Origin of the sequence: Pedobacter sp. PACM 27299 (assembly GCF_001412655.1) — a bacterium.
Taxonomy (GTDB): Bacteria; Bacteroidota; Bacteroidia; order Sphingobacteriales; family Sphingobacteriaceae; genus Pedobacter.
On record NZ_CP012996.1, the window covers coordinates 2,306,861 to 2,422,203 of the forward strand.

Below are 115,343 nucleotides of genomic sequence, written 5' to 3' on the forward strand. Positions count from 1 at the left end.
TATTTGAGGCGAAGAATGGCGACCAGAAAGGTGCATTCCCGACAGCGATGATGCTGACTAGAAAGTTGAACCAAAAGGAACAGCGGATTATGGTATCCGGAGATGCCGATTTCATGAGCAATAACGAAATGAATAGGGGAAATCTGGCCACTGTGAACAATGCTTTTGTACTCCATCTTTTTAAGTGGTTTTCTAATGATCAATTTCCCGTAGATATGACCAAAATCGAGTCTGTAGACAATAAACTAGAGCTGAACGAGGCTGGGTTGAGAACGATACAGATCATGTATTATGGGGTGATTCCGGCTGCCATATTCATCCTGGGAATGATTTTGCTTACCCGAAGAAAACGTAAATAATTATGAGCTTTATAACCGATAAACAAACGATCGATGATCTGAATATCTTCGCCAAATCGGGGAGCGATTCGATCTATCATATTTTTAATAAAACCTATACGCAGGGTGCTGCCGCCCTGCTCGATGAGCTGTTCAGGAACCCACTTTCAGATGAAAAACTGATCAATGAACGTGTAGCTATACTGCGGTATTTTCAGGAAAGTAAACTGGCTTTTCCTTTACAGGGGAATCGTTTTGAGGAGGCAGAAAGGTACCTTGCCAATACCGAGCCGCGAAGCCGACTGTCTAATCAGGGTTTTAGCATGGCCGATTTCCAGGCTGCCGCACAAAGTGTAACGGCATTAGTGGAGATCTTGAAGGGACTGAAGGCATTTATGCAGGACCTTCAGCCTAAAGTAGCGGGAAATCCTTATGGAGCAGCAGTAGAAAAGGTTTTGGACCTGCTCAGTTCAAGAGCGCTGGAACTCGTTTTTACCGACCATGGGAAAGGCAAAATCTCTTCGGGGAAAATCGTAGAGTACGACAATATTTTAAGGTTCCAGCAGCATGACCTGCTGGAAAAAATACTCCAGCATATTTATCACCTGGATGTGTATTGTTCTATCGCCAAAGTGGCAGAAGAACGTGGGTACAATTTTGCAACCGCCTTAAAAAGGGATGCCAATCGCTTAGATTTACAGGGACTATACCATCCTCTGCTGCACAAGCCAGTGGCGAATTCCTTAACGATGACACCGGATAGTAACATCGTTTTTCTAACCGGGGCCAATATGGGGGGGAAATCTACCTTCATGAAGTCGCTGAGTATTGCCATGTATCTGGCACACCTGGGTTTTCCTATTGCGGCAAAAAATATGGAATTCTCTGTTTGCGATGGGATGTATACCACCATCAATTTACCGGATAATCTGGCCATGGGTGCCAGCCATTTTTATGCAGAAGTGCTCCGGGTAAAGAAGGTAGCGGTAGCCCTCGGCGAAGGGAAAAACCTGTTTGTCGTTTTTGATGAACTGTTTCGGGGAACTAATGTGAAGGATGCCTACGAAGGAACCATTGCCATCATGGAAGCCTTTGCCAGTAAACCACATTCGCTGTTTGTGATCTCTACGCATATCATGGAAGCAGGGAAAGTATTACAGCAGAAATGCAGCAATATGATTTTCCGTTACCTGCCTACGCGTATGGAAAATGGCAAACCTGTATATACCTATACCCTAAAAGAAGGGATTACTGACGACCGCCATGGGATGATCATCATTAATAATGAAGCCATTTTAGAACTGATCAGCCATGAAAAACAAACCAGAAAAATACAAAGCAATTTTAATGCAGATAAACAAACGGCAGACGACTTAAACCTGCAGGGGAAATTCAAACAGCAATCTATTTACAGTTTATTTAACCACCTGCAAACCAGAGGTGGCGAAAAGGAACTGGAAGGTATGTTTGCGCGACCATTAACTACTCCGGAGCTGATCAATAAAAGAAGTTCGGTTTTTGCGTTCTTTCAGCAGCATCAGGTGATCTTTCCGGTAATCCGTTCACAGGTAGAATCCATGGAAGATTACTTGTCGGGCGGTGCAGGAGCAGCTTTACCAGCGGTAGCCTGGAGCATCTTTGCTAAAAAGCTCAAACAAGTCCTGTTTCATGATGCCGAATTGCTGCAATTACAGGCAGGGCAGTCAGTTACTATTGAGGTGCTGCAGTCTTTCCGGGATTTCTTTAAGGAATTGTCGGGGAAGGGGAATGTTTCCGTTTACCAAAAGGAACTGGATCACGCAGCGCAGATTTTTAAGGACAGGAGGCTGGAGGACATTTTAAATGCGCCGGATGAACAGCTTTCTTTAAAGCAGCTGATCCGCAATGACTATGTGATTCGCCATGCGATGATGACACAGATGGAAATCCTGTTGAAATTAATTTATGAGCTGGATGTATTTGTTGGTATAGCTGCGGTTGCAGCTGAACAAGGTTTCGTGTATGCGGAGGCTTTACCAGCGGAACAGATGCTGCTGGATATGGAAGGCTTCCGTCATCCGGGATTAAAAAATGGAATCAGCAACAGCCTGCATTTAACTGCTGATCGCAATGTCTTGTTCTTAACCGGTGCTAACATGGCCGGCAAATCCACCTTTATGAAATCTATGGGGATTGCGGTTTACCTGGCGCACATGGGTTTTCCTGTAGCGGCAAAAAGAATGAGGTTTTCCGTGAAGGATGGGCTGTTCTCTTCCATCAATGTTTCTGATAATCTGGACATGGGCTACAGCCATTTTTATGCGGAAGTACTGCGCACAAAAACGGTAGCACAGGCGGTCAACGAATCACTCAATTTATATGTGCTGTTTGATGAGCTTTTTAAAGGAACCAATGTAAAAGATGCTTATGATGCCACGCTGGCAGTGACACAAGCTTTTGCGGAAAACAGGAACAGTTTCTTCGTGATCTCTACACACATCATTGAAGTAGGGGAAGCCTTAGGTAAAGCTTGTCAGAATGTGCAGTTCTCTTTCTTACCAACGGTGATGAAAGATGGCGTACCTACTTATCCATATACCCTGGCAGCTGGAATTACCAGTGACAGACAGGGCATGATCATCATTGAAAATGAAAAAATTGTTGACCTCATTCGTAATTAATATGTTATTTAAATATAAACCTTTAAGCCTGCTTTTTATTGCAGGATTATGTATCCCATTCGCATGTAAAACGCAATTGGATACCCAGGCGCTGCCATTAGATCCGCAGCTGCGTACAGGAAAATTGTCAAACGGTTTTACCTATTATATCCGTAAAAATAAAACACCAGAAAAAAGGGTCATGATGTACCTTGCTGTTAAAGCAGGCTCTATCCTGGAGACGGATCAGCAAAGGGGAGTGGCTCATTTTATAGAGCACATGAGCTTTAACGGAACAAAGCATTTTCCTAAAAAAGCACTTTCTGAATATCTGGAGAAATCTGGTGTGCGGTTTGGTGCAGATATCAATGCGACTACGCTTCCTGATGAAACCGTATATCAGCTGCCTTTGCCCTCAGATAATCCAGAACTGCTGAGCAATGGTTTACAGATGATGCGCGATTGGGCGCAGGATGCCAACATAGAACCGGAAGATGTAGAACGTGAGCGTCATGTTATTCTGGAAGAAAGACGCGTTCGCCAGGGAATTACACAGCGTTTACAGGAACAAACTATTTCGCTGTATACCAACCAGTCGCGTTATGGCTCCCGTTTGCCAATCGGTACGGAAGAAGTACTGCTAAAGGTAACACCAGAAGAAATCCTCAGTTTTTATAAAGATTGGTATAGACCGAATCTGCAAGCCTTATTGGTGGTAGGGGATATTGATGTGGATCAGATGGAAAAAGAGATCAAGGCTAAATTCTCTGACCTTAAAAACCCTGAAAAGGAAAAGGAACGTACCGTTTATCGCGCAGAACTTACAGGTAAAAACCAATATATGCAATTTATAGACCCGGAATTGGGTGGTGTTTCCCTGGAAATAGTCATGAAACAAAGGGGAAATACAGTCATTACGGCAGCAGATTATCGGGCAGATCTATTAAAAAACCTATTCTCTCAAATGTTGGCTGCAAGGTTCAGGCAACTACCTCTTGTTGGGGTGGCACCAATCATGGGTGGACTGAATTCTTTTTATGTGAATATTACGACTAAACCAGCAGAAATGGAACCTGCTTTGAAGAGTGTATGGCTGGAACTCCGTAAAATAGAAGAACAAGGGTTTACAGAAGCTGAGCTGGACCGGATGAAGAAAAGTTATTTGCTGAAGCTGTCCGAAAGTCTACAGGAAAAAGATAAAACCGCTTCGGAAATCCTGATCAAACCTTATTTGCAAAATTTCCTGATTGGCAGTGCTGCAACTGGCATCGCCAAAGAATATGAATTGACAAATGAGCTGCTCCCAGAGATCAGTTTAAAGGAGGTCAATGCAATGATGAAAGCTTACCTGAAGCAAACGGATAGAGACATCGTTGTGAAGTCATCAGCGATTAATAAAGTGTTTTTGCCAACGGAAGCAGCCATCCAAACCTGGATTGAAGACGTTTACGCGCAAAATCTACCGCCTTATGTGGATGATGTATTGAGCCTTCCGCTACTTAAAAAGGAACCTAAAGCGGGAAAAATCACCGCGATTGAAGACGTATCACAAGCTGGATTGCAAAAAATCACGTTGAGTAATGGGGTCAAGGTGATCCTGAAGAAAACAGATTTTCAGAATAATCAGGTGCTCTTTAAAGGGTTTTCTGAGGGTGGCGCATCCTTATCTTCTGATGAAGATTATCAAAATGCAGTAAGTGCGGCAAATATTATTGCTGCCGGTGGTGCCGGTAATTATGATGCTTTGCAGCTGGGAAAATTATTCGCAGGAAAGCAGGTGCAGCTGATTCCATTTATTCTGGATAACTACCAGGGTTTTAGTGGCAGCACAACGAAAGAGGACTTGCCGGCAACGCTGGAATTGATGTATGCTTACTTTACAGAACCGCGTAAAAGTGAAGAAGCCTATCAAACATTGATCGGCAGAACCCGGGAAGCCTTCGCCAATAAAGCGAATGATCCCAATCAGGTATTTGCAGATACCGTAAACCTGGTGCTGGCCAGCAATCATGTGCGCAGAAGACCGCAAAGCATGGCAAAAATCGCTTCGATTAACCTCGATAAAGCTTTGAAGATTTATCACGAACGCTTTGCAGATGCCTCAGGTTTTACCTTCGTTTTTGTTGGAAATATAGAAGAAAAGACGATAAAACCATTGCTGGAGAAGTATCTGGGCAGCTTACCTGCTACAGGAAGGAAAGAAAAGGCCCGCGATCTGGGGATTAATATTCCTTCAGGCCATATTGCTAAAACAGTATACCACGGCGCTACGCAAAAGGCAAGTGTAATGATGGTCTATGCTGGTGATTTTAATTATAATTTCGAAAATACCATCCAGATGAATGCCCTTGCTGATGCGCTGAATATCAGCCTCAATAAGCGGCTTCGCGATCAGGAAGGCGGTACTTATACCCCCAATGTGCAGATGAGCATGACCAAGTACCTGAAAAACAGATTTAGCCTGACGGTCTCTTTTGATTGTGCCCCGCAGAATGTAGAAAAGCTCATTGCTTCGGCACAGGATGAGATCAATAAAATGAAAGTTAAGGGACCTTCAGCTGAAAACCTGCAAAAGTTTAAGGTCGCCCGTAAGCTTTCGCTGCAAACCGGATCTACTAACAATAATTTCTGGTTGGATTACCTTCTTGGTCAGGAGATGAATAAAGAACCTTTGACTGAGTTTTATAACTACGATGCAGTATTAAATAAAATTACGGTGAAATCTGTGCAGCAGGTTGCGGCAACTTTTATTCAGGATAAGAATTACATCAGGCTAGTCTTGATGCCAGAAAAAAAATAACATTCAAGACATGAAGAAAATCATACAGATAGCCAGACTGGAACTCAGCCTGCTATTTTATTCCCCAATTGCATGGTTGCTGATGATCATACTCTTTGTACAGATGAGTGTCGATTTTACAGCAGCGCTCCCTCCTTTAGAAAAAGGAGGTAACTTCTCTTTTTTAACCAGGGATCTCTTTACGAATCCTAACGCGCTGGGACTGCTGAGCCGGATTTTAGATAGTTTATACCTGTACATCCCATTGATCACCATGGGCATCATCAGCAGGGAAATCAGTTCTGGCAGTATCAAACTGCTCTATTCTTCTCCGGTAAAACTGAGCCAGGTGGTATATGGGAAGTTTGCAGCGATGCTGGTTTATAACCTGGTCATTATAGGCGTAATGACCTTGTTCGTACTGGCTGGGATTACATTTATCCCTGCTTTTGACTATCCGCATATCCTGGTTGCTTTGTTTGCTGCATTTTTATTGCTCACTGCTTATGCCGCTATCGGGATTTTTGTATCGAGTTTAACCACTTACCAGGCCGTTGCAGCGATCAGTACTTTTGTACTGCTTGCCTTTATGAACTATATTGGAAAGGTAGGGCAGGAGTACGATGTGATCAGGGATTTAACGCATAGTCTTTCCATGCCGACTCGTGCAGCACGCATGATGGCCGGCCTGCTGAATAGCAGGGATGTGATTTATTATTTTGCAATTACTGGAATGTTCCTTGCTTTTACCATCACCAAGCTGAAGCTGGAAAGGAAATCAACATCAGTTTTGCAGCAGGTATTCAGGTATACAGGGATTGTTGTGATTGGGTTAGCCATTACCTATGTCAGTTCAAGGCAGCCGATGATTGCGTATTATGATGCTACCGGGACTAAGGTGAATACCATTACCCGCGCCAGTCAGGAGATCTTGAAAAAGATGGGTGATGAGCCTGTTGAGCTGACTACTTACATCAATGGAATGGATGGCTCTTACTGGGAGATTACTCCAGCAAAACGCATTTCAAATATTTCCCGCTGGGAGCCTTATTTACGGTTTAAACCCAACTTAAAGTTGAAATGGGTTTATTATTATGATAGCATTCCCGGGATGACTGCCTCGCTCAAAGAGTACAATAAGACTTTTGATGAAGCCGTTGTACAACTGGCAAAAATGCAGAAATTAAATCTTCGGGATTTTAAGAGGCCGGAACAAATCAAGAAAGAAATAGACCTGGCAGGTGAAAATGCGCGTGCCGTGATGCAGTTGAAATATAAAGGTAAGACTACTTTTCTGCGTACCTTCCCTGATCCTCAATTCTGGCCAAATGAAGAAGAAACTGGTGCCGCATTAAAGAGGCTGATACAACCTATTCCCAAGATCGTTTTTGCAACTGATGGTTATCAGCGCAGTATTGATAAGTTAGGCGACAGGGATTATCAGATGCTCATTAACGATAAGCTGAATAGATCTTCCATGATCAATCAGGGCTTTGATATAGATACCGTTGCGTTAGAAAAGTCAGCCATTCCTGCCGATATTGCTGCTTTGGTGATTGCGGATCCGAAAGTGACCTTTAGTGCTGCAGCAAAGGCTAGACTTCAACAATATATTGCCGCGGGAGGCAACCTGATGATCGTTGGCGAGCCAGGTAAACAGCAGGTGATCAATCCGCTGCTGGAATCCCTTGGTGTTAAAATGGGGAACGGAATGCTTGTTCAGCACAGCAAAGATTTTTCGTATGATCTGGTGACGCCTGCATTAGCGCCAGGATCTGTGGCCATGGATCCGAAACTACAGCACTTTTTTCAGCAAAGAGCCATTGTAGCCATGCCGAGTGCCGGTACTTTAAGCTACGAAGAAGGCGGGGCTTTTGCGATTCATCCTTTATTGATGACCGATGCGCAAAGCAGCTGGGTCAAAAAGGGAAAGTTTGTGCTGGATTCTGCCGCCTTAACCGTTGATTCGAAATCAGGAGATGAACAGGGCTCCTTTCCAACGGCATTAATGCTGACCAGACAGGTAAGCAGTAAAGAACAGCGCATCATCGTCGCCGCAGATGCGGATTTTTTCAGTAATGCAGAGGCAGGAAGACGCAACCTTGGAACGTTGAACAGCTATTTTGCCACGAGAATATTCAGCTGGTTCAGCTATGGGGAATTTCCTGTGGATGCAAGCCGTCCTTTTCCTAAAGATAACAGCACCACACTCACCAAAGGCAGTGTAAAAACAATGCAGGTATTGTATTATGGTATTATCCCAGGAATCATGTTCCTCTCCGGGATGATGATTTTAATCCGAAGAAAACGTAAATAATATGGACCATTTTTTAGAAAGTTTCAGCGTAGCATTTCTACTCACTATAGCCCGTTATTTTGTCATTGCAGGTATCTTTTTTTTAGTTTTTTACCTGCTCTTTCCTAAAAGCCTGCTGCGAAATAAAATTCAAAGCAGGCTGGCCGGCAAGCTCGATTTTATACGGGAAATTCTGCACTCTTCTGTATCCAGTGCAATGTTGGCTATTACCGCCATTATTGCTTTGTCCGATGGACTGCGGCCTTACACTTTAGTTTATACCGATATTTATGAATATCCACTGATTTGGGTTCCGGTTAGCCTGTTGCTAAGCCTGCTCGTGCATGACGCTTATTTCTACTGGATGCACCGGATCCTGCACCATAAAAGTTTGTTTAAGCTGACGCATCTGGTGCACCACAAGAGTACCAACCCTTCTCCCTGGACTTCCTATTCTTTTCATTTTCTGGAAGCAATAGCAGAAGGAGGGGTGATGATTGTACTGGTTTTTGTGATGCCATTACATCCTTTAACCCTCGGATTGTTTGCCCTTTCCTCTTTTGTGATCAATGTATATGGCCATCTGGGCTACGAAATTATGCCGAAAGGATTCCGAAACTCCTTCCTGTTCGAGATCGTCAATACTTCCACCTTCCATAATTTCCACCATTTGAAATTTAAAGGTAATTACGGACTGTACTTAAGGGTATGGGATCGATGGATGAAGACAGAGCATCCAGATTATGTGAAGGAATACGACAGGATTCAACAGCAGCGTTTTGGAGAATCCAGGCCGCAATGATCATTTACTGATAATTACCCCTGAATGATGTTTACCTCCCCCTTAAATATCATCAATTGTACCGACCGGGATTGATTTTTCAATCTCGGTTTTTTATGTTCATCCCAAACTTCAGCATCCTCCATCATCAGGCGAATATCCTGCAAATGAGTAAAATTAAAGCATTTAGCAGGGAATAAAAAACGCCTGTTTTTTCTTACATCTGCGGAAAATATATTATTATTGTTACAAAAAAATGTAGGGGGATTTATGAGTCAGTCATTAGTGTTAAGCGATGATGAACTTCTGACAGCATTTCAGTCAGGAGATCAGCAAGCTTATAGGCAAATATACGACCGCTACTGGCAGTTATTGTACCGTCATTCCTGTCACATGATGAAAAATGATGAGGAAGCAAAAGATGTGGTACAGGAGGTTTTTACTACACTATGGACTAAGAAATCAGAGATCAAGCCCCCTGTAGCAGGTTTCTTGTATACTGCCTGCAGAAATAGGATTCTCAACCAATTGAAACACCTTAAAATAGAAGCCAAGTATGCCGAGCAACGTAAGATTGTGCTGGAAAATCCTGAAGTGACTTTGCCGGACGAACTCGTGATTGAACGCGATTTCGAAAGGCTGATCGAAGCGAGCATTAAAAGCCTCCCGCCAAAAATGCGACAGATATTTGAGCTGAGCAGAAAAGAATTCAAAACACACCGCGAAATTTCTGAAGAACTCAATATTTCTTCTTTAACTGTTAAACGTCAGGTTAGCAATGCTTTGAGTATCCTTAAGAATAAACTTCATATTTTTTTAACATTTCTTTAATTTTCATCTACATCCTCGGCCATCCTGAGTTGTTATACCAATAACCAACGCTAGATAACTGCTGACCGATGGACCAATCAGATAAAAAACAAGAAGAACTGCTTAAAAAATACCAGCAAGGCACCTGTAGCCCTGAAGAGATTGCTGCGGTTCATTATTTGTATAATTTAGCTGCAGCTTCTGCAGCTTCTGCAGCGGATGATTCGGTTGCAGAGATGGATCAGGGAATTGGAGAGGAAATCTGGAACAGGCTTCCGGCTGGCAGAAAAAATTATAAACTGCATCTATTCAGAAGATTGTCTTCGGCTGCCGCAGTGATACTGATGATTGGCGCGGGCTATTTTTGGTTCAGCAGCAAATCGAAGGAGGAAAAAGAGCAACAGGCCTATCATGACATCAGTCCGGGGAAAAATGCAGCAACGCTTACGTTGGCCAATGGCAAAAAGATCGTACTCAGCAGTGATGTGAAAGGCGAACTGGCCACTGAGGCTGGGGTAAGTATTACAAAAACTGCCGATGGACAACTGATCTATGAATTAAAAGATCAGCAAAATGGAGATCCGAAAGCGGTCAACAAACTTGTTACTGCCAATGGTGAATCTTACCAGCTGCGTTTACCTGATGGCACCATGGTTTGGCTGAATGCGGCTTCTTCTATCACTTATCCGGTATCTTTTTCTAATACAGTATTGCGTGAAGTTGAACTGGCGGGAGAGGCTTATTTTGAAGTCGTTAAAGACAAGAAACGTCCCTTTGTAGTCAGTACAAATCATCAGCAGATCCGTGTTTTAGGGACTGAATTTAATGTAAATGCTTACCCTGATGAGCCTGAGCAAAGGACAACTTTGCTGGAAGGCAGTATAAAATTAAGCATGGAAGATGGTGCCCTTGCCCGGGTATTAAAACCAGGTGAGCAAGCCGTTTCTGCAGGAAAACAGCTTCAGGTATCTACAGTAGATGTAGACCAGGCGGTGGATTGGAAGAATGGTGATTTTATATTCCAGTCGGAACCTTTAATCTCCTTAATGAGACGTGTTTCCAGGTGGTATAACGTGCAGGTAGTTTATGCGAGCGGTGTAGACAAGGAAGGCACATTTACCGGAAAAGTATCCAGAAGTAAAAACATTTCTGTATTGCTGAAAGCATTGCAGTCGGGCGGACTAAAATTTGACGTCCTTGGCAATAAGATCATAGTAAAAAATCAATCTACATAAATTCAACTTAACCAACCAAACAAATGAAAAAAAACTACAAACAAGATCCCTAAGTCTGGAAGATATAAGTAAAATGATGGCCGAAAGTGTACCACCACTTCCGGCCGGTGTTTCAGCTTATCTACTAGCCCCCGGAAAACCGGGTAATTCATAACAATTATTAATGAACTGATGTAGGTTGCCCTGAAACTTTTGAGGTGCAGGCAACTAACTGATTAAACACGATGTAAATATATGATATTTTACACCAAAAGCCTATGCAGGCAAGGGACTGCTATTGCCAAAATTTCACTGCGGATGAATCCTGTTTTTAGCAGGCTCAGTGCGGTAAATCAAAATAAATGGATCATGAGAATTAAACTGATGGTCGTCTTGTTAACTTCTGCTATTCTACAGGTAAGTGCGAGTACTTATGGGCAGAATGTGACGCTTAAACACGAGCGGGTGAAGTTGGCGGCGGTATTGAACGAGATTAGAAAACAGAGCGGCGTTGATTTCGTGTATAGCGATAAAATCATCGCCTTGTCTAAACCAGTGAGCATCAATGTAGAAAATGTGAGTCTTGAAGCGGCGCTGGAAGAGTGTTTTAGAAACCAGCCGGTTACCTTCACGATTGACCATAAGATGGTGACGATCATCAAGCGGCCAGCTGCTGTGCTGCGGATGGATCAGTTGATTATCGCGAGATTAAGCGGCGTAGTAAAAGATACTGATGGAAATCCTTTACCAGGCGCTTCGATTGCCATCAAAGGGACTACTAAGCACGTTATTACAGATGCAGAGGGTAGATTTGTATTGGATGGGGCACAGAAAGGCGATATTATTGTGGTTACCTATGTAGGTTTCGTTTCGCAGGAAGTAGTTTGGAATGGCGAGGGACAGTTGAATGTGAAACTCGCTAGCCAGGAGCAAGGGCTGGATGATGTGATTGTGGTAGCTTATGGCACTGCAAAAAAATCAACCTTCACAGGATCTGTTGCGGTGATCAGCGGAGAGAAACTGGCAAAAGTTCCAGGTTCTAGTTTTACGGAATCTTTACAGGGAATGGGAAGCGGTGTCAATGTAGTGAATAACGAAGGTAATCCTGGAGGAAATACCCGTATTCAGATCCGCGGGATCAGCTCTATGAGCGGTGCATCTAAACCATTATATGTACTGGATGGTATGCCTTACGATGGAGAATTGAATTCCATTTCACCGAGTGATATCGAGTCGATCTCTGTATTAAAAGATGCTGCGGCCTCCTCACTTTACGGTTCACGTGCCTCTGATGGGGTCGTGATGATCACCACAAAAAAAGGAAAATCAGACATTCCAAAAATCAATTTCCGCTCTGCCTGGGGAACCTCAGACAATGCGATTGGAAATCCGGTGAAGGCAGATCCAGCACAGCAATTGCTGTATACCTGGGAAGGAATGTACAACGATCAGTTTTATAAATACGGAATGACGAAGGCTGATGCTGGAAACTGGGCATCGAACAATGTACTGGGTAAAATCTTAAAAGCAGTGACCAATTCTGCCGGACAATCAAGCTATGTATCTCCTTTTAAGCACATCAATGAAAACTATGTACTGCATGATGGCAATGGAAATCCATACCTGAACCCTAACCTGCAAATGGTATGGGATCCTTCAGATTATGATGTGAATGGGGCAGTATATTCCCGTAAACTGCGTCAGGATTATGGTCTTGATGTGAGTGGAGCCAGCAGCAATGGGAAGACAAATTACCTGATTTCAGGTTCTTACCTTGATGATAAAGGTTATGCGAGCAACCAGTATTTCAAACGCTACACCTTTAGAACAAATGTGACCACACAGGCGACAGACTGGTTGCAGCTGGGTGGAAGTATCGCTTACAGCAGTTCAAGACAGAATACTTCGGGTTCGATGCGTGCGCAGATTTTCACGACTACCATGTCTTCACCATGGTTGAGAAATATTGACAATACCGATTGGGTGTATTCTGAGAAAACCGGTAAAAGAATGTTCGATTATGGTTCTTATGTCAATAACTTCTTCGGTATCCACCCAATGAACAATGGCGGTGATTATTGGAACAATCCAAATGATGAAGATTTCAATAACAATCAGGCTAGCCTGGTTTCCACCCGCTTTTTTGCAAATGTTAAACTTCCTTTTGACCTGAATTTTAAATCCAGTTTAGGGATCGACAATAGCAGTACCAAGTACTTTTTATATGGTTCTGCCGTTCATGGCTCGGGACAGATGGCGCCTTATGGACTAACCGTACTCACCTCTGGTGGTAATGCAACCAGAAGCAATGCTGACATTACTTCTTTAACCTGGAATAACATATTGACTTGGAATAAAAAGTTTGGCGATCATAGTTTCAGCGCTTTAGCCGGACAGGAATTGTACAATTACAATTACTTATACAACACTGCTTATGGAGAGGGGATCATGCAGATTGGTCAGTATGAGCTGAGCTCCACCACTAGAAACTGGAGTAATGGTTCTCAAAAAGACCGTTATGGATTATTTTCATTCCTTGGTAAGGTAGATTATGACTTCCAGAACAAATATTACCTATCGTCCTCTATTAGAAGTGATGGTTCATCTCGTTTTCATCCTGACAACCGCTGGGGGTATTTCTACTCGGTAGGTGCTTCATGGAGAATGTCTAATGAAAACTTCATTAAGGATACAGAATGGATCAATAACTTATCGCTTCGCGCTAGTTATGGTACCAATGGAAATGATAAATTGACCACCAGAAATGCAGATGGTAGTCCGGGTTCTGAAACACTGTACGCTTACGAAGGGGTATATGAAGATGATCCTATGTACGGAAACCCTGGATTACGTCCTTCAACCATAGCTACACCAGAACTAAGATGGGAGAGCAATAAACTCCTGAATGTAGCCCTTGATTTCAATATCTTTAAAACCATTACCGGTACAGTAGAATATTATACCCGTAATTCATCGGGTTTGTTGTATCAGAAACCATTGCCACTATCTGCACAAGCAGGTGCTATCATAGGAAAAAACACCAATTTGGGCAATATTCGCAATAGTGGTTTTGAAGTAAGTCTGGGTGCGGAGCTGATCCGTAGCAAAGATTTCGGCTGGAGAATTGATGCCAATATCTCTACCCTGAAAAATGAAGTAACCTACCTTCCTGGCGGTGCATTTACTTTCGCCAACCGTGCCGCAACTTATAAACTGGAAGAAGGACATTCTGTTTACGACTTCTTTATGGTGAAAAATGCAGGTGTGAATCCTGATAATGGAAATATGCGTTACTTGGTTAAGGATGGTGCCGGAGGTTGGAAAACTACCGAGAACTATGCTGAAGTAACCACAGCTGATTATCAATATGGCGGATCGGCATTGCCTAAAGCTTATGGATCATTTACCAATAGCTTTGATTACGGTGGATTTGACCTGTCGATCATGTTCTACTACTCTCTGGGCGGTAAAATGTTCGATTATGGTTATATAGAGCGTACCGCATTGCGTGGTGGAGTAGGTGTGATTCCAGACCTGGTAGCAGACAGGTGGAAAAATCCTGGTGATCAGGCGATGTTCCCAAAATGGTCTAACGACAATTATGCAGATACGCGCAGGGCTTCAGATTTTTATGTGTTCAACAATAGCTATTTACGTCTGAGGAACTTAACGCTAGGCTTTACATTACCTAAAGAACTCAGTAAAAAACTGGGTATGACCTCTGCCCGTATTTACCTGACTGGAAATAACCTGCTGACTTTCGGATCGGCTAAAAACCGTTATTCAGATCCTGAAACAGGAGTATTGGGAAATAATTACAACGGTAATGCGGATACAGATAATGGTGTTCAGGGTTCCAGAAGAATCTATATGGGCGGTATCCAGGTTTCATTTTAATAACAAATAGATACGACAACGATGAAAACAATATATAAAACAGTCTTATTGCTGGCAGTACCCGTTTTAATGACAAGCTTCGCCGGCTGTAAAAAATTCCTGGACACAAAATCATCAACCGCTACCTCTGATGGGGCAGTGCTTAAAAATGTGACCCAGCTGAATATGGTGCTGACCTCAGCCTATAAAAAACTGTATTTTAACAATGGCGGGGCCGATAGGGCTTATTCAGGTCTGGCAGGATTACAGATGTATGTAGATCTGGGCGGTGCTGATATCCTGAGCCACACCAATATGGGTGGCAATCAGGTGATTTCCTATACTTATGAGCCTACCAGGACGCAGATTACCGGTAATTCAGATGCGATCTGGTCTATGATGTATAAAACCATTAACGAGGTCAATGCGATTATTACTGCCTTACCAACTGCAGATGGCGGTCCGGAATTGAAACAGCAGATTATGGGACAGGCAAAAGCCATTCGTGGCATCTGTTATTTCCACCTGATCCAAAACTATCAGCAAACGTATATGCTGGCAAAAAATAAACCAGGGGTGATCCTGAGGTTATCTTCTACCGATCCGGAAAGTATGCCGCGTTCTACTGTAGAAGCCTGCTACCAACAGATCCTGGCTGACTTGAAAGAGGCAAAAGGACTACTTGCCAATTATGAGCGTCCGAACAAATGGACAATTGATAAAAATGTGATTTCAGGACAATTGGCCAGAGTGTATCTGGTGATGAACGATTGGCCAAATGCGCTTGCCGAAGCAACAACTGCTTACAATGCTTACAGTCAGTTGATGACTCGTGATCAATATAGAAGTGGTTTCGATAAGGTGATCACCAATGGTTACCCAGAGATCATGTGGGCCATGAAATACACGGATACGGATAATATTGGCGGAAGCACCCAGTTTAACTTCTGGTACAACCAGGATGAAAGCTATGGTGAAGGTTTTACAGATGGACCAATTTACGCCTTCCTGAGTTTTTTCGCAGACGGCAAGTATGAGCAGCTGTTTGAAAAGACAGAAGACAGGTACCAGTTCTGGAAGCGTACTAAGAATGCTTCTCAGGAATGGTCTACAAAATGGGCGTATAACAAATACAAACATTATGGCGATGCGAATGGTGCGGTACAGGGAAATACGCGTCCGGAAGTTTCCTTGATGAGAGGTTCTGAAATGCTGTTGATCATGGCGGAAGCTGCGGCTAATTCTGGTGGAGATGGTTTGACTTACTTAAACCGTTTGCAAAGAGCAAGAGGAGTGGTCAATGTGACTACTGCCGCTGCTGGTCCAACATTACTGGAAGCCATTTATGTAGAAAGACGCAAGGAATTACTTTGTGAAGGGGTGACCGGTTTTTATGACCTGCTGCGCCTGCAGAAACCATTGCTTCGTTACCAGGAAACTGCCACTTATAAAGAAGGACATTATACCTGGGGTGTAAACCAATTGAATGGTTATGTGGCTTCAGCAACAAACCCTACGGGTACATTGCCATCAAATGATTACCGCTTTATCTGTCAGATTCCACAATTGGAAATGGCCAATAATGAGGCACTTAAACCTGCTGATCAGAATCCTTATTCAGGACAATAGTAAGGGGATTAATAAAATAAAAAAAAGCTGCCTGGTTTATGATCAGGCAGCTTTTTTTATTGAATAATTTTCTCTTACCAGTATTAATCGCAGTTTGGAATGGTATAAGTATAAGTTTCTGCAACTCCTGTTGGGAAGCTGTAAATCATTCCTTTTCCAGTCTCAAACCAGAACTTGCCGCGAAGCTTTTCTCTGGTACCGATCTCATTCATCGAAAGACTGTCGAAAATACGGCCGTTGATCATTACATATTTAATCTTTTCAGAGTTTCTGATGTCGTTCAAAGGATTGGCATCCATGATCACTAAATCCGCTAGTTTTCCTGGCTCCAGAGAACCGATTTCTTTATCCATACCTAAGTATGCTGCGCCGTTTAAAGTACCGCTTCGGATGGCTTGTAATGGCGACATTCCGCCTTGTACCAGCATCCACAGTTCCCAATGTGCACCTAGCCCTTGAATCTGACCGTGAGCACCCAGGTTTACTTTTACGCCTGCATCGGCAATTTGTTTAGTTGCCTTGGCCACTTCAATATGTCCGTAATCTCCATATTCAGAAGTTGTTCGTCTTCTGGCTCGTGCATCAATAATCGCACGTGGGGTGAAAGCCATCAATCGCTCATTTTCCCAAACATTGGTTCTATCGTACCAGTAGTTTTCTCCCCACTGACTACCGTAACTTACGATCAGTGTTGGTGTATAACCAACTGCGGTATTGCCCCAGAAAGAAGTGACGTCTTTATAAACTGGTGCTACAGGAATGCTATGCTCAATTCCGGTATGACCATCAGCCACCATGTTCATATTGGTGAAAAACGTAGATCCACCTTCAGGCACCACTTCCATTTTCAATTGTCGGGCTGCTTCAAGTATCTGCTGACGCTGATCTCTTCTTGGTTGATTGTAAGATTTTACTGAAAACGCACCCACTGCTTTTAATCTCTTCAGGTGAGATAGTGCATCATCAAGGCTGTTGATCACGACTTTAAAATCGCCATCAGCACCGTATAAAATAGAACCTGTAGAGTATAAACGAGGACCAACCATTCTGCCTGCTTTCAACATTTCCGACTGGCTGAATACCATTTCTGTATTGCTGGAAGGGTCATGAGAGGAAGTTACCCCGAAAGCAAGGTTGGCCATATAGGACCAATCCTGCTGCGGTGAAATCCCATCAGGACTTGTTCTTAAGTGTGCATGTACATCCACGATCCCTGGCATAATCGTTTTGCCGGTCACATCAATTACCTTAGCATTCGCAGGAACGGCCATTTCCGAAGACTTACCAACTGCAATAATCTTGTTGTTTTCTACGAGAATGGTTCCTTCTTCAATTACTTCATCGCCTTTCATCGTGATGATTCTAGCACCTGTTAACGCCAGCAAACCATTAGGACGGTCGCTTTTCAATTTTAAGCCTAGAGGAAGACCAACAGTATCTGGTTTTTGAGCGACTTGTATACCTGCATCATCGAAGCTAAAAGCTGATTTGATATCTTTGCTGAAGTATCTATCGCCTAAGGTCCATATTAACTTTTGTGAGTCATTGCTCCAATGGATATACGTTCCGCCATCTTTAGTGATTTTGGTCAGTGGAATTGCTTTGTTTGTTGCAGAAAGTTCTAGTGGAGTACCTACAGTAACCATTGGTGTTACGTAAACATTAAACAACTCTGTGAAAGCCATCCATTTTCCATCCGGACTTGGGGTAAATTGTGTGACATAAGTAGAGGTGTAATGGGTTCTCTCATTTGCACCATTCAGGTCGATGCTTTTAAACGCTTTTTTACCATTTTCATAACCCTGGAAATAAATACGGGTATCATCTGTATTGAACTGTGGCTTGATACCATTGTCGGAGATTAAGGTTTTTGTTCCGCCATTCGCCGACATGATGTAGATTCCTGTTCCTCTGCCATAAGCATATCCTAATACATCATTTCCTATTCCTTTTCTGAAAATAATGCGGTCTCCTTTGTTAGAGTAGGATGGAGAGTAGTAGAATCCTTTTTCATCCGTTAGGGTGATGGTTTTTCCTGATTTCAGGTCTGTTCTTTTGATCGCACCTTTTAACTCATCGTTCCAGGTGGTATAAATCACGTATTTTCCGTCGTTACTGATTTTGGGTTCAAACTCAAAATCAACACCATTCGTGACACGTTCAGGACTCCCATCAGGTAAGTCTTTTTTGTAGAGAAATCCTGCAGCATTGAAGATCACCATTTTTCCATCCGCAGAGGTGGTCAGCTGTCTGATCATTTTTACATCAAATTCATTGCTGTATACCTGATGCGGGAAATGTACCGCTTGCTGAACAGTCTGCTTACTATTCACCTGGAAAGGAATGTCGTTGCTAATTAAGGTGGACAGTTCGATTCTTTTGATTTTTCCTTTAGCGTAAAATACAATGTTTTTATTGTCTGGTGTCCAGGCAAAATTTGGATAGACTCCAAAGATCGCCCAGGTTTCCTGCTGGTCATGAGAAAGATCTTCATATACCGGCCATTCTTCGGCGGTACGTAAATTCTGTACATATAAGACAGATTTTAGGCGAACGCGTTTTACATAAGCCATCATTTTTCCATCCGGAGAGATCTGCGGACGGGCAGCACCACCTTGCTGTGCCACAAGATTGCTGAGTTTGCCAGTCACCATATCTAATTGGCGGATGGCGTAAATCATCCCGTTTGGATCTTTACTGTATTCAAAATTAGGTCCAGGAGCCATATCTTCAGAGAAGTATAAGTACCTGCCGTTCGGGCTGATATTTGGCTCACCGGCATCCTGCTGGTCGTTTTTTCTTTTGGTCAGTTGTACACCTTCACCACCATACATGCTGTACATCCACATTTCTCCTGCACCAAGAGAACGTGAGCCGGTAAAGTGTTTACGAGCCACCAGGTATTCACTGTTTGGTGTCCAGGTTGCATTATTCAGCAATCGGAAAGTTTCTTTGGTGACTTGTCTTTTTCCGGAACCATCGCGGTTCATGATCCATATATTATCAGCTCCATTCTTATCACTGGTATAAGAAATGTATTTTCCGTTCGGACTAAAGCGTGGCTGAATGTCCCATGGCACGCCTCCACTCAATAGGGTAGCATTTCCACCGCTGATAGGCATGCTGTAAATATCTCCCAACAGGTCAAAAACAATATCTTTACCATCGGCACTCACATCCAGGTTCATCCAGGTTCCTTCATCGGTTTCAATATTGAAGGTTTTTGTTGGGCCCTGGTATTTTTCAATGTCCCATTTCTTTTCCTGGGAAAAGGCAGACTGAAAGATGAATACCAAAGCTAATGGTAGTAAAGTTTTTTTCATCATGTAGATCGGTGTAAATAAGCCTGCAATTTAATAATATCAGTTCATTTTTATAGTTTTGATGTTAACCTTTTTATGAGCGAAGCCGAGATACTTAAAAAATACTGGGGGTTTGAGACTTTCAGACCACTCCAATCAGACATCATCAGTTCCGTTTTAAATGGCCATGATACTTTAGCGTTGTTGCCAACCGGCGGAGGTAAGTCCCTTTGCTTTCAGATACCTGCATTGGCCAGGGAAGGGATTTGTATTGTCATTTCGCCCCTCATTGCTTTGATGAAAGATCAGGTGGAAAACCTGAAAGCCAAAGGTATTGAGGCGGTCGCGATCTATGCAGGGATGGGAAAAAGAGAAATCGATATCCTGCTCGACAATTGTATTTATGGTAAGATTAAGTTTTTATACTTGTCGCCGGAAAGATTATTATCAGAAATTGTACGCATTCGTATTGCTTACATGAATGTGAATTTAATTGCGGTAGATGAAGCGCATTGTATTTCCCAATGGGGATATGATTTTCGGCCACCCTATCAGCAGATCGCTGAAATCCGTGATATCCATCCTAAAGTACCGATTCTGGCCTTAACTGCTACTGCTACGCAGTTTGTGCGGGCAGATATTGTCGATAAACTAAAATTTAAAGACAGCAAAATCTATGTGCAGAGTTTTGAGCGTAAGAACCTGAGCTATGTGGTGATGGACAAAGAGGATAAATATGGAAAACTCCTGGATATCGTGAAAAACGTGAAGGGGAGTGGTTTGGTATATGTTAGGAATAGAAGAGAGACTGTTGAAGTCGCTTCTTTTTTAACGAGACATCATTTAGCGGCAGATTTTTACCATGCAGGAATTGAGAAGGCCGACCGCTTCCGCAAGCAGGACGAGTGGAAAAAAAATAAAATAAGGGTGATGGTGGCAACCAATGCTTTTGGGATGGGGATCGATAAGCCGGATGTGCGCTTTGTGGTACACCTGGATCTACCGGAAAGTCTGGAAGCTTATTATCAGGAAGCCGGCAGGGCAGGGCGTGATGAGCAAAAAGCCTACGCGGTATTGCTGGCCAATAAATCCGACCAGGCTTCATTAAAAGCCAAATATGCAGATCATTTTCCCAGTGTAGAGGATATCAAAAAGACTTACCATTATCTTGGAAATTATTTCCAGCTCGCCTTTGGTGCTGGAGAAGGACTGACTTTTAATTTTGATCTTGCTGATTTCTGCAAGCGTTTTAATGTAGGCGTGATCAAGACCATGGCCGCACTTAAGTTTCTGGAGCATGATGGTTACCTGACGCTTTCTGAAAACATCTTTTTGCCTTCCAGGGTGTTGTTTACTGCTGCTCATGAAGATGTTTATCGTTTTCAAATAGAAAATGCAGGATATGATCCGCTGATCAAAGCGATCCTGCGTTCTTATGGGGGCGCCTTTGATCAGTATGTGAGAATTGAAGAAAATGAGCTGGCTAAGAAAGTTGGACTCTCTTACAGCACGGCAAAGAAGATGATCAGTAACCTGGAAGAACAGGGTTTATTGTCTTATCTGCCACAATCGGATCAGCCTCAGCTCCAATATATCCGCCCAAGAGTAGATTTTGTGCACATGGATATTGATGTGAAATACATCAAACTGAGAAAGAAAATCCAGCTGGATCAGATCAATTCAGTATTGGCTTATACCGATACTAAGGAATGCAGGAGTGTGCAGCTGCTGCGTTATTTTGATGAGCCAGATGCCGATAAATGCGGTGTTTGCGACGTTTGTCTGGAAGAAAAAAAAGCAGATGATCAGGATTTACGCTTCGACCGGATTGATTTTGAACTGGTCACTTTACTGCAAACGAAAGCACAGTCTATTGAGGATCTGGTGACCGGCATCAAAACCGGCAATGAAAATGATCGGTTAGGACGTATCCGTGAATTGCTGGATGCCGGAAAAATTAAAACAGATGGTAAAAACTATTATTTGTAAATTGCAATAAAATTATTCCCTATGAAGAAATTACAACTTATCGCTTTTGCTATTCCTGTACTTTTAGCAGGATGTACTTCAAAATGTATTGAAGATTCAGGAATCCAGATCACTAAAGTAGTGGAACTGAAAAGTTATGATAAAATCAAGGTGAGCGGTACGATTAAATTGGTTTTGACGCAGGACAGTACTTATAACGTGAAGATCCAGGCGGATTCTAATATAGTACCACTGATCAGATCAAGGCTGAGTGGCAGCGAACTGGAACTTAAATTAGAGAACGGAAAATACTGTGGTACGGACTCTGTGGTGATTTATGCAGGAATTGGTGAGCTGAAAGAGTTGGAAACCAATGGCATGGTGCGTGTGGTAGGAACGGGGCCTATCTATGTGAAAGACCTGGACCTTGATCTGCAAGGCAGTTCTGATGTGAATCTGAACATCAATGCGAGTAAGCTGAGCTCGAAAATTGATGGCGTAGGAAAACTAACTTTAACCGGCCAAACAGGTACTCATGTGTTAAAAACAAGCGGCAATGCAAAATTAGAAGCATTTGATTTTGTAGCAGGGATCTATGATATCAATATTGATGGTACTGGAAAAGCCAATATCAATGTACTGAATGACTTAAAAGTAAAGACTTCTGGTGCAAGTGAGATTTATTATAAAGGGAATCCAAAAAATGTAAGCGAGAAAAAATCAGGAGCAGCGAAACTGGAGAAAGTTAATTAGCCTGATTATTGTTTTTTAGCTATTTTAGCGGCCTTATTTGATACATGGAACAAAAAAACGACAAGAAAGTCATCCGGTCATGGGCTTTTTTTGATTGGGCAAATTCTGCTTATAATTTAGTTATTACTTCAACAATTTTTCCCGCTTATTATACGATTATCACTACGACTGCTGAGCATGGCGATCAGGTAAAGTTTTTCGGATATACTTTTACGAATACAGCTTTATCTAATTATGCACTTTCGGCTGCATATTTAGTGATGGTGATTTTAATGCCCCTGCTTTCCGCCACTGCGGATTATCGCGGAAACAAGAAAATATTCATGAAGATCTTTACCTATATCGGAAGTTTTGCCTGTATGGGTTTGTTTTTCTTTAAACTGGAAAGCCTGGAATTGGGCATTATCCTTTTTGCCATTGCGGCCATGGGGTATATCGGTGGGGTATTGTTTAACAACTCTTATCTTCCGGAAATCGCCACTAAGGACCAGCAAGATCGGGTGAGTGCACAGGGTTTTGCTTATGGTTATGTAGGGAGCGTGATTCTGCAGGTCATTTGTTTCGTATTTGTACTAAAACCAGAGCTTTTTGGCATTACTGATGGTTCTTTGCCGGCAAGACTGTCTTTTTTACTGGTAGGGATTTGGTGGGTCGCTTTTGCACAGATACCTTTTCGTAAATTGCCGGCTGGAAGTCCAAATTATACGGCTATAAATAAGAGCCTCGTGCATAATGGCTTTGGTGAACTGCGTAAAGTCTGGCAGCAATTAAAGCAGATGAATTTTTTAAAACACTATTTGATTGCTTTTTTCTTTTACTCGATGGGGGTGCAGACGGTGATGCTGGCAGCGGCTGGTTTTGGAGAGAAAACCTTGCATTTGGGAACTTCTAAATTAATTGCTGTAATTTTAATCATGCAGCTAGTGGCCATCTGGGGTGCCATGTGGATGTCTAGGTTTGCCAAAAAGATTGGAAATATAAATGTGCTGATTCTGGTGGTTATGGTATGGGTGGGGGCTTGCGTTGCTGCTTATTACACTACTAATGAATTTGAATTTTATGGCTTGGCAGCAGTAGTTGGCCTGATTATGGGTGGGATTCAGTCATTATCGAGGTCTACGTACTCTAAGTTTTTACCTGAAAATACACCAGATACGGCTTCCTTTTTCAGTTTCTATGATGTAACAGAAAAACTGGCGGTAGTGATAGGGCTTTTTAGTTTTGCTTATATTGAGGAGCAAACCGGCAGCATCAGAAATTCTGTGCTGGCATTGGTCTCCTTTTTTGTAATAGGTTTGATATTTTTACTGCTGTTAAAAAAGGCAGAACCAAAATTGGTTAAAGGTTAACCATGATAGATTTTAATAAGAATTAGATACCCATGAAGATAGAATTGTTTGTTCCTTGTTTTGTTGACCAGTTATATCCTGAGACTGCATTTAATACGATAAAGCTATTGGAGAAGGCGGGTTGTGAGGTGTTTTATAATTCTGCACAGACCTGCTGCGGTCAGCCGGCTTATAACTCCGGATATTGGGAGCAGGCGAAAGAGACAGGAACGAAGTTTTTAAGTGATTTTTCCGGTACAGATTATATTGTGGCGCCTTCTGCATCCTGCGTTGGCATGGTGAAGAGTGGTTATAGTGATTTGTTTACCAATACCAATCTTCATAATAAATGCCGCAGCATTCAGCAGCATGTATATGAGCTTTCTGATTTCCTGGTGAACGTGTTGAAAAGAGATTATTTTGGTGCGGAACTGGATGGAAAAGCAGTTTATCATGATTCCTGCAGTGGATTGAGAGAGTGTAAGATTAAGGAAGAACCGCGTCAGCTGCTGTCTAAAGTACATGGGCTGGAGATGGTCGAAATGAAGGATACGGATATGTGCTGCGGATTTGGCGGTACGTTTTCTGTGAAGTTTGATGCGATTTCTTCAGCTATGGCTGAGCAAAAAGTAAATAATGCCCTGGAAATGGGCGCTGAATATGTGATCTCGACCGATTTATCCTGTCTGATGCACTTGCAGGGATATATCGATAAAAACAACATTCCTTTGAAAACAATGCATTTGGCAGATGTTTTAGCGAATGGCTGGTTAGAAAGTACAGAGTATTAATTTTTTTATAAAAAGGATAAAAAGACCTGTTTGTGGTCGGGTAGTGTTCGGGAAGAGAAGGGCCTTATAATAGGGGCCGGAGGGGGTTCGGTTAGGGTTCGGTTAGGGTTGGCTTAGTCTCTGCTATCTGAACCCTAACCGAACCCCTTCCTGCAGCTAAAGAAATGCAGGTCTCTTCCCAAGTACATTCCGACTGCCTTATGGCGACTATCGTAATTTATAAAAATGATTGCTTGAACAAGGCTATATTTTCGGACTTGAATTGTTATATTTGTACCAGTGACAGGTGAAAAAACTGTCATTGTTTAGGTAATGTTTTATTACACGTAGAATAAGAGTTGTCTAAATTACTTAAAATCAATTAATTAACTTAAATCATAGTTGTAGATGATTAATATTACACTGCCTGATGGTTCTAGCCGTCAGTATGAAAAGGGTATAACAGCCCATCAGATTGCACTCTCTATTTCAGAGGGATTAGCGCGCAACGTATTAGCTGCGGAAGTAAACGGTGAAATTTGGGATTCTTCCAGGGCAATTGAAAGCGATTCAACTGTAAAGTTGCTGACCTGGAATGATGCTGCTGGTAAGGCTACATTCTGGCATTCTTCTGCCCACCTTATGGCGGAAGCATTAGAGGCTTTATATCCGGGTACAAAATTCGGTATTGGTCCTGCTATTGAAACTGGATTTTACTATGATGTAGATTTCGGCGACAGGGAGTTTTCTTCGGATGATTTCAAAGCGATTGAAGCGAAGATGATTGAGCTTGCTAAGCAAAAACAAGTTTTTGTAAGGGAGAGCGTTTCTAAAGCGGATGCAATTAAATATTTTACAGAAAAAGGTGATGAGTACAAACTGGACCTGTTAGAAGGACTGGAAGATGGAAAGATCACATTCTATAACCAAGGTGAGTTTACAGATCTTTGTCGTGGGCCGCACATTCCAAATACCGGTTTTGTTAAAGCGGTAAAATTGATGAATGTTGCAGGTGCTTACTGGCGCGGTGATGAAACTAAAAAACAATTAACCCGTATTTATGGGGTAACTTTCCCTAAAGCGTCTGAGCTGACTGAGTACCTTCACATGATTGAAGAGGCGAAGAAAAGAGATCATCGTAAGTTGGGTAAAGAACTGGAATTATTTGCTTTCTCTGAGAAAGTAGGTATGGGATTACCATTGTGGCTGCCAAAAGGTGCTGCTTTGCGTGAGCGTCTGGTTCAGTTTTTAACGAAAGCACAGGCAAAATCAGGATATGAGCAGGTAGTTACGCCTCATATTGGCCATAAGAATTTATACATTACTTCTGGTCACTACGAGAAGTATGGTAAAGATGCTTTTCAACCAATTAAAACCCCACAAGAAGGGGAGGAGTTTTTCCTTAAACCGATGAACTGCCCTCACCACTGTGAGATTTATAAAGTAAAACCTCGTTCTTACAAGGACCTTCCTTTGCGTTTTGCAGAGTTTGGAACGGTATACCGTTACGAGCAGAGTGGTGAGCTTCATGGCTTAACCAGGGTTCGTGGCTTTACTCAGGATGATGCGCATTTGTTTTGTCGCCCGGATCAGGTAAAAGAAGAATTCAAAAAAGTAATTGACCTGGTATTGTATGTATTTAAGTCTCTTGGATTTAACGACTACACTGCACAGATTTCTTTGAGAGATCCTGAAAATAAAACGAAGTACATTGGTACTGATGAAAACTGGGCTTTGGCGGAATCGGCGATCATTGAGGCTGCTGCGGAAAAAGAATTACCTACTGTAGTAGAATACGGTGAGGCTGCATTCTATGGTCCGAAGTTAGACTTTATGGTGAAAGATGCACTGGGCAGAAAATGGCAGTTGGGAACAATCCAGGTAGATTATAACTTACCTGAGCGTTTTGAATTGGAATATACTGGCAGTGACAACTTAAAGCACCGTCCGGTGATGATCCATAGGGCACCATTCGGTTCTTTAGAGCGTTTTATCGCGGTATTGATCGAGCATTGCGCTGGTAATTTCCCATTATGGCTTTCTCCGGAGCAATTTATTATCCTTCCGATCTCAGAAAAGTATGAAGATTATGCAAAAAAAGTTTCAGATGAGCTAAATAATTCCGATATTCGCGGTTTGATTGACTTCCGGGACGAGAAAATTGGAAGGAAAATCAGAGACGCTGAGGTGAAAAAAATCCCTTATATGCTGATCATCGGAGAGAAGGAAATGGCGGAAGGAAAGGTTTCAGTAAGGAAACACGGCACAGGAGATTTAGGTGAAATGACTCAGCAAGAGTTTAGTGAATTATTAATTAAAGAAATAACAATTTAAATAGTATATAAATTTGGCATTAGGCAGACCAGGATTTAACAGGGGACCACGTCCTCCTTTTAAGAAAAAAGAAGCAGAACATAATATTAATCAGTTTATCAGAGCTCAGGAGGTTAGATTAGCTGGAGATAATGTTGAACCGGGGATCTATCCTTTGGCAAAAGCTTTAGCCCTTGCCGACGAATTGGAATTGGATCTTGTTGAGATTTCTCCAAATGCAGTGCCTCCGGTATGTCGGATCATTGATTACAGTAAGTTTGTTTACGAGCAGAAGAAAAAGCAGAAGGAGATTAAAGCAAACGCAAAACAGACTGTCATTAAGGAGATCCGTTTTGGTCCTAACACAAATGATCATGATTTTCAATTTAAGTTGAAACACGCGATCAGTTTCCTTGAAAACGGAGAGAAAGTTAGGGCTTACGTGCACTTTAAAGGTAGAGCGATTGTTTACAAAGAGCAGGGAGAGATTCTATTGCTTAAGTTTGCACAAGCGCTTGAAGATATCGGTAAAGTTGAGCTATTACCTAAGTTAGAGGGTAAGCGTATGTTTTTAACGCTGGCTCCAAAAGTTGCTAAGAAATAAATAAATTACATATTAATAAACACAGGTTATGCCAAAAATGAAAACCAATTCCAGTGCTAAAAAGCGTTTTAAGCTTACTGGAACAGGTAAAATTGCAAGGAAGAATGCCTACAAAAGCCACATCTTAACTAAGATGTCGACTAAACGTAAGCGTAATTTGGGTCACACTTCAATGGTGTCCGCAGCTGATATGGGCAACGTTAAGCGTATGCTTGCCATCGGTAAATAATTAAATTTTTAACCAGGTACCCGGTAGTAAGTTTGCTGTAATACGCAACACCGTTTATCAAAAAACAACACACTATGCCACGTTCGGTAAACGCAGTAGCTTCGAGAAGAAGAAGGAAAAAAGTCCTAAATATGGCCAAAGGCTATTGGGGATCAAGAAGTAAGGTTTTCACAATCGCTAAAAATACGGTAGAAAAAGGTTTGCAATATGCATACCGTGACCGTAAAGTTAAGAAAAGAGAATTCCGTGGATTATGGATTCAACGTATCAACGCTGGAGCTCGTCAACATGGTATTTCTTACTCTCAATTGATCGGTAAATTAGCGACTGCAAACATCGGTTTAAACCGTAAAGTTTTAGCTGATTTAGCAATGAACCATCCAGCAGCTTTCAAAGCAGTTATTGATGCAGTAAAATAGATCTAACGATCATTTTAATCATAAAAAAAGGGAGCTTCTAGCTCCCTTTTTTATTGGCTCTTATTTTTAAAGCTGGATGAATTTTCCGGCTTCCGCAATGGATTCCTTGTTTAAGCTTGCTAATTTTGGGATATGCCCAAGGATGGTGATGCCAGTATAGTTGGCAATATAACTTTCAGATTCTTTATTTGCCCCTCCATTGAAGATGATTCCTTCCACCTGAATATTTCTTGATTTCAATACTTCCAGCGTTAGCAGGGTATGATTGATGCTGCCCAGATAATTCTGTGAAACGATGATCAGTTTTGCATTTAATACTGGGATGAGGTCCAGGATCAATTCTTTCTCGTTAATTGGTACCATTAGTCCGCCAGCACCTTCAATGATTAAATGGTTGTTGGTTACAGGCAGTTTTAGGTCTTGAGCCTTGATTTCAATGCCGTCCAATCTGGCAGATAAATGCGGTGACAGGGGCTGACTTAATCTATATTGCTCCGGATGGATTACTGTTTTTGTACTGCTGATCAGATCTTTGATAGACAAGCTGTCGCTTTGGTCTAGATCTCCGGATTGTATGGGTTTCCAGTAATCTGATTCAAGTTTTTGGGTCAGGATGGCGCTAACGATCGTTTTTCCGATGCCTGTACCGATTCCTGTAATGAAATACGTATTGTTCATGTTATTTTAATAAAACCAATGATTGGATCAAGGCGTTAATTTCTTCTTCTGTATTGTAGGTATGCAGGCAAATCCGTAATCTTTCTGTCCCAATAGGAACGGTAGGGCTCACAATTGCACGGATGTCAAATCCCTTTTGCTGTAAGCTTGCTGCTGCGTTTTTCGCGGAAGTATTGCTCTGGTACCGAATGGTTTGAATGGTGCTTTGGCTGGTAAGCCCCCGATAGCCTGCTGATTTCAGTGCATTGCTGTATTGCTGGATGGTTTGCTGGATCCATGGTGTATGGTCTGCTGAAGCCAGCAGCTGATAGGCGCAGTTGATGCTCGCGATGCTGTGGAGCGGTGCAGCAGTCGTATAAATAAAGGATCGGGCATAATTGAGCAGGTATTCTCTTAAAGGTGCATTTCCTAAAACAATTGCCCCGTGACAGCCGAGTGCTTTTCCGAAAGTGACCACGCGTGCAAATACTTCTTTTTCCAGGCCAAGTTCCTGCACTCGTCCCTTTCCATAAACCCCGAATATGCCTATGGCATGCGCTTCGTCTACGATCAGATTGGCTTCATATTTCTTACAGCAAGCATTGATTTCCTGCAGGGGGGCAAGGTCGCCATCCATGGAATAAACGCTTTCTACCAGGACATATATGTTTCCTGTGGCCAGTTTTAGTTTGGCTTCCAGGGCTTCTATATTATTGTGCTTAAAGGTATATCGGTTGGCGTGACTGAGCCGCGCACCATCAATCAGACTGGCATGGATCAATTCATCGGATATGATGGTATCTCCACGCTGTGCCAGGCTGGAAATCAAACCAACATTGGCATCATAGCCGGAGTTAAAGATCAAGCCGCTTTCTGCCTGGTGAAAATCTGAGATCAACTCTTCGGTTTCCTCCGTGTAGGCGTGGTTGCCGCTGAGTAACCTCGAGCCGCCAGAACCAATAGCCGAATGTGGGATTTGGCTGAGGGTATCGGAGATATTTTGCTGCAGTTCTGCTGATCTGGAAAAGCCCAGGTAATCGTTTGAGCAAAAGTCGATGGGATAGGGATTGCTGGACAATTTTCTCAATGATCCTTTTTCCTTTCTATCCTGTAACTTGTGTAGTATAAACTGCCAGGTCTTATTCATTGTTCCAAAAATAAAGAAAGCAGGAAGAACCTGCTTTCTTTATTTTTAATTTATGCCAATGTTTTGTGCTTTTTTTTAGTTTTTATTGAGCTGAGAGATTGATTTCTGCATTTGTGCCATCATGCTGCTCAGTGTTTCGATACTTGGTTCTGGTGTTGGATCTGGAAGTGTAGAAGAGATAAAGGCTTTTGCTTTCCATATTTCCAGGATGTCATCTGAGGAGATGGTATAAGGATCGTAGAGTTTATTGTCGGAAACGAGTTTCAATTCTTTGTTCTCTTTGAATTTATTACCCGCTCTTTTATAGACTACGCCTTCATTTTTACTGATGACAATATAGGTTTCTCCAATTTTAACATCATTCCAGTTGTCAAGGTATTCGGCTAGGATGATACTTCCGGATTGGATAGGCAGCATAGAATCTCCCAAAATTTCGAAAGCTCTGAATGTCCCTTGTTTTAGGAAGGGGAGTGGCAGTTGAAACTTCGGTAAGTCTTTGATGTATTCTGGGTCAGAGAATCCGTTCAGGTAGCCTGCACTTGCTTTTACCGGCACCATTTCAATGTTCTCTTTATCGTCTTTATCTACCGAAATACTGAGTATTCTTAGGTTAGATCCCTGGCTTTTTAGCTTCGGTTTCCAGCTATCGCTGATACTTTCATTGATAAACTCATCAATAGTGAGGTCAAAGAATTCTGCTATTTTTTTTAGCAAATCGTATTTTGGTTCTGCGCGGTCTTCTTCGTAGGCACCAATAAGCGATCTCTTAATCCCCATAGCATCAGCGAATTGTTGCTGTGTGAGGCCTTTTTTCTTTCTTAGATACTTTAGGTTAGGGGAGATATTTGACATAAAATAAAAGTTTAGTATTTATTTGTTTTTACTAATATAGTTAGTATTATTGTACCAATAAAGTTAGTAATTATAATTCGAATACCAAATAGGTATACTAACTTAATTAGTTTGTATCATTTAAACCTACAGTCATGAAGAAATTTGTATATATCGTAACCGATAGAAACCGCAAGAGTTTACATGTTGGAATGAGCTCTGATCTAATTAAAACGCTTGACTTTTACAAGCAGATGCCGAATCTGTTTTTTGATTGTGGGCAGCAGCTCACCAGATTGGTATATTTCGAAGAATTCAAGACTGAGGCCCAGGCATTGGGTAGGTTTAAGGTGATCAGTCGTTTTACAAGGATACAGAAGGAGCGGATGGTGAGGTCTTGCAATCCAAATTGGATTGACCTGACGATAGGGCTGGATTTTGAACATATCCTCAGCAGTAAGCCCCTGGTAAATCAGGTAGCACTGCCATTTAACATCATGTCTTAAGAAGTTACGGTGGGAATGATAAATCCATTTTATATAAAAATGTCCTATAAAATAGGCCGGTGTGCAGGCTATATTTTATAGGACATTGCTTAAATACTGAATTCTATCGAATAGCTTTATTTAGCGGGCTTATTTTTTTCCTGTTCTTTCTTTATGCGCTCTTTCTCTTTTTCCTCTTCACGTTCTTTCTTCCTCTGGTCTCTTTTTTCTTTTCTGGTCAAAGGAACTTCGGCAGCGGGTTGTTTTACAGGTTCTGGAGTCTTTTTATCCTCTGTTTTGATAATGTCTTCTTCTTTTACTACCGGCTGCTGATCATCAGTTAGGGGTGCATCAAAATTAGTAGAATCTACGGCCAGACTATCTGTAGTTGTGGTATCTACTTTGATTCTTGGACTCGGACAATCAATTGTTCTGGTAATTTTCACTTTAGCTTTCGGGAAAGGACCGTAGGTATATCCTGTACTAGGATCATGGTATACTTTTTCCATGAACTTGGCAAAGATGGGTAAGGCCGTTCTTGAACCTTCTCCGGTTGCACCATTGTTAAAGTGTGCGGTACGTTCATCACATCCTACCCAAACACCTGTTACCAGGTCTTTAGTAACGCCCATATACCAGGCATCTACATAGTCAGAAGAAGTACCTGTTTTTCCACCAATCTGATTTCCTTTTTTCCAAAGATCCCATTCCCAAAGTGCCTGAGATGTTCCGCCTGGTTCTTCCATACCTCCACGGAGCATGTATAGCATCAGCCATGCAATCTCTTCAGAAAGCACTCTTTTTGTTTTCGCTTTAAAGTCTTCAATAATATTGTCGTCTTGGTCGGTAATTTTCTCTACTAAAATAGGATCTGTTCTTACTCCTTCATTCAGGAAAGTACTGTATGCCCTTACCATTTCATATACAGAAACGTCATTTGGGCCAAGGCTCACAGATGGTACTGCTTGCAGCGGACTTTCAATACCACATTCTTTAGCCCATTTCACTACATTATCTGCACCTACTGCTTCAGTAACCTGTGCCGTAATGGTATTTACAGATTTACCCAAGGCCCAGCGCAGCGACATTTCTCGGTAGCTATAGTTCCAATCGGCATTTTTAGGTTCCCAATATTCTGTTTTACCTTTTTCCTGGTAAGCGATTTTTACGGGCTTATCAGTGAATTTATCACAAGGACTCATTCCTGCTTCCAATGCGGCGAGGTAGGCAAAGGGTTTGAAGGTTGATCCTGCTTGTCTTTTACTTTGGTTAACGTGATCGTATTTGAAAAACTTATGGTCGATACCACCTACCCAGACTTTGATCTTTCCACTGAATGGATCCATAGTCATCATTCCGGCATTCATGATCTTTCCGTAGTAACGGATAGAATCCATGGTAGAGAACAAGGTGTCACGATCGCCTTTCCAGGTAAAGATTTTCATCTTCTTCTTTTTATTGAAGTAGGCTTTTACAGAATCTGGGCTGTTGCTGTATTTCTTTTCTAATAAGGCATAGATTGGAAGTTTGCGCATGGCACGATCCGGATAGTCTACTTTTTTCTTTTCAGAATCCTGCCAAGGGTCTTCATTACCCCAGACGCTATAGAATCTTTTCTGAATGATCTTCATTTGATCGGCTACGGCTTCTTCTGCATATTTTTGCAGTTTTGAATCGATGGTGGTGTAGATCTTTAAGCCATCTTCGTAAAGGTCATAGTCATTGTCGTCTGCCCATTTTTCAAGGTATTTGTCGACTGCCGCACGTAAATAAGAATCTCCATCGCCGCCTTCTTCAATGCTGCCTTCTTTAAGTTTGATCGGCGTATTTTTAAAGGTATCTAATTGTTGCTTGTTGATGTAATTGTACTTGTTCATCTGAGCAAGTACCACATTTCTGCGTTCCAGTGCCTTATCTGGATTTCTCAAAGGATTGTAAATGGAAGTTCCTTTTAGCATTCCTACCAGCAATGCAGATTCCGGTACCTGAAGCTCATTTGGCCCTTTGTCAAAATATACTCTGGAGGCAGTTTTTATTCCGAAAGCATTGTTACCAAAGGAGACCGTGTTGAGATACATCGTGATGATGTCATTTTTAGAATAGTTGGATTCCAGTTTTACGGCAGTCATCCATTCTTTTAATTTGGAAACAATGGTACGAACTACAGGAATGTGTTTAATCACACCTTGTGATTTATTATACCTGGTGCGGTAAAGGTTTTTTGCCAGCTGCTGTGTAATGGTACTTGCCCCACGCTTGTCGCCGGTAGCAGTAGAAATCCCACTGGATAACAACGAGCGGAAATCTATACCCATGTGGCTATAAAAACGAACATCTTCCGTAGCGATTAGCGCTTCAATAACGCTGGGCGAGATCTCTTTAAAGCTCACCGGTGTACGGTTTTCCTTATAATAACGGCCGATCAATTTCCCATCGGCAGTATAAAGTTCAGAGCCTACACTTTGAGTGGGTGCTTTGATGTCTTTATAAGATGGGGAGTAGCCAAATAGCCACAAGAAGTTGAGCTGCAGGGCGCAGAAGAATATGATGATGCAATATAGGAATATGCTGATGTAGCGAATATACTTATTGCGGATTTCTTTAAACATGGACGTAAAGATGAAAAAAAAACGTAAAATAGTTCGTGTTAAATAGTGTTAAAACTTGTAACGCAAATTAACATAAAAAAATTGCGAATGCACTTATTTGTTGTTCAAAAGGCCCTCGTATGTATATCTCTATATAAAAGAGGCCTTAGGATGTTAAAATATCGTTTATACAATTTACAGGTAAAAAACGCTTTCTGCCTTATTTTAAGATTAAATTTATTGTGGTGATGATTTGATATTTTAATTAGATAATTGTTTTGTTTATTGTGTTATTATTGTTATATTAGTTTACGTTACCAATATGGGTCCATCTGATATATACTAAGTATCATGCAGATCCCTCCGGCAGTAATTATTCAATGGCAATTGTTTTGTCGGCCAGTCATCAATATCTATTCAGTAAGATTTTAATTCGCTTTAATTTTCAATCCGTTGTCTGTCAGTTCAGCAAGATTAATCGGGTTGCAGTATTCTATTTGCCTTAAATTTCAATTACTCAGCAATACCCAGTTTTAGCATCCTTTAAGGAATTCCCTTTTAGGTTGCTTTAGAATTGAGTGTCATTTTTAACCTGATTATTATAAGAATGAATAACCTTTAAACTGTCAATTATGTATAAAAATATGATAATGCCCACAATTCTCACTAAATCTATGAATCCTCATTTTGGAAGTTCACAAATTACGTGTTTCTCACTCCTGAAAGCGTTAATGTGCTGTTGTATTGAGTTTTATGTTGATTTTTTTATCGAAATAATTACATTAATCGAAAACTTTTGGGATTTGAGTTTCGTACGTACCGAAAATAGGAAGCATCCTTATTTTTAGAGCTATTAGCGCTTTTTTTGGATTATAGCTGGTTATTCTGGCCTAAAAAAATAAAAAAAAGAGCGGAAAAATAGCACGTTAGGGATAACGGTTTTATAAATAATTCCTGAATGCTATAAAAGTATAAAAAATATATAATTATTATAAGGCTCAAACTTGATATTTTAAGTTGGAATATATGAGATCACTTGCTGACTATAAAGATTATTCGGACGCTCAACTTGTAGATTTACTGAGGGCAGATGACCATTCCGCTTTTGATGAAATTCTAAAAAGGTATAGTGCTATCCTAATCAACTTTACTTATAGGAGGGTCGCTGATCTGCCACTGGCAGAAGACCTGGTGAATGATGTATGGGTTGACCTATGGTCGAAGCGCAGTCAGTATGCTTACGCGAATGGCTTCGAGGCTTTTATCTTTACAGCGATGAGAAATAGGGTTCTACTTCATTTTAGAAGAGGAAAGATTACTCAACGTTATATTGATCACTTTAAAGCGACCTATTGTGAGGAACACGAATCCTCAGATTTACTGATTCGATCAAATGACCTCTCCGCACTGATAGAAAAGGAAATTGCTGCGCTTCCCATTAAAATGCGGGAAGTTTTTGAATTGAGCAGAAAGACGGCTATGAGCCGCAAAGAGATCGCGGAATATCTGAAAGTTCCTGAAAACACGGTGAAAACCAATATGCATAGGGCCTTAAAAACCTTAAAAACTAAGCTGGGGCCAGTCATGGTGTTTGTTTTTATGATCTAATTCACAGTTACTTAACATTTTTTTAATATTTATTGAACCCTAACTTAACAGCAGTGTACTGTAGTTGTATAAGACATGAAAAGGAATGTAGTTCAATTGATAAACTAATTCTGGTCGTATAAAAGAATATATACTACGATAAAACCATATCAAATAGATAAGAAATGGAAAAGCTAAACATAGCGGACTTACTGGAAAAATATAATGAAGGTAACTGCAGTCCCGAAGAATTAGCTTTTGTTGAAAATCTACTCCTGGAGCAGAATCCAACAGCAGTGGAGCTGACGGATATAGAATTGAATGCAGCAGAAGAACGCAGTATTCTTAGAGGACAGGAAATACCTGCTGTAGGAGCCAAAAAAATAAACTGGTCTCTAGGTACTTTCTTAATTGCGGCTTCGATAGCACTTGTTTGTGGAGTATGGACTATTTTCTTTGCAAGAGAGCCTACTCCAGGCAATTATGTAACGGATATTAATCCAGGTGGTAATAAAGCGTTATTGACGCTTGAAAGTGGAAAAAAGATTCAATTGAGTGATACAAAAACAGGTGTTGTAATTGATGCCTCGAAATTGTCCTATAATGATGGGACTTTGATTAACAATGAAGCATCGAAAACATTTACAATTTCAACACCGCGTGGTGGAACATACCAGGTGCGTTTGCCAGATGGATCTATGGTATGGCTAAATGCGGCTTCAAGTTTAACTTACAGGACGGCTTTAAAAGAAGATGGGGGGATCCGTCGTGTAAAGCTTACTGGAGAGGCTTATTTTGAAGTAGCAAAAGATAAAGAACATCCATTTGTGGTCAGTACTGATAAACAGAATGTGACTGTTTTGGGGACACATTTTAATATCAATAGCTATACGGATGAGGCTTCGGTAAGAACTACTCTTTTTGAAGGGAGTGTTCGAGTCGCACCTTTATCAAGCTCAGGAAATCCTCTGCTTGAAAATGCAAAGATCCTTAAACCTGGAACACAGGCCATTAACTCTGGAAATGTCATTGAAATAGCACCTGCAGATGCTGATTTGGCGATATCCTGGAAGAACGGTGAGTTTGCCTTTAAGAATGAGACCCTGGAAGAAATCATGAAAAAAGTATCCAGATGGTATGATGTAGAAGTTGTTTTTGAAGATCCGAAAGTAAAAAGAAAAATATTTGGAGGTTCTATCTCCAAGTTTGAAAAAGTATCAAAAGTACTCGGTATGCTGGAGCTTACCGGAGATGTGAAATTTAAAATTGATGATAAAAAGATCCTAGTTACCCAATAACGTTCCAATCTGGTTAACGCTCTCATTTTTGTTTCAACTGTTCCGCAATTTGGTACAGATGGACTATATAATTAACTGAATAACCTCAACCTAAACCTGATTGAAATGATGAAACGCATCAAAAGAAATTCAACATAAATCCCCCCCAGGGACTAGGCAGAAAAGGCCAGGGGTGCTCGATACACATCCTGGCCAAATGCCGAAATTACAGATAATAGAGTGACTATCAACTTAAAACCAGGCAAGCAAACTTAGGAAAATTTAGCTTATGAGCAAAATTATGATTTCGCCTACCCCTAAGTCTTGTCGTACCAGATGAAATGGACAGAATATGCTATAAACCCGACGAACTTAAATGTTCTGTCTTTAAAATCCTGCGGATAATGCGCTTAACCACCGTTATACTTATCGCCACTCTAATGCAGGTCAGCGCTTCAGGCTTCAGCCAAAGGAAGGTGACTTATGTAAAGAAAAAAACTAATCTATGGGACCTTTTTGTTGCGATTAAAGCACAAACTGGTTATAAAGTTTTATGGTCAGATGAAGTGATCAAAACATCCGAAGCTATAGATGCTAATTTTAAAAATGCAACGGTTCAGGAAGTGATGGATAAAGTCCTTACCGGAAAACCAGTAACGTATGTATTGCAAGATGAAATGATAGTGATTAGGAGAGAGGAGCCTTCCTTTCGTGAACCTATTGTTAGGAATACTGCTCCAATTGATGTTACTGGCCGTGTGCTTGATGAGAATAATGTACCATTGGTGGGAGCCACTGTAAAAGTTAAAGGTACTTCCAGGACTGCGTTGACGAATAATAAGGGGGAGTTTTCTTTGAAAAATGTAGATGATAAAGAGGTGCTTGTGATTTCATTTTTGGGGTTTGAAACTATAGAGGTAAAGGCTGCTGAAGCTTCTAATTCTATAAAGTTATTGGCCAGTAGTGATAAGCTGGATGAAGTACAAATTGTAAGTACGGGGTATCAGAATATTCCTAAGGATAGGGCTACGGGTTCATTTACAATTATAGATAATAAGTTATTAAATAGAGCGGTTAGTCCGAATTTACTTGACAGATTAAAAGGGGTGACCAATGGTTTGTTAATTGATCCTCTTGTTGGCAATCCAACTGGGATCAGTATTCGCGGAAGAAGTACGATATTCTCCAATACTACCCCATTAATTGTGATTGATAATTTTCCTTTTGAAGGGGATCTTAACTCTATAAATCCAAATGATATAGAAAATGTGACGGTGTTAAAAGATGCAGCTGCAGCTTCGATTTGGGGAGTTAGGGCTGGAAATGGAGTAATTGTGATTACCACAAAGAAAGGAAGTTTTAATAAGAAGACTGAAATTACCTTAAATTCCAATGTAACCTTAACTGATAAACCTAATTTATATTACCAACCTCAACTGAGTTCTGCTGAATGGATTGATATTGAAAAAAAATTATTTGCAGAAGGTAAATATACTCCTGAGCTTAGTAATAATTGGCAGAGTATTTCACCGGTGATTGAGTTGCTTTCAAAAAAAACAGCTGTTAATTCGGTATCAATAGACGCTCAGGTAGAAGCCTTAAAACAGTATGATATACGCGATCAAATTGATAAGTATTTCTACCGAAAGGGAGTACAGCAACAATATTTCTTGAATTTAAATGGTGGAGGCAGTAATAATAACTATAATTATTCTGTAGGTTATGATCGTAATGACCCTATTGATGTGGGAATTTCGAAAAATAGATACACAGTTAGGGGTGCTAATACTTATGGTTTTTTAAATAATAAACTACAAATTACAGCTGAATTTATACTAAATCGGTTGTCATTTGCAAATGATGCTGCAGGGCGATTAAATACAGCAAAGTTCCCTTATGAACAACTGGCCACTGATGATGGAAATCCTTTACCAGTGTTAATTGGAGATTTAAGGGCATCTTATACTGATGTAGCCGGAAATGGTAAACTTTTAGATTGGAAATATAGACCACTAGATGAACTTAGATCGAAAGCTAATATAGTAACTTCGGAATCAACTGATATTCGTTTCAATACCGGTATTAACTATAGGTTTTTAAAGCCACTTTTGATTTCAGCAAATTATCAATACTTTAAATCTGTTGGTTCCAGCAATCAAATGGCTGATCTAAACTCCTACGAGACAAGAAATAGTATAAACACATTTACTCAGATTAATAAGACTACAGGAGAAATTACTTACCCGTGGCCGAAGGGAAATACATATAGTGAAGCCAATAGCCTAATGAATACAAATTATGGTCGTATTCAATTAGACTTTCAAAAGCAATTTTTAACTAAACATAATATTAGTGCAATTGCGGGATATGAAATTCGTTCAGAAAAAGGAGAAAATTTGAGTGTTATCTTATATGGATACGATCCTTCAACAAAAATGTCTCGGACTCGTGATAATATAACATATTTTCCTTATTTCTATAATTCGAATAGTATGCGATTTAGTAGTAATGGAATCGGACAATCAGGAACAATCAACAACTATATTTCCTATTATGCAAGCGGAACTTACACATTTGATGATCGCTATATTTTGTCAGGAAGTTTTCGTAAAGATGAATCAAATCTTTTTGGTGTTAATACTAATCAGAAGGGGGTACCCTTATGGTCAATGGGTATTGCATGGAATGTAAATAAAGAATCTTTTTATCATTTTGATTTCCTCCAACAATTGCAACTGAAAGGAAGTTTTGGCTATAATGGTAACGTAAATAAATCAATTTCAGCTTATACAACCGCTATTCCCATTTCAGCAAACCGTTTTAATTCCCCTTATTTATCTATAATAAATCCACCAAATCCTTCTTTACGTTGGGAACGTGTACAAAATATAAATCTAGGCGTATACTTTGGACTTAAAAGAAATATAGTCACTGGAAGCCTGGAGTTCTATCTCAAAAAAGGAATGGATTTAATTGGTACTTCGCCGATAGCCCCGCAAAGTGGTGTTGTTCAATATACAGGGAATGTTGCAAATACAAAAACTAAAGGAATGGATCTTCAGTTAAATTCCCAAAATATTGACAAAGTATTTAAGTGGTATAGCAATTTTATACTAAATATTTCAAAGGATAAAATAACATCTTACATGCCAAATACGGGAACAAATCGTGATATAATAACAAATACATCTTTTACTCCAAATGTAGGTTATCCAATTAATTCAATTTTTAGTTATAAATCAACAGTTCTTGATCAAAGTGGGAATCCGCAGGGTTATTTGAATTCAGGCGTTAGTACTGACTACACAAAAATCACTGGAGAAAGTAATATTTCTGCGCTAGTTTTTCATGGTTCTATTGTTCCTACGGTCTTTGGCGGAATTAGGAATACCTTCATTTACAGAGAAATAGAATTGTCGATTAATATTATCTATAAGATGGGGTATTATTTTAGAAGAGCGGTATTGCAAAATGGCTCCTTGTTTTCTGGAGTATATGTTAATCCTGAATATGATCAGAGGTGGCAAAATCCAGGAGATGAGAATTTTACTCGTGTCCCTTCTTTGTTATACCCAGTTAATGGCCTTAGGGATGAATTTTATAGATATTCAGATTTTAGCGTCGTAAAAGGGGATCATATTAGGCTCGGAGATATTAAAATTAGCTATTCTTTACCTAATAAAATACTTAAACGGGTGGGATTACAATCGCTTCAGTTTTATGGTTATGCGAACAATTTGGGCATCATATGGGCAGCCAATAATATGAAACTAGACCCTGATATAAATTCTGGATTTCCGACGCCGAAAAGTATTTCTCTTGGTATTAAAACAAATCTTTAATTAAATATGAAAAATATTTTAAGATCAGCAGTGTCTATTTGGTTTATATTCACACTGTCAGTAGTTAGTTGTAAAAAAGATTTCCTTAATAAAAAACCTTCTACAGGGATTGTCCAGCCAGTTACATTAGATGACATGGTAGGTATAATGGATAATGGACTATTCTTTTTCTGTAGCCCTTCATTGTCAATTGCTTCCTCAGATGAATATCAATATAAGGATTACAATACTTATAAAGCACTTCCCGATGAGGTAGGTAGAAACACTTATATATGGGCCTTGGATCTATATGGAAGTCAGTCTGATATGAGAGATTGGTCTGCGCCTTATGAAGCAATATTTTATGCTAATAGTGCAATAGTTGGGTTAGAGAAAATCCCATTAAATCAAAGCAATGCCGAGTTGTATAAATTTACAAAAGGGTGGGCACATTTTAATAGGGCATATAGCTTTTATGCTCTTGCCTCAAATTTTTGTAAGAGCTACGATTCAAGAACAGCTTCAAGTGATTTGGGCTTACCTTTAAAAATCTCTCCTGATATTGATGTAATTATGCAACGTTCAACCATTAAAGAAACTTATGAGCAAATTCTTCAAGATTTAAGTATAGCGAGTGAATTACTAGAAGGGAAGCGGTTGCCAACTGAGAAGAAGAATCGACCTTCTCTTACTGCAGTGTATGCTTTTCAAGCTAGGATGTACTTAAACATGAGAGAATACGGAAAAGCTGAACTCGCGGCAGATAATTGCTTGAATCTTTATCCGAATTTAATTGATTATAACAGTGTTAAATTGCCTAGCGCAACACCATTTCTAAATACAAATGATGAAGTGATATATGCTGGATCAACGGTCGGTTCTGTTGTAGGAATAATTACAACCGTTAGAAATGTATATAGCATAATTGATAAATCATTGTTAGATCTATATGAGCCAGACGACTTAAGATTTAAAACTTATTTTTTAAGTGTGAGCGGCGGATATGTTATGAATAGAAGTTATAATGGGGCAGGAACTTATTCATTTTCCGGACTAGCTACTGATGAGATTTATCTAATTAAGGCAGAATGTGCTGCTAGAAGAGGTAATTTTAATGAAAGCATGACAATTCTCAATAAACTTTTAACAAATAGATTCCCTCCTTCAAAATTTATACCTAAACAGGCAACTAATGCAAAACAAGCGCTTGATATTGTGCTCTCTGAGCGTAGAAAAGAATTAGTTTGGAGAGGTTCAAGATGGGAAGATTTAAAAAGATTAAATAAAGAAGGGGCAAATATTACGCTTACTAGATTGGTAAATGGAGTTACTTATTCTCTTTTGCCAAACGATCCAAAGTACGTATTTCCAATACCTTCTGGAGAAATAGGATTAAGTGGGATAGCTCAAAACTTGCGATAAGTAATTTGTAAAGACATGGAAAAAAGCATGATTATTATTTGTTTACTTTTTCTTTCTTATCAGTTAGGATTTTCAAGAAGTAACAAAAAGTATAATGAAACAATTATAAATGTAAAAATAATTGACAAGAATCTGGATAAAACGAAAGTCCCAGTGATAATCCTCCAAACCTCTGAATGTGCATTTGGAGGTGTAGAGTTCATTAAAAGTATGAATTCAAACTATGAACAGGTAGCGGTAAAGGAAGGAAATGTGTTTAGTATATCTTCCTCTTCTGATGTTTTTTATATGCGTATTTACTATGCAGGTCAGAAGGTTCCAGGAGGATCATATTATTGGATAGACAATATTTATATTATAAAATCGGGAAGCGATTTATCTATTTATCTTGATAATGCAAATGTTAGGTTTTCAGGTGAAGCTTCAGTAATTCCTAATATACAAAGTCAAATCATAAAATATAGCTATAAGACTTCTGAATCGCAGAGAAAACTGTTAAATGATAAGGAATACTTACCCTATTTTCAAGAATTAGATAAAAGTCTAGATTCGGCACTTCAATTACAGCTAGGAGTGATTGAAAGTAATAAGACTATTTTAGGTGATTATTACGTAAAGCTTTTAACAGCTAATTGTTATGGTTATCGATATTACTCACAATTGAGAGCGTATAACTTTGAATTGATGCAAAATGAACTTTATTTTAAAACGTTTAAAAAGTATTATAATGAAAAAATAAAGGTTAGAATAATACCTGAGTTTACTAATGACCTATTGGACGCCTCTCCAATGTTTACAAATTTTCTTATTGAAGAGTTTCTTATTGTCGATAGAATAGGGCATGAAGAATACGGTCCGATGCTTCCTGATTCCTGTATTAGAAATATACTCAAAAAAATCAACACTAACCACAGTGGAATTTTAAGAGATAAATTATTAACGCTTTTTGCACTTCATACAAACAGAAATGAGAACGCTCTACCATTTTTTGATGAAATTTTATTTAATGTGAAGAATAAAAAATATAATAATTTATTGATAAATAAAATAGATGTAAAAAGAAATAATATTCCCTTTAAGGATTTTAATTTGGAGAATGAAACTGGAGAGATTTATACACTAAGTAGTTTTAATAAAAAAGTCATTGTATTGGATTTTTGGTTTACAGGATGTGAAAACTGTGCCGTTTTAAATGAAGCGATGAAACCTATTGTAAAGTACTTTAGTTCCAATCCGCAAATTCAATTTGTGAGTGTTTCTATTGATAAAAGTAAAAAACAGTGGCTTAAATCTGTTCATTTGGGTAATTATACACATAGTGAAGGTATAAATTTATATACAAATGGCGAAGGCTCTAATCACGATTTAATTAATTATTATAATATTACAAACTATCCAACAGTTTTTGTAATAAAAGATGGAGCGATGTATTCTTCATTACCCCCTAGGCCTTCTCCAAATACTAAGCCTGGTCAAGAGCTTTCTGAAAATGCATTAAGATTAATTGAATTGTTAGAAAAAGCCATGAAATTTTAATTTATTGTAGAGGATAAAAGCTATTCTCTACAATAAATTTTTTTTAAAAATTATGGAGCGTCATAAATGCCTTTAGTTGGTCCAGATACATCGGTTACATAATTTAGGCTTTTAAAATTAATCATCTGTGCTGCAGTATATGAGCTTGCAGTAACAGTAGTTCTTCCTAGTTCAGTAACTTGGTAGGCACATAATGTTTCTGTAGACAGGCTAAGACACTCGGCAGGGTTATAATTTTCGGTAATTCTTGGTGTATAATCATCACCTGTGTTTCCATAAACTTTAAGTGGGTCGGTCAGTTTAGCATTTGTAAATGCGCTTCCACCAATTGCAATTATCACTGCAAATAGTGCAAAAAATACTTTTTTCATAATTATAAGAATTAATTTTTGTTTAAGCTTTTATTGTATTTCTTTATACAGGGTACAATCTTACCTGTATCGCGCGCACGAATGTTTTTTATATGATTAAGATTGTTTTTTAGAAATCGTATTATTACCATTCATTTACACCAATATATACTCCCTTATTGTATGATATTGGTCTTAGATATCCACTGTCAATCCAGTATTGAATGTCATATCTGGATATAGAATATGGAAAAACGGCCCACACACCAGGGATTATTCCATAACCACAAATACCCTCATAATTGAATTGTACACAGTTTGAAGCATCGTAATTTTCATAAATTCTTTTATAGATTCCGTTATCCGTTAATCCGTAAAAATAGTCCGAATCAGTTTTATTGGCACTAACATAAGTTGCGCTTAAGCATGCAATCATTGCAATGAATAAGCTGAAAATTATCTTTTTCATGATCTATAAGATTTTGAAAAATTAGCTATTATTTTCTCCTAATAAACATTAGGGCAATACCCGCTAAAAATATAAATGAGATGTTAAACCAGATGTGCTGGACCCAGGTAAGCGATTGAATTACCCCACCACATCCACAGGTTTTAGGTCCACCATAGCTGATCATGTATATTAAGTAACTTGTAAACGCGATCATGATCAGCAGAGAGGAAACCAATCCATATCTTCTCGTTTTAGGAATAATTAGCAGCATACTGATCAATATTTCAACTGCTGGAATTAACCAGGCCAACATAACAGAGTATGGCTTTAGCAATACAGAATGGCTCAATCCTCTTTGAAAAACAGCGTAATCTTGCAGCTTACTACTCGCTGTATAGACAAACAGAATTATAAACGCATAGCAAATGCAATCGACAATAATCTCCTTAGTCTTTTCTGATAAATACAATCTTGGTTGCTTTCTCAATGTTGTTTCCATATTAACTGTTTTTGAGCATAGTCAATTAATTCCTTTAATTTTGATATTTGCAATCGGTATAGAGCTGATACACATGCGATAAATCATCTGTGCCATGGAACCTGCTTAAGTTTAGCGTGACCAGGACTTGGTAAGGTGGTGTTCGACAGGATCATGCTCTATACGCTCTTGCTACATCTATATTGATATTCCCCAGCCATTAGCTGTAATGTTTTTCGATAAAAAAGACCGGAGCTAACTCGTCTATCAGCCCTCGGCCCTTCCAGATTAAAATTTATGTGTTTGTTCGGTTTTTTCTTTTGAATTTAGATTGCTGTATCAGGTGTCTCTCCCAGGCCAAGTCCCACTCTCCGGTTACAACTGCCTCATTCCTTATTTCAATTACTTTTCTTAATGCTTCTTCTTCACTGTCTGCAAAGACCTTAGAAATCAATAACCCATGCTGACGATCTGGTCCGCCATAAAAGCAGATGTTATGTTCTTCATTTTTTGTGTGTTGTAATTCGCAATTCAGATCGCATATAAAAATATCTCTGGGTGCATCATTCGTAAGTTCAAGAGAGATATAGTAAGCGCTTTTTTGTTCGAGACAAGTATCATCTTTAAACCCACCAATGAATTGCTGAGCAATTTCTATATTGTCAAAGGCAGTATAGGTCTCATGGATTCTTTTCTCGGTGTTCATGGTTTTGAGTATTAGCGTTTTGTTATATCAAATGTAGGGGCTCCCTGACTATGTTTTTGTTTCATTTGCAACAAACGTGTGTTACATAAGTAACAAAATCAGCTGTTTCTGTTTTGCTTGTATATAGCGTATGCTGTACTTAGCCTAGATCTAGAGACATTTAGGTGCTGTGCAATACAATCTTTATTGATTCTGTTAATAATAGTTGGGTTGTGCTTTAAGAATAGAACAAGTCTTTCTTCTACAGATGATTTAAGCAGCTGCTGATAAAACTTATTATAAGTTTCCCTTTCTATCTGTAAATGTGTAGAGAGCGTGAGCAGCTGCGGAGATTTGTTGAGTAAGTTTTTTAAGGGGAAATGGCCTATAGAGATGACTTCGCCGTCTTCCAGCATTTGGATATTCTCTAATCTGTCTTCACAGTTTACGAAACTTTTTACATCAAATAGGATGTCATCTTTTTTCCAAAGACGTGTGACAAATGTTTTGTCGGTTTCATCATCATAATAAAAGCTATGCGCTATTCCGCTGTAAATATAGTGTAGATGACCAGCGTCATAACTTCCGCTTTCTTCCAGGTACTGATCTTTATTTACCTGTTTAATCCGACAATTTAAAATAATGTATTCTCTACATTCTTCAGTTAAGGGACCGACCAACAATTCCATTTTTGGAATTATTTCTTTGCTCATGATCAGTCTCAATCTGGATTTATTTAATTCGGTTCCAAGTACTTTCATCGCAGTTGATTAAAAAATTGACAACAAATACGGATAATGAATAAGGTTTTGAGGGCGTAATTCATTTGGAGAGGTGGCTTGTAATTCCTTTATTACCATAAAGTTAGGGGTTGGTTCTTTCTCTTCAAACGGATTTTTCTTGCAAAATGCATCGTTTTACCCCTGTAGGTTGTGGAGGAAAAGTCCACCCGACCTAGTTAAAGAATACTGATTCTAATTTCAGTAGGTGGAAGTCCAAATTTCTTTTTAAATGCGCGACTAAAATATTTGGGATCGTCGTAGCCTACACTTGCAGAGATTTCCTGAATGGTTTTTTGAGTAGTTAACAGTAATTTCAACCCTTGGTGCATGCGCAATTCAATGACGTGATTGTGTAATGGTCTATCGAAAGCAAGTTTCGCTAGCCTAATCAGCATCGTGGTGGATATCATAAATCGTTCAGCTAATTCCGTTTCATCACCAACAATCTTGCTTGCATAATTTTTTCTGACAAATTCAGCAATTTCTTTTGCCTTATCCTGCTGATATTTGACAGTGACCATTCCTTGCCTTAACTTCAGGAGATATCTGCTAATACAGTCATTTAAAAAGATATGTAGGTCAATCTCTACATCTCTATGTTCATATAGGTTACCTAATTTTTTAAGACTGTTGAATATTTGTTGGGTGATATTAAAACTGGGTAATCTGAAATTCAGGAGTTCATTGCTTTTAAAGCTAGCAATGAACTCCTTTAACTCTTCCATCTTACCGTATTTGGAAATGAACCAATCAGGTTTTATACTGAGCAACAGAATCTGATGGTTTCCGGTCGTAATGCTTCGTTGATATTTTCCTGCTTTAAGATAAGAAAGCATACAGCTGTTACCCAGTATTTCAAAGATGCCCTCATTGTCGTCCTCATGGATTACAGGAGAATCATCCTGCATGGCCATCATAAAAAATAAATCTATAGTAGCCTCGAAATCTACAACGAAATCTGCCGCCACCCGGTAATCATATAGTTGAATGTCAACAAGGTGATGGCTGATCGATTGTACTAATAGATCACCATCAGCCAAAGTTATATAGGTGGCTTCTGCCAATTTTAAAGGAATTGAAGTCAAACCAACTCTTTGATCGAAAGAGGGATGAATGATTTTGTCTGGTTTGAGAAGTAATTTAACGTGAGAGCGCATAAATTTGTTTTTTTAATCAAATTTAGACTCTTTATTTATGCATGAAAATAGATAAAATTGACAATTTTCGCCTTAATTTGTCAAATTAATGTATAAAAAGTATAAATAACCACTATTGGGAATGTTTTCGTTGTTTGTCTTGCTTTGGAGGATAACCATAATAGCTTTTGAAAACTTTGCTAAAATGAAATATGTTTTTGTAGCCAACGGCTAATGCCACTTTCCCTACCGTAAGCATTTCGTTTTTTAAGAGCTTTTCCGCATTGGTCATTCTTTGTTTGGTAATAAACTTATGTACGGTAAAACCAAAGGTTTTAGTAAATAACCTGTTTAAAGTTACGCTGGTCATGTTAAACATGGCTGCGATTTTTTTGGTATCTCCAATTTCAGGCTCAGCATAATTGGAGATTAGGTAGCCCATTATTTTATAGGCAATACTCTTTGTGTGCTCAGGTATAGCATCAGATGCTTTTGTTTTGATCTGGTTGGAAGAGGCGAGATGCCGTACCTGTGTTAAGTAATTATTCAATGATAGGTTGAGAAAAGAGGCGCCATAATGTGCTGGTAAATCACTCACGGGGTAGTTTTCTAAGAAAAATTTGACACGATCTTCTTCCGGAAGACGAAGCATTTGGAGGGTTTCTTCTGTGCTTTTCTTCTCAACGAAAGCAATATGTTGGATGAGTTTAATGGTTTCTGGGAACTGTTCTAGCTTCATTACACCTGACCTTTTGATTTCAAGGACAGTAACCTCTCCAACTGCCCTGAACTTAAAACGTACAGGAACCAGTTCGAAAAAGCTTTCCAGGTCTGTTACAATGTCATTGGGATAATAAATCCTTTCTACAATTTCTTCACCATCTGAATCTGTCCGGATGGTTAAAATAAAACCGGTTATCAAATGCCATGCTTTATTGGCTATTTGCCCGGGTTCTAGAAATAAATAACCCGTTTTTTTGTGTCTCTCGGTCATTAATGGCTGTATTTCATTCCAGAATCCAGCCGAAAGCGGAGTCATGTTATTTAAGTCATTCAATAAACGAGCAATATTTTTCATGGAGGAAAGATATTCGTTAATTAAGAGCGAACAATTTAAAATTGTTTATGTAAACTTAAAAAAATTAAATATAATAGGCAAATTTTTACGAATATTATCTTGTCCTTTTTTTTACCAGCATTATTTACCTTATTTCATAATTGAAAAGGCTATTTTGTTAAGTCCTTAGGAATAAATAAAATAGCTTCACTTGGTCGAAATCCCTTAATCGAGAACATTATTGCTGATATAACAGTATATGAAGTCAAGTTGAATTTGTAATTTCCAGAGATAGAAACAGATTGTTTAAAAAAGTAAATTTATAGCAATAGAAAAATTGAATATGGTTGTTGTTGTTTCCCTTATCGATGATTACTGAAATTTTCAGAAATCCCTGCCTTCAGTTGGATGGAATTTGTTTTTGAATCCGGATAGTTGAGCTCTAGGAGCAAGTCATTGTATTGTTCCAACAGACTCACGTATTTGTTAATCCAATAATCTACATTTTTCGAACCATCATTATTTTCTGTTGGAGTAATGCCTAAATCTGCGGTTGAGTGCTGCGCATTAGCAAATTCCTCTGGAAATTCTTTTGTGAAATCATGGTCTATAGCCTGGCCAATCTTGCAAATTGTGTCCAGATTAATCTGGCCATATTCAAACCAGTTGTAGATGGCTGTTCTACTCACTTGAAGCTTCCTGGAAAGCTCACTAATGCCGATCTTTTTACGTACTACACGCTCGATCACATCTCCTTTATTAGGTGTCATAATTTATTGAGAATTTAAATTAAACAAAACCCTATATGAAAACTTACAAGATCAGTAGGATTGCTGATCGTATCAATACCTACGAAAAAATTATACCAATTCAGTAAAATTTAAGTTTGTAGTCCAATTAATATTCACTGGTTTGAAAATAATTAATGAATTATTCACTTTGAGCCATTTTAATGAAGATAATTGAAAGGTGTTTATTGTGCTGATCTGCTTTATCTTAAAGAAGATTTTAAGTAGCCTATCATTGGGATTGTGTAAGTATGGGGAATTGTTTGTGCAGTCATTGTGTTTGATTTTTATCAGAGTGTAAAGTAGATTGTATAATTTATACAATCCATTTACAACTTTTACAATCGTAATGATTTCTCAAATATTATTGTCTAGCTTTAATCTATGAAATCACCTGTTTAAGAAGTGTTTTTCATAGAACAGCTATTTTTTAAGATGAATAGATCCAGACAATAGGCTGAACAGTTTCTAAATGAGTGGGGGTGAGATTTCTTGGATGTTTTAATTCAAAATCAGCTGCTGTAACTGATGTAGCGAAGCTATAAGTGCCCCTGATGATTTGAATTCCACATTAAACTGTATTAACATCAAACGATTACCTCATCAATTTTTGTGATGCTTTCTTGCCAGCATCAATTCCAAAATGATATTCTGATTCATTCATTATTTAAACCATCAACATGCTAGATTCGCGTACTAAAATTGGTATTATCGGCCTCGGATATGTGGGGCTTCCCTTGGCAGTGGAATTCGCTAAGCAATATAAAGTATTGGGTTTCGATATAAATGAAGAGCGCATTTCCGAACTCAAGTCAGGATATGATCATACACTTGAAATAGATACTGATTTATTGAATCAGGTGCTGACCAATACCTGTACTTCTGAAAAGGGCTTATTCTGTACTAATGACGCTGAACTTCTAAAAAATTGTACCATTTTTATTGTTACCGTACCTACACCGGTAGATAAGAATAATCGCCCTAATCTGATGCCTTTAATTAATGCAAGTATCACTGTCGGCGGCGTTCTTAAAGCAGGGGATATCGTTATTTATGAATCAACAGTTTATCCCGGCGTTACAGAAGATGAATGTGTACCGGTGCTGGCTAAAATCTCTGGCCTTAAGTTTAATATTGATTTTTATGCAGGCTACTCTCCAGAACGGATTAATCCTGGCGACAAAAAGCATACAGTAGCAAATATTCTTAAAATAACTTCAGGTTCCACCCCTGAAATTGCAGAAATTGTGGACCAATTGTATAAATCGATCATTACAGCAGGCACTCATAAGGCTTCCTGTATTAAGGTTGCTGAAGCGGCTAAAATTATTGAAAATGCACAGCGTGATATTAATATTGCTTTTGTGAATGAATTGGCTATGATTTTTAATCGCTTAGGCATTAATACAAATGAAGTATTAGATGCTGCCAGCACCAAATGGAACTTTTTAAATTTCAGACCAGGTCTAGTTGGGGGGCATTGCATTGGTGTAGATCCTTATTACCTGGCGCAGAAAGCTCAGGAAGTAGGATATCATCCAGAAATTATCTTAGCTGGAAGAAGGGTAAATGATGGTATGGGCGCTTACGTAGCCGATCAGCTGGTGAAACAAATGATTCAAAAAGATACCCATATTGTTGGTGCAAAAGTGCTGGTATTGGGCTTCACATTTAAAGAGAACTGTCCGGATGTAAGAAATACTAAAGTTATTGACATCATCAACAGGTTAAAAGAATATAATGTAGAAGTAACTGTTCATGATCCATGGGCCAATGTGGTGCATGCAAAACATGAATATGGTATTATATGTGAAAATGGGGAGTCTAAAACCAGAAAATACGATGGGATACTAGTTGCGGTCGCCCATCAGGAGTTTAAAAGTATTGAGTTGGGTAGATTATGTAAAAAGAATACAGTGGTATATGATATTAAATCATTGCTCCCTAATGCATCAGTTGATTTCCGATTATAAAGGTAATGGATCTACAGGGGAAAACAGTTTATGGTGTGCTTTGGTCAGTCGGACAGGAGCTAAGCTCAAAATTCATAAGCTTTTTGATCACTGTAATTCTTGCTAGAATCCTTTCTCCTGCAGAATTTGGTTTGATTGCAATGCTCTCTATTTTTATCGTAATCGGTAACTCCCTATTGGATGGTGGACTAACCTCCTCCTTAATTAGAACCACAGAAGTCACGCAAAAAGATTGCTCTACCGTCTTTTATTTTAACTTGATAGGCAGTGTATTGGTATATGGAATTTTGTTTTTATCCGCTCCTTTTATAGCCAGATTTTATGAACAGCCAATACTCAGTAATGTCGTTCGGGTATATGGAATCTCATTAATCATAAATGCCTTTTTTGGAATCCAGCAAACACTGCTGGTGAAGGAGATGAGGTTCAAAACAATGACTATGATTCAGATACCATCAGTAATAGGTGGTGGAATAGTAGGCGTTTTTTTAGCTAAAATGGGATATGGAGCCTGGAGTTTAGTGTGGATGAGTCTCGTTACTTCATTAATATCTACGATACTCCATTGGTATTGTTCTCCCTGGCGACCAGTAATGATATTTGATTCGGCCAGCTTTAAAAGCCATTTTCACTATGGCTATAAACTTACTTTATCTAGCATGATTGATAAGTTGTATCAGAATATCTATACCATCATTATAGGTAAATTCTATATGCCGGCCCAATTGGGTTTTTATTCAAGAGCCGATTCTATTAGTCAGCTGCCAATAGGTATCATCTCCTCAGCCGTAAATAAAGTCACTTTTCCAATGTTTGTAAACCTATCACACGACAATGAGCAGTTGGTATATGTGTATCGGAAAGTAATGCTGCAGGTGTTATTCTGGATGGCACCGACTTTAATTGCCCTCTGTGTGGTGGCTGAACCCTTATTTCGATTAATGCTGACTGATAAATGGCTTCCGGCCGTCCCATATTTTCAGATTTTATGCATCGCAGGGATCACTTATCCAATACATGCTTACAACTTAAATATTTTAAAGGTAAAAGGTCAAACTCATTTATTTTTGAGACTGGAAATGATAAAAAAGGTGTTTTGTGTAATCGGTATTCTTTGTGTATTTCCCTTTGGAATTTACGGTCTGCTTTACTTTCAATTGTTTTTCAGTTTTTTCGGCTTGTACATCAATTCAATTTATACAGTCAGGTTTATCAACTATCCTTTTGTAAAGCAAATAGTAGATATTCTACCCACTTTGTTCATTTCAGGGCTTGTAGGCATCACTTGCTTTTTTTTCGATAAGCTCCTTGTTGCTGCAAATTTTAATGATCTATTCAGAATTATAGTTTTAGGCCTCAGTTATTTTGTGGGTTACTTTGCTGCAAGTTACCTGTTTAAATTATCTGCAATTATTGATTTTAAACAACTCATCTTAAAAAGATTATATCAGTAAAAAATCCTCAACCGAAGCCTTCGAAAGGAAAATTAATGAATTGTTGGAATTAATCACAAAACATGGAAACAAATGATCAAGAAGTTATGGTTAGCGTGAGCTGCCTAACCTACAATCATGAGCAGTATATTGCTCAGGCAATTGAAGGGTTTCTAATGCAAAAAACAAAATTCAAATTTGAAGTTCTGGTCGGTGAGGATTGCTCAACTGATGGGACCAGGAAAATTGTAGAATTTTATCAGAAAAACTATCCTGAAATCATTAAAATGGTTACCTCTGAAAAGAATGTAGGATTAAAAGATAATTTTAACCGAATCGTTAAACAGGCCAAAGGAAAATATATGGCAATGTGTGAAGGTGATGACTTCTGGACGGACCCTTATAAACTTCAAAAACAAATTGATTTTTTAGAGAATAACCCGGATTATATCATCTGCTGTCATTATTCGAAAATTATTGACCAGCATGGTGAAACTCTTTATGTACATCCAAACCCGGTAAGTCTGGAATTTGGTTATGAAGATATTTTACAAGGAAACAAAGATGAAACCTTTACCGCAACATTGATCTATAGAACCAGCCTGGATGTAACCCACATGGGGAATCAGGACTGGTACCTTAAATGCCATGCACCAGATAAGTTCTTGAAATTATACGCTACAGCAGTTACCGGAAAGAAAATTTATGTCATGCCGGAAGTAATGAGCTGCTATAGGAAACATGTTGGCGGGGTTTGGAGCATGGTAGATCCCCAGGTCATTAGAGGCCGGATGCTCAGCGACTTTAATGTGATCATAAAAAACTTTAAATATCCGACCTCATTAAAATGGAAACTGCTGAGGGTATATTCTAAAAACTATCTGCGCCATGACATCAGGCATTTACAGCTGAACAACGCGATTAGCACTATCAAATACCTTTTACTTTACTAAGTAAAGGTTAAACCTATACTCGATCTCAAACAAGTAGTCCTACCGTTAACAATCGTTGTTAGATGAAAAAGCTCAAACTTTTTTTTGTAATTAATTCCCTCACTGCAGGTGGTGCAGAGCGCGTGGTGACCAACCTGGCCAACTATTTTAATCAGGAAGGCTTTCCCGTGACTATGGTTTGCCTTAATTATAAAGCGCCGGTTTATAGGGTAGATCAAGGAGTTAAGCTTGTATATCTGACGAATCGGGCAAACAAAGACCACCTGTTTTATCGCTTTTGGTTCGCGATGCTGACTTTCTTTAAATTGCTGCGCCTTTTGATGAAGGAGAAACCTGGTTGTGTCATCTCTTTTATGACCTCAGCTAATCTATGGGCAGGTTTAACCTGCAGTTTAACAGGTACTCCATTTATAGTTTCTGAGCGTACTACACCAGACAATACCATTAACAAGTTTAATTTTGCCTTGAAATGGATTTATTCCCTGATCTACAGCAAATCTAAAGCAATCGTCATACCTGCAAAAGCTATGGAGGACTGTTTGAAGAAAAATAAGTCTTTTCAAAAACTGAATAATTTTTATCTGATTAAAAACTATGTCAATGTTTTTCAACTGCCAGGTCTGGAACAGGTTCATTATAAAAAATTTATCCTCGGCGTTGGTCGACTTTCCTATGAAAAAGGCTTTGACCAGTTAATAGAGGCCTACAGTAAAATACATACTCCAGAAATTGATCTGGTTATCGCTGGCGATGGAGACGATCGTGACCTCCTGTTGGAGAAAATCAGAAGTCTTGGCCTATCTAATCAGGTGCAGTTGATTGGTGCTAAAGAGAATTTACAGGACTATTACCAGCAAGCAGAATTATTTGTACTTCCCTCCAGAAATGAAGGTTATCCGAATGCCTTAATTGAGGCGATGAGCATGGGCTGCCCTAGTATCGCGATGGATTGTGAATTTGGGCCCGCTGAGATCATCGAAAATAGGAAAAACGGTATCCTGGTAGAAGATAAAAATATAAATATGCTGGCCGCGTCTATGTCAGAGGTTTTAAACGACGCAGTATTTAAAAATAGGCTTTCCAAAGGCGGGAAATTAATCGGTAAAACTAACTCTCAACAAGCCATTACCTCAAAATGGCAGGACTTAATATTGAGCTAAATATTTTTTCTAATCCATCTGGTTATGTACGTTAAAAGAGTATTTGATGTCGTAGTTGCCTTTTTTGGGGTTTTAATGCTCCTGATTCCTTTTGTGATTGTTGCCATTTTAATTATCGCTGACTCAAAAGGAGGTGTTTTTTATAAGCAGACAAGGGTGGGAAGAGATAAGGTCAATTTTGAGTTGTTGAAGTTTAGAACCATGTATGCCAATTCTGATCAGTTGGGTTTACTAACTGTGGGCGATCACGATAAGCGAATAACAAAAATTGGATATTGGTTACGGAAGCATAAAGTTGATGAATTACCCCAGTTACTGAATGTTTTGAAGGGCGACATGAGTTTCGTAGGGCCAAGACCAGAGGTGATTAAATATGTGGAACTGTATGATTTACAGCAAGTGCAGGTGCTTTCTGTTAAACCTGGGATTACCGATTGGGCATCAATTGAGTTCTCCGAAGAAAATGAACTGCTGGCTAAATCTGTCGATCCGGAGAGTTTCTATATCAATGAGATCATCCCTTCCAAGATCATACAGAATTTAAAATATATCAATAAACATGATATCTGGGTCGACTTGACCATCATATTCCTGACGTTAAAAAAAATAATGATCAGGTAATCAAAATCAATAGAATATGTTACTTAAAAAGTTAATGATCACGTTTTTTATGACATCGTACCTCTATACTTTGTCGTTCGGGATTTTCATGACTCAAATTTTCAGAATTCCGGCACCATTTGTCTTTTGCCTGCCACTGATCTTGTTTTTTAAAGAGGGAAAGCTTCCCTTTTTATATACAAAAGAAGCGATTCTCTTCTTCTTAGCGCTATTTTTTTATGATTTTATTGGAATGGCTGATCGTCTTGCCTTTTTCGCCAGTCTCATTGTGATTTCATGCTGTATATTTTATTTTAATTTTTTCGTGGGCTATAACAGACGCAGGTTTAATCTTTCCATGGCCATATTTTATGGGCTTCTTTTTTTCTCCGCGGTGATCATGGTCCTGAATCATTTTTTGCCTGCACGGATAGATCAATTGAGAAGTACATTGCTGAACGATACTATTATGCAAAGCCCGGCAGGCTTGGCGCTAACACAGTTTAATTATGGATATCAGCTGGCAGCTTTGGTTTCATTTATGTTTGTTTTTACGCATGTATTCCGATTAAACATACTCATTAAACTCCTCGCATTTATTATATGTGTTACCTTCATTTATCTCGGAATGAACAGATCCGTTTTTGTCACCTTTTTATGCTCTTCCTTCTTGTTCGCGGTTTTTTATTACCGGTATAAATCCATTTTCATCATCAGCGCTGCGGTATTAATTGGTTTTGTTTCTTATGCATTTATCATCAAAGAAAACTTCGATGCCAAGAATAATATTATGGCTAAAAATGAGGGGAAGAATGCAAATTACTATAACCGGGTAGGGCTTTCAGAAGAGAATTTGAAGGTCTATGCGGATTATCCATTCGGATTGATCTTTTATGGGAAAAACTGGGGAGAGGTGACTTATAGGAGTACAATTTTCACAAATGGATTGACCTCTCATAATGCCTACCTGATGTTTTTTACCTATTTAGGACCTTTTTTAGGATTGGGATTACTGATATTTCTTTACTACAATATCGGGAAAATATTTCTGGGTGTACTGTTCAAGATAAAGCTCAAGGAGAATGCCATGTTAATTGGGTTATGCTTTTCTTTTTTAGGTGTATCTATCAATGCTTTTTCTCATAATGGCTGGTTGGTAAGTGCAGATGGACCTACTTTATTTTTGTATTTCAGTATCCTCCACCTGGCTAAGATTCAGGCCTGTCAAAACGCTCAGGAACCGGATGAAATTGTAATTGATCATCAATATGTTAAAATATAATACGGTAATCGTGGAAGATAAAAAACTCAAGGACATCGTAGACTGGGACGTTGTAAACTGGGCAAAGGCCCTGGATTATTGGGAGAAAAATGCGGACTTAAAAAACAAAGGGTACAATTGTCTGGAGCTTGGGACGGCAAATGGTGGACTATCATTATGGCTGTCGCTCCATCAGAATAAGGTGCTGTGTACAGATCTATTGCCGCCAAAAGAAAACGCACGAAGTATTCACAAAAAATACAACTGTGATTCTAATATTGAATACGCGGCAATGGATGCCTTAAATATCCCTTTTGAAAGTCATTTCGATATTGTTGTGTTTAAATCAATTCTTGGTGGGATCAGTCAAAATGGAAAAGATGAAAACAAATTAAAAACCTTAAATGAAATACATAAAGCACTTAAGCCAGGGGGGAAGCTGTTATTCGCGGAAAATTTGGAAGCTTCACTATTTCACAAGATGCTAAGGAAGAAATACGGTACACCTGATTGGAACTATGTGCGATTGAATGAAATAGAGGAGATTTTTCAGTCCTTTAAAAATGTATCTTTTACTACTGTAGGTTTTTTTGGCTGTCTGGGTAGAAATGAAAAACAAAGAAATATTCTTGGTAGGATAGACAACCAAATTGAAAAGATGATTCCCCAAAAAATGCACTATATCATGATTGGTATCGCTTACAAATAGAAAATAATGTTTACTCATGACTAAAATAGCACATATTGTAGGAGATTTAGGAAGAGGCGGCGCGGAACGTTTTGTGGTTGATTTATGTAATGAACTCGCAGAGAAGGCCGAAAATGAAGTGTACTTAATCTCACTTTGTGACAATGATCCAGAAACTACTTTTGTGAATGAAATCTCTGATAAAGTAAGCTACGCTTCATTTTACAAAACACCAGGATTTAGTATGGAAGTTTTTTTAGAATTGACCAACTGGCTGGTCGCAGAGAAAATGAATGTCGTTCATTCTCATTTAAACTCCTTAGAATATCTGCTGCTTTATAGGCTTAAAAGAACAGAAACGAAGTTTTTTCATACCATACATTCTACCGCAGAGGCGGAATGTCCAGGGCGCTTCCTGAAGTTCCTGAGAAAGAACCTCTATAAAAGAAATTTAATCAGACCAATCGTAGTTTCCAAAGATGGAAGTGAGTCCTTCCGTAAATACTATAGACTGGAAAACGAAATTATAATTGAGAATGGTAGGCCATTTCTAAACAGAACAGCTGAGTATCCAGGATTGCTGAATAAATACAAAGGGGCGCCTAATACCTCCCTTCTTGTTCATGTTGGCAGGATCATTAAAGTAAAAAACCAACGATTACTAATTGAAGCGGTGCAGCAGTTTAATGCCGCAGAAGAACAGAAATGCAGGCTGCTGATAGTCGGCGATGTGCGTGATGAGCCATTGCATCAAAAATTGCTGGAGCTCACAGAAGGGGATCATTACATCGAATTTCTGGGAGGAAGAGATAACATCGTGGATTACCTGAGTATCGCTGATTTCTTTTGCTTATCAAGTTTTTATGAAGGGATGCCTATTTCCTTGATTGAAGCGCTGTCTGTGGGTTGTATCTCTATTTGCACCCCTGTAGGTGGGATTAAGAATATGATTGACCATGAAGTTACAGGATTCTTAAGTAGGGACGAGAGGTTGGAGAGTTATTATCAGGCCATCCGGGAAGCCGTATTTTATGCTGATAAACCAAAAATAAGAGAGAATAGTAGAAATATATTCAAGTCAACCTATCATATTGGCGCTTCAGAAAAAAAACATAGCCAGACCTATAATCTATAGTGCTGCATTCAATATAAATCCAACGCATCAAATCATCTTAATTTTTTAATAGCTGGCGATTTCTTTGATTCCGGCTTTATCCTGATAAATATGAATAACGTTATTGATAGATATTTTGGCGCCGATAAATGGAATATAGGAATGATCAGGCAGTCTCAGCGAGATTTAGTGCTTAGGAAAGGTTTCAGCAGAAAAGTGTTATGGCTTAAAGAAGACAAGGCAGATTATTCTGCAGATCCTTTTGTAGTCAATATCAAATCAAACCTTTATATCTATTATGAAGAGCTCAATTTTTGGAAAATAAAAGGTAAGATTTCCCAGATCAAGAATTTTGATTTTAGCTCTAAACAAAAGGTAACCGGGTTTCTGCCCAGTGATATTCATTTATCCTACCCTTATATTTTTGAAGATAAATCAGCATTTTACTGCATCCCGGAAACAGCTGATATTGGAGAAGTTAGCCTTTATCAGGTAAATCCTGAAAATCCTGCAGCCATCTTAAAGAAAAAAGTATTGTTAAGTGACGCGCGTTATGTAGACAGTTCTATTGTCAAATATGGTGGGAAATACTGGTTATTTACAAATATTGATGGCAAGTTAAATGAATTGTATATCTATTATTCGGAACATTTAGATGGAGAATTCCTTCCTCATGCTCAGAACCCGATTCCGGTAAACTGTAAAAACTGCAGGGGGGCAGGGAGTTTGTTCCTAGTTGATGATGTGCTGTTTAGGCCAACGCAAAATCTTGAGATCCGATATGGTGGTTCAATTATGATCAATAAAATCACCGCGCTTACGCCCAGTACTTTTGAGTCTGAAGAGGACTTTGAATTGTTTCCCGAAGCTCCTTATTTATCGGGGATGCATAACATCAGTTTCGCCAAAGATTTTATCGTTGTAGATGGGAAAAGAAGAAGGCATTCGCCAATTACTCCTGTACACCGGTTATTGAAAAAGATCTTCTATCAAAGATCATATTGATCCTTTAGCAAATATTAGAATACAAACAGTTTTTTATTCGATCTTATGGGACAGCATGTTTTGTTTATTACAACGGGCCTACGGAAAGGCGGTGCAGAAACGCAGCTGATAAAAATTGCGCGGTTTTTAAAAAGCCGGCAATACAAGGTTAGAGTTGTTTCCTTAAAACCTATAAATGATTTCAATATTGATTTTCAAATGGAAGGCCTGGACGTGGTGTTTCTCAAAAGCTGGAGTCGTCATCCCTTTTCGAATCTTTTACGGCTACATAAGACAGTCAGGGAATTTAATCCGGATGTGGTCATCGCGTTTATGTTTATCGCCATCATTTTTGCCCGTTTTCTAAAAATGTGCTTTGGTTTTAAACTGATCTCTTCCATAAGAACCCCTGTAATTGCCAATAAGTGGTACGTGCTCTTTAAGCTCACCGCAGATGGGGACGATGTAGTGGTGTATAACTCCTACAAATCGAAATCTAATTTTGAACAAAATAAGCTGGTTAGGAAGCCAGGCCTGGTGATCAATAATGCCATTTCCATTCCTGCGCTTTCCAGGACAAGCGATCACCATGCTGCGAAGAAGCCTTTTGTCTGGATTTCAATGGCCCATTTTGTTCCTGAAAAGGATTATGTAACGCTATTTAAAGCGATATCCTTAATGAAAAATGAAAACTTCAGACTAGATGTTTTGGGTAATTTATTTGATCAGGATTGGCCTTTTGAAATGATTAAAGAATTGGATATAGCACACCATGTGAAACTGTTGGGATTAAAAACAGAGACCCACACTTTCCTCGAGAAAGCAGATGGTTTTGTGCTTTCTTCTTTTTTAGAGGGAATGCCAAATGCATTATTGGAAGCTATGGCCTATCAAAAACCTGTAATTGCCTCCGCCGTTGCTGGTATTGAAGAATTACTTGAAAATGTGGATGCTGGTTTTCTTTTTAAACAAGGTGATGCGGTAGAGCTTGCGGCAAAAATGAAGCGCATCATGCATATTCCAGTTCAGGAACGGAAGGCAATGGGGGAAAATGGAAGGCGACATATAGAACAGTACTTTTCAGAAGAAAAAGTTTTGCAGGATTGGTTGTCATTAATCGGACAGGTTGCTGATCACAAGATGGTTTCTTTATCAGGATTCTTATTACGATAACTACCTGCAAATTCAATTTAACGCTTAAAATCAGAAAACATGTGCGGAATATTTGGAACCTTAAATTTTAATTCCAGTAAAGACCAACAACATATTTACCGTGATTTGTTTCATCGTGGGCCAGATGAGCAACGTCATGTTCAACAAGATAATCTGGAGTTATACCATACCAGACTGGCCATACAGGATCTGACTGACCAAGGTCAGCAGCCGATGAAATATGAAGAGCTCACTATTGTCTTTAATGGAGAGATTTATAATCACCTGGACATCAGAAAAAAATATGGCTTGCAGAGTTCTTCAAGCTCTGATACGAAAACCATTTTGATGTTATACAAAGTCATTGGAATGAAAATGTTAGAGGAGTTCGATGGCATGTTTGCCTTTGCTTTATATGATTCCCTCAAAAAAAGCTTTACCTCGTCAGAGATCGTGCAGGAAAGAAACCGTTGTATGTATATGTTAAAGGACTGCAATGCGTTTTTTCTTCCGAATTGAATATCCTATCCAAAGTGGTGCGTCCCGAAATAGATGAGGCGGCTATAGCGGATTACCTATATCTGGGCTATCATTACAGAAAAGCCACCCCTTATCAAGGGGTATCAGAACTGGAGAATGGCTGTTATCTGGAGATAGACACCCATACCAATCTCAGTAAAAAGGTGAAATGGTTTGATATGGCTATTTACTATCAGCAAGAGAATAAATTAAGGTATCCTGATGCGATTGAAATGTTAGACCATCACCTTCATTTGGCGATAAAAAGAAGAATTGATAGCTCAGATCTGGATGTCGGGGCATTTTTAAGCGGTGGGATTGACAGCGGATTGGTGACCTCAATCGCAGCCGAACATACCACAAATTTAAAGACGTTTACCGTTAAGGTAGAAGGAAGCTATGATGAATCTCATCTGGCGCAAAAAGTAGCTCAAAAATATTCAACCAACCATACGGTGGTGGACATCACTTTTTCAGATTTACAAAAAGACATAGAAAAAATACTCATCAACCATGGTGAACCGAATTGTGATAATTCGGCAATTCCTAGTTACTATGTTGCAAAAGAAGCAAAAAAACACATCACAGTCGTGTTAAACGGCGACGGAGCCGATGAATTGTTTGGTGGTTACCGCCGTTATGTGCCTTTCAAACATTTTGATTTTTTTAATTCAGGTAAGGTAAGTACTACTGCTGCTAAAGTGCTGACCAGCATTCTGCCAATTGCAAATGAAAAACAAAGTAGTTATAACTATGTGTATCGTTTATTAAAGTTAGCTGGTTATGATGATTTGCTTAAGGTATATAATTCGGCATCCTGTGATCTGTTTGTTGGCTTTGAAGATCAGTTTATTCGTAAACCATTGATGAAAGAGCTCACAGCAGACCTGATGACCATCAATCAAATGCCAATTACCTCGTTAAAAAAGATCATATTTACGGATTTTCAATCCATGCTGTTCAGCCGATTGCTTCCTAAAATGGATATTGCTACAATGGCCCATTCCCTGGAGGGAAGAAGCCCATTTCTATCCAAAGAAATATTGGAATTCGCCCCAGGCTTACAAGATCATTTTAAAATAGATAAGTTCAAAACTAAGCCGATTTTAAGAGACCTCGCGATCAGGTACCTGCCTGAAGCGCTGATCAACCAACCTAAACGTGGGTTTGAAATACCCCTGAAATCCTGGGTTAATGGCGAGTTGAAGGCCATTATAAACGATTACCTGCTAGCTCCAGACGCGCTTTACGGGAAAATCATTAAGCAAAGCTTTATTGAAGATTTACTGCAGTCAAAAGTTAAAATCTCCGATGAAAGAAGGGCGAAAATTCTCTTCTGCATTTTCGGACTGGAAGTTTGGTTCAAAGGCTGTTATCGCCAATAGCATTTCCAACTCCTTTTTTCAACCAGAAAATCCCTTTGGATTTAAAATCAGATTTAAACACTTAAAATAAACACTATGAAAATTTTAGTAACTGGTACAGCCGGATTTATAGGCTTTCATTTAGCAAAACGTTTATTGGAAAGAGGAGATGAAGTTGTTGGAGTAGACGTCATCAATGATTATTACGATATCAATTTAAAACATGCCCGCTTGGAGGAAACTGGGATTTCCCCAGACCTTATTGTATATGATCAACCCATAGCAAGTACAAAATACGACAACTATGTATTCGTGAAATTGGACCTGAACGATAAGGATGGGATGATGGAACTCTTTAATGCCCATCATTTTGATGCCGTATGTAATTTGGCAGCCCAGGCTGGGGTAAGGTATAGTCTCACAAATCCATCAGCCTATGTGGATTCTAATATTAGTGGATTCCTGAATGTGCTGGAATGCTGCAGATTTGCCAATGTGAAGCATCTCCTGTATGCGAGCTCTTCCAGTGTTTATGGTTTAAATGCAAATATGCCCTTTTCGGTTCATCATAATGTAGATCATCCCGTATCCTTATATGCTGCCTCTAAAAAATGCAATGAGCTAATGGCGCATGCTTATAGCCACCTTTTTAATCTGCCAACTACTGCCTTAAGATTTTTTACAGTCTATGGCCCTTGGGGTAGACCGGATATGGCTTTGTATATCTTTACAAAAGCCATTATGGAAGGTAAGCCAATTGAGATTTTTAATAATGGGAATATGAGTAGGGATTTTACCTATATTGATGATATTGTGGAAGGAATTCTACGGTTAATAGATCAGCCGGCAAAAGCTAATGTGAACTGGGATGCCGCTCAACCAGACCCTGCGAGTTCAAATGTGCCATTCCGTTTATTCAATATAGGTAGAGGAGCACCGGTAACACTATTGGATTTTGTGAAAGAAATAGAAGAAAATATCGGTATTCCCGCCATTAAACAGTTCTTACCAATGCAATCCGGGGACGTAGCCGCTACCTGGGCCGATATTACACCGCTAGTGAATGAGCTGGATTACCAGCCAGCAACCTCAGTGAAAGAGGGCGTGCACAAATTTGTAGACTGGTACAAAATGTTCTATGGATATCATAAAGAATCGAGGAGAAGGTCAAGAATCAGGCCATCAAATCAAATTCTTGTCTATGGAAATAAAGTATAGTATATTTTAAGGAAATAAAAGTCATTAAAAGGTCATGAAATAAAAATGTGCAATAACTGTGAAATCGCTTTACACCCTGTTTTACAGTTATATAATCTTCATCTGAATGCTGGAAACCTAACTTTTGAGCTGCTATTAAGCCTCTATACTGTATCCAATTGTAACTTTTGAGATACAATTTTTTTACAACCTCCCCGTTTAGGAGATGTATTTAAAAATTAGAGCGTTTAATGGAAAGATTGAAAGAAAAATTAAAAAAAGTGTGTGTGTTAAGTTTATTGTTATCGACAATTTTAACGTTTAGTCAATGTAAAAAAGAGGGGATGAGACCTGCGGACTCTGGCAACCCCCTCAGTAATGAAACCCCTGGAGTGTTAGATTCTCAATTGGTGAGTGGATCGGCTTCAGGAACAATGCAACTGAATGTCGCTACCGGGACTTCTGATGGAGGTTTTTCTTTAAGGATTCCAATGGATGCTAAACTAACCAGCGATTCTAATGAGAAACCAACAGCTTCTACAGTTAGAGTCTTTGAAAATGGAGTAGAAATTGGCCCAGGTCACTCTTCACATGATGACATCAGAACTCAGGGAAAAGGCCGTTTCAGCCACAAATCAAATTTCCTGTTTTTATCAGCCTCTGATAACTCAGATCCAAAAACAAACGGTAAAAAGTATACCTATACTGTAAACGGACAGGGTGGCGCTACTTTAGACCCAACTCCGCCAACTACGGAGCAGCCTACCGCCCCAGTGGCTGGGAATGAACCTATTGGTTATGCTTCAGTGAATGGGAAAACTACAGGTGGTGCCGGCGGACAAACCCTTACGGTAACTACTTTGGATGCACTTAAAAGCGCTTTAAGTTCTAAATCACCTTTGATTATCCAGGTGTCTGGAACGATTACAGGTACAGGTTTGCTTCAGGTAGAATCTAACAAAACGATTTTGGGCCTTAGCGGATCTAAGCTAATTGGTGCGGGTCTGTTGATCTACGGAAAGAACAATGTAATTGTTAGAAATATGACGATTAGTAAAGTACGTACCTATTCTAATATTATCATTAAAGAAGGTGCTCATCACGTATGGGTAGACCATTGCGATCTTGGATCAGAGCTGGTCAGCGACTGGGATTATTATGATGGATTATTGGATGTTGGAACAGGTGCTGATTATGTGACTTTATCATGGAATAAATTACATGACAATCACAAAGCAATGCTGATCGGTTTTAGTTATACCCGTCCAGATGATGCCAATCACCTAAAAGTAACCGTACACCATAACTTGTTCTCTAACATTTCAGAACGTACTCCTGATGTGAGATACGGAAATGTTCATGTATTCAATAACTATATGTTGAATGCAGGGTATGTTGGATCACTAATGGGTGCAACTGTAAGAGTAGAAAATAACTATTTCAAAGGTTCTTCTCTTCCAATCAGAACTGAAATTAGCCCGGTTGCAGGTGTAATCAGTGGTTTAAGTACCAACATTTTTGAAAGCTCTGGAAGCAACAAAATTACTTCGGCTCCTTCAACATGGGTACCAACTTATGAGTATAAATCAGCGCTGGATGCAGCAGCAAACGTACCAGCTATTTTAACTAAAAGTGCTGGTGCAACTTTATAATTTTTTAAAAATTAAATAATACCACACCACCATTCAAGCTATTTATATAGATAGCTTGAATGGTTTTTAATCATCATCCCCCTTTTACGCCTCTTCGATCTTAATTGAGCTTCATCTTCCGATACTCCCAAATGTGTCTTATTTAGTATTTATGCTGCTCCATTAATAAAAATGGCCGCCATAATTCCTCCTATATAATAGATTTTGATTGCATTAAATCGCTTTGTATTATGGACAATAACAAAAAAAATGTGTTGATTGCCTGCGATTCTTCCCATACCTTACTGGAGTTTCGCGGTAAACTTATCGAAGAACTGGTAAAAGGGAATAATGTGGCTGTTTTTACGCCTACCATCTCCAGACAGCAGGTTAGAGATAAGTTAGAAAGTCTGAATGTAAAGGTGTATGAGAACAATTTGAATGGAAGCAATGTCTCTATCTTTGCTGATCTTAAATATATCATTCAGTTGCACAAACTGATCAAAAAAACTAAGCCTGATGTGTTTTTTCCCTATACTTTTAAACCAGTAATATATGGGACAATGATTGCGAAAATATGTAAAATAGCCTGTATAACACCGATGCTGACAGGTTTAGGTTATAATTTCAGTAATAATGGAAAAAAAAACCGGCTGCTGAGCGCCATCACTAAAATCTTACTTAAAATCAGCCTAAAAGGCAATAAGGGAATTCGTATCATCTTTCAGAATAAAGATGATTATCATAAATTATTGGAGACCGGAATTATTAGTCAGAAACAAGAGGCATTTGTAGTCAATGGCTCAGGGGTAGACCTAAGTCATTATGAGTATACCGAACCCGATACTTCAAATATTAGCTTCCTGATGATCTCCAGATTGATCAATGCTAAAGGAGTTAAAGAATATTATGAAGCCGCCAAAACCATCCGCCACAAATATCCCGATGCCAAATTTAAACTGATTGGTTCTTTTGATAATAATATCGACTCCATCACCCTGGAGCTGTTCTCTAAAATTCTATTTGATGACACCATAGAATACATTGGAAGAGTAGACGACGTGAGACCTTACATTAAAAATGCTTCAATTGTAGTATTGCCCTCCTACTATGGAGAGGGTGTTCCAAGGTGCATATTAGAGGGAATGGCAATGGGGCGAGCCATCATTACCTGTGATTCCGTGGGCTGTAGGGAAACCATACACAATTCTTCAGTCGGTCGTAATGGCTTTTTAGTTCCCGTGAGAAATGTTTCTGCACTCGTATTAAAGATGGAATATTACCTCAACAATACCGCAGATATTATTTTGTACGGGCTCAATGGAAGGAGCTTTGCAAAAGAGAAGTTTGATGTGAATCTGGTCAATGCGGATATGCTTAGGATCATGAACCTTGTTTAGAGTATAAAAAAAAAAACGACATATTGTAATTATTATTTATCATGTCATATCACTTGATTAGTATTCAGCAATCAACAGAATGGATTGCCTGTGTTCGTGCGGCTGTAAACTATGATTTTTATCATACCTGGCACTATCATGCGCTGGAGAAAAGTGGAGAGCCGATACTTTTCGTATATCAAGAGAAGGGTGTTTTTATCGCTCTTCCATTGTTAAAAAGGGAAATTAATCACTCCGGTTTATTTGATTTAACCTCAGTGTACGGATATTCTGGTCCGATTTCTAATTTAATGTTTAAAGACATCAGTGATCAATTCCTTGAAAATTTTAAACAGTATTTTTTAGAATTTATGAAAGTGGAGGGGTATATCTGTTTGTTTTCCAGGCTAAATCCCTTTATTGATCAAAAGGTGCTCATAGAAAAAATAGGAGGCTTAGCTGATAATGGAAAAACAGTCTACATAGATCTCTCGGTTTCCATTGAGGAGCAAAGGGCGAGCTATGAAAAAAGACTGGGCAGGCAAATCAGGCAGCTCAGAAAAATGCCATACCATATAAAAGAAGCAGGTACAGATCAGGAAATTCGCTTATTTACTGCAATGTACACTGAAAATATGCTGAGATTGGGAGCCGGAAAACGCTATTTTTATGAGGAGAAATATTTTATGGAACTCCTTAAAAGCAATAGGGAGGAATGTAAATTAATTTTGATTTATGATGGTGAAGAAATGATTTGTGGCGCAGTGATTATGTGTGCTGGAAATGTAATTCGTAATCATCTTTCTGCAACTGCCAGCGCTTACGTTCATTATTCTCCTAGTAAATTGCTGACAGATGAAATTAGTGTGATTGGCCGCCGACTTGGAAAGCAGTATTTTCACCTTGGCGGTGGTTTGGAAGGCAAGGAAGATTCCTTGTTTCGATTTAAATACTCTTTTTCCAGACTTTTACTGGAAGACAATACCTGGAGGTTTGTATCCGATCATCTGGTTTATAATGACTTGGTAAAGGAACGAAACGACAGTAGAAATGTTAACTATTTCCCATTGTATCGCGTTCCCGCATTATCCATCAAATAAGATTTCTTTAAAATTCGATAATTAACTAAAGTTTAACCTATAAATCTATGTGCTTTGAAAAATAAATTTATTTATTCCGAAGCCACTTTAAGTGACTTTGAGGATGCAATTGACGAATATGGCTGGGTCATCTATGAAGATGCTGTTAATGAGAAGATGATCAATACCATAATCAATGACCTGGAACCAGCCTATTTAACGAGAAGGGAAATTCAAGTTCAGAATGGTATTGAGACAAATATGGAAGGCACACTGCACCATCTGCTGGAGAAGGAGAACTTTAGTATGCCATTCTTGTCCCAGAAGTATTGCGATAGAGAAATGAGACATTTTCTGGATGGTAATTATATCGTAAATGGAATAAGTGGAGTGCTCAACTTTAAAAATTTTAAAGCCTATGTCCACAATGTTCATCGGGACATCAGGAGCTTCACCGGAGATTTTAAAATTGCGATCCAAATGATTGTTTTACTAGATGATTATACCCTTGATAATGGTGCAACCTATTTTCTTTCCGGATCTCATAAGAAAGATGTGAAGCCATACGAGGTGTTTTTCTATGAGCAGGCAGACAGGGCAGTGGCGAAGAAAGGAAGTATTATATTATTTGATTCTAACATCTGGCATGCTGTGGGGCTGAATAATACTGATGGCCCCAGACGTGCATTGACCCTAACGTTTACCAGACCTTTTTTTAAACCCCAGTTTGATTTCCCCAGGTTTTTGGGATATGAGTATGGAGAAAGCTTAAATGACCATTTGAGGCAGGTCATTGGATACAATGCTCGTATCTCTGCCAATTTACAAGAATTCTATCAACCTCCGCATTTAAGAATGTATCAACCTGGTCAAGGCTGATGCTGTTCCCCTTTAGCCTAAATGTATCATTCGTTGAATAAATAAAATAACATGAATAATCCTGTCTATTTAAGGCCCTTAGAGATCGAGGATGCTAAAATCTCTTATCAATGGCGTAATGACCCAGAAATATGGGTATATACCGAGTTTAGCCCCGCTCAACCGGGAATAACGATGGAAAAAGAAACGGAATGGCTCCGTCTTAAACTAGAGAAATTAAATGATAAGCGCTTTGCCATTTGTTTAAAAGAAACAGATCAATATATTGGGAATATACAATTGATTGATTTAAAAGATGGCCAAGGCGAGTTTCATCTGTTTATTGGGGAGCGTCAATTTTGGGGGAAAGGTATAGGGAAAGCCGCTACTCAACTCATTCTTGAAACTGCATTTTCTGAGCTGAGCCTGGAAAGTGTTTTCCTATTTGTACATGAAGACAATGTCGCCGGTCTTTCAATTTATAAAAAAACGGGCTTTGTTCCTGTAAGCAAACACCAACAGCAACTGAAAATGCTGTTGACAAAACAGACATTCACTCCCTTTAGCTAATCGGCTGTCCTAATTATTTATTTTTTAATATCCATACGGCTATGAGAAAATTAATCACCCTTCTCGAGAGAAAGGAATGGACTGCGTATGTCAATGCTGCTCTGGAGTACGATTTTTACCATACCTGGTTCTATCATTCTTTAGATCACACAGGCAATCCTTTTCTTTTTGTTTATGAAGAAGATCAGCACTACATCGCTTTCCCATTGCTTAAAAGAAATATATCTGATAGTTCATTTTCTGATCTGAGTTCAGTCTACGGCTATACCGGGCCAATATCCAATCAGAAATTCGAGGATATTGATGATTGCATGATCGATAATTTTAAAGTATCATTTTTAGATTTCCTGGATAAAGAGCAGAATGTGTGTGTGTTTTCAAGGCTTCACCCACTTTTTAATCAATACTTGCTATTTGAGAAATTTGGAGGGGTTTATGAAAATGGGAAAACAGTGGCCATAGATTTAACCCTTTCTATAGAGGAACAACGAGGGAAATATAGAAAAACCACACTGAAAAACATCAAAAAATGTAGGAAAGCTGGTTACTCAGTTAAACAAAGTAGAGACCAAAACGACATCACGCTATTCTATGATATGTACACCAGAAATATGGAAAGAGTGGAAGCGGCAGATTGTTACTTTTTTAGTAAATCGTATTTCAATTATCTGATTGATAATGATGATTTTGATTGTCGATTGTTACTGGTGTATGCTAATGATGTCATTGTATGTGGGATGATTGTAACCTTCACACATGGCATTATTCAGGTACACCTGGTGGGAACAAAACCAGCATATTTAAGGGAATCTCCTGCAAAATTTTTAATAGATGAAATTACCCTGATCGGTAGAAATGAAGGAATGAAATACCTGCACCTCGGAGGAGGAGTAGGCTTTAAAATGGATACTTTATTTAATTGGAAAGCGGGCTTTTCAGATCTTTTTCTGGAATATAAAAGCTGGCGTTATGTGTCCAATACTTCTGTTTATCATTCGCTGGTTAGTAAGCGAGAAATTGATGAGCGTATAAGTATTGATTTTTTTCCGCTCTATCGGGCGGTGTTAAATAGTTTAACATTTGGTTTTCTTCAACTGGTTATCTAAATCTTCATATTATGAAAATGCTCCTGTTTCGTGACAAAATATATTCGCGTTGGCTGATCCTGTTTATTGATCAGATTATCGTTGTATGGACATTATTTATGTCCTTCCTGTTACTTCACAAATTTGAATATGTAGAATTAGGTTATTCAAATTTTGTCATTTATACCTGTTTGTATAGCTTGATTTCAATTGCCGTATTTATGGTGATGCGGATTCATACTGGAATTATACGGTATTCTAATACGGAAGATATCATAAGAATATTTATGGCAGTGCTGTTCACCAGTATTATTTTTACCATTACCAGTAATGTCTTTTTTGTGCCGGATTTTAAACTTTCTTCAAAATGGTTTCCCGAAATACTGATTATAAATTTTTTCGTTTCTTCCTCTTTATTGATTATGCTCAGAGTGGCCGTGAAAAATTTGTTTTTTTATATGAAAACAATGGAGCCCAATGATAAAAAAGAGAATATACTAATTTATGGCTCTGGAAGAGATTCTATTCTAGTGAAAAAAGCATTGGAAGGAGGAAATACAAATGACTTAAATGTCTTTGCTTTTGTAGATGACAATGCCGATAAAATCAATAAACATATTGAGCAGAAAAACGTTTACCATTCTAGGTCAATTGAAGCTTTACAGCATAAATTTAATATACAGAAGGTGCTTTTTGTTGGGGATGATTTGAATGTAAATGGGAAGAAAGTAACGATTGATAAATGTATTGAACTAGGCATAAAAGTAGTTACGGTTCCGCAATCTGATAAGTGGTTATATGGTAAACTCACGCCGAATCAAATTAAAGATTTAAAGATTGAGGATTTATTACATAGGGAGCCAATCGTCCTGACTAAAAATAATATCTTCAGGGAAATGCAAGGGAAACGCATCCTGATCACAGGTGCTGCAGGTTCTATAGGCTCCGAAATTGTGCGTCAGATCGTAGGTTTTAATCCAGAATTTGTGGTGTTATGTGACCAGGCTGAAACACCTCTTCACGATTTACAATTAGAGATTGAGGATGATTTTAAAGGAGCAAAAACTCATGTTGTCATGGCGAACATTCAAAATAAATGTCGGATGAAATCAATCTTTGAAGAGTATCAACCTCAAATTGTTTTCCATGCGGCAGCCTATAAACATGTTCCTATGATGGAAAACAACCCTTCTGAAGCTATTTTAACGAATGTAATGGGGACTAAAAATATTGCAGATTTGGCCATAGCGTATGGCGTCGAAAAATTTGTGATGATCTCCACAGATAAAGCTGTACGGCCAACTAATATTATGGGCGCTTCCAAACGTCTTGCCGAAATGTACATTCAATCCCTTAACAATGAAAAAAACTTAAACATATCAAATGAGAAATCAATTACTCATCAAACAGAAACGCAGACAAAATTTATTACCACCAGATTTGGCAATGTTCTGGGATCTAATGGCTCTGTGATTCCGAGATTTAAAGCACAGATCGCTCGGGGAGGGCCTGTAGCTGTAACGCATCCTGAAATCACCAGGTATTTTATGACGATTCCAGAATCCGTACAATTGGTGCTGGAAGCTGCATCGATGGGCAATGGAGGGGAGATCTACATCTTTGATATGGGAGAACCCATTAAAATTGTGGACCTGGCTACCAACATGATTAAATTAGCCGGATTAATCCCGGACAAAGACATTAAAATAATATTTACAGGGCTAAGACCTGGAGAAAAACTATATGAAGAACTGCTGATGCTGGAAGAAGAAACCATTTCTACTTATCATCCAAAAATTAAAATTTCAAAAATTATAAGCTATAGTATTTTCTATATTCAAAATGTAATTGAAGAGCTGCTGCTGCTTAATAATTCCAATAACGACTTAGCAATGGTTAAAAAAATGAAGGAAATAATTCCAGATTTTAAGAGTAAAAATTCAAAATATGAAGACATAGATCATTATTTGGTTGGATGATCAATAGTTTTTATTTTTTTATAATTTTACTTGCTTTATTGTCATCTTTTTGTTATTTTTAGTATAGATCTCATCCCTCTAATTCTAGTTAACATTTTAAACTTATTTCTATGAATTTAAATGTAGGTCAAGTAATTGAACATGTTGTAAGAAAGGATCATATGGGGATCACTGAACTTTCTAGGAAATTACACGTTAGTAGACGAACCATATACAATTGGTTTGATCAGGAGTCTTTAAGTTTTGATGTTATTTGTAAAATTGGGAACGTCATTAATCATGACTTTTCTAAGGAATTTCCAGATGACTTTGCTCGTTTACAAGATGAAGCTAGAGAAAAGAAATTAGATCTGATGAGCAATGAAGAAAATGCTATGGCGAACTACTCAACCGCTGTAAATTATTGGATGAACAAATACATCAAACTACTCGAAAAATATAACGAGCTGTTAAGTCAGAGTTTTCCGAAGCAGTATAATGAAATAGGATCAGATAAGTAGCTGCTCAAGCCCCAAAAAAGATTTTTCTGTAACCACTAGCTTCAGCTAGAAATTGAAAAAGGTGTCCAATTGTTTTGGACACCTTTTTTATGTTTGGGCGATGAGCTAGGATAAGTCTGGGTATCAGTAAACGTTTATTTTCCGGCAAAAAAAAGGAGGTCTGACAGACCTCCTTTTTTATAACAAACGAAGACAGTTATCAAAGAATTAACTGCGGTATGATTTGATAAGTGACAATTCCTGATGTTTGTTATGCAGCATTTGTGATTGAACAGATTTAATCACGGCATCGATAATGTAGTCTGTATCTTCATCGGTTAATGTAGGGTAGATAGGTAAGGAAATTTCACAGGCATATTGTTTATAGCTATTTGGATAATTCGCAATATTATATCCCGTTTTCTTAAAATAAGTTAACATTGGCATTGGGATGAAATGAACGTTGACAATAACTCCAAAAGCCACGATATCTTCAATGATACGATCTCTTTGAGCCTCTGTGATATGTTTAAGGCGCATCGGGAAGATGTGATAGGAAGATTCCCTGGAGTAGTCTTTTAATGTTGGTGGAATAAACCACTCGTAATTACTTAAAATGCTGCAGTATTTTTCTGCTATTTTTCTACGCTCAGGCAACAGCAAACGTTTGTATTGTTTGATTTGTGCTAAGCCTATCGCCGCACAGATATCAGGCATATTAATTTTTAATCCCTTATAGAGAATGTCATACTTCCAGTTGGCACCTTTCGATTTCGCATAAGCATCTTTGTTCTGGCCGTTTAATGAAAATATTTTGAGGAACTTATATTCTTCATTATGGTCGAAATTACCGGGCAAGTTTAAGCAGGCACAGCCTCCTTCAGCAGTGGTAATATTTTTTACAGCATGAAAAGAAAAGATAGTAACGTCGCTGCTTACCGCTGCGGAATGGCCCATATAAGTAGAACCAATGGAATGTGCGGCGTCTGCAATCAGGAGGATTCTGCCAAGTTTTCGCTGTTCTTCTGAATTCGCTGTAAATAAGCTTCTGATCCTGGCGCTCCTGATTAATGATTTAATGGTGTTGTAATCACAGGGTAAACCAGCAATGTCGACCGCAATAATTGCCTTAGTCCTAGAGGTAATGGCCATTTTTATGCGTTGAGGGTCTATGGTCAGGTCGTCAGCAATATCTACCATCACCGGTGTAGCGCCGCAATGTAAAACACATAGAGCGGTTGCACAATAAGAGTAGGCAGGTATAATGACTTCATCGCCTTCTTTTACACCGAACCATTTTAACATCATTACTGCACCAGAAGTCCAGGAGTTTACGCAGACGGCAGCTTTAGATCTGGTTAAGCGCATCACCTCCATCTCCAGTGCCATCACCTTTGGTCCGGAGGTAATCCAGCCAGACTTGAGTGTATCCATTACTTCATTAATTACATTTTGGTCAATAAACGGTGGTGAGAATGAAATGTTCATGATTTTAGGTTTAAGTTGATGAAAGCTTATGATTGGTTTGTTTAGTTTAATGAAAGGTTTAATAGAGGAGCAGAGCTACCCAATAGTATCACTTGATCGCCCTTAAATCATTAATTTCTGTGGCGATTTTGTTGGTCACCTGTACGCCAAAATTATCTGTAGCAACTGGTACTGCATCGGCATAATTCTGAGTTCTTAAAATGACCCTGCAAATCATATCCAGGTCAGGAAGTGTTAAAGTATGATAAAGCGGCAGACAAACAATCCTGCGGGAAATATCCTCGCAAACAGGCATGGACACTGGATCCACATAGGGTAGGGTAGAGAGTGAGGGTGAAAAATACCTTCTGCAGTAGACTTTGGAAAGTTCGAGTTTTTCCATACACCGATGCCTTAATTGTTCCGTCTCAAATAATACCGGGAAATAGGCGTAATTATAGTCTTTAGCTTTATTTAACTTTGGAAAACGACCTTTGATTTTCCCTAATTGCTGGTAATAATGAAGAGACAGGAGTTTTCTTCTTTCGAGGATCTCATCCACATACTTCAGATTACACAAGCCCATAGCCGCATGAAATTCGCAATTTTTGCCGTTTACGCCCAATCCTGCAAAAGTATCAGGACTGCTATGGCCAAAATTCCGGATGTACTGCATTTTATTCAGGAGTTCTGGATCACGCGTGAAAACAGCTCCTCCCTCGGTCGTATGGAATAGCTTGGTGGCATGGAAACTGGTCGCCGTGATGTCTCCATAATCAAATACAGACCTGTTTTTGTACTGCGTCCCAAAACAATGTGCTGCGTCATAAATCACCTTTAATCCATGTCGGTCTGCTATCGCCTGAATGGCATCAATGTCGCATGGATTGCCATAAACATGGGTGGCCAGAATGGCAGAAGTGCGAGGGGTAATCGCAGCCTCAATTTTAGTCGGATCTATGTTAAAAGTCTCACTGTCGATGTCTACATAAACTGGCTTGCAGCCCTCCCAGACTATACTGCTGGTGGTGGCAACATAAGAGAAAGGGGTAGTGATAATCTCCCCCTTTAGCTCCAAGGCTCTAATGGCTAACTGCAAAGCAAAAGTGCCATTACAGACGAACAGCATGTGGTTTACATTCAGGTATTGTTTAAGTTTTAATTCAAGGTCATTTAGCAATGGTCCATTATTGGTGAGCCATTGACGTTCCCAGATGCTGTCAATATATTCTTTAAATTCTTCTGCTTTTGGGAGAAATGGTTTAGTTACAGGAATCATAAGATTAGTTTTAAAGGTGGAAATTTATTACATAGTGCAGCGGCCATTTAGGAGGATCATAAATGGACTGGAGCTTTCTTTGAAAAGAAGTATTTGGAGTATTTATCTAACTTATATGGCTGTATTTAGCATGACATCAGCGATGGGAACACTACTCAGCACAGCACAGTTCAAATGGTCTAAAACCATCAGGACGTACTTGCCCTGGACCTTAATCACGGTTCCTTCCTGATTGTAAAAGATGCCGTGTTTAATACGGATGCGGTCACCATGATTTATATCTTGTGAATTGATGATCTCACAAGCCACATCTCTATTCATCAGTTCCTCAATTTTTTCAATCACACTATCCCTGATCACCGCAGGTTTCCCCATATAATATATGAAGTTTAAAACGCCTAGGGTTTGTCTTACTTTGTATGCTTCACGCTCATTTACCCAAACAAATACATAACCGCTAAACAAGGGTAAATCAACAATTTTCTTTCGGTCTGCCCATTGATTTGTGACGCTGCGAATTGGACAGTAGGATTTAATGTCCTGCTGTTTTAATAACCGATCCACTTTTTTTTCCCATCTCGGACGGGTATAAACTACAAGCCAGTGCCTGCTCCAGTTGCTACTGGAACCAAATTGATTTTCCATATAGAGAATGTTTAATTGTGAAGGCAATAATTAGTATGGATATAAAAAGGGCAGAGCTTCGCTACATCACTTACATGATTGTGGTGTGGAAACACTTAGATTAGGGGTAATTATGTATTAGTTTTTTGAGACCTGATAACCTAAACCGTAACCATATCCAAATCCTCCATATCCATAGGTATTGCTGTTCTCAATTTTTGCATCATTAAATACGACCATAGGATTGGTCAGTTTTTTATAATACAGGATATCTTTTAATATGTTCAATTGTAATTTATCAGTATAATTGTAACGGATCAGATAAATGCTAAGGTCGGTGTAGGCAGATAAGCTAAAAGCATCAGCAACCTGTCCAACAGGCGCCGTATCAATGATGACATAGTCGAACCGGCTTTTCAATTCTTCTACCAATTTTCCGATTTTTGGATGCATCATCAGCTCCGCAGGATTGGTGGTAATAGGACCACAATCCACGACAATTAAATCATGGTATTTTCTTGAATTCATGAGCAAATCATCGATACTCACATCGGGATTTAATAGGTAATCGGTGATGCCAATTTTTGAATTTAAATGAAGCTTCTGCAGCAACTGAGGCTCGCGCATATCAAACTCCAATAATACCACCCGTTTATTTACGGAAGCTAAAGTGAGGCCTAGATTGATAGAGAAGAATGTTTTGCCTTCGGATTTCATACAGGAAGTAATCAGCATGACCTGATCAGGCATCCCATTGTTCATGAAGTTAAGGTTACTTCTAATGTACCTGAATAATTCAGTAATGGTAGACCTGCTACTGTGGTCTATCATAGCTGCTTCATTTTTGCTGACATGGTTTAATACGCCTAAAACAGGTACGCCAGTCAGCAGTTGGATGTCTTTTACGTCTCGTACTTTATTATTGAATAATGACCTGCCGTAGATAAAGGCAGCAGGAATAAGCAGGCCGGCAAAGCTGGCACACAGGTAAATCAATTCCTTTTTTGGAGTTACTGGTACACTATTATACGCTGGTTTATCGATGATTTGAGAAGTTGGGACTGTGGCGGATAAGGAAAGCGTAGTTTCTTCTCTTTTTTGTAATAAATACCTATATAATCCTGATTTTACGCTTTGCTCTCTGGTTCTTTCCAATAGCCCACGCTCTACTGCAGGTACCGCACGAACTTTAGAGTTAAATCTTGAGCTCATGGCCTGCTGATTGTTTCTTTCAATTTGTAAGCCTCTCTTGATGTTCTGCAGGTTTTCTTGAATGTTCGATTTTAAACTCACTAATTGTGCAGTCAGGTTCTGTACTAAAGGATTGCTTTCCTCAGAACTCCTCAGCATTTTTGCCCTTTCCTGCTGGGTCGCATTATACTTCGCTGTTAAGTCATTTAAAGTCGCATTATTGATGTTTAATGCGCTAGGGACAACATTTAGGTTGTTGTTTTGAAGGTATTTTTCCAGGGAGGACAGGACGTTAAGCTGGGTGTTTGTAGAAGATAGCATTTGTCCGTATTCTCCGGATTTATTTACATTGACAACTGCATCAGCATTGACATCGGTCACCATGTTTTCCTGTTTGTAATTTTCTACATCATGCTCTACACCAGTTAAATCCAGACTGAGTGCATTCAGCCTTTTGTCAATAAATTTGATGGTATTCAGGGCAATCAGGTTTTTCCTAATTACATCTTCTTCGTTGTATTTTCTGATGAGTACCGTTAGAATATCAAGGCCCCGTTGGGGGATATTGTCCGTTAAACTGATGACAATTGTGTTGGCATCTTTTACAACGGGCAGTACAATCAGGCCTGTTAAGCTGTAGGATTCTGCCATGCGATGCAGGTTTTTAAATTTCAAAACCACTGGATCGGTATAGTTTTTAAAGGCAGGGCCTTTGCTGACGATAATTTTATAGCCTGATTGCTGTACCACACTGTTGTAAGGCAATGTATACTTGTTGTTATTGTCGGTAAGGACATACTCCTGATCACTATAAGGACTTATTGTCGGTTTTTTAAGGTACCCACTTGCATTTACGCCAAGAACACTCACTTTTATCGGTACATTTTTTCCGTATAGCTCTTTGTCTTTTAAGGTGCCTTTAATGAAATAAGCAGTTTCTAAGGATAGTGATTTCAGCGTTTTATAAATCAGATCCCTGGAGCGTAAAACTTCCATTTCATTGTCTGCTTTGCGATCGCTGCGGAACATATTCAGGTCGCTAAATGCACTTTCTTTAACCTGTCCTTCGCCTTTTTGATCATCCTGAACCATTAAAGTACTGCTTACTTTATACCTTGGACTGAGTGTTTGCAGGTAGAGAAAACTAGCCCCCAGACCTATTAAAAATGCCAGGATAAAAGCGTACCAGTATTTTAAGTACTGCTGTATGTTTTCCCTTAAATTCTCCAGCGCAGAAGGGCTTTGATAAACGTTTGAGTTCATGTTTTTATAATTAAAATAGAACAGATTATCTGAGTATAACGGTTAGTAGTACAGCTGCTGCTGAAACGCAGGTAGATATGATCGGAAGTAAGGTGTTGTTTGAATTGACCTGTCTTTCTTTTGATTTGTCGGGCTCGACATAAACGATGTCATTCTGTTTTAAATGGAAATATGGGGAGTTGTAGCTGTCCTTATCATTCAGGTTTAGCCTGGTCATGTTGCGCACGCCGTCTTCTTCCCGAATAACAAGTACGTTTTCCCGTTTGCCAAAAACGGTCATGTCACCGGCCATCCCCAAGGCTTCTAATAAATTAATTTGCTCACCGGGAACGTTTAATGAAGCCGGATGATTTACCTCTCCAATCACTGTAATTTTGAAATTGACAAGTTGGAGATCCACATAAGGATCCTTGATCTGTTTCCTTAATACCTGGGTAATTAAAGCCTGTGCTTCTTCTAAACTTAAGCCTTCGACTTTTACTTCGCCAATCAGTGGTAGATTGATGTTTCCAGCATTGTTAATCCTGAACCCCCCTTTACTGTTTATAGGGGTATTGCTATTGTTGGCATTTGCACTTGCAAATAATACATTGTACTCTGTATTTAAGCTGGTTAGAGAGATACTCAGCTGGTCGTTCTTTTGCAGCTTTAACTGTGCTGCACTTTGAATAATATCATTGGAGCCCTTAGGAAGGTTGCTGAAATAGACTAGATTTCTTTGTGGAGCACAACTGAAAAAAATCAGTGAAATGAACAAAGTAAACGTTAAATTTTTCATTTTGATGGAGGTTAAATGAATTAACTACTTGATATCCCCGGAATTCTTAGAATAAAGTTAGATAAATAAAAAACCATAAAAAGAGTAGTTGTTCAAGTTGTGTTTTAAATTGTGAACCTGCACACATTTAATTTACGAAACTGCGCAAATGGGAGGATGAATTATACAAATTAGTGATAAATGCTAGCGATATTTTTACAGTTACTTTGCAGCTCTTGAACCGTTAAAGTCGATAGTTGTCGGGCATTCCAAAAAAAGAAGGAGCACAGGGCGTAAAATGAAAATTATTGAGCTTTAATTCGAATGTATATCTCTGTTTTAAATTTAAACACCATTTAATTTAAACATTAAGGATCCGATGAACGTTCTATCCTGTAAAGACAAATACTTGCCAATGAAAAAGGAGATCGAAAAGTCCCGGGTTATGCCCGGTAAGAAATTTTCACTAAAAGATTACGATACTGCTTATACAGGTGACCGGGAAAAGGAAGCCGGAAAGGAGGAATTGGATCTGACGAAAGAAGAGCTGAGTAAATTGCAGGAAACCCTGTATGCTGCAGATTCTCATTCTATTCTTATTTTGTTCCAGGCGATGGATGCCGCAGGGAAAGATAGTGCGATTGCTCATGTGATGTCTGGATTAAATCCTCAGGGCTGTCAGGTGTATAGTTTTAAGACGCCAACTTCTGAAGAATATGACCATGATTTTCTATGGCGTCACTATAAAGCACTACCTGAAAGAGGGCGTATTGGCATTCACAATAGGTCGCATTATGAAAACGTATTGGTTTGTAAAGTCCATCCTGAATATGTACTCAAAGAGAAGATCCCTGGGTATGATACGGTAAAGAAAATAGATGATAAGTTTTGGAAAAGGCGATATGAGAGCATTCGCAACTTCGAAAAGCACATCACTGATAATGGAACTGTGGTGATCAAGTTTTTCCTTTATGTCTCCAAAGATGAGCAAAAAGAAAGGTTCTTAGAGCGGATAGACAATCCGGTTAAAAACTGGAAGTTCTCTTCGGCTGACATTACAGAGCGGGAAAAATGGGACGATTATATGTCGGCATACGAACAGGCTATTGAAGAAACATCTACTGAAAAAGCACCCTGGTACATAATTCCTGCTGATAAAAAGTGGTATGCGAGGTTATTGATCAGCCAGATTTTAGAACAGCATCTGAAAGATATGGACTTGAAATTTCCTGTACTTGATGAGGATGAAATGGCGAAACTAGAAGAAATACAAAGGTGCTTACTACTCGGCGGCTAAAATCTTTCGCCCCGAAGAGGGGCGAAATTTTCTAAGCCTCCTGCTAGCAAGCTCCTTTTTCAGGCGTCTGCAGCCCATCAGCTATTATAACAAGGGCTAAAGTTTGTTCTTCGCTGGATTATTGAGTACATTTGCCACGCTTTTGGTTCCTGGTGATTTTTACCTGGATTAAAAGGGAATACGGTGTAAATCCGTAACTGTCCCGCAGCTGTAAGCTCTATAACGGTATTCAAATCGAAGCCACTTTTTTTTACTCTATGTAGGGTTTGAATTGGGAAGGCAGGATCACCGGGAGTAAGTCAGAAGACCTGCCATAAGTATAATATTTCATAGCTTTCGGGGATTGAAGCTTGGAGTGAGTGCTTGTTTACTGTATTTCATTTCCTTGATCTAACTGTTTGCTGTGGGTAAATGACTCACAACAAAAATGAGAAGAAACAAATTTGCCGGTTTGGGCATCAAAGCTTGTTTTTTTACTATTCTAGCCTTTACAGGGCTCGGAGGAGTTATGCCTTTAAATTTGCAGGCACAGACTCAGCCAGTTAAACCAGAAAGTCGTCGGGATAGCTCAGGCCAACAGGATTCCCTGGAAAAAGTCAATGCTTTGAAAGAAGTGCAGATTAAGACCATAAAACTTAGCAGGCGACAAACGTCTTCTACTCCTTTACAAATTCTTTCTGGTGCAGAGCTGGAAAAGCTAAATAGCCTTTCCGTAGCCGATGCAGTGCGTTATTTCTCTGGGGTACAGCTTAAAGACTACGGTGGAATTGGCGGATTAAAGACCATCAATGTTCGTAGTATGGGGAGTAACCATACTGCAGTGTTTTACGATGGTGTACAATTGGGAAATGCGCAAAATGGACAGGTAGACCTGGGTAAGTTTTCATTAGATAACATTGAAGAGATAGAATTGTATAACGGACAGAAGAGCAGCATTCTTCAGTCTGCTAAAAGCTTTGCTTCGGCAAGCTCTTTATACCTGAAAGCCAGGCAGCCAAATTTCGAAGCCGGCAGGAGTAATCGTCTTAAAGCTGCTTTCAGAACAGGCTCATTTGGTTTGGTAAATCCTTCTATATTGTGGCAGAGTAAATTGAGCGAGCATACTTATAGCACAGTTAGTGCAGAATTGAAAAAAGCAAACGGTCGTTACAAATACCGCATTACGAACGGTGTTTATGATACTACAGCAGTTCGTACGGATGGGGATGTAGAAGCGATGCGACTGGAACTTGGTTTAAATGGCATCTTGTCCGACAGTAGTAAATGGAATGTTAAGCTATATGGTTACAAAGACAATCAGGGTTTACCTGGCGCCATTGTAGCCAACGTTTTTCACTTTGCACAGCGCATGTGGAACCGCAATTTCTTTGCGCAATCTGCTTATGAAAAGAACATCGGGAAATACAGCCTGGTCGCTTCAGCCAAATATTCAAATGATTACATGCGTTTCCTGAATCCGGATATTGTAAAAACCACAGGTTTTCTAGACAATACCTACCATCAGCAGGAACTCTATCTCTCTTTAGCGAATAAGCTGAATATTAATAAATTCTGGGATGTGGTCTGGTCTGCTGATTACCAGTTGAATGATATGAATGCCAATCTGGACCTCTTTGCTTATCCCACAAGATATACTTTGCTGAATGCCGTAGCTACCCAATTTCATTTCGACAGGCTGGATATTCAGGCAAATCTATTGAGTACCCTGCTGAAGGATAAAGTAGAATCTGGTCCTGCAGCAGGAAGTAAAAATGAATTGACCCCTACAGTAATGGTATCCTGGCAACCTTTTAATCAAAAGGAATTCAGAATCCGATCTTTTTACAAGAGCATTTTCCGGATGCCTACCTTTAACGATCTTTATTATACTTTTTACCAGTTTACGGTACTGCGTCCGGAATATACCAAACAATATGACCTCGGTTTTACTTATATCAAAGGTTATGAGCATCGCGCGCTTAAACAATTTTCTATCCAGGCTGATGCTTACTTTAATCAGGTGAAAGATAAGATTGTGGCCGTTCCGGGAACCTCACAGGCCATGTGGAGTATGAGAAACTTAGGAAAAGTAGAAATAAAAGGAATGGATGTCAATGTTCAGTCCGCCTGGGAATTGGCTGATGCCCTTAATTTAAGTCTGGGGCTTACCTATACTTATCAGCAGGCGATTGATGCTGATCCAATATCTACGACTTATAAAGATCAGATCCCTTACACCCCTAAACATAGCGGCACCTTTTTAGCAGGGGCTTCCTACAAGAAATTTGCCCTGAATTATAGCTACCTCTATACAGGTGAACGTTACGACCAGAGCGCCAATATTCCTAAAAATTACGTACAGCCCTTTTATACCCATGATCTGGCCCTGCATTACCATACGCAAATCCAAAAACGGAAATTAAGGCTGACAGGGGAGGTTAATAACCTCCTAAATCAGGCTTATGCAGTCATCACAAATTATCCGATGCCAGGCCGCTCTTACCGATTCAGTTTAACCTATGAATATTAAAATATGAATAGCATGAAAATCCATAGAAATTCTGCTTTGATCCTATTGATCTTGCTGAGCCTATATATAAGTGCCTGCCGCAAGGATGCACAGGTCATTCCTGAAGAGCAGGATCGTGTATTGCCAGCTGATCCTTCGCGCCAGCTGCAAGGCTTTTACCTGGTAAATGAAGGAAATATGGGCATGAATAAAGCCTCCCTGGATTATATGGATTTTTCTACCGGAATCTACAGAAGGAACATTTACAATCAGCAGAATCCCGCACAAATCAATGGCCTCGGAGATGTAGGTAATGACATTGCGATCTATGGATCTAAGTTATATGTAGTAGTCAATGCTTCTAATAAAGTAGAAGTGATGGATGCTAAAACAGGCAAACGCATTAAACAAATTAACGTGACGAATGCACGCTACATCACTTTTAGTGCTGGGAAAGCTTATGTAAGTGCTTACCTCGGAAAAATAGGCGTTCCTAACGCGCCAAATGGAGTGGTCATACAAATCGATACCACCTCGCTTACAGAAGAAAAACGTGTTGAAGTAGGCAGGCAACCTGAAGAAATGGCGGTTGTAGGGCAAAAATTATACGTTGCCAATTCAGGTGGATACACCCCTTTAAACTACGATACCAGGGTTTCTGTCATTGACCTCAACTCATTTACCGTACTGAAAAATATAGAAGTTGCCATCAATCTGCATCGCGTAAAAGCAGATCGATATGGAGATATTTATGTGACTTCCAGAGGGAATTACTTAGATATTCACTCCAAAATATTTGTGATTGATACCAAAACCGATGAAATAAAAACACGTTTTGATATTGGTGCCAGTAATCTCGCCATAGATGACGATATCGCCTATTTCTATGGCTCAGAATGGAGTAATAATACGGGGAAATTTACCCTGAGCTATGGTATGCTGGATGTAAAAGAAGAGAAAATTTTGAGTAAAAAGTTCATTTCAGATGGAACAGAAGCTAATATTATGATTCCTTATGGGATTGCAGTGGATAAATACACGAAAGAAGTTTTTGTAACGGATGCCCGCGATTATGTTTCGCCGGGAGTACTGTATTGCTTTGACCCTTCAGGGAGAAAAAAATGGTCTGTGGTTACCGGCGATATCCCAGCTCATTTTGCTATGGTCTATAAATAACATGATCTATAATAAACAAATTATCATTAACACAATCTATAATAAACACAACCTAAACATGAATACATCAATTACTAAATCAGGAAGATCATTCCTCTTCCTTGCCACAGCAGGCTTATTGTCATTAAGTGCTTGTAAAAAAGATAAATTACCTGAAATTCCGCCACAGTCTTTATCAACCGTTGGGGTATACGTACTCAATGAAGGTACTTATAGCTCAACAACAGGTGCTTCAGCGAGTTCTATCAGCTACTATGATGTGGTATCGCAAAAGGTAGAGATCGATTATTTCAAGAAGCAAAATAATAGAGCACTTGGTGATAATGCGAATGACTTGAAGCAATATGGCAGTAAAATTTATTGTGTGGTAACCGGAACAACTCAAAGTGCTAAAGATTCTTACCTGGAAGTGATCAGCGAGTCGACCGGAAAATCATTGAAACGCATTGCATTTTCAGATGAAAATGGAGGTTTTATGCCAAGAAATATCGTATTTGATAAAAACAAAGCGTATATCTCGGGCTATGATGGTAAGATTACTAGATTGGATACTGCGAGTTTAACGATCGACAGCAGATTGCTTGTTGGTGGTGCATTAGAGCAATTGGCCATCGCTAAAAACAAAATTTATGTGACCAATTCAGTACACCCATCATTCCCTTCACCGATTAATTCTTCTGTATCTGTAGTGGACATCGCCACCTTTACGAAGTTGAAAGAAATCCCTACTGCGCTTAATCCAAGAGCAATTTCTGCCACAACTTCTGGCGATTTATTCGTGCTGACTTCTGGGGACTTTCCAACTATTCCTGGTACAATCGACAGGTTGAGCAGCACTTCAGATACCAGATTGAGCACCGGCAGTGATTTAGGTCTTTCATTTCTGAGCATCACCGGAACAACAGGTTTTGCAATTGGCTATGCTCTTTTTATTAAATCTTTTGATGCGAATACTGGTACATTGGGGAATGATCTGATCAAAGATGCAACAGTAATTAAAGCTCCGTATGCGGTAACAGCAGACGCATTTGAAAAAACTTTTTACGTAGCCGATGCAAAAGACTATAGCAGTAATGGTATGATGTTCTGTTTCGGAGCAGATGGAAAAGCTAAATTCAGTTTTGAAACGGGTATTTCGCCTAAACTAGCAGTATTCAAGTATGGCTATTAACCATTTTTCCTATTAAATATCATATCTAAAATCATCATATAATGAAAATTAAGCACTACCTGACTTTTGTGGGAATGGCCGCTTTGGCATCCTGTTCAAAAGACTCAGAACTAACACCAGAACCTCCTGTTGTTCCAACGAGTTTTGTCTCTAAATTAATCGAATATCAGCCGGCTCCAGGCCAGTTTATCAATACCGATCTTGGCAATTTGAAAGGTGCAAATACGATCATCGGTAAAAAAGGAATGGTGAGTCTTGGTGCTTGGGGTGGATTTATTGTGCTTGGCTTTGACCACACCGTCATCAATCAGACAGATAAAGACGATATCATTGTTTATGGAAATCCATTAGAAAACTTCTCAGAGCCAGGTATTGTTTGGGTAATGGAAGACACCAATGGCAACGGATTGGCGGATGATATCTGGTATGAAGTGGCAGGCAGCGAGTTCAATAAACCGGGTTATCAGCGCAACTATGCTGTAACCTACAGCAAACCTGCAGCTGATACTGATCCAGTACCATGGTTAGATAGCGATGGCCATGCTGGGGTAGTAAAAACAAATAGCTACCATGGGCAAGCTTATTTCCCTGATATGAAAGACAAAGATGGGAAAACGATAACCAGCTATACGATAAAAGGTTCTAAACTGCCTTCAACGAATGTGGATATGACCGTTCCTTCAATGGTCATCAGTAAGCCTTTTGCCTGGGGTTACGCAGATAATTTAGTGGACGGGGATAAAATTGACATCGCAAATGCGATAGATCAAAATGGAAAAAAAGTGGTTTTGAAAGGAATCAATTTCATTAAAATCCAAACGGGCGTCCAGGCAGACCTGGGATTGTTGGGAGAACTATCTACAGAAGTTACGGGTGTGGAAGACATCAGTCTGATTAAAAAGTAACACATTCTAACCATTGCTGATGGTTATCCTTTATCTGGGAGCAGAAAAAGTTTTTCAAATAAAGGATAATACATCGCATTCATAAAATAATATATATACAATTCAACAAACTAAATGAAGATTACCAATTTTAAAGGATTAGTAGTAGCTGCTATTTTCAGTGCTGCGCTATTCTCGTGTAAGAAAGATGCAGAAACAGTAGTAGCACCAGAAGTTTCTGGAAAATATGAAAATGGCTTTTTTATCATCCATGAAGGATGGTTTGGCCATGGTACGGGATCTGTATCATTTTACGATGCAGGGACTGGAACATTGAGAGATAGTATTTTCCAAAAAGAGAATCCAGGGAAAGGATTTGAGCCAGCAAGCTCTACCGTACAATTTGGTACGGTTTTCAATAAAAACCTATATGTAGTGAGTAAAGCAAAAGGGCCTGTTGTAGTGGCTGATGCGGTTACTATGAAAGAAGTAGGTAGAATTCCTGCATCTGCGGAATACGATTGGAAAGCATTTGTAGGTATTGATGAGAATAACGGTCTTTTAAGCAGCAACGATGGGGTTTATCTGGTAAATCTAAAAACCTTCAAAATTTCAGCTAAATTATTAGGTGCAACCGGACAAATGGGGGATATGCTGAAAACAGATAAATATATCTATATCATTTCCCGAACAGAAGGTGCAGTCATTTACAATACTTCGGATCTTAGCCTTCAAAAGAAAATTGCAGGTGTAACCATGGGTTTTGTGCAAACACCAGATGGGAAAGTATGGTTCACAGGTGGTAAAAATCTCTATAAATCGGACCCTATAACTTTGGAAACGGAAACTATAGAATTGCCATTTGCCACTTACAACACCTTTAATGCCTGGTTTTCTTCGCCAATGGTTGCTTCAACCAAAGAAAATGCAGTGTTTATGATCAACATTTCCAGCGGATGGGGTGGTGGTAAAAACATCTACAAGTATGTTTCTGGTGATAAAACTTCCTTAGATAAACCTTTCATTACAACCCCTGATCTGCAGAGTTTCTATAAAAAGAATCTAGGTTATTATGCTAAAACAGATCAGATTGTAACCACTACATTGTTGAGTGGTTATGTCAGTAATTTCCTGAACATCTATGATGCAAAAACTGGAACATTAAGTAAAACAGTTCCATTCAGCGGTTATTATTTTCCGGCAATGTTTGCCTTCCACTAAAGCTTGTCGCCATAGGCTTTTTTATGCCGTGGAAAAAATATAACTTTGTTTTATAATATATACATGAATATGTCTGAATCTAAATTCAACCCGCGTTCGATCATCCTGTTGTTGATGATCATCTTTGTAAGCATTATCCGTATTACAGCACCTTTGTCTGGCGACTTTAAAGAGATCGCTAACTTTTCAGCTGTAGGAGCAATTGCCTTATTTGGCGGCGCATATTTCAATAATAATGTTAAAGCATTTGCTTTTCCTATGCTGATATTGGTACTGAGTGATATTTTTATTGCTAAGATTTCAGGATACGGATTTTTCTATGCAGGATGGTACTGGACTTACATTGCAATCATCGCAATGGTAGCAGTTGGTAAACTGATGATGAAAAAAATAAATGTAGGCACATTCATGTCTGCTACTTTCATCGGTGTTTTCCTTCACTGGATTTTAGCCGACATTGGTCCAATGTATGCTCCGAGCATCTATCCAGCAACTTTAGCTGGTTACGGACAATGTTTAATCAATGCTATTCCATTTGAATTGAATTTCCTTTACGGCACAGTAGTGTATGGAGCGGTAATGTTTGGTGCTTTTGAAGTGTTGAAAGCGAAATACCCATCGTTAAGTTTAGCTAAAGCATAATTAACAAGGTTTACAGTTATAAAAGATAAGCAATCCCGGGATTGCTGCGGAGCATACTCCTCAGCATCCCGGGATTTTTTTTACCTGTATTTGCCATGATTTGTCCTCAATTTATCATTAAATTCAACCTTATGAAAAAGAAATTAGTCGTATTAACGGGAGCAGGAATCAGTGCAGAAAGCGGATTGAAAACCTTTCGGGATACGGATGGCCTATGGGAGGGTTTTAATGTCTATGACGTCGCTACACCTGAAGCCTGGCGAAAAAATCCAGAAATGGTACAGGATTTTTATAACCAACGCAGAAAACAGGTTTTGCTGGCACAGCCGAATGATGCGCACAGGGCATTAGCAGAGCTGGAGGCAGATTATGATGTCCACATCATCACCCAAAATATAGACGATTTACATGAAAGAGCGGGTTCTACAAAAGTGACCCATTTACATGGGGTCATCACGCGCTCGCAATCTGACGGAAATCCTGATTTAACCTATCCAATCAATGGCTGGGAGTTAAAAATGGGGGAGTTTTGCGAGTTGGGAACGCAGCTGCGGGCACATGTAGTATGGTTTGGAGAGGCCGTGCCTATGATTGAGGAGGCGGCTAAAATTTGTGCTGCTGCTGAAGTATTCGTGTTGATAGGCAGCTCTTTGGCGGTATATCCGGCTGCAGGACTGATTGATTTTGTTCCAGCGCAAAGTCCAATCTACATTATTGATCCAAAAATCCCACAAGTGAGAAACAGCCATCAGGTGATTAAAATTGAAAAGAGGGCGGTTTCGGGAATGAGGGATCTTGTAGAACTGTTAACTTGAGGGATTAGAAAAAGGTAATCCCTGCATTCCATCCATACCAACCTTTATTGTTGCCACTAAAATTATGATGTTTGTCGGGCACAATTTGCTGCTTGTAATTTTTTGCACTTGAACCTATAGGTGCATCGCTGTTGTAAAAAGAATATGCTGGTCCGCCAAATAGGGTGACTCCTTTAATCAACTGTATCTGGAGGTTCATTTGGAATTTAGTTAAGACATTGGAATACTTCCAATTGCCAAGATACAAGTATTGAAAGCTTAGTTCAGGTGCAATAGACAGGTGTTTACTGAAGATGAAGTCATGGCCAAAACCAAGGCCAAACGTGGCTATTTTTGCAGTGTCAGTAAAAGTTTTGCCAACAAAGAGAATGTTGTACAGGTTGGCATTCCCGGTTTTTAAAGCCACATTCGTTTGCACCAATTCATTGGTAGAAACAGAAATCTTATGGTAACCATCCCCCACAAAATTGAGCAGTCCTAAGCTCGTACCTGTAGAGGAGCCTGAAAAGTTCAGGAGCGCCAATTGAAAACCTGTGTTTTTCTTTGCGATATTAAATAATCCGGCAATCTGTATTCCTGATGATGTTCTGGAAGAAATGTTCATTAAGCCGGCAATTCCAACGCCCCTAGAGTTTCTGGAATTGATATTAGCCAATCCAGAAATCTGAAAACCATCTTTATTCCCGCTGTTAACATTCAGTGCACCTGCGGTCTGAAAACCTTTCATATCACCGGTCACCATATTTGCAAGCCCTGCAATCTGAAAACCTTCCACATTCCGTTTCACGACATTTAATGCGCCTGCAATTTGCAGTCCTTTCATATTTGTTCGCACATCATTGTGTAAGCCGGCCACCTGTATCCCTTGAACAGAACCACCAACCACGTTGAATGCACCAGCCACCTGCAATGCCCTGACTTCAGCTTTACTCAGGTTAAAAAGCCCGGCGATTTCAAAGCCATCTACTCCGGCAGTATAACCTCCAATCACATTAAAGGAAACTTTATTGATTACTTTAGAACTCATCATGCCATGAGAACTCAGGCCAGGGGTAAGGGAAGCCTGGAAAGGAGTATTTGCGAAAAAACTCGGAATATTCAGGTTTTGAATTCTTTGAGTCGAAGAAATGAAAAACCGACTAATGCCTAACTCTTCAATCGCATTATTAGCTACCGTCCCTTTTTCCTTGTCAGGGTCATCATAAGATTCAGGTTTAATGGTGATATCGGCCAGGAAAACCAAGGCGGTATCTCTATACGTCTCTTTACTGGCGGTTAGAATCACCTCTTTGTGTTCTCCTTTGAAACGCAGCTTGAAATAACCATCATGGTCTGTCAGCGTAGATTGCAGCAATCTTTTTTCATAAACACTGGCTTGTTTTACTTTACGACCTGTCTGCGTATCGATAACATAACCGCTGATCAGGTAAAGGTTGTCAGCTGTAGTGATGTTATCCGGCTCAATGGTCAGGTGGTTGACTGCATAACGTAAAATTACATAGTTTTCACTTTCTTTGTAATCCACTTTTCCATCAAACATCTGGTCTAGAATTGTTCTTACGGGCATATTTCTAATGTTCATATTCACCAGGCTATCCTGATTAAACAGGGCCCCATTATAGGCGAAATAGAAATCTCCGGCTTTACTCATCTTATCGAGCACCTGACCGATAGGTTCCTGCTTTGCCGTAAAACTTAGGCGTCTGGAAAGATTTCGCTGAATATTACTCGTCGTTTCGGGGGACTGTGCACTTGCAACACTAAAAAGGAACAGAAAAAATAAGGTGAGTTTGGTCTTCATTACTTTTTATTAGACAGCTGGATTTCCTTTCCGTTACTGCTATAGGTTAAATTTAAACCCTGGCAAATGATTCCCAGGTTGTAATCTAATGGCACATTGAGTTTCAGTGTGGTATTTAGAGTCAGGTTTTTAATAGCGGGTTCTACATTGATTTTAGTGTCGTAAGCCTGACTTAATACTTCAGCCAATTTCCATAGTTGCGTGTTTTTAAGGATAAATACCTTGGTTCTGTAATAGCTGTACAGCTCATCTTTATTCTGTTCTTTAACCAGCTTTTGAGCATTGGAATTGATGAGCACACGTTCTCCGGCTACCAGATTAATGGTTTCTCCTTTCAGGCTCACTTTGACGATACCAGTTTCCACAATTACTTCCGTTTGCTGATGAATATGTTTCACATTAAAAGATGTACCGACTACTTTCACAGCTACCTGATCTACTTTGATGATAAAAGGATGGCTTTTATCTGGAGCCACATTAAAGAATACTTCCCCGGAATCCAGTCGCACACTGCGGTCGGTCTTGAAGTTCGAAGCATAGCTCAAGGATGATCTCTTGTTTATAGTCAGCTCTGATCCATCAGGTAGTTTTTGGATGATGACTTCCCGATTTGCTGCTATGGCCATATATTTTTCCGGTGTCAGTACTTCATAAAAGACCCAGGCACCCAGGGCCAATATCAATACTGCTGCCACATTGATCCAGGTATATTTTCTTTTGATGGGCAAAACTAAGGCCTTTTCTTTTTCAGTTGGCTTTTCTTTTTTATTCACTTTTTCTTTAAAGCTGAGCCAGGCAGTCTCTTCATTTACGGTGCTTTTTGGCGCCAGTAATTGACTGCTTTCCCAGATCTTCTCCAGTTCCAGAAATTCGGAAATGTGTTTAGGATCGGCAGCCAGCCATTTTTCAACAGCCGTGTTTTCCTCCTCACTCGTCTCCTTCAGTAGAAACTTTATCAATAATTCATCAGTCATGACCATCGTGTTAATTGAAAAAATCTTTGTAATACATAATTCCTAATAAGATCAGGACTAAAAAATCGGACAGCTTTAAGCGCAGTATCCGTAATGCTTTGCCCATTTGGTTTTCCACTGTTTTAATAGATAAGCCTAATTGATCTGCAATTTCCCGGTATTTAAGTTCTTCAAACCGGCTCATTTGAAAGATCGTTCTGCATTGTTCAGGCAACTCATTCATTGCGATACTGAGGTTGTTTTTTAGATCATTCATTTCTACCTTCGCAGAAGCCGGTTCTGAGCTCGCGAAAACGTTGTTCATCGTGTGTTCCTGATGTTTGAATTTTATTTTTTCATGTTTCAGGTAATTCAAACAGTCGTTATGAATACACTTGTATAGGTATGCTTTAACGGAAGTCGAGATCTGGAGCATTTCCCGCTTTTCCCAGAATTTCATAAACATACCTTGAACCATCTCTTCGGCAGTATCATGGTCTTTTAGGATCACAAAAGCATAAGCATGCAGTGCCTTGTAATGCAATTTGAACAATTGTTCAAAAGCGGCATCATCGTATGACTGTGGATTTGGGGATAGGGGATCTGTTAACTTCACGCGTTTAATTCTAATCAAATATATTAGTTTCTATGGGCTTATGCACTGTCAGTAATACCAAATCGTTAAAGGTCAATTCTTTTGAGCATTTCTATACCTGTTTCGGAATTCGTGGTAATCAGATCAATGTAAACCACTTTTGGAAACCAGAAAGAGCCCCCTTTAACCTTAACAAACACGCGTTTTAATAAATGATTGCGTCCCTCATCCTTAATGTAGATGTGGTATTTTTGATCTGTTTCAGACCTGATCAGGTACATTGGCATCTTCTGATAAGCAGCCAGTCGGATTTCATAGGCTTCATTTCCCAGCGCCTTAGATTTTACACCATAGGCGAACTTTTGCTCTATACTAGTCAGCGGTTTTAATCTGCCCTGCTCTTCATATCTGATCCATGAGCCTTTAACGGGGGCTTTCGGGTCTAGTTGTCCATCTTCTCTATAATTTAGCTCATAAACCACCGTATTCGCATCTGGGGTTCTTTGTAGAAAGAACAAGAGATTCTTTCCGTTTGGAATAGGTAAAGGCTCGATGTTTTTTAGGGGTTGCGCATCTACTACCTGTGTCAGTACCAATAGAATCACCAATACGATGGCTGTGGTTTTAATATGGCTTTCTTTTGTTACACGAACCTGCTGATCCCTTTTCAATTTATGTCGGTATATCTTCCCTGGACTGGCGAAAATGAAAAACAAACACTCCCGGAGTCCATCACTTTGCTGTACATCTTTTAACATATCACGGTATTCGTGGAAGTTCAGTACAAAAGGATTGCTTTTGTTTTCAATTGGAGTAGTAAGTCCATAAATAGGCTTTTCCTCCTCATATTGAAAAGTGCCGAAAAGATGATCCCAAATCATGAATGTGGCACCGAAATTCTTATCCAGGTATTTTTCCTGACTTCCATGGTGTACCCGATGGTTAGAAGGAGTACCAAAATACTTTTCAAAAAACGGGGGCAATTTACCGATGGCTTCTGTATGCACCCAGAACTGATAAAGGGTACTCAGCTGACTCGCTACCAAAAAGATCACTGGATGAAAACCCATTAATGCCACTGGAATGAAGAACACGGTTTTGAAATGCTGCACCCAGCTTTGGCGAAAAGCAACGGTGAGGTTATAGTGTTCTGCGGAATGGTGTACCACATGAGTTGCCCAAAAGAAGCGGTTAAAATGGGAGATGCGGTGCGACCAGTAACTGCAGCAGTCGTATATAATGAAGCAGGGGATTAACGTCCACCAATTCAGTTCCATGCGCCATGGCAGCAGGTTGTAAATCCAGATTGCGCCATAAATCAGCACCACTTTCATCAGCACATTCACCGCCAGATTACCTATTCCTACCAATAAAGAACCTATTGTTTCTTCCTTTTCATAGGTTTTATGCGCCCCGAAATGAGACATCAGAAATTCTATTAATGCCAGGATAAATACCGCTGGCAGTGCATAAGCGATCAAATTGGGAGCTTCCTCCTGCATCAGGTAGCTGTCTGCAAAGTTAATTTTTGTTGCCCCAAATAAAGGGAGCATATCCAGCCATTCGGTAGTTAGAGTTGCCATGGTTTTTTGATTAAAAGATGAATTGGATGCCTCCGGAATAGCCGATGTACAGGGCCTGGAAATCCGCGGAACGATCGCCCCAGGTATGGATGAATTTCTTATGGAGGTTCCTGCCTTCTGTAGTGTTTGTGCTTAGGAAATTAAAGGAGGGGCCTCCAAATAATTCGAGGTGGTTGCCCAGTTTTAAAGCGGGTAAAATGCGGAGTGCCGATTTAAAATATTCTCCTGATTTAAAGCTTTCTAATACGGTGGCGCTGAGTTCTGTGTTCAGTCTGAAAGCAGTCGTTTGAAACCAATGTGCACCAATGCCAGCTTCCATCGCGTAAACTTCTTTTTTATTCTTTAGGTTGTAGCCAATGCCGAGAATACCATAAGTGACCTTTCCTCCGGAACGAAAAGAAAGCATTCCAGTTTGGGTTTCATCCATCGTTAAACTGATAGTTTTTTTCCCTTTTTTTACCAGGTTGATGATTCCGATAGGATAATCACTGCTGTCGGCAATATTGATAAATCCTGCGGCTTGTATCCCTTTTACCTTTTTAGCAATATTGATGAATCCGGCGAATTGCGACCCTTTTACATCTGATGCGGTATTCATAAACCCAGCCAACTGCGATGCAGATACGTTTTTCTGCGCGATGTTTAGGAAACCCGCCAGTTGTGATCCTTTAACCGTATTTGCTTTATTTAAGAAGCCCGCAAATTGAACGCCTTTCACATTTCCCCGGGAAACATTGGCAAAACCGGCAAAGGCTGCGCCCTGATTTTCCCCGGAAGTATTTAGAAATCCGGCAAATTGTAAACCTGTTGCTTTTTTTCCAATATGATTGGAAAACATAGCGATTTGCGTTCCCGTAGCTTCATTGCGGACAATATTTGAAAGACCAGCAAAGCTGAATCCTTTTTCAACAGAGGAGACTCCTGCCAGTAAATGAAAAGAAAGCTTATTGGTATCTAAGGGAGCGTGTGTGCCATTGCTGCTTAAAGGGTAGACCAATCCAATATGGATTTTTTCTGATCCGCTGCTTTGTGCGAAAGCGTTGGTGTCGGAAGAAAGGAATAAGCCGGTAAGGGCGATGGCCAGATAACCTGGTTTTAAGAATTTTAAAGTTTTGTTGTAATCGGTAGTCCTCATTTTTGTCTGATTTTGAAATGAGACAACACAAGGAGGACTTACCCCTACGAGCTTTTAAAATAAATTAATGCACAAAGGCACCTGGCTCTTTACTTTCTGGAATTTGAACCTTAATATTTTTTCTGCCAATGATCAGAATCATCAAGGCAATAATAGTAGTACCTGTCATGATGGCTACCATAGGAACCGCCGATCTGATCTCAAACATACTGACTCCGAATGAAGCCAAAGCACCCAATCCCATTTGTACGGCACCCATTAACGCCGATGCACTCCCGGCATTTTTGCTGAATGGTGCAAGTGATAAAGCGGAAGTATTTGGATTGGTAAAGCCCAGACAGGATAGGAATAAGAAGAGTAAGATGACGGTTTCCATTAGGCCAAACCAATTGTAAACGCTACCAATCAAGAAAAATACCACTACAAAAACCTGTATGCTCAATGCGGCGAAAATCACTTGTTCACTTTTATATTTTCTCAATAACAGCGTATTTATCTGACTTGAACCAATTAATCCGGTAGCCAGTAAGGCGAAAATCCAACCATAAGCCTCTTCAGACACTTTAAAAATATCGATGAAAACAAGTGGTGAACCGGAGATATAGGCAAATAACCCAGCAAAGGCCAATGCGCCACTGAAGGCGTAAGTATAAAACTGTGGATCTTTGATCACAGAAAGAAAGTTTTTGATAATAGGGACCGGCTTCAACGAAAGACTGGTGTCTGGTTTATAGCTATCTGGTAACCAAAGCCAGCTGGCAACTAGATTCAATACCCCTAAGCCCATCAAAATGATGAATACGGAATGCCATCCCCAGGCTACTGTAACATAGCCGCCCAAGGTAGGGGCAACCATTGGCGAAACACCCACTACGAGCATCAGCAAGGCGAAAACTTTGGCGTTTTCTTTGACCGGGAAGAGGTCTCTTACCATTGCAATTGAAGCTACTGCTGCGGCACAGCTGCCGATTGCCTGCATAAAGCGCAATGCGATTAAGGTATCCAGACTGCTGGCAAATACGCAGCCTGCAGAAGCCAGGATATAGACGATCAGTCCGATGTATAAGGGTTTTTTCCTTCCAAAGCGGTCTAATAAAGGGCCATATAGAAGCTGGCCAGCAGAAATTCCAATGAAATAACTGGATAGTGAAAGAGATATTTTAAGTACAGTAGTGTTTAGATCTTTTGCAATTGCTGGAAATCCAGGAAGGTACATGTCGATTGAAAAGGGGCCTAACGCAGTTAGGGATCCTAATAATACAATCAGGAGGAAGTATTTTTGTTTTGTCATTAGCTGCTGCAAATATAGGAATTGTACTTTTGGCATCCGCCGAAATCTGGTATTTTATCCAAACATAATCACTGGCATAGCGTTTTTTAATTATATAAGTTTTAAGCAGGATTTTGTAAGTTACAGGAAAGAAAATACCTTATTTTTGTAATTGTTTTTTTAACTTCGGAAAGCTAGATTATGATGTTATATGTAAAGAATATGGTGTGCGACCGATGTGTGATGATTGTTCGTCAGCAGTTGGAGCAGCTTCATTTCGAGGTAAAGGACATTACATTGGGTAAGGTAGAGGTGGCTCCGGATCCAACTGCCCATCAGTTGCAGGACATTTCAGCTACTATGGAGCTGCTCGGTTTTGAATTGATGGATAAGGAAAAGGACCAGCTGGTAGAACAGGTCAAAAATAAGGTGATTGAGCTAGTGCATCACTCCGATTTAAATGAGGTTCATCAGAGTCTGATATCCATCATTGCAGATCGTTTGGATAAGGATTATGCTTATCTGAGCCGATTATTTTCCGACGTAGAAGGCCTCACCATTGAGAAATATATCATTCAACAGAAAATAGAAAAGGTGAAGGAATTGCTGGAATATGGAGAGTTGAACCTGAACGAAATCGCTTATAAAATGGGCTATAGCAGCAGTGCGCATCTATCTGCGCAATTTAAATCGGTAAGCGGTTTAAGTCCCAGTAAATATAAATCCTCTAGCTTAAACAAAAGGAAACCCCTGGATAAAATCAAATAAGCCTGCCGATTTTTGTAACATTACCTTTCGAATTACATTCTAAACTGGAAATTTAAACACACAGATGCCTTTTTATAAACACTATTCATTTGATTTATGGCTGACATTGATCAAATCCAACCCGGCTTTTAAAACGGAGCGGACAAAATATTTTCATGCCCATTACAATTCCAGAAAGAAAACTATAGAAGAGGTCGCTTTGGTTTTTAGACAGGTAGATTTAATGGTGAATGCCATTAATGAAAAGACTGGAAAAAATATTGATGCCGATGAAATGTACCTGATGGTGATCAGTATTATTAATGAGTATTCCACGGAATTTCAAGACGTCGATACCGCCGCATTATACCTGGAAATGGAAAAACTGCTGTTGAATCATATGCCTTTGCTTTATAACGAAGCATCCCTGACCGTACTGAGCGAATTGAAATCACCTGGGCTGAGTACCATAAATATTTTAAGTAATACCGGTTTTATCAAAGGAATAACATTGAGAAAAGTGCTGAGCCATTTGAAACTGGATGAATTCCTGGATTTTCAATTGTACTCAGATGAACTGCGTTTATCTAAACCTAATCCCGAGTTTTTTCAATTGATGCTGGATACCATTGATCGGGTAAAGCACCCTGAAATTGGTTTACATGAAATTATTCACGTCGGTGATAATCCTGTTGCCGATGTAAATGGAGCGAAGGCGATGGGCATTCATACCTTGCTGATCAATTCAAATGATTTATTAATTTCACACTTACGCTCATGATCCCATATACCTACGCTCTTCATAAAATAAACAATACCGTCGATTTTGGCTTTTCTGCGGATGATTACAGCAGGTTTAAGTTTGGTGATGACTTGGTTTCCAAAGCATTTGGGAAAGATCTAGCCGCAGGCTTTATTAAATATTACTTGCAGGAAAATTTGATTACGGAGCAAATTGTGGTCATTTCCAGTCCTTATTGTTTCATTCCTACGGCAACTTTTGCCATGAAAAATGCATTTGTATCACATTTGAACCGTTGGCTGGTAGCGCATGGCGGATTGGTGGTGCAGGAAGCAAAAGTACATCGAACCATCACGTATAAGGAAGATTACGGCGGACTAAGTGCGGAAGAAAGAATGAACCTGATTGGCAATGATTCTTTTCATATCGACAAAGATTTCTTAGCAGGCAAGACCCTGCTTTTTCTGGACGACATCAAAATTACCGGCAGTCATGAGCGCATGATCCTGAAAATGGTAAAGGAGTATGGTTTGAAAAACGACATCCACATGCTTTATTTTGCGGAGTTGGTCAATAAAGACATTCATCCGAATGTGGAAAATCACCTGAACTATCATTTAGTGAAATCAATATTTGACTTGGAAGAGATCATTAAAAGTGGAAATTTCGCGGTCAATACTAGGATTGTAAAGTATCTCTTGAACAGTGATTTTGAAAGTTTCTGCATTTTTATAGAAAAACAAAATCTGGAGTTTTTGGAGAGTCTGTATGACTTGTCTTTAGGGAATAGCTACCATACAATCCCATCATACGAGGAGAATTTGAATCATTTGAAAAATCACCTGCAGCAGCAAACTTTTAAAGTCAGTTAGTGCGCTAAAATAAATATCGAAGCTCCTGTATAAAAGTACAAGAGCTTTTTTGTTTAGAATATACTGACAAAGAGTAACTAGATTCTAGACTATGTCTTTAGAATGAGGGGAATATGCGCTCCTTATGGGTTCCTGTTTATTAAATCTTCAATACTTCAATAGGACCTTAATAGGTGGTTGATAGTTCCTTGATAGGGGCTAAAGGACCTATTAACCCTGATTCAAGGATCATTTAAACCCGAAGAAGTTAAGAGCAGATCTTGATGCTTCCTAATAGGCAGCTCGAACTGGATCTGCGGTTGTGGTCTTCGGAAGTCCATATCAAAAACAATTGTCACAGGATCTTCAAATAGGAGGAACTGATAAGAGAAAAAACCTATTTTTTACATTAAAAAGCTAGTTTTTTCCCTTAAAAAATGATATTTTGCAGGTACTGATCATTGTGATTGATTTTGAGAAATGTAATCTGTGAAACTACAGATTTGTAAGGAAAAAACAAGCCCTTGAAGCAGTATTGTTAATGATTGATTATAATTTAAAATTGATGAAATATGGCAATTAATTTGCAAAAAGGACAAAGGGAGAGCATTGATGCTCCTAAATTTACGATCGGTTTAGGATGGGATACCAATAGTTCTACTACGGGTACTGCATTCGATTTAGATGCTTCGATTTTTATGTTAGATGATCAAAAGAAATTAGTTTCTGATCAAAACCTGGTTTTTTATAACAATCTGGTTTCTCCTGACGGTTCAGTAGAACATACTGGTGATAACTTAACCGGTGATGGTGATGGTGATGATGAGCAAATCAAAATAGATTTGACAAAAATAGACCCTAAAGTTAATGAGATTTGCGTTGTGGTCACCATTCATGATGCAGAAAACAGAAAACAGAATTTTGGTCAGGTGAGAAATTCTTTTGTTCGTATTTTTGATGCTTCCAGCAATGAAGTGATCTTGAAATATGAATTGGAAGAAGATTTTTCAATTGAAACTGCGGTAGAATTTGGTAGAATTTACAAACGTGAAGGAAAATGGAAATTCGAAGCAGTAGGAATGGGTATGAAAGGTGGTTTACAGGATTATTTAAATAAATATCAATAAAAAATTATGGCAATTAATCTTCAAAAAGGACAGCGTATCAGTCTTGAAAAGAGCAACGGAAGCAAGCTTCAAAATATTTGTGTAGGAATTAACTGGGGTGCCATTGAGAAAAAAGGCATGTTTGGTTTTGGTAAAACAAAAGAAGCAGTAGATTTAGATGCAAGTTGTGCCCTATATAATGATAAAAAACAACTGGTAGATGTCGTTTACTTCGGGAGTTTAAAATCTAAAGATGGTGCAGTAAAACATAGCGGTGACGATTTAACCGGTGATATGGGGGGGGATGATGGCTTGGATAATGAGGTGATTACCTTAGACTTCTCCCAGCTGAATCCAGCAGTAGAATATGTAGCATTCGTCTTAAATAGTTTTAGAGGTCATGATTTTGGAACCATTCCTTTCGCTTCTATTCGTATTTATGAAGGAAATCCAAAACAGGTAAGAGAAGTGTTTGCTACTTATGATATTGCAAATGGCGCAGGTTTTGCTGGTCATGTATCTATGGTTTTAGGGGTGTTTTATAAGAGAAACGGAGAATGGAAATTCAATGCGATCGGAGAGCCTACTAAAGATAAGAAATTAGAAGAAACCGTGAATACAGTAACACAAAGCTATCTATAGACTCTAAAGGTAAAGGAACATTTTATTGAATTATGGAAATAAACCCGAATAATACCCAAAGCCTGAGCCCAGTTCCGGTTAAACTGGACAAGGATGGAAATGTTGATCTGGCAACGATCAGCCCGGAAGAGGTAAAGAAATATAGTGAAATTAATAAGTCGCTGGTGCCTTCTGACGTGAATTCTATCTTGAATTATGGAGTAGAAGCGCAGAACTCTATGGAGAAATACAGTAATGATTTTTTATCATCTGTAAGAACCTATAATAGCGGTGATGTAGGTGGTTTGATTAATGAACTGCTGACTGAGCTGAATTATATAGATGTTACCGAATTGGAACAGAGTGGTTTTAAATCCTTCATTTCAAAAATTCCTTTTCTGAAGAATCTGGTAGTTGACGTTAAAAAACTCTTTCAAAAATATGATGTGGTGGTCAATAATATTGACAAAATCACTAATAAAATTAAGGCTGGCCGCTTAAATTCTATCAAGGACAACAGTTCATTGCAAACCATGTTTGATAACAATGTATCTTATATCCACCAGATGGAAGAACTGATTATTTCAGGACAACTGAAGTATGAAGAATTGAAGCTGAAACTGGCGGAAATGGAAGGTAGACCTGCTGATTTTGAGGATTATGAGATCGCCGATTTAAGGGATTTCGTCACTAGACTCGACAGACGTTTGGCAGACATGAAAATTGTTCGCTTTATCATGCTGCAATCATTGGCTCAGATTCGTGTGGTGCAGAATAACAATACTTCTATCGCTGAAAAAGCACAGTCTATTGTATCTACGACCATTCCGGTATGGAAAAACCAGCTGACTATTGCTGTGGCTTTACAAAGGCAAAAAGCCAATGTAGAGATGCAGAAAAAGATTTCTGATACGACCAATACAATTCTGCAAAAGAATGCAGAAATGCTGAAACAGAATAGTATTGATGTGGCGACGGAAAATGAAAAAACGGTAGTATCATTAGATACGCTGAAAATGACTACGCAATCGTTGATCGAAACCTTGAATGAGGTGAAGAAAATTCATGAAGAAGGAGAGAAGAGCAGAAGAGTATTGGATGGGGAATTGAAAACTCTGGAATCTGAATTGAAGAAAAACGTGACGCGCGTTAATTAAAAAAATCGATGGATGACCGCCGTAATTATATTTTAAAGGAATCCCGCACAGAGATCAGCCGTTTACAGCTGCTCTCTGTGTTTTTTGAGGAGGAAGCGGTTTATAAAATATACCTGCGCAGCCAGGTGATACATCAGCTATTTGAACAGAATGAAGAATTGGATATTGATAAACTGGAACTTTTTCATGTCCAGTTTACCTCCAGTGTCATCGAGCTGCTCAGAAAAATAAAGAAAAATAATGAGAAGAATGTCAGCCTGATCTATGATGAAATAGAGCTGAATAAGGAGCTGATAGAGCGAATGAGTAACTCTGTCTTTACAGATAAGAATTTTAAGCTGGACCAGCAGAAACAAGCCTTAAAGATCAATTTGTCTTTAAGGAAGCTTTTTGAGGTACTGTCTGAGTTGAGTACCGATTTTCCTTTTTCAAAAAACATCAATTCATTTAGCTCCAGATATGCTAAAGATTTTTATTATAACATTACTCCTGATCAGTTGACTGAACTGATTCAATACGATCCTAAAAATGTGTATTTAAATATACATGCAACGATCGAACGAAAGTTAATGGGCACTCTTTGTAAGTACGATTTTAAAACGGAGTTTTTTTGCGGATTAAAGTCAGGGCAAATGATCATTGAGGTTTATAAGTTCCTGGAAGTGGACCGGTATTTTCTCTTTTTCCCCAACAGAAATCTCTTTCTGTTTTGTGATATGGAGGTGTTAAAGGAGGTCGATTGGACGAATAACCTATCAGAAAAGGAAAAGATGATTCAGGAGCTTTCCTACAAAAATGATAAGCTGGAAAGTAGTGCTGCGGCACTAAAAACTTATATTCCCAAAGAAATTATCGACCTCTTGGAGGAGAATTACCTGAAAATTTCAGATATAGATTTCCTGGAACATTTGAATAATTTTGATGTACAGGCTAATATTTTAAAGGCAATGCTTAAAACCGATCTTTTTTAGCATTTTTAACACAGTAAATTTTAAAACAATAATTTAACATGGATAATAATTTGATTAATCATCCCGGTGTGATCATCGGGTTTGCGGTACTGGTCGTCGTGATGCTACTGCTGGATTTGGGCGTTTTTAATAAAAAGGCACATGCCGTAACCAGCAAGGAAGCTGCAATATGGTCTGTAGTTTGGATTACTTTATCTATGGCATTCAGCGGGGTAATTTATGTGACCTCCGGATTTGAGAAGTTTACTCAATTTCAATCGGCATACTGGATTGAGAAGGCATTGTCGGTCGATAACCTCTTTGTATTTATCCTGGTATTCGGATTTTTTAAAGTACCTAAAGAGCTACACCATAAGGTGTTATTTTGGGGTATTATTGGTGCCTTATTGTTCCGTGCAATTTTCATCTTCGCCGGTGTAGGATTGATTAACTTAACCTATTTGCCTGAAATGACGCTATTTGGTGAGGTGATTCGCATCAATGTTGTCTTATTGATTTTTGGTCTTTTCTTAGTCTACGCTGGTATTAAATCATGGGTGGCTGATGACGATGACGATGAAGAAAAAGACTTTAGCAAAAGTGCTGGTGCACGTTTGATCTACAAATTCTTTAAAGTATCAAAGGAATTTGACGGTGCTAAATTTTTCACTGTAGAAAATGGAATTAAAGTAGCCACACCTCTATTGGTAGTGGTTGCGGTAATTGAGTTTACAGATTTACTTTTTGCAGTAGATTCAATCCCTGCGATTTTTGCGATTGCTCCGGATGATCCACTAATTCTATATACGTCTAACATTTTTGCAATCCTGGGTTTAAGAGCCCTGTATTTCCTATTGGCTAATTTTATCCATATGTTCAGCTTATTGAAATATGGATTGGCGATTATCTTGTCCTTCATTGGAGTTAAAATGGTGATTGCGCCATTCTATCATATTTCTTCACCACTATCATTGTCGATTGTAGGTGGAGTATTGATCTTATCAGTAATTGCTTCTATTATTTTTGTACCAAAAGAGAAAGCAGCATAAGCTCAACAGGAGTGGTATGGAAAAGGCCTGGGTTTTAATAAACTCAGGCCTTTCTTGTGATAGGAGATTTCTATATTTGAAGCGGGCATCTATGATGAGGCCTGAAAACCACTTAGCATGCAATACCATTTAGAGATCAGTCTTCCAGCAGATTTTTCTATCAGAGATAGGGAAAAGGCAATACTTGAGTTGTTGGAAGCTAATAAAGAGCCTTTAGCATTAATGCTGCAAGGATACCATACAAAAGAAAAGGTACGCCATGTCTTATTAACAGCAGATAGTCTGATGTTAGATGGAGCAGGGAAGGGGAGTGTTACCGCTGTTTATCAGCTGGAAGAATATAATGTCTGCAGTGCTATTGATCGGATCGATATGGAAAGCATGATCCTCAGTTTCCTCATTGATGAACTGCGCAATACATTGAAAGTATCAGGTGTTTTTATCCCGGAACGCGAACCGGATTCTTTTTAATTTTGGGCATAAAAAAACCGGCAATTACTTGCCGGTCTTCCTTCTTATGAGTTGATTAAACTAGTACAATGTAAATTCTACTCTTCTGTTCTGTTGACGACCAGCTGCAGTTTTATTGGTTGCAATTGGTTGGTTTGGACCGTAACCTACTGCCTCAATACGTGATGCATTAGCGCCTTGAGAAACTAAGTAAGCTTTAACTGCTTCTGCTCTGTCTTTCGATAAACGTAAGTTTAACGCCATAGAACCAGTATTATCTGTGTGACCAGCTAATTTAAGGCTGAAGTTTTTCTCTACTAATAATGCCGCAACACGGTTTAAAGTAGGGAAAGATTTATCACGAATGGTTGCTTTTCCTAAATCAAATTCCAAGTTTTTAATCGCTTCAGATACTACTTTACGATCAGCTTCTGTGATGATGATTTTTTCTTTGATTATAGGAGCTACTGCAACGAATGGACATCCTGAACCATCAACAACTGTTCCTGCTGGAGTACCAGGGCATTTGTCAAATTTGTTTGCTACGCCATCTCCGTCGTCATCTCCCATTTCTTTAGCATAGATTTCTCTATCTCTTGCCGCTTTTTGTTCAGCTGTAGACAATGCATTTCTTAATGCTGCACTCTCTTCTGCACTTTCATTACGTAAGTTAGCTAATGAGCTGTAGTTTTGTAATTGTGGTTTTGATTTGCTACCTAATGCAAATTCGATACCTGCATGTCCATAAGAGAACTTATCAAATTTACCCGTGTTTAGACCGTCAAATTCAGCAGTCTTTGTGAAGTTTACATCATAACCGAAGTCTAAGTTAATGCCTTTAGCTACGCCTAATTTGAAACCTGCACCTACAGGGATAAAGTATCCATCTTTGTAATGGTTTTGTACGGTAGTTGTACCATTAGAGTTTTCAGCACCTGAAGACATATAACCCACACCACCTTTTACGTAAGGAATCAATACTGCATTTTCGTTGTTAATGCTGATGTTAGCCAGATTGTATACCGCTGTTAAAGCTGCAGACCATTCAAGATGCGTCTCAAAAGTAGTGTTGCTGCCAAAATATTGAGGTGTTCCTAGGGGATTGAACTGTCCCGAGCCTTTTACTTTACCAGCAAGGAAATCTGCTTGTAAACCTAAAGCTGGAAGGATTTGTTTTTTGATGTATCCACCATAACCTAATGCTTCTCTAGCGCTATTGTAATCTCTATTAGCACCGTTAAAAATAGTATTTGAGCTAAGTACACCTGCATGAGCACCAATTGACCAGGTGCGGAATTCTTTTTTTCCGAAACGGCCAGTAGCGTCAGGAGTTGTATCTTGTGCGAATAATTGCGATGAAGCACCCAATAGGGTCACTACCATTGCGGCTTTTGTAATGTTGGATTTCATATTCTTTTTCAATTAGATATTTGCGTTCTTCAATTGTTGAACTACAATCCTCCTTGAAATAATCTTGCCAAACACATTTTAGGGGTTAAATAATTAAGAATACATTAATAATGAGCTAGTTATTGGGTTTTTGAAAAATGGCTGAATTTCCATAAATAGGGATCAACGCTTGGAATTTGTGTATAGTATTTTAGACATTTATTATAAATCGAAGATTTCTCCGAGCTCTGGAATGCTGACTTTATAGTTGATTTCCCGCAATGCTTCGGCAAGACTTTGCGTGCTTTTATCTTCGCCATGAACTAGAAATACCTGTTTTAAGAGTATAGGATCTTGTTGTTTTACAGTATTCACCAAATCCTGGTGATCCCCATGTCCGCTCAAAAGATCTGTTTTTTGAATTCCAGCGTACACCATTAAGTCCCGGTTCCTCAGTCTTACAATAGCATCTCCACGAAGTAAACGGTGGCCTAGTGTGCCTTTTGAACAATAGCCGATGAATAGGATGGTGCAATAATAGTTTTGTATATTATAATATAAGTGGTCTTGTATTCTTCCGCCTTCCAGCATTCCAGCAGAAGATATGATGATACATGGTTCATGGTAATTGGAAATGGAAATACTTTCACGTTTATCCTGTACATAAGAAAGTCCCTCAAATTCGAACTCATCCCCCTTGTTTTTATAAAATTCCTGAGCCTCTTGATTCAGTAAATGATGATGTCTACGGTAAATAGTGGTAGCAGACTCTGCCAGGGGGCTATCTACAAATATTTTTACGTAAGGAAGTAAGCCTTTACTGAAGATTTGATTTAAGGCAAATACGAGTGCCTGTGTTCTGCCAATGCTAAAGGCCGGAATGATCAGCCTCCCGGGGGATTTAATACAGGACTCCTGAATGGTGGCCACTAATTTTTCCTCCAGGCTCATTTCTTTGCTGTGGAGCCTTCCGCCATAAGTAGATTCGGAAACCAGATAATCTACTTGTGGAATGGGATCAGGATCGGATAATACAGGATAGTTACTGCGGCCAATATCACCTGTAAATGCTATTTTTTTAGTAATTCCCTGATCTTCGACGGTCAAAACAACTGCTGCTGCACCAAGCAGGTGACCTACAGGGATAAATTCCAGGCTCAGCTCCGCATTGATGCGGAATGGTTTATGGAAGTTTAGGGTCACAAATCGGTCAACCGTATCCATGACGTGTTTATGCAGATAGAGCGGCTGCGGACCTGGTCCTCTTTTTCTACGTCCTTTACTCGGCTTGCTCTGTTTACTTAGAAAAATGTTAACAGAATCAAGTAAAAGCAATTCCGCGAGGTCAGCCGTAGGTGGAGTACATAGGATCTGGCCTTCAAAGCCCATTCTGATTAGGGTAGGTAGATTTCCAGAGTGATCAATATGGGCATGGGTAAGGATCACTACATCTATAGCAGCAGGATCAAATGGAAAGTATTGGTTCTCTTCTTGATAGGTCTCTTTCTCATAATCCAGACCACAATCTACCAATATTTTGTAATCTTCTAATTCCAGCAGATGCATGCTCCCTGTTACCTGTCTTGCTGCTCCCCAAATGGTCAATTTCATATTCCGGTATTCCTTAAATGCAGCAATATATCAATTTAAAATTTATTGCGATCCATCCATTCCGAAAAATCAGCGATCCGGTATTGATATTGCAAGGCGGTATTTGAAGGCGCTCCGCAAACAATTTTCCAATTTAATAATTCATCATTGAAGGCTGGTAAAGGCAACTGAGCTTGTTGTGCAGCTTTAACATAAAAGACTTGTTTACTGGGATGGTCAGGGCTGCATACATTATATATGTGACCAAAGGCAGCCTGCTCAATCAAGGCCAGCGTAAATTCTACACAGTCTTCCTGATGCACCAGATTTACCGGAGCCTGTCCATTTGGAATGTCCTGTTTCCCGGCAAAGAACCTTCCTGGGTTTCTCCCTGGGCCGATTAATCCGGCAAAACGTAGGATGGTAGTGGTAAAAGAAGAATTGGAGCTTAACCATTGTTCTGTCTCCAGCATGGCTTTACCGGAAGCAGTATCAGGTATTGCCGGACTTGAGCTAGTTATTTCCGCATTAGATTCCCCATAAACAGCAGTGGAGCTGATAAAGATCACCTGTGGTATTTTTTGAGCTTGTGCTAAAGTCGCTATCTTTTGGATTTTCCCTAAAAAGGAGGCCTGTTCGGAAGTATTCCTTTTGGGAGGTATAGCGATCAGCAGCAGATCTGTTTGGAAAAACTCTGGATGACTTTCTATAGCATCTTCCTGAAAATTGAGCAGGAAAGGTTGGATAGACAGAGCAGCGAGCAGTTCCATTTTCTCCGGACTGGTACTGGACCCTTTTACCTGGTAGCCGGCAGATAGGAGGCGCTTAGCGAGCGCTAATCCATACCAGCCACAGCCAAGAATACTGACGGTCGGTTTTTTAATTGCTGTTGAGTTGGTTTGCATAGGAATGCGTTGCTGATTAAATAAAAAAGGGGTAATGCCTGAGCATCCCCCCCTTTATACAATGAATGTAAAGACTAAAGAACGGTTACGTTTGAAGCCTCAGGACCTTTTTTTCCTTCATTCAATTCGAATTCTACGCTGTCTCCTTCATTCAATTCTCTGAATGAATCTCCTGCAATCGCAGAAAAATGTACGAAAATATCTTTTCCTCCATCTTCTGGAGTTATAAATCCAAACCCTTTTGCAGAATTAAACCATTTAACTTTTCCTGTTGTACGCATATTATTATATATATATTTCGAGGTGAAAATAATGAATTGAATATTAATATCAAAATCTTAAAGTGAGGGTGGAGCATATTTTAAACATAGGAAATTTTATTTTGTTAAAACCTATCTTAGAGGGACTTGTTAATTTAGCCAGGCGGTGATCAGCAGGTAATTGGCTTTCATTTTGGTTCATCATGCAGGCTAAGGTCTAGTGCTGATGTGATTTAGCTCCTTAATGTAAGCCAGGTATCTTTTGATATCAACTGGAAATACATTCCGGATAGTTAAATAGGAGGGGTAGTTTAATGGTCGTAATTAAAGAATTGTAGGGACAATATGATGAATTATAGGAAAAATCAACTCAGCAACAGAATTTATGAGGAAAAAAATAACCTTGGTTTAGACGCCGATGGCTCTTCTGAGGATTTTTCATTCAATAGTTATTTGAATAGCGACCATGAAAGAGTAACAGGGAATCCCGATGGGGAAAATGACCTGAAGTATCCAAACCTTCCAGTAGAACGGAGTTCTTTAATGGACAAATAAAACTACGTAGTGAAGGCCCTATTTATTGGTCAGAAAAGATGCTTTAAAAGCTATTTTGGCGGTGTAACACGTATTTCTACAGTGTGAATAGTTGTAGAATAATGCCCACAATGGGGTGTTTATTGGGAAAATAAACCTCCTTTAATCTAAGGTTTATCAAATCATCAATGCTATTTTTAATATAGAAAATAGGTCTCAATTAGCTTAGGCCTGAGTTTATGAGTTTATTTTTGCCTTCATTTCCGCAAAATACAGGCTTGGCTTGGTTTTTTCCCTTAATATCTTGTTAAATTACAGGAAAATGCGCGTTTTATCTCCCTTATTGTTAATAGTAATGGTTGCTTTTTTAAGCAGCTGTAAGAAAGACAATTCTTTAGATAGTCTTGATCATGTGATTTTAAAGCGTGAAGGTCTTTTAAGAGTGGAATGCAGTAATTGTGAAGTCAGGTATCAAGTCAATAGCAAGGACTATAAGGTAGGGATTGATCAGGGAAGTAATGATATGGCTTTTTATTATTCTGGTGATTTTGCCTTAGTGACAGAGGTACTTTCTAAAGAAGAACAAAAAATAAGGGTGCTGGTGGTCGACGCCTTCGGTCGGGTAGTGTCTAATGAATTGAATAAATGGTCCGCTGGTGAACGCCGCAAGAAGACATTTGAGATAAATATAAAATAAATGAGCTGGTAGGAAATATGGAATTAAATAATTCCTGCTTTTTTTTAAATCAAAGAAACTTTAATTAAAGGTTTAAGTAGAAAAAGCATTATGTTTACAGATAAAATCAGTAACAACAATAGTACAACCAGACCACCTGAAACAGATCACGCTCCATATTTGGATAAGTTTTTGTTGTGGAGTTCTGGCAAGACGCACACTAAAGAATACATGGAAAGTAAAACTGGTCACAGAAAAAGCATATTAATTGTAGATGACGAACTTAGTATTCTCAAGCTGTTGAGTTTCATTTTGGCCGCAGATTATGATTTAATCATTAAAAAAAGTGGGATAGAAGCAATTGCCTGGTTAGAAGAAGGCAATGATCCTGACCTGATTATATCTGATTTGATGATGCCTTATTTTGATGGAAGTTCTCTAATCAGAAACCTTAAAATAAGTGGCTTCTATAGAAATACACCGGTAATCTTACTGTCGGGCGCCGAGGATCTTGCTGAAAAAGTAAAAAATATGCCGTTTAAAATAGACAGTTATTTAGAAAAACCTTTTAATCCGGCAACATTAAAAACTCAAATTGCTCAACTTATCGCATAATGAACACGTCTACAATTAATCGTCCTCAAATTAATGCTAAAATTGTGCATTTCGGAAAACTCCTTAAAAGTGTGATTTCCGAAGAATTTGATGCCAATGTAGAGCAAATGGATGATCCTGAAGACTTTAAAAGGTATCTGGATCAGCAGTCTTTACTAACCTTGCCGGATATTATTTTAATTGAAGTGGATGACAATAAGAATTGCTTCGATCAGATTAGAGAAATTAAGAAAAATCCTTTACTTCAGGGATTGATCATCGTGCTGCTTGGCATCAAAGAAGATAAGAAATGGAGACAGCAGGCTTTGGAGCTGAAGGTCAATGATTATTATACTTATCCATTTCCTCTGGAAGATTTTTGTGAAAGACTTAATTTTTTAGTTAAATTTAAGTTAATCAAACCTAAATTAATGGAATTGGCTCAAACAGTAGAGGTGGAATACCAAACTCCCTTCGCAAAACGTGCATTTGATGTGATTGCATCAGGCATGGCACTGTTATTTTTATTTCCATTGTTCATCATTGTTGCCATCTTAATTAAATTAGAATCCAAAGGCCCTATAATTTACAAGAGTAAAAGGGTAGGTGCAGGGTATCGCATTTTTGATTTCTATAAATTCCGCTCCATGAGAAGTGATGCGGATAAGATGCTGGATTCCATTGCTAATTTGAACCAATATGCCAATGAATCAGATAAAAAGAATGGTAAAGCGGCTTTTGTGAAGTTTAAAGATGATCCAAGAATAACTAAGCTGGGTGCATTTTTAAGGAAAACGAGTATTGATGAGCTGCCACAGCTAATCAATGTGTTTATCGGTGACATGTCGCTGGTAGGCAATCGCCCGCTGCCTTTATATGAAGCAGAACAGCTGACCACCAATGAATGGTCTACCAGATTCCTTGGCCCTGCAGGCTTAACCGGTTTATGGCAAATCAGCAAAAGAGGGAAGAAAGATATGTCCGAAACAGAACGCAAGGAACTAGATAACTTTTACGCAGACAATTATTCGATATTACTGGACCTTAAAATTATATTGAAAACGATTCCTGCATTGATTCAAAAAGAAGAAGTTTAGCCTCAACACATAATCTTAATTAGAAACAAAAATATAAACGCTTAAATCAAATTCTCTTAACCACACTAAATCATGAAAAATCTATTTAAAATGGCATTAATTGTATTAATGTTTATAAGCCTAGATACTTACGCTCAGGAATCAATTATCGGCGATATTAAATATGCTGATTTGGAGAAATACATTGCATTAGCAAAACAGAACTACCCAAGAAGAAAAGCCTTGAATGAGACGGTAACGAAAGCAAAAGCTGAATTGCCAATTACTGCACTATCTTACCTGGATATATTTAATGCTTCTTATTTCTACAGACCTGAAAAGAAATCTGTGATCGATCCTATAAACCCATATAATGTGAATGGATTCCAGTTCGGAATTAATGTGAATCTTGGTGCTTTCTTACAAAAACCATTTACTGCTAAAAAAGCCAAATCTGACCTAAAAATTGCCCAATACCAGGCAGATGAATATGAACTTGCATTGGCTGTTGAAGTAAAAAGAAGATATTATACGTATATTCAACAAATAAGCCAGCTGAAAATTTATAGTCAAAGTGTTCAGGATAACAAGAATGTTGCTGATAATCAATTGTATAAGTTTGAAAAAGGCGAAATTACGTTAGATACCTATAATCAATCAAGAATTAACCTGACGAATGCAAATACATCAAAAATTCAAGCGGAAGTAAATTTGCTTAATGCTAAAGATTCATTGGAAGAAATTATTGGTGTCAAACTTTCCGAAGTTAAATAGATAAATATTTTAGCCCCTAATAATGGATATAAAAGCATTTTTAAAAGTTCTTAATAAATATAAATGGTTATTGATTTTGGTGCCCATCACGGCAGCAGTCATTACTTTCTTTCTGGTAAAAAATCTTCCTAAGGAATACAGCTCTGAGGCGCAGATTGCTACTGGACTTGTGGATCAATCTAAACAAGTAGTTGGTGCTGGAACTCAGAATGCTGATTATTTTAAAATAAATCAGCAATTTTCTAATATCATTGAAAGGATGAAAATGAGAAGGATCATGAGCATTCTGTCTTATCGTCTCATCCTCCATGACCTTGAAAACCCGAAGGATCCCTTTAAACCTTATAGTCCTAAACTGGATTCTCTTGATAACAACCAACGCCAGGAGCTGATACAGATATTTAATGAAAAGCTGCAGCAAAAAAGCGTGGTGACGATTCTGGACAATAAGGGCAAGTTCAAATTATACGATATCCTGTCCTCTATGGGTTATAACAAAGAGGATTTAGAGAAAAAACTAAACATTTACAGACCTGATAATAGTGATTTTATTAACGTTAATTACGTTTCTGAAAACCCAAAGCTGTCTGCTTTTGTCGTGAACACCTTAGCCATAGAATTCATTAATAATTATGGACGAGATGTAAATACCAATCAAAATAATTCCATTCAGCTACTGGATTCCTTGTTGAAAAAGAAGGAAAGCACAATGAATGAGAAGAATGCCGCGTTAAAAGAATTTAAGATGAAAAATGGGGTGTTAAACCTCGACAAACAATCTGAAATTGTTTATACGCAGATTTCTGCTAATGAAGAGCGCAAGGCTCAGGCAATTAGAGAGATTCAGGCAAACCTGATGGCTATTGCAGATATTGATGCCAAACTGAATGGGCGATCAGGTGATAGTTTTTCCCAAGGAAACTCTACAGTTGATAATAGAGCTATCGTGAACCTTAAAAACCAGTTGAAAGAGGCAAATGATGCTTATATCGATGGTAACTTTAAAGTGAGTGATAAAAAGAGAATAGATTCTCTTTCCAGACTAATTGATCGTTTGAGTTCGAGAATTTCTGATGGTGATGTAACCAATCCTATAGCCTCAAGACAAGGTTTGATCCAACAAAAGCTGGCTTTACAAACAGCTGTAAGTCAGGCTAAGGGAAGTATTAAGTCTATTGACAATGAATTGGCGATGTTGAAAGCCAAGTACAATAGCATGGTTCCATTTGATGCAGGTATTCAGAATTATGAACGTGATGCTGAATTGGCAACTAAAGATTATATGGCCTCGTTGGACTCCTATAATCAAACCCGTACAGAACAAAATATTGCGTTAAAACTTCAGCTGGCTCAGGTTGGATTGGAAGGACCTCCAATGCCGTCAAAAGGAATTATTTACATTGGCTTAGCAGGAATAGCCAGCTTTTTCATCTGCTTCGTTTCTGTTTTGATTATTTTCCTATTGGACAATACGATACGTGATTCCAGACAATTGGAGGCGGCAACAAATTCGAGAGTGTTGGGAAGTCTAAATTATATGAATGATGCGGACCTTAGTATGAGGAATGTATGGAATGACAATAAGAACAATCCTGAATACACAGCCTATAGGGATTTGTTGAGATCACTGCGGTTTGAGATTTCTAATGCATTTGAAAGTGATGACACTAAGATTTTAGGGGTAACCAGTTTAAATGATAAAGAAGGTAAATCTTTTATTGCAAGTAGCCTGGCCTATTCTTTTGCCATGATTGGTAAAAAGGTTTTATTGATCGGTGGGGAAACTGAGGTCGTAAAATCAAATTCTAAAGAACTGTCTTTAAGTCAGGATTTTGAAACCTTCCTGGTAAAACGCCAAATTCAAACGGAAGATTTGATCACTGTTTTGAATAAAAATGACAACAATTCTTCCTTACTTGAAATGCAGAATGCTAAAAATCTGCGTGCTGGATTTGAAGTGCTTAGAAATGAGTTTGATGTGATTATTATTGACGTGAATAGCCTTCGTGATATTAATATCGCTAAAGAATGGTTACTGTTTACAGAGAAAAATATTGCAGTATTCGAGTCTGGAAAATCATTAGAAGACAGAGATAAAGAGCTGATTGCTTATATTAAAGACCAGCCGGGTTTTCTAGGTTGGGTTCTGAATAAGATTCAATTAAAGAAAATTAAATAGCGTTTAAACACCAGCGGTCTGAATTTTTTATAAATCAGACCGCTGGTCTTAACTGAAAAATACCCCCGATCACAATGATCCGATTTATATCATCCTTATCACAAACGTGGCGGACAGTGATTATTTCTTTATTAGGTTTGTTGCTCTCCGTTGCGGTGAGTGTGCTGACCTTTGCATCTCCATTGGCCCCAGTGATATTAATTGTAGGGGCATTGGTCGTTATATTCATTATTTTTCTATTTCAAGATCCTGCTGTTGGCCTTACCGCCTTAACTGTATATTGCTTCTTGTTTGGAATTCTCGCCAGGGAAATCGGTGGTTTACCTTACGGTATTGGAATTGAGATCTTTTTGCTGCTCACTTGGTTTGCAGTGGTTATTTTAAATAAGAGGTACGATTGGAAAAGTCTGAATAATAACTTAACCAAACTGATGCTTGCCTGGTTCCTGATTAGCTTCATGGAGATTATCAATCCAGCCGGTGCAAGTGTAAGGGGCTGGCTCCAGGAAATAAGAAGCTCTGGGCTTTTTCCTATTTTGATTACCCCATTGGTTTTTTTAATTTATAACTCTAAACAGAAGCTAAACCTATTCCTGATCTTAATTCTGTCTTTGTCTTTATTGGCGACGATGAACGGGCTTAAGCAGCAATACATCGGCCTTTCTCCAGGAGAACAGCAGTTTCTAACTGATGGAGGTGAGGTTACTCACGTGTTATGGGGTAGGTTGAGGGTATTTTCATTTTACAGTGATGCCGGACAGTTCGGTGCTTCTCAGGCTTCCTTCGCATTGATGGCGATGGTCTTGGCTTTAGGACCTTACAAATGGTGGAAGCGTCTGATTCTTTTTATTGTAGCTGGACTGTCTTTTTATGGCATGCTCATCTCTGGAACAAGGGGAGCGCTCTTTGCGCTGTTGGTTGGTGCTTTTTTCGCTATATTCTTAACAAAAAACATCAAAGTGCTGGTCATAGGTGGCACATTGGCATTGTCGTTCTTTTTTATCCTAAAATACACGTATATCGGTAATGGTAATTACCAGATTTATCGCTTAAGAACAGCGTTGGATCCTCAGGAAGCCTCTTTGAATGTGCGTTTTAATAATCAAAAGATTATTGGAGAGTACCTGAAAACTCATCCATTTGGAGGGGGATTAGGCGTAATTGGAACCTGGGGTAAAGAATATAATAAGGACAAATTCCTCTCAACCGTCGAACCGGATAGTTATTGGGTGAAGGTTTGGGCAATGTATGGAATTGTTGGTTTCACCGCCTGGTTCTGTATCATGATGTATATTTTTGGACAGGGCTGCGGTATTATATGGAATATAAGAAATGAAGGGTTAAGATATAAAGCAATAGCCATGATGGCTACTTGTACAGGAATATTTTTCTGTAGTTATGGAAATGAAGTAATCAATTCAATGCCTTCGTCATTGGTCGTTGCTGTGTTTCTTGCTTTTATTTACCTATGTCCAAATTTTGACGATAAACCAGAAA

The 115,343-nt window shown here is 39.0% G+C and carries 95 protein-coding genes, 1 pseudogene and 1 riboswitch (2 of these 97 running past the window's edge); of the genes and pseudogenes, 68 read left to right on the forward strand and 28 right to left on the reverse strand.

What is annotated here, in order from left to right; translation table 11 throughout:
* From AQ505_RS09650 to AQ505_RS09690, 9 genes are all read left to right on the forward strand, one after another.
* Window positions 1-359, forward strand: partial view of a Gldg family protein gene (locus AQ505_RS09650; RefSeq protein WP_062547986.1) — the end only. The gene continues 1,912 nt to the left of window position 1, outside the view; only the last 359 of its 2,271 coding nucleotides appear in the window; its start codon lies off the left edge, out of view; its stop codon occupies window positions 357-359.
* Window positions 360-361: 2 nt separating this feature from the next.
* On the forward strand, window positions 362-2,998 hold the full coding sequence (locus AQ505_RS26895; protein WP_231635059.1) for a MutS-related protein: 2,637 nt from the start codon (window positions 362-364) through the stop codon (window positions 2,996-2,998).
* A 1-nt stretch (window position 2,999) separates the two neighbouring features.
* A complete protein-coding gene (locus AQ505_RS09660; protein WP_197286341.1) occupies window positions 3,000-5,777 on the forward strand; it encodes a M16 family metallopeptidase in 2,778 nt (925 codons plus the stop codon).
* Between the two features lie 10 nt (window positions 5,778-5,787).
* Window positions 5,788-8,073 (forward strand): Gldg family protein, encoded by a 2,286-nt coding sequence (locus tag AQ505_RS09665; RefSeq protein WP_062547987.1) that lies wholly within the window; start codon window positions 5,788-5,790, stop codon window positions 8,071-8,073.
* Between the two features lies 1 nt (window position 8,074).
* Window positions 8,075-8,854 carry a sterol desaturase family protein gene (locus AQ505_RS09670; RefSeq protein WP_062547988.1) on the forward strand — a complete coding sequence of 260 codons (780 nt, stop codon included), beginning with the start codon at window positions 8,075-8,077 and terminating at the stop codon, window positions 8,852-8,854.
* Window positions 8,855-9,103: 249 nt separating this feature from the next.
* Complete coding sequence (locus AQ505_RS09675) at window positions 9,104-9,664, forward strand: RNA polymerase sigma-70 factor (protein WP_062547989.1); 561 nt, start codon at window positions 9,104-9,106, stop codon at window positions 9,662-9,664.
* 68 nt (window positions 9,665-9,732) lie between these two features.
* Complete coding sequence (locus AQ505_RS09680; protein WP_062547990.1) at window positions 9,733-10,878, forward strand: FecR family protein; 1,146 nt, start codon at window positions 9,733-9,735, stop codon at window positions 10,876-10,878.
* Window positions 10,879-11,226: 348 nt separating this feature from the next.
* On the forward strand, window positions 11,227-14,754 hold the full coding sequence (locus tag AQ505_RS09685) for a SusC/RagA family TonB-linked outer membrane protein (RefSeq protein WP_197286342.1): 3,528 nt from the start codon (window positions 11,227-11,229) through the stop codon (window positions 14,752-14,754).
* 21 nt (window positions 14,755-14,775) lie between these two features.
* On the forward strand, window positions 14,776-16,362 hold the full coding sequence (locus tag AQ505_RS09690) for a RagB/SusD family nutrient uptake outer membrane protein (RefSeq protein ID WP_062547991.1): 1,587 nt from the start codon (window positions 14,776-14,778) through the stop codon (window positions 16,360-16,362).
* Between the two features lie 83 nt (window positions 16,363-16,445).
* On the opposite strand, the gene AQ505_RS09695 is transcribed toward AQ505_RS09690, so the two are convergent.
* Window positions 16,446-19,685, reverse strand: a complete 3,240-nt coding sequence (locus AQ505_RS09695) for an amidohydrolase family protein (protein WP_157262603.1) — start codon at window positions 19,683-19,685, stop codon at window positions 16,446-16,448.
* Window positions 19,686-19,760: 75 nt separating this feature from the next.
* Here AQ505_RS09695 and AQ505_RS09700 point away from each other — a divergent pair, with 75 nt between their 5' ends.
* The 8 genes from AQ505_RS09700 (at window position 19,761) to rplT (ending at window position 28,048) form a co-directional block, all read left to right on the forward strand.
* Window positions 19,761-21,653, forward strand: a complete 1,893-nt coding sequence (locus tag AQ505_RS09700; protein WP_062547993.1) for a RecQ family ATP-dependent DNA helicase — start codon at window positions 19,761-19,763, stop codon at window positions 21,651-21,653.
* 21 nt (window positions 21,654-21,674) lie between these two features.
* A complete protein-coding gene (locus AQ505_RS09705; protein ID WP_062547994.1) occupies window positions 21,675-22,385 on the forward strand; it encodes a head GIN domain-containing protein in 711 nt (236 codons plus the stop codon).
* Window positions 22,386-22,429: 44 nt separating this feature from the next.
* The gene (locus AQ505_RS09710) at window positions 22,430-23,734 is read left to right on the forward strand and encodes an MFS transporter (protein WP_062547995.1); all 1,305 of its coding nucleotides are present in this window, start codon (window positions 22,430-22,432) and stop codon (window positions 23,732-23,734) included.
* A 32-nt stretch (window positions 23,735-23,766) separates the two neighbouring features.
* The gene (locus tag AQ505_RS09715; protein WP_062547996.1) at window positions 23,767-24,504 is read left to right on the forward strand and encodes a (Fe-S)-binding protein; all 738 of its coding nucleotides are present in this window, start codon (window positions 23,767-23,769) and stop codon (window positions 24,502-24,504) included.
* Window positions 24,505-24,891: 387 nt separating this feature from the next.
* Window positions 24,892-26,817 carry a threonine--tRNA ligase gene (gene thrS, locus AQ505_RS09720; RefSeq protein ID WP_062547997.1) on the forward strand — a complete coding sequence of 642 codons (1,926 nt, stop codon included), beginning with the start codon at window positions 24,892-24,894 and terminating at the stop codon, window positions 26,815-26,817.
* A gap of 13 nt (window positions 26,818-26,830) precedes the next feature.
* The gene (infC, locus tag AQ505_RS09725) at window positions 26,831-27,400 is read left to right on the forward strand and encodes a translation initiation factor IF-3 (RefSeq protein WP_015807729.1); all 570 of its coding nucleotides are present in this window, start codon (window positions 26,831-26,833) and stop codon (window positions 27,398-27,400) included.
* 28 nt (window positions 27,401-27,428) lie between these two features.
* On the forward strand, window positions 27,429-27,629 hold the full coding sequence (gene rpmI / locus AQ505_RS09730) for a 50S ribosomal protein L35 (protein WP_062547998.1): 201 nt from the start codon (window positions 27,429-27,431) through the stop codon (window positions 27,627-27,629).
* A gap of 74 nt (window positions 27,630-27,703) precedes the next feature.
* Window positions 27,704-28,048: a 50S ribosomal protein L20 gene (gene rplT, locus AQ505_RS09735; RefSeq protein WP_062547999.1), complete on the forward strand. Its 345-nt coding sequence runs from the start codon at window positions 27,704-27,706 to the stop codon at window positions 28,046-28,048.
* Window positions 28,049-28,114: 66 nt separating this feature from the next.
* Here the strand turns inward: rplT and bioD are convergent, their stop codons facing one another.
* The 3 genes from bioD to AQ505_RS09750 all read right to left on the reverse strand — a co-directional run bounded on the left by bioD (window position 28,115) and on the right by AQ505_RS09750 (window position 30,704).
* A complete protein-coding gene (bioD, locus tag AQ505_RS09740) occupies window positions 28,115-28,726 on the reverse strand; it encodes a dethiobiotin synthase (RefSeq protein WP_062548000.1) in 612 nt (203 codons plus the stop codon).
* A 1-nt stretch (window position 28,727) separates the two neighbouring features.
* Entirely contained in the window at window positions 28,728-29,852 is a 1,125-nt protein-coding gene (locus tag AQ505_RS09745; protein ID WP_062548001.1) for an aminotransferase class I/II-fold pyridoxal phosphate-dependent enzyme, read from the reverse strand.
* A gap of 75 nt (window positions 29,853-29,927) precedes the next feature.
* Complete coding sequence (locus tag AQ505_RS09750) at window positions 29,928-30,704, reverse strand: XRE family transcriptional regulator (protein ID WP_062548002.1); 777 nt, start codon at window positions 30,702-30,704, stop codon at window positions 29,928-29,930.
* 134 nt (window positions 30,705-30,838) lie between these two features.
* Here AQ505_RS09750 and AQ505_RS09755 point away from each other — a divergent pair, with 134 nt between their 5' ends.
* A complete protein-coding gene (locus AQ505_RS09755; RefSeq protein WP_062548003.1) occupies window positions 30,839-31,189 on the forward strand; it encodes a GIY-YIG nuclease family protein in 351 nt (116 codons plus the stop codon).
* 116 nt (window positions 31,190-31,305) lie between these two features.
* On the opposite strand, the gene AQ505_RS09760 is transcribed toward AQ505_RS09755, so the two are convergent.
* On the reverse strand, window positions 31,306-33,777 hold the full coding sequence (locus AQ505_RS09760) for a penicillin-binding protein 1A (RefSeq protein WP_062548004.1): 2,472 nt from the start codon (window positions 33,775-33,777) through the stop codon (window positions 31,306-31,308).
* Between the two features lie 1,005 nt (window positions 33,778-34,782).
* Between AQ505_RS09760 and AQ505_RS09765 the strand changes: the two genes are divergently transcribed.
* From AQ505_RS09765 to AQ505_RS09785, 5 genes are all read left to right on the forward strand, one after another.
* Window positions 34,783-35,364, forward strand: coding sequence for an RNA polymerase sigma factor (locus AQ505_RS09765; protein ID WP_062548005.1), 582 nt, complete (start codon window positions 34,783-34,785; stop codon window positions 35,362-35,364).
* A gap of 164 nt (window positions 35,365-35,528) precedes the next feature.
* The gene (locus AQ505_RS09770) at window positions 35,529-36,641 is read left to right on the forward strand and encodes a FecR family protein (protein WP_062548006.1); all 1,113 of its coding nucleotides are present in this window, start codon (window positions 35,529-35,531) and stop codon (window positions 36,639-36,641) included.
* Window positions 36,642-37,024: 383 nt separating this feature from the next.
* Complete coding sequence (locus AQ505_RS09775) at window positions 37,025-40,462, forward strand: SusC/RagA family TonB-linked outer membrane protein (protein ID WP_197286343.1); 3,438 nt, start codon at window positions 37,025-37,027, stop codon at window positions 40,460-40,462.
* Window positions 40,463-40,468: 6 nt separating this feature from the next.
* On the forward strand, window positions 40,469-41,863 hold the full coding sequence (locus AQ505_RS09780; protein ID WP_062548008.1) for a RagB/SusD family nutrient uptake outer membrane protein: 1,395 nt from the start codon (window positions 40,469-40,471) through the stop codon (window positions 41,861-41,863).
* Window positions 41,864-41,878: 15 nt separating this feature from the next.
* Entirely contained in the window at window positions 41,879-43,399 is a 1,521-nt protein-coding gene (locus AQ505_RS09785) for a TlpA family protein disulfide reductase (protein WP_062548009.1), read from the forward strand.
* Window positions 43,400-43,449: 50 nt separating this feature from the next.
* Here AQ505_RS09785 and AQ505_RS09790 read toward each other — a convergent pair whose 3' ends face one another.
* The 8 genes from AQ505_RS09790 to AQ505_RS09825 all read right to left on the reverse strand — a co-directional run bounded on the left by AQ505_RS09790 (window position 43,450) and on the right by AQ505_RS09825 (window position 49,108).
* A complete protein-coding gene (locus tag AQ505_RS09790) occupies window positions 43,450-43,770 on the reverse strand; it encodes a hypothetical protein (protein WP_062548010.1) in 321 nt (106 codons plus the stop codon).
* Between the two features lie 124 nt (window positions 43,771-43,894).
* The gene (locus AQ505_RS09795; protein WP_062548011.1) at window positions 43,895-44,218 is read right to left on the reverse strand and encodes a hypothetical protein; all 324 of its coding nucleotides are present in this window, start codon (window positions 44,216-44,218) and stop codon (window positions 43,895-43,897) included.
* Window positions 44,219-44,246: 28 nt separating this feature from the next.
* Entirely contained in the window at window positions 44,247-44,699 is a 453-nt protein-coding gene (locus AQ505_RS26340; protein WP_157262287.1) for a MauE/DoxX family redox-associated membrane protein, read from the reverse strand.
* A 274-nt stretch (window positions 44,700-44,973) separates the two neighbouring features.
* Window positions 44,974-45,384 (reverse strand): hypothetical protein, encoded by a 411-nt coding sequence (locus AQ505_RS09805; protein WP_062548013.1) that lies wholly within the window; start codon window positions 45,382-45,384, stop codon window positions 44,974-44,976.
* Between the two features lie 98 nt (window positions 45,385-45,482).
* Entirely contained in the window at window positions 45,483-46,124 is a 642-nt protein-coding gene (locus AQ505_RS09810; protein WP_062548014.1) for a Crp/Fnr family transcriptional regulator, read from the reverse strand.
* Between the two features lie 197 nt (window positions 46,125-46,321).
* Window positions 46,322-47,302 (reverse strand): helix-turn-helix transcriptional regulator, encoded by a 981-nt coding sequence (locus AQ505_RS09815; protein ID WP_062548015.1) that lies wholly within the window; start codon window positions 47,300-47,302, stop codon window positions 46,322-46,324.
* A 112-nt stretch (window positions 47,303-47,414) separates the two neighbouring features.
* Window positions 47,415-48,359, reverse strand: a complete 945-nt coding sequence (locus AQ505_RS09820; protein WP_062548016.1) for a helix-turn-helix domain-containing protein — start codon at window positions 48,357-48,359, stop codon at window positions 47,415-47,417.
* Window positions 48,360-48,700: 341 nt separating this feature from the next.
* On the reverse strand, window positions 48,701-49,108 hold the full coding sequence (locus tag AQ505_RS09825) for a helix-turn-helix domain-containing protein (RefSeq protein ID WP_062548017.1): 408 nt from the start codon (window positions 49,106-49,108) through the stop codon (window positions 48,701-48,703).
* Between the two features lie 698 nt (window positions 49,109-49,806).
* Between AQ505_RS09825 and AQ505_RS09830 the strand changes: the two genes are divergently transcribed.
* The 21 genes and pseudogenes from AQ505_RS09830 (at window position 49,807) to AQ505_RS09930 (ending at window position 72,605) form a co-directional block, all read left to right on the forward strand.
* Complete coding sequence (locus AQ505_RS09830) at window positions 49,807-51,099, forward strand: nucleotide sugar dehydrogenase (protein ID WP_062548018.1); 1,293 nt, start codon at window positions 49,807-49,809, stop codon at window positions 51,097-51,099.
* Between the two features lie 83 nt (window positions 51,100-51,182).
* The gene (locus AQ505_RS09835; RefSeq protein ID WP_231635060.1) at window positions 51,183-52,553 is read left to right on the forward strand and encodes a lipopolysaccharide biosynthesis protein; all 1,371 of its coding nucleotides are present in this window, start codon (window positions 51,183-51,185) and stop codon (window positions 52,551-52,553) included.
* A gap of 62 nt (window positions 52,554-52,615) precedes the next feature.
* Window positions 52,616-53,485, forward strand: a complete 870-nt coding sequence (locus tag AQ505_RS09840) for a glycosyltransferase family 2 protein (protein ID WP_062548020.1) — start codon at window positions 52,616-52,618, stop codon at window positions 53,483-53,485.
* Between the two features lie 62 nt (window positions 53,486-53,547).
* Window positions 53,548-54,645, forward strand: coding sequence for a glycosyltransferase (locus AQ505_RS09845; protein WP_062548021.1), 1,098 nt, complete (start codon window positions 53,548-53,550; stop codon window positions 54,643-54,645).
* 24 nt (window positions 54,646-54,669) lie between these two features.
* On the forward strand, window positions 54,670-55,266 hold the full coding sequence (locus AQ505_RS09850; protein WP_062548022.1) for a sugar transferase: 597 nt from the start codon (window positions 54,670-54,672) through the stop codon (window positions 55,264-55,266).
* Between the two features lie 16 nt (window positions 55,267-55,282).
* Window positions 55,283-56,527, forward strand: coding sequence for a hypothetical protein (locus tag AQ505_RS09855; protein ID WP_197286344.1), 1,245 nt, complete (start codon window positions 55,283-55,285; stop codon window positions 56,525-56,527).
* Window positions 56,514-57,215, forward strand: coding sequence for a class I SAM-dependent methyltransferase (locus tag AQ505_RS09860; RefSeq protein ID WP_062548023.1), 702 nt, complete (start codon window positions 56,514-56,516; stop codon window positions 57,213-57,215). Before AQ505_RS09855 ends, AQ505_RS09860 begins: the two co-directional genes overlap by 14 nt.
* Before the next feature lie 16 nt (window positions 57,216-57,231).
* Window positions 57,232-58,329 carry a glycosyltransferase family 4 protein gene (locus tag AQ505_RS09865; RefSeq protein ID WP_062548024.1) on the forward strand — a complete coding sequence of 366 codons (1,098 nt, stop codon included), beginning with the start codon at window positions 57,232-57,234 and terminating at the stop codon, window positions 58,327-58,329.
* Window positions 58,330-58,419: 90 nt separating this feature from the next.
* Window positions 58,420-59,313 carry a glucosamine inositolphosphorylceramide transferase family protein gene (locus AQ505_RS09870; protein ID WP_062548025.1) on the forward strand — a complete coding sequence of 298 codons (894 nt, stop codon included), beginning with the start codon at window positions 58,420-58,422 and terminating at the stop codon, window positions 59,311-59,313.
* Between the two features lie 45 nt (window positions 59,314-59,358).
* Window positions 59,359-60,465: a glycosyltransferase gene (locus tag AQ505_RS09875; protein ID WP_062548026.1), complete on the forward strand. Its 1,107-nt coding sequence runs from the start codon at window positions 59,359-59,361 to the stop codon at window positions 60,463-60,465.
* Between the two features lie 39 nt (window positions 60,466-60,504).
* Window positions 60,505-60,914, forward strand: a pseudogene (locus AQ505_RS26900) (asparagine synthase (glutamine-hydrolyzing)); the annotation flags it as partial.
* 45 nt (window positions 60,915-60,959) lie between these two features.
* A complete protein-coding gene (locus AQ505_RS09885; protein WP_062548028.1) occupies window positions 60,960-62,348 on the forward strand; it encodes an asparagine synthetase B family protein in 1,389 nt (462 codons plus the stop codon).
* A gap of 75 nt (window positions 62,349-62,423) precedes the next feature.
* The gene (locus AQ505_RS09890; protein WP_062548029.1) at window positions 62,424-63,545 is read left to right on the forward strand and encodes an NAD-dependent epimerase; all 1,122 of its coding nucleotides are present in this window, start codon (window positions 62,424-62,426) and stop codon (window positions 63,543-63,545) included.
* A gap of 323 nt (window positions 63,546-63,868) precedes the next feature.
* Window positions 63,869-65,176 carry a pectate lyase family protein gene (locus AQ505_RS09895; protein WP_231635061.1) on the forward strand — a complete coding sequence of 436 codons (1,308 nt, stop codon included), beginning with the start codon at window positions 63,869-63,871 and terminating at the stop codon, window positions 65,174-65,176.
* Window positions 65,177-65,406: 230 nt separating this feature from the next.
* Window positions 65,407-66,555, forward strand: a complete 1,149-nt coding sequence (locus tag AQ505_RS09900) for a glycosyltransferase family 4 protein (protein WP_062548031.1) — start codon at window positions 65,407-65,409, stop codon at window positions 66,553-66,555.
* 41 nt (window positions 66,556-66,596) lie between these two features.
* Window positions 66,597-67,634, forward strand: coding sequence for a GNAT family N-acetyltransferase (locus tag AQ505_RS09905; protein WP_062548032.1), 1,038 nt, complete (start codon window positions 66,597-66,599; stop codon window positions 67,632-67,634).
* 54 nt (window positions 67,635-67,688) lie between these two features.
* Window positions 67,689-68,492 (forward strand): phytanoyl-CoA dioxygenase family protein, encoded by an 804-nt coding sequence (locus AQ505_RS09910; protein ID WP_062548033.1) that lies wholly within the window; start codon window positions 67,689-67,691, stop codon window positions 68,490-68,492.
* A 51-nt stretch (window positions 68,493-68,543) separates the two neighbouring features.
* On the forward strand, window positions 68,544-69,041 hold the full coding sequence (locus tag AQ505_RS09915) for a GNAT family N-acetyltransferase (protein ID WP_062548034.1): 498 nt from the start codon (window positions 68,544-68,546) through the stop codon (window positions 69,039-69,041).
* A gap of 41 nt (window positions 69,042-69,082) precedes the next feature.
* Window positions 69,083-70,147, forward strand: a complete 1,065-nt coding sequence (locus AQ505_RS09920) for a GNAT family N-acetyltransferase (protein ID WP_062548035.1) — start codon at window positions 69,083-69,085, stop codon at window positions 70,145-70,147.
* 11 nt (window positions 70,148-70,158) lie between these two features.
* The gene (locus AQ505_RS09925; protein WP_062548036.1) at window positions 70,159-72,105 is read left to right on the forward strand and encodes a polysaccharide biosynthesis protein; all 1,947 of its coding nucleotides are present in this window, start codon (window positions 70,159-70,161) and stop codon (window positions 72,103-72,105) included.
* Between the two features lie 110 nt (window positions 72,106-72,215).
* Window positions 72,216-72,605 carry a helix-turn-helix domain-containing protein gene (locus AQ505_RS09930; RefSeq protein WP_062548037.1) on the forward strand — a complete coding sequence of 130 codons (390 nt, stop codon included), beginning with the start codon at window positions 72,216-72,218 and terminating at the stop codon, window positions 72,603-72,605.
* Between the two features lie 207 nt (window positions 72,606-72,812).
* Here AQ505_RS09930 and AQ505_RS09935 read toward each other — a convergent pair whose 3' ends face one another.
* The 5 genes from AQ505_RS09935 to AQ505_RS09955 all read right to left on the reverse strand — a co-directional run bounded on the left by AQ505_RS09935 (window position 72,813) and on the right by AQ505_RS09955 (window position 79,186).
* Window positions 72,813-74,072, reverse strand: coding sequence for a DegT/DnrJ/EryC1/StrS family aminotransferase (locus AQ505_RS09935; RefSeq protein ID WP_062548038.1), 1,260 nt, complete (start codon window positions 74,070-74,072; stop codon window positions 72,813-72,815).
* An 88-nt stretch (window positions 74,073-74,160) separates the two neighbouring features.
* Complete coding sequence (locus AQ505_RS09940) at window positions 74,161-75,330, reverse strand: DegT/DnrJ/EryC1/StrS family aminotransferase (protein WP_062548039.1); 1,170 nt, start codon at window positions 75,328-75,330, stop codon at window positions 74,161-74,163.
* Window positions 75,331-75,441: 111 nt separating this feature from the next.
* Window positions 75,442-75,975, reverse strand: coding sequence for a UpxY family transcription antiterminator (locus AQ505_RS09945; RefSeq protein WP_062548040.1), 534 nt, complete (start codon window positions 75,973-75,975; stop codon window positions 75,442-75,444).
* Window positions 75,976-76,092: 117 nt separating this feature from the next.
* Window positions 76,093-78,408 (reverse strand): GumC family protein, encoded by a 2,316-nt coding sequence (locus AQ505_RS09950; protein WP_062548041.1) that lies wholly within the window; start codon window positions 78,406-78,408, stop codon window positions 76,093-76,095.
* 25 nt (window positions 78,409-78,433) lie between these two features.
* A complete protein-coding gene (locus tag AQ505_RS09955) occupies window positions 78,434-79,186 on the reverse strand; it encodes a polysaccharide biosynthesis/export family protein (protein WP_062548042.1) in 753 nt (250 codons plus the stop codon).
* 358 nt (window positions 79,187-79,544) lie between these two features.
* Between AQ505_RS09955 and AQ505_RS09960 the strand changes: the two genes are divergently transcribed.
* The 8 genes from AQ505_RS09960 (at window position 79,545) to AQ505_RS09995 (ending at window position 88,859) form a co-directional block, all read left to right on the forward strand.
* Window positions 79,545-80,462, forward strand: a complete 918-nt coding sequence (locus AQ505_RS09960) for a polyphosphate kinase 2 family protein (RefSeq protein ID WP_231635062.1) — start codon at window positions 79,545-79,547, stop codon at window positions 80,460-80,462.
* A 126-nt stretch (window positions 80,463-80,588) separates the two neighbouring features.
* Window positions 80,589-80,792, forward strand: a riboswitch (cobalamin riboswitch).
* A 97-nt stretch (window positions 80,793-80,889) separates the two neighbouring features.
* Window positions 80,890-82,971, forward strand: a complete 2,082-nt coding sequence (locus AQ505_RS09965; protein ID WP_062548043.1) for a TonB-dependent receptor plug domain-containing protein — start codon at window positions 80,890-80,892, stop codon at window positions 82,969-82,971.
* A gap of 12 nt (window positions 82,972-82,983) precedes the next feature.
* Complete coding sequence (locus tag AQ505_RS09970; RefSeq protein ID WP_062550954.1) at window positions 82,984-84,126, forward strand: YncE family protein; 1,143 nt, start codon at window positions 82,984-82,986, stop codon at window positions 84,124-84,126.
* Between the two features lie 58 nt (window positions 84,127-84,184).
* A complete protein-coding gene (locus tag AQ505_RS09975) occupies window positions 84,185-85,297 on the forward strand; it encodes a YncE family protein (RefSeq protein ID WP_157262289.1) in 1,113 nt (370 codons plus the stop codon).
* Window positions 85,298-85,338: 41 nt separating this feature from the next.
* Window positions 85,339-86,202, forward strand: a complete 864-nt coding sequence (locus AQ505_RS09980; RefSeq protein ID WP_062548044.1) for a hypothetical protein — start codon at window positions 85,339-85,341, stop codon at window positions 86,200-86,202.
* Window positions 86,203-86,316: 114 nt separating this feature from the next.
* Window positions 86,317-87,402 (forward strand): DUF5074 domain-containing protein, encoded by a 1,086-nt coding sequence (locus tag AQ505_RS09985; protein ID WP_062548045.1) that lies wholly within the window; start codon window positions 86,317-86,319, stop codon window positions 87,400-87,402.
* A 69-nt stretch (window positions 87,403-87,471) separates the two neighbouring features.
* Window positions 87,472-88,044 (forward strand): DUF6580 family putative transport protein, encoded by a 573-nt coding sequence (locus tag AQ505_RS09990; protein ID WP_062548046.1) that lies wholly within the window; start codon window positions 87,472-87,474, stop codon window positions 88,042-88,044.
* Window positions 88,045-88,175: 131 nt separating this feature from the next.
* The gene (locus tag AQ505_RS09995) at window positions 88,176-88,859 is read left to right on the forward strand and encodes an SIR2 family NAD-dependent protein deacylase (RefSeq protein ID WP_062550956.1); all 684 of its coding nucleotides are present in this window, start codon (window positions 88,176-88,178) and stop codon (window positions 88,857-88,859) included.
* A gap of 4 nt (window positions 88,860-88,863) precedes the next feature.
* Here the strand turns inward: AQ505_RS09995 and AQ505_RS10000 are convergent, their stop codons facing one another.
* The 6 genes from AQ505_RS10000 to AQ505_RS10025 all read right to left on the reverse strand — a co-directional run bounded on the left by AQ505_RS10000 (window position 88,864) and on the right by AQ505_RS10025 (window position 96,217).
* Entirely contained in the window at window positions 88,864-90,660 is a 1,797-nt protein-coding gene (locus tag AQ505_RS10000) for an STN and carboxypeptidase regulatory-like domain-containing protein (RefSeq protein WP_062548047.1), read from the reverse strand.
* A complete protein-coding gene (locus tag AQ505_RS10005) occupies window positions 90,660-91,634 on the reverse strand; it encodes a FecR family protein (RefSeq protein WP_062548048.1) in 975 nt (324 codons plus the stop codon). The genes AQ505_RS10000 and AQ505_RS10005 overlap by 1 nt, the downstream gene beginning before the upstream one ends.
* A 10-nt stretch (window positions 91,635-91,644) precedes the next feature.
* Entirely contained in the window at window positions 91,645-92,247 is a 603-nt protein-coding gene (locus AQ505_RS10010) for an RNA polymerase sigma-70 factor (protein WP_231635063.1), read from the reverse strand.
* Between the two features lie 47 nt (window positions 92,248-92,294).
* Complete coding sequence (locus tag AQ505_RS26015) at window positions 92,295-93,791, reverse strand: DUF4833 domain-containing protein (RefSeq protein ID WP_082461483.1); 1,497 nt, start codon at window positions 93,789-93,791, stop codon at window positions 92,295-92,297.
* A 10-nt stretch (window positions 93,792-93,801) separates the two neighbouring features.
* Window positions 93,802-94,926, reverse strand: a complete 1,125-nt coding sequence (locus tag AQ505_RS10020; protein ID WP_062548050.1) for a hypothetical protein — start codon at window positions 94,924-94,926, stop codon at window positions 93,802-93,804.
* 64 nt (window positions 94,927-94,990) lie between these two features.
* A complete protein-coding gene (locus AQ505_RS10025; protein WP_062550957.1) occupies window positions 94,991-96,217 on the reverse strand; it encodes a multidrug effflux MFS transporter in 1,227 nt (408 codons plus the stop codon).
* A gap of 180 nt (window positions 96,218-96,397) precedes the next feature.
* On the opposite strand from AQ505_RS10025, the gene AQ505_RS10030 reads away from it, so the two are divergent.
* From AQ505_RS10030 to AQ505_RS10070, 9 genes are all read left to right on the forward strand, one after another.
* A complete protein-coding gene (locus AQ505_RS10030; protein WP_062548051.1) occupies window positions 96,398-96,964 on the forward strand; it encodes an AraC family transcriptional regulator in 567 nt (188 codons plus the stop codon).
* Window positions 96,965-97,028: 64 nt separating this feature from the next.
* Window positions 97,029-97,724, forward strand: a complete 696-nt coding sequence (locus AQ505_RS10035) for an HAD family hydrolase (protein WP_062548052.1) — start codon at window positions 97,029-97,031, stop codon at window positions 97,722-97,724.
* Window positions 97,721-98,557, forward strand: coding sequence for a phosphoribosyltransferase family protein (locus tag AQ505_RS10040; protein WP_062548053.1), 837 nt, complete (start codon window positions 97,721-97,723; stop codon window positions 98,555-98,557). Before AQ505_RS10035 ends, AQ505_RS10040 begins: the two co-directional genes overlap by 4 nt.
* A gap of 551 nt (window positions 98,558-99,108) precedes the next feature.
* Window positions 99,109-99,663, forward strand: coding sequence for a TerD family protein (locus AQ505_RS10045; RefSeq protein WP_062548054.1), 555 nt, complete (start codon window positions 99,109-99,111; stop codon window positions 99,661-99,663).
* 6 nt (window positions 99,664-99,669) lie between these two features.
* Window positions 99,670-100,284 (forward strand): TerD family protein, encoded by a 615-nt coding sequence (locus AQ505_RS10050; RefSeq protein ID WP_062548055.1) that lies wholly within the window; start codon window positions 99,670-99,672, stop codon window positions 100,282-100,284.
* A gap of 32 nt (window positions 100,285-100,316) precedes the next feature.
* Complete coding sequence (locus AQ505_RS10055; RefSeq protein WP_062548056.1) at window positions 100,317-101,420, forward strand: toxic anion resistance protein; 1,104 nt, start codon at window positions 100,317-100,319, stop codon at window positions 101,418-101,420.
* A gap of 8 nt (window positions 101,421-101,428) precedes the next feature.
* The gene (locus tag AQ505_RS10060) at window positions 101,429-102,391 is read left to right on the forward strand and encodes a hypothetical protein (RefSeq protein ID WP_062548057.1); all 963 of its coding nucleotides are present in this window, start codon (window positions 101,429-101,431) and stop codon (window positions 102,389-102,391) included.
* A gap of 38 nt (window positions 102,392-102,429) precedes the next feature.
* Complete coding sequence (locus tag AQ505_RS10065) at window positions 102,430-103,419, forward strand: TerC/Alx family metal homeostasis membrane protein (RefSeq protein ID WP_062548058.1); 990 nt, start codon at window positions 102,430-102,432, stop codon at window positions 103,417-103,419.
* A 117-nt stretch (window positions 103,420-103,536) separates the two neighbouring features.
* A complete protein-coding gene (locus tag AQ505_RS10070; protein ID WP_062548059.1) occupies window positions 103,537-103,890 on the forward strand; it encodes a hypothetical protein in 354 nt (117 codons plus the stop codon).
* Window positions 103,891-103,950: 60 nt separating this feature from the next.
* Here the strand turns inward: AQ505_RS10070 and AQ505_RS10075 are convergent, their stop codons facing one another.
* The 4 genes from AQ505_RS10075 to AQ505_RS10090 all read right to left on the reverse strand — a co-directional run bounded on the left by AQ505_RS10075 (window position 103,951) and on the right by AQ505_RS10090 (window position 108,034).
* A complete protein-coding gene (locus tag AQ505_RS10075; RefSeq protein WP_062548060.1) occupies window positions 103,951-105,279 on the reverse strand; it encodes an OmpA family protein in 1,329 nt (442 codons plus the stop codon).
* A gap of 201 nt (window positions 105,280-105,480) precedes the next feature.
* Window positions 105,481-106,869 (reverse strand): MBL fold metallo-hydrolase, encoded by a 1,389-nt coding sequence (locus AQ505_RS10080; protein ID WP_062548061.1) that lies wholly within the window; start codon window positions 106,867-106,869, stop codon window positions 105,481-105,483.
* A 35-nt stretch (window positions 106,870-106,904) separates the two neighbouring features.
* Window positions 106,905-107,753, reverse strand: coding sequence for an SDR family oxidoreductase (locus AQ505_RS10085; RefSeq protein WP_062548062.1), 849 nt, complete (start codon window positions 107,751-107,753; stop codon window positions 106,905-106,907).
* A 74-nt stretch (window positions 107,754-107,827) separates the two neighbouring features.
* Entirely contained in the window at window positions 107,828-108,034 is a 207-nt protein-coding gene (locus tag AQ505_RS10090; protein WP_062548063.1) for a cold-shock protein, read from the reverse strand.
* Window positions 108,035-108,358: 324 nt separating this feature from the next.
* On the opposite strand from AQ505_RS10090, the gene AQ505_RS10095 reads away from it, so the two are divergent.
* From AQ505_RS10095 to AQ505_RS10125, 7 genes are all read left to right on the forward strand, one after another.
* Window positions 108,359-108,568, forward strand: a complete 210-nt coding sequence (locus AQ505_RS10095; protein ID WP_062548064.1) for a hypothetical protein — start codon at window positions 108,359-108,361, stop codon at window positions 108,566-108,568.
* Between the two features lie 301 nt (window positions 108,569-108,869).
* A complete protein-coding gene (locus tag AQ505_RS10100) occupies window positions 108,870-109,244 on the forward strand; it encodes a hypothetical protein (RefSeq protein WP_062548065.1) in 375 nt (124 codons plus the stop codon).
* A gap of 90 nt (window positions 109,245-109,334) precedes the next feature.
* Complete coding sequence (locus AQ505_RS10105; RefSeq protein ID WP_231635064.1) at window positions 109,335-109,838, forward strand: response regulator; 504 nt, start codon at window positions 109,335-109,337, stop codon at window positions 109,836-109,838.
* Window positions 109,838-110,914: a sugar transferase gene (locus AQ505_RS10110; RefSeq protein WP_062548066.1), complete on the forward strand. Its 1,077-nt coding sequence runs from the start codon at window positions 109,838-109,840 to the stop codon at window positions 110,912-110,914. The genes AQ505_RS10105 and AQ505_RS10110 overlap by 1 nt, the downstream gene beginning before the upstream one ends.
* 72 nt (window positions 110,915-110,986) lie before the next feature.
* A complete protein-coding gene (locus tag AQ505_RS10115; protein ID WP_062548067.1) occupies window positions 110,987-111,667 on the forward strand; it encodes a TolC family protein in 681 nt (226 codons plus the stop codon).
* A 22-nt stretch (window positions 111,668-111,689) separates the two neighbouring features.
* On the forward strand, window positions 111,690-113,846 hold the full coding sequence (locus AQ505_RS10120) for an exopolysaccharide transport family protein (protein WP_062548068.1): 2,157 nt from the start codon (window positions 111,690-111,692) through the stop codon (window positions 113,844-113,846).
* 116 nt (window positions 113,847-113,962) lie between these two features.
* On the forward strand, window positions 113,963-115,343 hold the 5' portion of the coding sequence (locus AQ505_RS10125) for an O-antigen ligase family protein (protein ID WP_231635065.1). 5 nt of this gene lie beyond the right edge of the window; the window shows 1,381 of its 1,386 coding nt (coding positions 1-1,381); it begins with the start codon at window positions 113,963-113,965; the stop codon falls past the right edge of the window.

Bases quoted from the DNA above. Each gene is read 5' to 3' on its own strand.
- AQ505_RS09685 (WP_197286342.1), top strand. From the start codon at position 11,227: ATGAGAATTAAACTGATGGTCGTCTTGTTAACTTCTGCTATTCTACAG.
- AQ505_RS10065 (WP_062548058.1), top strand. From the start codon at position 102,430: ATGGATAATAATTTGATTAATCATCCCGGTGTGATCATCGGGTTTGCG.
- AQ505_RS09955 (WP_062548042.1), bottom strand. From the start codon at position 79,186: ATGAAAAATTTAACGTTTACTTTGTTCATTTCACTGATTTTTTTCAGT.
- AQ505_RS09825 (WP_062548017.1), bottom strand. From the start codon at position 49,108: ATGACACCTAATAAAGGAGATGTGATCGAGCGTGTAGTACGTAAAAAG.
- AQ505_RS10055 (WP_062548056.1), top strand. From the start codon at position 100,317: ATGGAAATAAACCCGAATAATACCCAAAGCCTGAGCCCAGTTCCGGTT.
- AQ505_RS09775 (WP_197286343.1), top strand. From the start codon at position 37,025: ATGCGCTTAACCACCGTTATACTTATCGCCACTCTAATGCAGGTCAGC.
- AQ505_RS10110 (WP_062548066.1), top strand. From the start codon at position 109,838: ATGAACACGTCTACAATTAATCGTCCTCAAATTAATGCTAAAATTGTG.
- AQ505_RS09840 (WP_062548020.1), top strand. From the start codon at position 52,616: ATGGAAACAAATGATCAAGAAGTTATGGTTAGCGTGAGCTGCCTAACC.
- AQ505_RS09855 (WP_197286344.1), top strand. From the start codon at position 55,283: ATGTTACTTAAAAAGTTAATGATCACGTTTTTTATGACATCGTACCTC.
- AQ505_RS10000 (WP_062548047.1), bottom strand. From the start codon at position 90,660: ATGAAGACCAAACTCACCTTATTTTTTCTGTTCCTTTTTAGTGTTGCA.
- AQ505_RS09960 (WP_231635062.1), top strand. From the start codon at position 79,545: ATGAACGTTCTATCCTGTAAAGACAAATACTTGCCAATGAAAAAGGAG.
- AQ505_RS09815 (WP_062548015.1), bottom strand. From the start codon at position 47,302: ATGCGCTCTCACGTTAAATTACTTCTCAAACCAGACAAAATCATTCAT.
- AQ505_RS10100 (WP_062548065.1), top strand. From the start codon at position 108,870: ATGCGCGTTTTATCTCCCTTATTGTTAATAGTAATGGTTGCTTTTTTA.
- AQ505_RS09795 (WP_062548011.1), bottom strand. From the start codon at position 44,218: ATGAAAAAGATAATTTTCAGCTTATTCATTGCAATGATTGCATGCTTA.
- AQ505_RS09780 (WP_062548008.1), top strand. From the start codon at position 40,469: ATGAAAAATATTTTAAGATCAGCAGTGTCTATTTGGTTTATATTCACA.
- AQ505_RS10075 (WP_062548060.1), bottom strand. From the start codon at position 105,279: ATGAAATCCAACATTACAAAAGCCGCAATGGTAGTGACCCTATTGGGT.
- AQ505_RS09975 (WP_157262289.1), top strand. From the start codon at position 84,185: ATGAATACATCAATTACTAAATCAGGAAGATCATTCCTCTTCCTTGCC.
- AQ505_RS09970 (WP_062550954.1), top strand. From the start codon at position 82,984: ATGAAAATCCATAGAAATTCTGCTTTGATCCTATTGATCTTGCTGAGC.
- AQ505_RS10090 (WP_062548063.1), bottom strand. From the start codon at position 108,034: ATGCGTACAACAGGAAAAGTTAAATGGTTTAATTCTGCAAAAGGGTTT.
- AQ505_RS10095 (WP_062548064.1), top strand. From the start codon at position 108,359: ATGATGAATTATAGGAAAAATCAACTCAGCAACAGAATTTATGAGGAA.
- AQ505_RS09870 (WP_062548025.1), top strand. From the start codon at position 58,420: ATGAATAACGTTATTGATAGATATTTTGGCGCCGATAAATGGAATATA.
- AQ505_RS10040 (WP_062548053.1), top strand. From the start codon at position 97,721: ATGATCCCATATACCTACGCTCTTCATAAAATAAACAATACCGTCGAT.
- AQ505_RS09990 (WP_062548046.1), top strand. From the start codon at position 87,472: ATGTCTGAATCTAAATTCAACCCGCGTTCGATCATCCTGTTGTTGATG.
- AQ505_RS09675 (WP_062547989.1), top strand. From the start codon at position 9,104: ATGAGTCAGTCATTAGTGTTAAGCGATGATGAACTTCTGACAGCATTT.
- AQ505_RS09890 (WP_062548029.1), top strand. From the start codon at position 62,424: ATGAAAATTTTAGTAACTGGTACAGCCGGATTTATAGGCTTTCATTTA.
- AQ505_RS09700 (WP_062547993.1), top strand. From the start codon at position 19,761: ATGAGCGAAGCCGAGATACTTAAAAAATACTGGGGGTTTGAGACTTTC.
- AQ505_RS09820 (WP_062548016.1), bottom strand. From the start codon at position 48,359: ATGAAAAATATTGCTCGTTTATTGAATGACTTAAATAACATGACTCCG.
- AQ505_RS09770 (WP_062548006.1), top strand. From the start codon at position 35,529: ATGGAAAAGCTAAACATAGCGGACTTACTGGAAAAATATAATGAAGGT.
- AQ505_RS09830 (WP_062548018.1), top strand. From the start codon at position 49,807: ATGCTAGATTCGCGTACTAAAATTGGTATTATCGGCCTCGGATATGTG.
- AQ505_RS09935 (WP_062548038.1), bottom strand. From the start codon at position 74,072: ATGAACATTTCATTCTCACCACCGTTTATTGACCAAAATGTAATTAAT.
- AQ505_RS10080 (WP_062548061.1), bottom strand. From the start codon at position 106,869: ATGAAATTGACCATTTGGGGAGCAGCAAGACAGGTAACAGGGAGCATG.
- AQ505_RS26015 (WP_082461483.1), bottom strand. From the start codon at position 93,791: ATGGCAACTCTAACTACCGAATGGCTGGATATGCTCCCTTTATTTGGG.
- AQ505_RS10060 (WP_062548057.1), top strand. From the start codon at position 101,429: ATGGATGACCGCCGTAATTATATTTTAAAGGAATCCCGCACAGAGATC.
- AQ505_RS10035 (WP_062548052.1), top strand. From the start codon at position 97,029: ATGCCTTTTTATAAACACTATTCATTTGATTTATGGCTGACATTGATC.
- AQ505_RS09985 (WP_062548045.1), top strand. From the start codon at position 86,317: ATGAAGATTACCAATTTTAAAGGATTAGTAGTAGCTGCTATTTTCAGT.
- AQ505_RS09860 (WP_062548023.1), top strand. From the start codon at position 56,514: ATGTTAAAATATAATACGGTAATCGTGGAAGATAAAAAACTCAAGGAC.
- AQ505_RS09995 (WP_062550956.1), top strand. From the start codon at position 88,176: ATGAAAAAGAAATTAGTCGTATTAACGGGAGCAGGAATCAGTGCAGAA.
- AQ505_RS10085 (WP_062548062.1), bottom strand. From the start codon at position 107,753: ATGCAAACCAACTCAACAGCAATTAAAAAACCGACCGTCAGTATTCTT.
- AQ505_RS09660 (WP_197286341.1), top strand. From the start codon at position 3,000: ATGTTATTTAAATATAAACCTTTAAGCCTGCTTTTTATTGCAGGATTA.
- bioD (WP_062548000.1), bottom strand. From the start codon at position 28,726: ATGAACAATACGTATTTCATTACAGGAATCGGTACAGGCATCGGAAAA.
- rplT (WP_062547999.1), top strand. From the start codon at position 27,704: ATGCCACGTTCGGTAAACGCAGTAGCTTCGAGAAGAAGAAGGAAAAAA.
- AQ505_RS09785 (WP_062548009.1), top strand. From the start codon at position 41,879: ATGGAAAAAAGCATGATTATTATTTGTTTACTTTTTCTTTCTTATCAG.
- AQ505_RS09670 (WP_062547988.1), top strand. From the start codon at position 8,075: ATGGACCATTTTTTAGAAAGTTTCAGCGTAGCATTTCTACTCACTATA.
- AQ505_RS26895 (WP_231635059.1), top strand. From the start codon at position 362: ATGAGCTTTATAACCGATAAACAAACGATCGATGATCTGAATATCTTC.
- AQ505_RS10020 (WP_062548050.1), bottom strand. From the start codon at position 94,926: ATGAGGACTACCGATTACAACAAAACTTTAAAATTCTTAAAACCAGGT.
- AQ505_RS10120 (WP_062548068.1), top strand. From the start codon at position 111,690: ATGGATATAAAAGCATTTTTAAAAGTTCTTAATAAATATAAATGGTTA.
- AQ505_RS10050 (WP_062548055.1), top strand. From the start codon at position 99,670: ATGGCAATTAATCTTCAAAAAGGACAGCGTATCAGTCTTGAAAAGAGC.
- AQ505_RS09690 (WP_062547991.1), top strand. From the start codon at position 14,776: ATGAAAACAATATATAAAACAGTCTTATTGCTGGCAGTACCCGTTTTA.
- AQ505_RS09940 (WP_062548039.1), bottom strand. From the start codon at position 75,330: ATGATTCCTGTAACTAAACCATTTCTCCCAAAAGCAGAAGAATTTAAA.
- AQ505_RS09750 (WP_062548002.1), bottom strand. From the start codon at position 30,704: ATGTCAAATATCTCCCCTAACCTAAAGTATCTAAGAAAGAAAAAAGGC.
- AQ505_RS09850 (WP_062548022.1), top strand. From the start codon at position 54,670: ATGTACGTTAAAAGAGTATTTGATGTCGTAGTTGCCTTTTTTGGGGTT.
- AQ505_RS09895 (WP_231635061.1), top strand. From the start codon at position 63,869: ATGAGACCTGCGGACTCTGGCAACCCCCTCAGTAATGAAACCCCTGGA.
- AQ505_RS09865 (WP_062548024.1), top strand. From the start codon at position 57,232: ATGACTAAAATAGCACATATTGTAGGAGATTTAGGAAGAGGCGGCGCG.
- AQ505_RS09765 (WP_062548005.1), top strand. From the start codon at position 34,783: ATGAGATCACTTGCTGACTATAAAGATTATTCGGACGCTCAACTTGTA.
- AQ505_RS10030 (WP_062548051.1), top strand. From the start codon at position 96,398: ATGATGTTATATGTAAAGAATATGGTGTGCGACCGATGTGTGATGATT.
- rpmI (WP_062547998.1), top strand. From the start codon at position 27,429: ATGCCAAAAATGAAAACCAATTCCAGTGCTAAAAAGCGTTTTAAGCTT.
- AQ505_RS09810 (WP_062548014.1), bottom strand. From the start codon at position 46,124: ATGAAAGTACTTGGAACCGAATTAAATAAATCCAGATTGAGACTGATC.
- AQ505_RS10115 (WP_062548067.1), top strand. From the start codon at position 110,987: ATGAAAAATCTATTTAAAATGGCATTAATTGTATTAATGTTTATAAGC.
- AQ505_RS09925 (WP_062548036.1), top strand. From the start codon at position 70,159: ATGAAAATGCTCCTGTTTCGTGACAAAATATATTCGCGTTGGCTGATC.
- AQ505_RS09695 (WP_157262603.1), bottom strand. From the start codon at position 19,685: ATGAAAAAAACTTTACTACCATTAGCTTTGGTATTCATCTTTCAGTCT.
- AQ505_RS09665 (WP_062547987.1), top strand. From the start codon at position 5,788: ATGAAGAAAATCATACAGATAGCCAGACTGGAACTCAGCCTGCTATTT.
- AQ505_RS10070 (WP_062548059.1), top strand. From the start codon at position 103,537: ATGCAATACCATTTAGAGATCAGTCTTCCAGCAGATTTTTCTATCAGA.
- AQ505_RS09715 (WP_062547996.1), top strand. From the start codon at position 23,767: ATGAAGATAGAATTGTTTGTTCCTTGTTTTGTTGACCAGTTATATCCT.
- AQ505_RS09900 (WP_062548031.1), top strand. From the start codon at position 65,407: ATGGACAATAACAAAAAAAATGTGTTGATTGCCTGCGATTCTTCCCAT.
- AQ505_RS09845 (WP_062548021.1), top strand. From the start codon at position 53,548: ATGAAAAAGCTCAAACTTTTTTTTGTAATTAATTCCCTCACTGCAGGT.
- AQ505_RS10045 (WP_062548054.1), top strand. From the start codon at position 99,109: ATGGCAATTAATTTGCAAAAAGGACAAAGGGAGAGCATTGATGCTCCT.
- AQ505_RS09745 (WP_062548001.1), bottom strand. From the start codon at position 29,852: ATGAATAAGACCTGGCAGTTTATACTACACAAGTTACAGGATAGAAAG.
- AQ505_RS09755 (WP_062548003.1), top strand. From the start codon at position 30,839: ATGAAGAAATTTGTATATATCGTAACCGATAGAAACCGCAAGAGTTTA.
- AQ505_RS09875 (WP_062548026.1), top strand. From the start codon at position 59,359: ATGGGACAGCATGTTTTGTTTATTACAACGGGCCTACGGAAAGGCGGT.
- AQ505_RS09760 (WP_062548004.1), bottom strand. From the start codon at position 33,777: ATGTTTAAAGAAATCCGCAATAAGTATATTCGCTACATCAGCATATTC.
- AQ505_RS09790 (WP_062548010.1), bottom strand. From the start codon at position 43,770: ATGAAAAAAGTATTTTTTGCACTATTTGCAGTGATAATTGCAATTGGT.
- AQ505_RS26340 (WP_157262287.1), bottom strand. From the start codon at position 44,699: ATGGAAACAACATTGAGAAAGCAACCAAGATTGTATTTATCAGAAAAG.
- AQ505_RS10105 (WP_231635064.1), top strand. From the start codon at position 109,335: ATGTTTACAGATAAAATCAGTAACAACAATAGTACAACCAGACCACCT.
- AQ505_RS09710 (WP_062547995.1), top strand. From the start codon at position 22,430: ATGGAACAAAAAAACGACAAGAAAGTCATCCGGTCATGGGCTTTTTTT.
- AQ505_RS09965 (WP_062548043.1), top strand. From the start codon at position 80,890: ATGAGAAGAAACAAATTTGCCGGTTTGGGCATCAAAGCTTGTTTTTTT.
- AQ505_RS09930 (WP_062548037.1), top strand. From the start codon at position 72,216: ATGAATTTAAATGTAGGTCAAGTAATTGAACATGTTGTAAGAAAGGAT.
- thrS (WP_062547997.1), top strand. From the start codon at position 24,892: ATGATTAATATTACACTGCCTGATGGTTCTAGCCGTCAGTATGAAAAG.
- AQ505_RS09980 (WP_062548044.1), top strand. From the start codon at position 85,339: ATGAAAATTAAGCACTACCTGACTTTTGTGGGAATGGCCGCTTTGGCA.
- AQ505_RS10025 (WP_062550957.1), bottom strand. From the start codon at position 96,217: ATGACAAAACAAAAATACTTCCTCCTGATTGTATTATTAGGATCCCTA.
- AQ505_RS09950 (WP_062548041.1), bottom strand. From the start codon at position 78,408: ATGAACTCAAACGTTTATCAAAGCCCTTCTGCGCTGGAGAATTTAAGG.
- AQ505_RS09680 (WP_062547990.1), top strand. From the start codon at position 9,733: ATGGACCAATCAGATAAAAAACAAGAAGAACTGCTTAAAAAATACCAG.
- AQ505_RS09805 (WP_062548013.1), bottom strand. From the start codon at position 45,384: ATGAACACCGAGAAAAGAATCCATGAGACCTATACTGCCTTTGACAAT.
- AQ505_RS09705 (WP_062547994.1), top strand. From the start codon at position 21,675: ATGAAGAAATTACAACTTATCGCTTTTGCTATTCCTGTACTTTTAGCA.
- AQ505_RS09945 (WP_062548040.1), bottom strand. From the start codon at position 75,975: ATGGAAAATCAATTTGGTTCCAGTAGCAACTGGAGCAGGCACTGGCTT.
- AQ505_RS10005 (WP_062548048.1), bottom strand. From the start codon at position 91,634: ATGACTGATGAATTATTGATAAAGTTTCTACTGAAGGAGACGAGTGAG.
- AQ505_RS09920 (WP_062548035.1), top strand. From the start codon at position 69,083: ATGAGAAAATTAATCACCCTTCTCGAGAGAAAGGAATGGACTGCGTAT.
- AQ505_RS09905 (WP_062548032.1), top strand. From the start codon at position 66,597: ATGTCATATCACTTGATTAGTATTCAGCAATCAACAGAATGGATTGCC.
- AQ505_RS09915 (WP_062548034.1), top strand. From the start codon at position 68,544: ATGAATAATCCTGTCTATTTAAGGCCCTTAGAGATCGAGGATGCTAAA.